Source organism: Pseudomonas sp. BS3782 TE3695, from assembly GCF_050435305.1.
Classification (GTDB): domain Bacteria; phylum Pseudomonadota; class Gammaproteobacteria; order Pseudomonadales; family Pseudomonadaceae; genus Aquipseudomonas.
In genome coordinates, this window is the sequence record NZ_JBNDKB010000001.1 from 5586599 (window position 1) to 5698853 (window position 112255).

General features: G+C 57.1%; 115 protein-coding genes, 1 tRNA gene and 3 pseudogenes (2 of these 119 cut by a window edge). 58 read left to right on the forward strand and 61 right to left on the reverse strand.

Features of this window, described 5'->3' with window-relative positions; translation table 11 throughout:
• Positions 1-851 carry the 5' end (the start) of an acetate--CoA ligase gene (gene acs, locus ABH909_RS25165; RefSeq protein WP_429438266.1) on the reverse strand. Its footprint begins 1105 nt before the window's first position, so 851 of the gene's 1956 nt are visible here — the first part of the coding sequence; it begins with the start codon at positions 849-851; its stop codon lies off the left edge, out of view.
• A gap of 590 nt (positions 852-1441) precedes the next feature.
• Here acs and ABH909_RS25170 point away from each other — a divergent pair.
• The 10 genes and pseudogenes from ABH909_RS25170 (at position 1442) to ABH909_RS25215 (ending at position 10161) form a co-directional block, all read left to right on the forward strand.
• Positions 1442-1705 (forward strand): DUF2790 domain-containing protein, encoded by a 264-nt coding sequence (locus ABH909_RS25170; RefSeq protein WP_429438269.1) that lies wholly within the window; start codon positions 1442-1444, stop codon positions 1703-1705.
• Between the two features lie 190 nt (positions 1706-1895).
• A complete protein-coding gene (locus ABH909_RS25175) occupies positions 1896-2168 on the forward strand; it encodes a hypothetical protein (protein ID WP_429438274.1) in 273 nt (90 codons plus the stop codon).
• Between the two features lie 646 nt (positions 2169-2814).
• Complete coding sequence (locus tag ABH909_RS25180) at positions 2815-4065, forward strand: ribonucleotide-diphosphate reductase subunit beta (RefSeq protein ID WP_258616658.1); 1251 nt, start codon at positions 2815-2817, stop codon at positions 4063-4065.
• 357 nt (positions 4066-4422) lie between these two features.
• A complete protein-coding gene (locus ABH909_RS25185) occupies positions 4423-4629 on the forward strand; it encodes a hypothetical protein (RefSeq protein WP_095634587.1) in 207 nt (68 codons plus the stop codon).
• A 77-nt stretch (positions 4630-4706) separates the two neighbouring features.
• A complete protein-coding gene (locus ABH909_RS25190) occupies positions 4707-6194 on the forward strand; it encodes a hypothetical protein (RefSeq protein ID WP_429438278.1) in 1488 nt (495 codons plus the stop codon).
• Positions 6195-6207: 13 nt separating this feature from the next.
• Positions 6208-7260, forward strand: a complete 1053-nt coding sequence (locus ABH909_RS25195) for a hypothetical protein (RefSeq protein ID WP_429438280.1) — start codon at positions 6208-6210, stop codon at positions 7258-7260.
• Between the two features lie 11 nt (positions 7261-7271).
• Positions 7272-7748 (forward strand): peroxiredoxin, encoded by a 477-nt coding sequence (locus ABH909_RS25200; protein WP_429438283.1) that lies wholly within the window; start codon positions 7272-7274, stop codon positions 7746-7748.
• Positions 7749-7871: 123 nt separating this feature from the next.
• Positions 7872-8027, forward strand: a pseudogene (locus ABH909_RS25205) (BRO-N domain-containing protein); the annotation flags it as partial.
• Between the two features lie 298 nt (positions 8028-8325).
• Positions 8326-8859 (forward strand): HNH endonuclease, encoded by a 534-nt coding sequence (locus ABH909_RS25210; protein WP_429438286.1) that lies wholly within the window; start codon positions 8326-8328, stop codon positions 8857-8859.
• A 312-nt stretch (positions 8860-9171) separates the two neighbouring features.
• Positions 9172-10161, forward strand: coding sequence for a hypothetical protein (locus tag ABH909_RS25215; RefSeq protein WP_429438289.1), 990 nt, complete (start codon positions 9172-9174; stop codon positions 10159-10161).
• 7 nt (positions 10162-10168) lie between these two features.
• Here ABH909_RS25215 and ABH909_RS25220 read toward each other — a convergent pair whose 3' ends face one another.
• The 4 genes from ABH909_RS25220 to ABH909_RS25235 all read right to left on the reverse strand — a co-directional run bounded on the left by ABH909_RS25220 (position 10169) and on the right by ABH909_RS25235 (position 13407).
• Entirely contained in the window at positions 10169-11329 is a 1161-nt protein-coding gene (locus tag ABH909_RS25220) for a hypothetical protein (protein ID WP_429438292.1), read from the reverse strand.
• A 95-nt stretch (positions 11330-11424) separates the two neighbouring features.
• Positions 11425-12114, reverse strand: coding sequence for a DUF6933 domain-containing protein (locus ABH909_RS25225; RefSeq protein WP_429438294.1), 690 nt, complete (start codon positions 12112-12114; stop codon positions 11425-11427).
• A gap of 34 nt (positions 12115-12148) precedes the next feature.
• On the reverse strand, positions 12149-12517 hold the full coding sequence (locus ABH909_RS25230) for a hypothetical protein (RefSeq protein WP_429438297.1): 369 nt from the start codon (positions 12515-12517) through the stop codon (positions 12149-12151).
• Between the two features lie 71 nt (positions 12518-12588).
• Positions 12589-13407, reverse strand: coding sequence for a sulfite exporter TauE/SafE family protein (locus ABH909_RS25235; RefSeq protein ID WP_429438299.1), 819 nt, complete (start codon positions 13405-13407; stop codon positions 12589-12591).
• A 261-nt stretch (positions 13408-13668) separates the two neighbouring features.
• On the opposite strand from ABH909_RS25235, the gene ABH909_RS25240 reads away from it, so the two are divergent.
• A complete protein-coding gene (locus ABH909_RS25240) occupies positions 13669-14436 on the forward strand; it encodes an AraC family transcriptional regulator (RefSeq protein ID WP_429438301.1) in 768 nt (255 codons plus the stop codon).
• A 199-nt stretch (positions 14437-14635) separates the two neighbouring features.
• On the opposite strand, the gene bglX is transcribed toward ABH909_RS25240, so the two are convergent.
• Complete coding sequence (gene bglX, locus ABH909_RS25245) at positions 14636-16927, reverse strand: beta-glucosidase BglX (RefSeq protein ID WP_429438303.1); 2292 nt, start codon at positions 16925-16927, stop codon at positions 14636-14638.
• Positions 16928-17202: 275 nt separating this feature from the next.
• Here bglX and ABH909_RS25250 point away from each other — a divergent pair, with 275 nt between their 5' ends.
• Both ABH909_RS25250 and ABH909_RS25255 read left to right on the forward strand, forming a co-directional pair.
• Positions 17203-17520: a helix-turn-helix domain-containing protein gene (locus tag ABH909_RS25250; RefSeq protein ID WP_429438306.1), complete on the forward strand. Its 318-nt coding sequence runs from the start codon at positions 17203-17205 to the stop codon at positions 17518-17520.
• A gap of 11 nt (positions 17521-17531) precedes the next feature.
• Positions 17532-17786, forward strand: a complete 255-nt coding sequence (locus tag ABH909_RS25255) for an XRE family transcriptional regulator (RefSeq protein ID WP_429438309.1) — start codon at positions 17532-17534, stop codon at positions 17784-17786.
• Positions 17787-17837: 51 nt separating this feature from the next.
• Here ABH909_RS25255 and ABH909_RS25260 read toward each other — a convergent pair whose 3' ends face one another.
• Entirely contained in the window at positions 17838-18896 is a 1059-nt protein-coding gene (locus ABH909_RS25260) for an MBL fold metallo-hydrolase (protein ID WP_429438312.1), read from the reverse strand.
• Positions 18897-19110: 214 nt separating this feature from the next.
• On the opposite strand from ABH909_RS25260, the gene ABH909_RS25265 reads away from it, so the two are divergent.
• A complete protein-coding gene (locus ABH909_RS25265; protein ID WP_429438315.1) occupies positions 19111-19719 on the forward strand; it encodes a TetR/AcrR family transcriptional regulator in 609 nt (202 codons plus the stop codon).
• Between the two features lie 119 nt (positions 19720-19838).
• On the opposite strand, the gene ABH909_RS25270 is transcribed toward ABH909_RS25265, so the two are convergent.
• Positions 19839-20780 (reverse strand): LysR family transcriptional regulator, encoded by a 942-nt coding sequence (locus ABH909_RS25270; protein ID WP_429438318.1) that lies wholly within the window; start codon positions 20778-20780, stop codon positions 19839-19841.
• Positions 20781-20795: 15 nt separating this feature from the next.
• On the opposite strand from ABH909_RS25270, the gene ABH909_RS25275 reads away from it, so the two are divergent.
• The gene (locus ABH909_RS25275; protein ID WP_429438321.1) at positions 20796-21503 is read left to right on the forward strand and encodes a CTP synthase C-terminal region-related (seleno)protein; all 708 of its coding nucleotides are present in this window, start codon (positions 20796-20798) and stop codon (positions 21501-21503) included.
• Positions 21500-21823 carry an antibiotic biosynthesis monooxygenase family protein gene (locus ABH909_RS25280; RefSeq protein WP_429438323.1) on the forward strand — a complete coding sequence of 108 codons (324 nt, stop codon included), beginning with the start codon at positions 21500-21502 and terminating at the stop codon, positions 21821-21823. Before ABH909_RS25275 ends, ABH909_RS25280 begins: the two co-directional genes overlap by 4 nt.
• A gap of 146 nt (positions 21824-21969) precedes the next feature.
• Here ABH909_RS25280 and ABH909_RS25285 read toward each other — a convergent pair whose 3' ends face one another.
• Positions 21970-22296, reverse strand: a complete 327-nt coding sequence (locus ABH909_RS25285) for a DUF2025 family protein (RefSeq protein WP_429438326.1) — start codon at positions 22294-22296, stop codon at positions 21970-21972.
• A gap of 235 nt (positions 22297-22531) precedes the next feature.
• Between ABH909_RS25285 and ABH909_RS25290 the strand changes: the two genes are divergently transcribed.
• The 3 genes from ABH909_RS25290 to ABH909_RS25300 all read left to right on the forward strand — a co-directional run bounded on the left by ABH909_RS25290 (position 22532) and on the right by ABH909_RS25300 (position 25512).
• Entirely contained in the window at positions 22532-23656 is a 1125-nt protein-coding gene (locus tag ABH909_RS25290; RefSeq protein ID WP_429438329.1) for a glycerophosphodiester phosphodiesterase, read from the forward strand.
• A gap of 203 nt (positions 23657-23859) precedes the next feature.
• The gene (locus ABH909_RS25295; RefSeq protein WP_008071898.1) at positions 23860-24165 is read left to right on the forward strand and encodes a PepSY domain-containing protein; all 306 of its coding nucleotides are present in this window, start codon (positions 23860-23862) and stop codon (positions 24163-24165) included.
• A gap of 168 nt (positions 24166-24333) precedes the next feature.
• Positions 24334-25512 (forward strand): GAF domain-containing sensor histidine kinase, encoded by a 1179-nt coding sequence (locus ABH909_RS25300; RefSeq protein WP_429438332.1) that lies wholly within the window; start codon positions 24334-24336, stop codon positions 25510-25512.
• Between the two features lie 51 nt (positions 25513-25563).
• Here ABH909_RS25300 and ABH909_RS25305 read toward each other — a convergent pair whose 3' ends face one another.
• A complete protein-coding gene (locus tag ABH909_RS25305; protein WP_429440104.1) occupies positions 25564-26331 on the reverse strand; it encodes a methyl-accepting chemotaxis protein in 768 nt (255 codons plus the stop codon).
• A 165-nt stretch (positions 26332-26496) separates the two neighbouring features.
• Positions 26497-27189 (reverse strand): annotated as a pseudogene (locus ABH909_RS25310) (methyl-accepting chemotaxis protein); the annotation flags it as partial.
• 277 nt (positions 27190-27466) lie between these two features.
• Between ABH909_RS25310 and ABH909_RS25315 the strand changes: the two are divergent.
• Positions 27467-27571 (forward strand): annotated as a pseudogene (locus tag ABH909_RS25315) (magnesium transporter CorA); the annotation flags it as partial.
• A gap of 117 nt (positions 27572-27688) precedes the next feature.
• On the opposite strand, the gene ABH909_RS25320 reads toward ABH909_RS25315, so the two are convergent.
• Positions 27689-28126: a multidrug/biocide efflux PACE transporter gene (locus ABH909_RS25320; RefSeq protein ID WP_429438335.1), complete on the reverse strand. Its 438-nt coding sequence runs from the start codon at positions 28124-28126 to the stop codon at positions 27689-27691.
• A 90-nt stretch (positions 28127-28216) separates the two neighbouring features.
• Between ABH909_RS25320 and ABH909_RS25325 the strand changes: the two genes are divergently transcribed.
• The gene (locus tag ABH909_RS25325) at positions 28217-29071 is read left to right on the forward strand and encodes a LysR family transcriptional regulator (protein WP_429438338.1); all 855 of its coding nucleotides are present in this window, start codon (positions 28217-28219) and stop codon (positions 29069-29071) included.
• Positions 29072-29205: 134 nt separating this feature from the next.
• Here ABH909_RS25325 and ABH909_RS25330 read toward each other — a convergent pair whose 3' ends face one another.
• From ABH909_RS25330 to ABH909_RS25340, 3 genes are all read right to left on the reverse strand, one after another.
• The gene (locus ABH909_RS25330; RefSeq protein WP_429438341.1) at positions 29206-30441 is read right to left on the reverse strand and encodes an RNA polymerase sigma factor; all 1236 of its coding nucleotides are present in this window, start codon (positions 30439-30441) and stop codon (positions 29206-29208) included.
• A gap of 76 nt (positions 30442-30517) precedes the next feature.
• Positions 30518-30862, reverse strand: coding sequence for a YciI family protein (locus tag ABH909_RS25335; RefSeq protein ID WP_429438343.1), 345 nt, complete (start codon positions 30860-30862; stop codon positions 30518-30520).
• 115 nt (positions 30863-30977) lie between these two features.
• Positions 30978-31403: a YybH family protein gene (locus ABH909_RS25340; RefSeq protein ID WP_429438346.1), complete on the reverse strand. Its 426-nt coding sequence runs from the start codon at positions 31401-31403 to the stop codon at positions 30978-30980.
• 140 nt (positions 31404-31543) lie between these two features.
• Here ABH909_RS25340 and ABH909_RS25345 point away from each other — a divergent pair, with 140 nt between their 5' ends.
• From ABH909_RS25345 to aqpZ, 3 genes are all read left to right on the forward strand, one after another.
• On the forward strand, positions 31544-32029 hold the full coding sequence (locus ABH909_RS25345; protein ID WP_429438349.1) for a GNAT family N-acetyltransferase: 486 nt from the start codon (positions 31544-31546) through the stop codon (positions 32027-32029).
• A gap of 18 nt (positions 32030-32047) precedes the next feature.
• Entirely contained in the window at positions 32048-32653 is a 606-nt protein-coding gene (locus tag ABH909_RS25350) for a pyridoxamine 5'-phosphate oxidase family protein (protein WP_429438352.1), read from the forward strand.
• 243 nt (positions 32654-32896) lie between these two features.
• A complete protein-coding gene (gene aqpZ, locus ABH909_RS25355) occupies positions 32897-33595 on the forward strand; it encodes an aquaporin Z (protein ID WP_429438354.1) in 699 nt (232 codons plus the stop codon).
• Between the two features lie 20 nt (positions 33596-33615).
• Here the strand turns inward: aqpZ and ABH909_RS25360 are convergent, their stop codons facing one another.
• The 7 genes from ABH909_RS25360 to aceK all read right to left on the reverse strand — a co-directional run bounded on the left by ABH909_RS25360 (position 33616) and on the right by aceK (position 44785).
• Positions 33616-34740 (reverse strand): GNAT family N-acetyltransferase, encoded by a 1125-nt coding sequence (locus ABH909_RS25360; protein WP_429438357.1) that lies wholly within the window; start codon positions 34738-34740, stop codon positions 33616-33618.
• A gap of 145 nt (positions 34741-34885) precedes the next feature.
• Positions 34886-36229, reverse strand: a complete 1344-nt coding sequence (locus tag ABH909_RS25365) for an OprO/OprP family phosphate-selective porin (protein WP_429438360.1) — start codon at positions 36227-36229, stop codon at positions 34886-34888.
• Between the two features lie 230 nt (positions 36230-36459).
• A complete protein-coding gene (locus tag ABH909_RS25370) occupies positions 36460-36696 on the reverse strand; it encodes an anti-sigma factor family protein (protein ID WP_429438363.1) in 237 nt (78 codons plus the stop codon).
• Positions 36690-37304, reverse strand: a complete 615-nt coding sequence (locus ABH909_RS25375; RefSeq protein WP_429438365.1) for an RNA polymerase sigma factor — start codon at positions 37302-37304, stop codon at positions 36690-36692. Before ABH909_RS25375 ends, ABH909_RS25370 begins: the two co-directional genes overlap by 7 nt.
• A 159-nt stretch (positions 37305-37463) precedes the next feature.
• Positions 37464-38585, reverse strand: coding sequence for a beta-ketoacyl-ACP synthase III (locus ABH909_RS25380; protein ID WP_429438367.1), 1122 nt, complete (start codon positions 38583-38585; stop codon positions 37464-37466).
• Between the two features lie 342 nt (positions 38586-38927).
• Positions 38928-42839, reverse strand: a complete 3912-nt coding sequence (gene hrpA, locus ABH909_RS25385; RefSeq protein WP_429438370.1) for an ATP-dependent RNA helicase HrpA — start codon at positions 42837-42839, stop codon at positions 38928-38930.
• Positions 42840-43063: 224 nt separating this feature from the next.
• Positions 43064-44785, reverse strand: a complete 1722-nt coding sequence (aceK, locus tag ABH909_RS25390) for a bifunctional isocitrate dehydrogenase kinase/phosphatase (protein ID WP_429438373.1) — start codon at positions 44783-44785, stop codon at positions 43064-43066.
• Positions 44786-44914: 129 nt separating this feature from the next.
• On the opposite strand from aceK, the gene ABH909_RS25395 reads away from it, so the two are divergent.
• Positions 44915-45823 carry a DMT family transporter gene (locus ABH909_RS25395; protein ID WP_429438375.1) on the forward strand — a complete coding sequence of 303 codons (909 nt, stop codon included), beginning with the start codon at positions 44915-44917 and terminating at the stop codon, positions 45821-45823.
• 197 nt (positions 45824-46020) lie between these two features.
• On the opposite strand, the gene ABH909_RS25400 is transcribed toward ABH909_RS25395, so the two are convergent.
• From ABH909_RS25400 to cysK, 4 genes are all read right to left on the reverse strand, one after another.
• Positions 46021-46884, reverse strand: a complete 864-nt coding sequence (locus ABH909_RS25400) for a DMT family transporter (RefSeq protein WP_429438377.1) — start codon at positions 46882-46884, stop codon at positions 46021-46023.
• 107 nt (positions 46885-46991) lie between these two features.
• On the reverse strand, positions 46992-47156 hold the full coding sequence (locus ABH909_RS25405) for a hypothetical protein (protein ID WP_429438380.1): 165 nt from the start codon (positions 47154-47156) through the stop codon (positions 46992-46994).
• Positions 47157-47297: 141 nt separating this feature from the next.
• A complete protein-coding gene (locus tag ABH909_RS25410) occupies positions 47298-47435 on the reverse strand; it encodes a hypothetical protein (RefSeq protein WP_429440146.1) in 138 nt (45 codons plus the stop codon).
• Between the two features lie 8 nt (positions 47436-47443).
• Entirely contained in the window at positions 47444-48418 is a 975-nt protein-coding gene (gene cysK / locus ABH909_RS25415; protein WP_429438383.1) for a cysteine synthase A, read from the reverse strand.
• A 126-nt stretch (positions 48419-48544) separates the two neighbouring features.
• Here cysK and ABH909_RS25420 point away from each other — a divergent pair, with 126 nt between their 5' ends.
• Positions 48545-49621: a DUF748 domain-containing protein gene (locus ABH909_RS25420; RefSeq protein WP_429438385.1), complete on the forward strand. Its 1077-nt coding sequence runs from the start codon at positions 48545-48547 to the stop codon at positions 49619-49621.
• Here ABH909_RS25420 and ABH909_RS25425 read toward each other — a convergent pair.
• Entirely contained in the window at positions 49618-50121 is a 504-nt protein-coding gene (locus tag ABH909_RS25425) for a DUF2442 domain-containing protein (RefSeq protein WP_429438387.1), read from the reverse strand. The genes ABH909_RS25420 and ABH909_RS25425 overlap by 4 nt on opposite strands.
• Entirely contained in the window at positions 50109-50339 is a 231-nt protein-coding gene (locus ABH909_RS25430; protein WP_429438390.1) for a DUF4160 domain-containing protein, read from the reverse strand. Before ABH909_RS25430 ends, ABH909_RS25425 begins: the two co-directional genes overlap by 13 nt.
• 203 nt (positions 50340-50542) lie before the next feature.
• Between ABH909_RS25430 and ABH909_RS25435 the strand changes: the two genes are divergently transcribed.
• Positions 50543-51388, forward strand: a complete 846-nt coding sequence (locus ABH909_RS25435) for an AAA family ATPase (protein ID WP_038979370.1) — start codon at positions 50543-50545, stop codon at positions 51386-51388.
• A 25-nt stretch (positions 51389-51413) separates the two neighbouring features.
• Positions 51414-52592, forward strand: coding sequence for a vWA domain-containing protein (locus ABH909_RS25440; RefSeq protein ID WP_429438391.1), 1179 nt, complete (start codon positions 51414-51416; stop codon positions 52590-52592).
• Between the two features lie 105 nt (positions 52593-52697).
• Here ABH909_RS25440 and ABH909_RS25445 read toward each other — a convergent pair whose 3' ends face one another.
• From ABH909_RS25445 to ABH909_RS25460, 4 genes are all read right to left on the reverse strand, one after another.
• Entirely contained in the window at positions 52698-53624 is a 927-nt protein-coding gene (locus tag ABH909_RS25445) for a biotin-dependent carboxyltransferase family protein (protein ID WP_429438393.1), read from the reverse strand.
• Positions 53621-54325: a 5-oxoprolinase subunit PxpB gene (pxpB, locus tag ABH909_RS25450; RefSeq protein ID WP_429438396.1), complete on the reverse strand. Its 705-nt coding sequence runs from the start codon at positions 54323-54325 to the stop codon at positions 53621-53623. Before pxpB ends, ABH909_RS25445 begins: the two co-directional genes overlap by 4 nt.
• On the reverse strand, positions 54322-55074 hold the full coding sequence (locus tag ABH909_RS25455; RefSeq protein WP_429438399.1) for a 5-oxoprolinase subunit PxpA: 753 nt from the start codon (positions 55072-55074) through the stop codon (positions 54322-54324). The genes pxpB and ABH909_RS25455 overlap by 4 nt, the downstream gene beginning before the upstream one ends.
• Before the next feature lie 79 nt (positions 55075-55153).
• Positions 55154-56440: an MFS transporter gene (locus ABH909_RS25460; protein WP_429438402.1), complete on the reverse strand. Its 1287-nt coding sequence runs from the start codon at positions 56438-56440 to the stop codon at positions 55154-55156.
• Between the two features lie 147 nt (positions 56441-56587).
• Here ABH909_RS25460 and ABH909_RS25465 point away from each other — a divergent pair, with 147 nt between their 5' ends.
• Positions 56588-57502: a LysR family transcriptional regulator gene (locus ABH909_RS25465; RefSeq protein WP_429438405.1), complete on the forward strand. Its 915-nt coding sequence runs from the start codon at positions 56588-56590 to the stop codon at positions 57500-57502.
• A 98-nt stretch (positions 57503-57600) separates the two neighbouring features.
• Here ABH909_RS25465 and ABH909_RS25470 read toward each other — a convergent pair whose 3' ends face one another.
• Genes ABH909_RS25470 through ABH909_RS25480 form a run of 3 tightly spaced genes read right to left on the reverse strand, consistent with a single transcriptional unit; the run spans position 57601 to position 59462 of the window.
• Positions 57601-58143 (reverse strand): DUF2937 family protein, encoded by a 543-nt coding sequence (locus ABH909_RS25470; RefSeq protein ID WP_429438408.1) that lies wholly within the window; start codon positions 58141-58143, stop codon positions 57601-57603.
• Positions 58144-58156: 13 nt separating this feature from the next.
• On the reverse strand, positions 58157-58933 hold the full coding sequence (locus ABH909_RS25475) for a class II glutamine amidotransferase (protein WP_123501094.1): 777 nt from the start codon (positions 58931-58933) through the stop codon (positions 58157-58159).
• 31 nt (positions 58934-58964) lie between these two features.
• The gene (locus ABH909_RS25480) at positions 58965-59462 is read right to left on the reverse strand and encodes an MFS transporter (protein WP_123501092.1); all 498 of its coding nucleotides are present in this window, start codon (positions 59460-59462) and stop codon (positions 58965-58967) included.
• A 216-nt stretch (positions 59463-59678) separates the two neighbouring features.
• Here ABH909_RS25480 and ABH909_RS25485 point away from each other — a divergent pair, with 216 nt between their 5' ends.
• Positions 59679-61733, forward strand: coding sequence for a S9 family peptidase (locus ABH909_RS25485; RefSeq protein WP_429438411.1), 2055 nt, complete (start codon positions 59679-59681; stop codon positions 61731-61733).
• Between the two features lie 211 nt (positions 61734-61944).
• Positions 61945-62418 carry a cyclic nucleotide-binding domain-containing protein gene (locus ABH909_RS25490; protein WP_429438414.1) on the forward strand — a complete coding sequence of 158 codons (474 nt, stop codon included), beginning with the start codon at positions 61945-61947 and terminating at the stop codon, positions 62416-62418.
• On the opposite strand, the gene ABH909_RS25495 is transcribed toward ABH909_RS25490, so the two are convergent.
• Positions 62415-62705: a hypothetical protein gene (locus ABH909_RS25495; RefSeq protein WP_429438417.1), complete on the reverse strand. Its 291-nt coding sequence runs from the start codon at positions 62703-62705 to the stop codon at positions 62415-62417. The genes ABH909_RS25490 and ABH909_RS25495 overlap by 4 nt on opposite strands.
• A gap of 96 nt (positions 62706-62801) precedes the next feature.
• Here ABH909_RS25495 and ABH909_RS25500 point away from each other — a divergent pair, with 96 nt between their 5' ends.
• The 4 genes from ABH909_RS25500 to ABH909_RS25515 all read left to right on the forward strand — a co-directional run bounded on the left by ABH909_RS25500 (position 62802) and on the right by ABH909_RS25515 (position 65318).
• Positions 62802-63488 carry a spermidine synthase gene (locus ABH909_RS25500; protein ID WP_429438420.1) on the forward strand — a complete coding sequence of 229 codons (687 nt, stop codon included), beginning with the start codon at positions 62802-62804 and terminating at the stop codon, positions 63486-63488.
• 315 nt (positions 63489-63803) lie between these two features.
• Positions 63804-64175: a YajD family HNH nuclease gene (locus tag ABH909_RS25505; protein WP_007898702.1), complete on the forward strand. Its 372-nt coding sequence runs from the start codon at positions 63804-63806 to the stop codon at positions 64173-64175.
• A 210-nt stretch (positions 64176-64385) separates the two neighbouring features.
• A complete protein-coding gene (locus ABH909_RS25510; RefSeq protein ID WP_007942196.1) occupies positions 64386-64856 on the forward strand; it encodes an RNA methyltransferase in 471 nt (156 codons plus the stop codon).
• A gap of 84 nt (positions 64857-64940) precedes the next feature.
• Entirely contained in the window at positions 64941-65318 is a 378-nt protein-coding gene (locus tag ABH909_RS25515; protein WP_429438422.1) for a YgaP family membrane protein, read from the forward strand.
• 134 nt (positions 65319-65452) lie between these two features.
• Here the strand turns inward: ABH909_RS25515 and ABH909_RS25520 are convergent, their stop codons facing one another.
• Positions 65453-65902 (reverse strand): YcgN family cysteine cluster protein, encoded by a 450-nt coding sequence (locus ABH909_RS25520; protein ID WP_429438425.1) that lies wholly within the window; start codon positions 65900-65902, stop codon positions 65453-65455.
• 277 nt (positions 65903-66179) lie between these two features.
• Here ABH909_RS25520 and ABH909_RS25525 point away from each other — a divergent pair, with 277 nt between their 5' ends.
• The gene (locus ABH909_RS25525; protein ID WP_429438428.1) at positions 66180-66773 is read left to right on the forward strand and encodes a nitroreductase family protein; all 594 of its coding nucleotides are present in this window, start codon (positions 66180-66182) and stop codon (positions 66771-66773) included.
• A 125-nt stretch (positions 66774-66898) separates the two neighbouring features.
• Here the strand turns inward: ABH909_RS25525 and ABH909_RS25530 are convergent, their stop codons facing one another.
• From ABH909_RS25530 to ABH909_RS25555, 6 genes are all read right to left on the reverse strand, one after another.
• Entirely contained in the window at positions 66899-67831 is a 933-nt protein-coding gene (locus tag ABH909_RS25530; protein WP_429438431.1) for a D-2-hydroxyacid dehydrogenase, read from the reverse strand.
• A 120-nt stretch (positions 67832-67951) separates the two neighbouring features.
• Positions 67952-68245, reverse strand: a complete 294-nt coding sequence (locus tag ABH909_RS25535; RefSeq protein WP_007898694.1) for a YcgL domain-containing protein — start codon at positions 68243-68245, stop codon at positions 67952-67954.
• Positions 68242-69375 carry a ribonuclease D gene (gene rnd / locus ABH909_RS25540; protein ID WP_008074416.1) on the reverse strand — a complete coding sequence of 378 codons (1134 nt, stop codon included), beginning with the start codon at positions 69373-69375 and terminating at the stop codon, positions 68242-68244. The genes ABH909_RS25535 and rnd overlap by 4 nt, the downstream gene beginning before the upstream one ends.
• A gap of 123 nt (positions 69376-69498) precedes the next feature.
• A complete protein-coding gene (locus ABH909_RS25545; RefSeq protein WP_429438433.1) occupies positions 69499-70158 on the reverse strand; it encodes a class I SAM-dependent methyltransferase in 660 nt (219 codons plus the stop codon).
• 73 nt (positions 70159-70231) lie between these two features.
• Positions 70232-71881 (reverse strand): phosphoethanolamine transferase, encoded by a 1650-nt coding sequence (locus tag ABH909_RS25550; protein WP_429438435.1) that lies wholly within the window; start codon positions 71879-71881, stop codon positions 70232-70234.
• Between the two features lie 165 nt (positions 71882-72046).
• Complete coding sequence (locus ABH909_RS25555) at positions 72047-73429, reverse strand: glutamine synthetase family protein (RefSeq protein ID WP_429438438.1); 1383 nt, start codon at positions 73427-73429, stop codon at positions 72047-72049.
• 536 nt (positions 73430-73965) lie between these two features.
• Here ABH909_RS25555 and ABH909_RS25560 point away from each other — a divergent pair.
• The 3 genes from ABH909_RS25560 (at position 73966) to ABH909_RS25570 (ending at position 77196) form a co-directional block, all read left to right on the forward strand.
• The gene (locus ABH909_RS25560) at positions 73966-75150 is read left to right on the forward strand and encodes a cyanate transporter (RefSeq protein WP_429438441.1); all 1185 of its coding nucleotides are present in this window, start codon (positions 73966-73968) and stop codon (positions 75148-75150) included.
• A 15-nt stretch (positions 75151-75165) separates the two neighbouring features.
• The gene (locus tag ABH909_RS25565; RefSeq protein WP_429438444.1) at positions 75166-76113 is read left to right on the forward strand and encodes a DMT family transporter; all 948 of its coding nucleotides are present in this window, start codon (positions 75166-75168) and stop codon (positions 76111-76113) included.
• Between the two features lie 147 nt (positions 76114-76260).
• On the forward strand, positions 76261-77196 hold the full coding sequence (locus tag ABH909_RS25570; protein ID WP_192344367.1) for a LysR family transcriptional regulator: 936 nt from the start codon (positions 76261-76263) through the stop codon (positions 77194-77196).
• A gap of 3 nt (positions 77197-77199) precedes the next feature.
• On the opposite strand, the gene ABH909_RS25575 is transcribed toward ABH909_RS25570, so the two are convergent.
• Positions 77200-77562 (reverse strand): 5-carboxymethyl-2-hydroxymuconate Delta-isomerase, encoded by a 363-nt coding sequence (locus ABH909_RS25575; protein ID WP_429438446.1) that lies wholly within the window; start codon positions 77560-77562, stop codon positions 77200-77202.
• A 319-nt stretch (positions 77563-77881) separates the two neighbouring features.
• On the opposite strand from ABH909_RS25575, the gene ABH909_RS25580 reads away from it, so the two are divergent.
• Entirely contained in the window at positions 77882-78088 is a 207-nt protein-coding gene (locus tag ABH909_RS25580) for a hypothetical protein (RefSeq protein ID WP_007898673.1), read from the forward strand.
• A gap of 54 nt (positions 78089-78142) precedes the next feature.
• On the opposite strand, the gene ABH909_RS25585 is transcribed toward ABH909_RS25580, so the two are convergent.
• Positions 78143-78334: a YegP family protein gene (locus tag ABH909_RS25585; RefSeq protein ID WP_429438449.1), complete on the reverse strand. Its 192-nt coding sequence runs from the start codon at positions 78332-78334 to the stop codon at positions 78143-78145.
• Between the two features lie 456 nt (positions 78335-78790).
• Here ABH909_RS25585 and ABH909_RS25590 point away from each other — a divergent pair, with 456 nt between their 5' ends.
• The 6 genes from ABH909_RS25590 to ABH909_RS25615 all read left to right on the forward strand — a co-directional run bounded on the left by ABH909_RS25590 (position 78791) and on the right by ABH909_RS25615 (position 85585).
• Positions 78791-80332, forward strand: coding sequence for a tyrosine-type recombinase/integrase (locus ABH909_RS25590; protein ID WP_429438452.1), 1542 nt, complete (start codon positions 78791-78793; stop codon positions 80330-80332).
• A gap of 1920 nt (positions 80333-82252) precedes the next feature.
• Entirely contained in the window at positions 82253-83506 is a 1254-nt protein-coding gene (locus ABH909_RS25595) for a primase-helicase family protein (RefSeq protein ID WP_350600764.1), read from the forward strand.
• Positions 83507-83833: 327 nt separating this feature from the next.
• Complete coding sequence (locus ABH909_RS25600; protein ID WP_101159643.1) at positions 83834-84058, forward strand: hypothetical protein; 225 nt, start codon at positions 83834-83836, stop codon at positions 84056-84058.
• Between the two features lie 10 nt (positions 84059-84068).
• Positions 84069-84533: a hypothetical protein gene (locus tag ABH909_RS25605; RefSeq protein ID WP_429438456.1), complete on the forward strand. Its 465-nt coding sequence runs from the start codon at positions 84069-84071 to the stop codon at positions 84531-84533.
• Between the two features lie 23 nt (positions 84534-84556).
• On the forward strand, positions 84557-84805 hold the full coding sequence (locus ABH909_RS25610; RefSeq protein ID WP_429438458.1) for a hypothetical protein: 249 nt from the start codon (positions 84557-84559) through the stop codon (positions 84803-84805).
• 444 nt (positions 84806-85249) lie between these two features.
• Complete coding sequence (locus ABH909_RS25615; protein WP_429438461.1) at positions 85250-85585, forward strand: hypothetical protein; 336 nt, start codon at positions 85250-85252, stop codon at positions 85583-85585.
• On the opposite strand, the gene ABH909_RS25620 is transcribed toward ABH909_RS25615, so the two are convergent.
• Positions 85569-87215 (reverse strand): restriction endonuclease, encoded by a 1647-nt coding sequence (locus ABH909_RS25620; protein WP_429438464.1) that lies wholly within the window; start codon positions 87213-87215, stop codon positions 85569-85571. The genes ABH909_RS25615 and ABH909_RS25620 overlap by 17 nt on opposite strands.
• A gap of 182 nt (positions 87216-87397) precedes the next feature.
• Here ABH909_RS25620 and ABH909_RS25625 point away from each other — a divergent pair, with 182 nt between their 5' ends.
• Positions 87398-88105 carry a recombinase family protein gene (locus ABH909_RS25625; RefSeq protein ID WP_429438466.1) on the forward strand — a complete coding sequence of 236 codons (708 nt, stop codon included), beginning with the start codon at positions 87398-87400 and terminating at the stop codon, positions 88103-88105.
• A gap of 217 nt (positions 88106-88322) precedes the next feature.
• A complete protein-coding gene (locus ABH909_RS25630) occupies positions 88323-88778 on the forward strand; it encodes a hypothetical protein (RefSeq protein ID WP_276196975.1) in 456 nt (151 codons plus the stop codon).
• A 533-nt stretch (positions 88779-89311) separates the two neighbouring features.
• On the opposite strand, the gene ABH909_RS25635 is transcribed toward ABH909_RS25630, so the two are convergent.
• The 5 genes from ABH909_RS25635 to dapA all read right to left on the reverse strand — a co-directional run bounded on the left by ABH909_RS25635 (position 89312) and on the right by dapA (position 93001).
• Positions 89312-89401, reverse strand: a tRNA-Ser gene (locus ABH909_RS25635).
• Between the two features lie 83 nt (positions 89402-89484).
• Entirely contained in the window at positions 89485-90198 is a 714-nt protein-coding gene (purC, locus tag ABH909_RS25640; RefSeq protein WP_007898671.1) for a phosphoribosylaminoimidazolesuccinocarboxamide synthase, read from the reverse strand.
• A 28-nt stretch (positions 90199-90226) separates the two neighbouring features.
• On the reverse strand, positions 90227-90985 hold the full coding sequence (locus ABH909_RS25645) for an MBL fold metallo-hydrolase (protein WP_429438469.1): 759 nt from the start codon (positions 90983-90985) through the stop codon (positions 90227-90229).
• A gap of 4 nt (positions 90986-90989) precedes the next feature.
• The gene (gene bamC, locus ABH909_RS25650; protein ID WP_429438472.1) at positions 90990-92105 is read right to left on the reverse strand and encodes an outer membrane protein assembly factor BamC; all 1116 of its coding nucleotides are present in this window, start codon (positions 92103-92105) and stop codon (positions 90990-90992) included.
• Between the two features lie 17 nt (positions 92106-92122).
• Positions 92123-93001 (reverse strand): 4-hydroxy-tetrahydrodipicolinate synthase, encoded by an 879-nt coding sequence (gene dapA / locus ABH909_RS25655; protein WP_429438474.1) that lies wholly within the window; start codon positions 92999-93001, stop codon positions 92123-92125.
• A 326-nt stretch (positions 93002-93327) separates the two neighbouring features.
• On the opposite strand from dapA, the gene ABH909_RS25660 reads away from it, so the two are divergent.
• Together ABH909_RS25660 and ABH909_RS25665 are read left to right on the forward strand one after the other, a co-directional pair.
• Complete coding sequence (locus ABH909_RS25660; protein ID WP_007898662.1) at positions 93328-93888, forward strand: glycine cleavage system protein R; 561 nt, start codon at positions 93328-93330, stop codon at positions 93886-93888.
• Between the two features lie 10 nt (positions 93889-93898).
• Positions 93899-94372 carry a peroxiredoxin gene (locus ABH909_RS25665; RefSeq protein ID WP_429438476.1) on the forward strand — a complete coding sequence of 158 codons (474 nt, stop codon included), beginning with the start codon at positions 93899-93901 and terminating at the stop codon, positions 94370-94372.
• A gap of 126 nt (positions 94373-94498) precedes the next feature.
• Here ABH909_RS25665 and ABH909_RS25670 read toward each other — a convergent pair whose 3' ends face one another.
• Positions 94499-95569 (reverse strand): AI-2E family transporter, encoded by a 1071-nt coding sequence (locus ABH909_RS25670; protein WP_429438478.1) that lies wholly within the window; start codon positions 95567-95569, stop codon positions 94499-94501.
• 31 nt (positions 95570-95600) lie between these two features.
• On the reverse strand, positions 95601-95840 hold the full coding sequence (locus ABH909_RS25675; protein ID WP_007898654.1) for a sulfurtransferase TusA family protein: 240 nt from the start codon (positions 95838-95840) through the stop codon (positions 95601-95603).
• A 97-nt stretch (positions 95841-95937) separates the two neighbouring features.
• On the opposite strand from ABH909_RS25675, the gene ABH909_RS25680 reads away from it, so the two are divergent.
• Positions 95938-97371, forward strand: coding sequence for a M48 family metalloprotease (locus ABH909_RS25680; protein WP_429438481.1), 1434 nt, complete (start codon positions 95938-95940; stop codon positions 97369-97371).
• A 77-nt stretch (positions 97372-97448) separates the two neighbouring features.
• Here ABH909_RS25680 and ABH909_RS25685 read toward each other — a convergent pair whose 3' ends face one another.
• The 4 genes from ABH909_RS25685 to rpoE form a co-directional block, all read right to left on the reverse strand.
• Positions 97449-98882 carry a DegQ family serine endoprotease gene (locus ABH909_RS25685; protein ID WP_429438484.1) on the reverse strand — a complete coding sequence of 478 codons (1434 nt, stop codon included), beginning with the start codon at positions 98880-98882 and terminating at the stop codon, positions 97449-97451.
• A 247-nt stretch (positions 98883-99129) separates the two neighbouring features.
• Positions 99130-100092: a MucB/RseB C-terminal domain-containing protein gene (locus ABH909_RS25690; protein ID WP_429438487.1), complete on the reverse strand. Its 963-nt coding sequence runs from the start codon at positions 100090-100092 to the stop codon at positions 99130-99132.
• An 8-nt stretch (positions 100093-100100) separates the two neighbouring features.
• A complete protein-coding gene (locus ABH909_RS25695) occupies positions 100101-100688 on the reverse strand; it encodes a sigma-E factor negative regulatory protein (RefSeq protein ID WP_007898648.1) in 588 nt (195 codons plus the stop codon).
• Between the two features lie 30 nt (positions 100689-100718).
• Positions 100719-101300 carry an RNA polymerase sigma factor RpoE gene (rpoE, locus tag ABH909_RS25700; RefSeq protein WP_003172477.1) on the reverse strand — a complete coding sequence of 194 codons (582 nt, stop codon included), beginning with the start codon at positions 101298-101300 and terminating at the stop codon, positions 100719-100721.
• Positions 101301-101857: 557 nt separating this feature from the next.
• Between rpoE and nadB the strand changes: the two genes are divergently transcribed.
• Entirely contained in the window at positions 101858-103474 is a 1617-nt protein-coding gene (gene nadB / locus ABH909_RS25705) for an L-aspartate oxidase (RefSeq protein WP_429438489.1), read from the forward strand.
• Here nadB and ABH909_RS25710 read toward each other — a convergent pair.
• Positions 103443-103895 carry a protein YgfX gene (locus ABH909_RS25710; protein ID WP_429438492.1) on the reverse strand — a complete coding sequence of 151 codons (453 nt, stop codon included), beginning with the start codon at positions 103893-103895 and terminating at the stop codon, positions 103443-103445. The genes nadB and ABH909_RS25710 overlap by 32 nt on opposite strands.
• Positions 103879-104133, reverse strand: a complete 255-nt coding sequence (locus tag ABH909_RS25715) for a succinate dehydrogenase assembly factor 2 (protein WP_007898624.1) — start codon at positions 104131-104133, stop codon at positions 103879-103881. The genes ABH909_RS25710 and ABH909_RS25715 overlap by 17 nt, the downstream gene beginning before the upstream one ends.
• A 148-nt stretch (positions 104134-104281) precedes the next feature.
• On the opposite strand from ABH909_RS25715, the gene ABH909_RS25720 reads away from it, so the two are divergent.
• Both ABH909_RS25720 and ABH909_RS25725 read left to right on the forward strand, forming a co-directional pair.
• Positions 104282-105223 carry a YgfZ/GcvT domain-containing protein gene (locus ABH909_RS25720; RefSeq protein WP_429438495.1) on the forward strand — a complete coding sequence of 314 codons (942 nt, stop codon included), beginning with the start codon at positions 104282-104284 and terminating at the stop codon, positions 105221-105223.
• A gap of 34 nt (positions 105224-105257) precedes the next feature.
• Complete coding sequence (locus ABH909_RS25725; RefSeq protein WP_429438498.1) at positions 105258-106079, forward strand: HDOD domain-containing protein; 822 nt, start codon at positions 105258-105260, stop codon at positions 106077-106079.
• Positions 106080-106237: 158 nt separating this feature from the next.
• Here ABH909_RS25725 and ABH909_RS25730 read toward each other — a convergent pair whose 3' ends face one another.
• Both ABH909_RS25730 and ABH909_RS25735 read right to left on the reverse strand, forming a co-directional pair.
• On the reverse strand, positions 106238-107626 hold the full coding sequence (locus tag ABH909_RS25730) for a sensor histidine kinase (protein WP_429438500.1): 1389 nt from the start codon (positions 107624-107626) through the stop codon (positions 106238-106240).
• Positions 107619-108290 (reverse strand): response regulator, encoded by a 672-nt coding sequence (locus ABH909_RS25735; protein WP_007898613.1) that lies wholly within the window; start codon positions 108288-108290, stop codon positions 107619-107621. The genes ABH909_RS25730 and ABH909_RS25735 overlap by 8 nt, the downstream gene beginning before the upstream one ends.
• Before the next feature lie 234 nt (positions 108291-108524).
• On the opposite strand from ABH909_RS25735, the gene ABH909_RS25740 reads away from it, so the two are divergent.
• From ABH909_RS25740 to ABH909_RS25755, 4 genes are all read left to right on the forward strand, one after another.
• Positions 108525-109817: an OprD family porin gene (locus ABH909_RS25740; protein WP_429438503.1), complete on the forward strand. Its 1293-nt coding sequence runs from the start codon at positions 108525-108527 to the stop codon at positions 109815-109817.
• 87 nt (positions 109818-109904) lie between these two features.
• Positions 109905-110882, forward strand: a complete 978-nt coding sequence (locus ABH909_RS25745; RefSeq protein WP_429438506.1) for a Bug family tripartite tricarboxylate transporter substrate binding protein — start codon at positions 109905-109907, stop codon at positions 110880-110882.
• Positions 110883-110940: 58 nt separating this feature from the next.
• Entirely contained in the window at positions 110941-111399 is a 459-nt protein-coding gene (locus ABH909_RS25750; RefSeq protein WP_429438509.1) for a tripartite tricarboxylate transporter TctB family protein, read from the forward strand.
• 1 nt (position 111400) lies between these two features.
• Positions 111401-112255, forward strand: partial view of a tripartite tricarboxylate transporter permease gene (locus tag ABH909_RS25755; RefSeq protein ID WP_429438512.1) — the 5' portion only. 660 nt of this gene lie beyond the right edge of the window; 855 of the gene's 1515 nt are visible here — the first part of the coding sequence; it begins with the start codon at positions 111401-111403; the stop codon falls past the right edge of the window.

Consider the following 112255-nt stretch of genomic DNA (forward strand, 5'->3'; position numbering starts at 1 on the left):
TACAGCAGGTAACCGCCGGTGGTGTGCTGCACGCCCTTCGGCTTGCCGGTGGAGCCGGAGGTATAAAGGATGAACAGCGCTTCTTCAGCGCCCATCTCTTTCGGTGCACACACGGTGCCCGCCACTTTCATCAGGTCCTCGAACCAGATGTCGCGGTGCTGGTTCCACTTGATGTCGCCACCGGTGCGCTTGCACACGATGACTTTCTGAATGCTGCTGGTTTCCGGGTTGGTCAGCGCGTCGTCGACGTTGGCCTTCAGCGGAATCTTCTTGCCGGCCCGTACGCCTTCGTCAGCGGTGATCACCACTTTGGATTTGCAGTCGATGATGCGGCCGGCCAGGGCTTCCGGCGAGAAACCGCCGAACACCACCGAATGAATCGCGCCGATCCGGGTGCAGGCCAGCATGGCGACCACGGCTTCGGGGATCATCGGCATATAGATCGTCACCACGTCGCCGCGGTGCACATCCTGGCCACGCAAGGCGTTGGCGAACTTGCAGACTTGTTCGTGCAGTTCGCGGTAGGTGATGTTGCGGCTTTCGGCCGGGTCATCCCCTTCCCAAATAATCGCGATTTGATCGCCGCGCTCGGCCAGATGACGGTCGAGGCAGTTGTAGGAAACGTTCAGCGTGCCGTCGGCGAACCATTTGATGTCGACGTGGTGATCGTCGAAGGACGTCTGCTTCACCGTGGTGAAAGGCTTGATCCAGTCGAGGCGCTTGGCTTGTTCACGCCAGAAGCCGTCCGGGTTGACGACCGACTGCTGGTACATGGCCTTATAGGTGGCCTCGTCAGTCAGCGTGTTGGCTAGAACCTCGGGACGAACGGGATACAAAGAAGCCGCACTCATCTTTCTTACCTCGGTGGAATAGTTGTTTTTGTATGGCTCCAGTTGTAGCCGGGCCGGGCCTATAGAACCATTCGACGATGGTAGTAACAAGCCCCTACAAAATGTGGCTATACCGCGACGAGGCGCTCAATCCCGGTTACTTACGGTCAACGTAGGAGCTGGCGAAGCCTGCGATCTTTTGATCTGCGCTCTTTTAAAGTCCAAAGATCGCAGCCTTCCGGCAGCTCCTACAAAGACCGAGCCCCCTGTGATCGCGCAGAACTACACAATCCCGTAGGAGCTGGCGAAGCCTGCGATCTTTTGATCTGCGCTCTTTTTAAAGTCAAAAGATCGCAGCCTTCGGCAGCTCCTACAGGGGGGGCGTACGGCGTTTTCGGGGATTGTTACCAAATCTGCCAAAAGTGTTTATCAAAAGCACGGCTATATGCACGCCACTCCCAGGCCTAAAATCAGCCTCGCCAACACGGCAATGTGATTAACCCAGTTGCAGCCCCCACGAAGGCAGTTAATCCAAGACTCTTTATTAAAGCTCCACACGCAATCCAGAAAAGATTGCGCGACCCCATTCGACCTCAGAAAGGTAATTTGAAATGAAAGCTTTATGGGTTCTGGTCCTCAGCAGTCTGTGCGTAACCGCCATGGCGGATGAGGTCCCGACTGATGTCGCACAGCAACAACCCGCTATTGAGGAATACACCTACTCCACCCACCTGGACATCGCCAAAGTCATATCGATGAGCGAAATCCCGAATGTCTGCGAAGTGGTTCCGGCCAAAATGGAATACGACGATTCCAAAGGTCAGCGGCACATTCTGCGCTACAGCGTCATGGGCAACGGCTGCACTAACGGCTGATCCGCCCCCCCTCTTATTTATCAAGGCTCGCCCCATCCACCCCGCCTTCAAGGCAGATGAAGCGTCGAGCATTACATCGATAAATACGATTGTTTTAAGCGTTTATTCACGATTTTTAATCAAATTAGTTGGCGTAGGATGAATTCATACCCAAAGGGCACACAACGCCAACGAACCTGGAGATACCACCATGAAAACCAAACTGATCCTCGCCTTGACCCTTTCCGTCCTGGCCGCCAACACCTTCGCCGCCGATGGTTACGACCACACTGGTTCGGCTGCTTTCACTCAAGCGGCTGTCGCTTCTGACGGTTATGACCACACTGGTTCGGCTTCTTTTGCTTCCGATGGTTCTGATCACACCGGCGCTGCCAGAGTTGCTGCAGACGGCTTTGATCACACGGGTGCTGCCAAGGTCGCCGCCGATGGTTCTGATCACGTAGGTGCTGGTCGTCTCAGCTGAAAATCGAAAATGCCCTCATAGCCCGACTTCGGTCGGGCCTAGTTGTGTCTGGATCGGTCAAAAATCGACCAAAACCACTACATGTAGTAAAAAAGGCTGTTTTTGATTGTTTTTTGAGCAAGCCATTTCAAGAACATTTTCAGCCAAAAACTGCACCCCAAAAAACGACCCCCCTCCCCTGAAAGCCCCGCCCCACCGTGCTTGCAACACAACAACAGACCATAACCACGCGAACACCCAGCCCTCACCGTCAAAAACCAGCCAAAACAGGCGAAAAAAAAACTTCCTCCGCCAAAGCCCTGTAAACCCTCGCTCCAACCTGAAAACGCCCCTCACCGACCGCTGCGAGTGCCATTTCGCCGCACCACGGGGCCGAAAATTTCCTTATAATGCGCACTTAAACGGGCCTGCAATATTCCCTTACAGGGGTGAAAAGCCAGTCTGAAGCCCACGCAGAGCGGTTCACATTTTCTGCGCCCATCAGCGGCTTCGGAACACCCGTACAAAATTCGATTTATTGCCTGCGTTGTACCGCTGCAACAAACGATTTCCTTTAGATCCAACGCGGCCAGAAACGGCTGTGTGAAAAACCAACCTATCAGTTTTCACACGGGCAATCTGGCCCTCACGCAGGAGACGACACGTCATGCTGAGCTGGGACGAATTCGACAAAGAAGATGACGGCGAAGTCGCTGTAAAAGGCGCCAACGCCGGCCACGCTTCTGAAGCCAACATGGACCGCCTCGACAGCGCCGGTGGTGCCGCCGCTCAAGAGGCCCGCGCCGTGACCGCGACGGACTCTGCCGCGATCGCCCGCGCCAAGGCTGCCCTGGATTCCCTCGACGTCGCCGAAGGCCTCGCCGAACTGGAAGGCGCCTCTGCCCGTGTAGCTGTCGATGAAAAGCGCATGATCAACTGCCGCGCCGACCTCAACCAGCTCGTCCCATTCAAATACGACTGGGCATGGCAGAAGTACCTGGACGGTTGCGCAAACCACTGGATGCCGCAAGAAGTCAACATGACCGCCGACATCGCCCTCTGGAAAGACCCGGAAGGCCTGACCGACGACGAGCGCCGCATCGTGATGCGCAACCTCGGCTTCTTCTCCACCGCCGACTCCCTGGTTGCCAATAACCTGGTCCTGGCCGTGTACCGCCTGATCACCAACCCGGAATGCCGCCAGTACATCCTGCGCCAGGCCTTCGAAGAGGCGATCCACACCCACGCCTACCAGTACTGCATCGAATCGCTGGCCATGGATGAAGGCGAAATCTTCAACATGTACCACGAGATCCCATCGGTCGCGAAAAAAGCCACCTGGGGCCTGAAATACACCCGTTCGATCTCCGATCCGAAGTTCGAAACCGGCACCGTCGAAACCGACAAAGAGCTGCTGCGCAACCTGATCGCCTACTACTGCGTTCTGGAAGGCATCTTCTTCTACTGCGGCTTCACCCAAATCCTCTCCATGGGCCGCCGCAACAAAATGACCGGCGTCGCCGAGCAGTTCCAGTACATCCTGCGCGACGAATCCATGCACCTGAACTTCGGCATCGACGTGATCAACCAGATCAAAATCGAAAACCCGCATTTGTGGGATGCTGAGATGAAGGAAGAAGCTTCGCAGATGATTCTGCAGGGGACTCAGTTGGAGATTGAATACGCACGGGACACCATGCCTCGTGGGGTATTGGGCATGAATGCGGCGATGATGGAGGATTACCTCAAGTTCATCGCTAACCGTCGGTTGTCGCAGATTGGGTTGAAGGAAGAGTATCCGGGGACTACGAACCCGTTCCCTTGGATGAGCGAGATTATGGACTTGAAGAAAGAGAAGAATTTCTTTGAGACGCGGGTTATTGAGTATCAGACTGGTGGGGCGTTGAGCTGGGATTGATTCCTGGACCTAGCCACGGCCGGTTGTGATCTGAATCGGCAGATTGGAAAAATCAAAAAGCCCTGACTTGTTCAGGGCTTTTTAGTTTGGGAAGAAGAGTACCCGCCCCTCGTAGCCGTTACCGAAGGCTACGTCCGAGCCGGGGTCGCGCCCGACCAAAGCCCTCGCAAAACTAAACACCCCGCCGTTGGTCCGAGAGGGGTTCATGATCCATGAAACGGAACTATCGTTTTTTATTACATCGTATGGATACGTTCCTTTCAGGCACGCGTTCATGATTGATGCCAAGGCGCTCAAGGAACAGAGCCATCCCTGTGCGCATATTATTTCCAATGACCTGCTAGAAGGAGCAAAGCCATGTCTGGAAAATACAATGCGGAAAGTACGGAGACAGAACTCCAGATCTTCTCGAAACAATCGGATAATCCCGTAGTCCTGAAAGGCAATCTGACATCCCTGCACGACAAACCGGAAAAAATCCATCAGCTACTCGATATCCTCGAACTACCGAAAGGAACCGAAGTTCGAGTCATCACCAAGGCAGCATCAGTCATCGTGCGCTAACCCAAATGCCCTTGCACAAGTGCTTGTCACTTGTGCAAGGAAGTGCAGCGAACAAGAAGCCAAAGGGTTAAAAGATCATGCAAAGCAAGGAAGCCACCAGTCTTGTCAGCGAACGCTTAAAAGATAACGTCTCTGTGGTGTTCTCGAACGACAAGACAACAATTGCATACGCGCTGTGGGAAGTGAAACTTCCTGTCAGTTGGGTGAACGCTCAACCCGTCATAAAAGACCTGCTTGATCGACGTATATCCCGCGCCCAGGCACTGGAGAATCCGATAGCCAATCCACTGGTAAATCTGCTCAGCGCACAGGGCTGTTTCACATCGATTGAAAAAACGCACTATTCTCTTAAAGAAATAAAAGCGCTGTTTGATCCGCTCCGTTCCGAATGGTACGCAACCTATTATGCCCATCTCGCCTGGGAACAAATAAGAACTGGAAAGTCCAACCGCAATGTATTGTTGGCCTGGTTAATACACAACTATCACATCTCTCGCGCCGCTGGCATTGTAGCGGCCCGAATGGCGTCCTTGGGAAAAGAAACAATCTCGACTCAATTCTTTCAACAGGATGCACTGGAAGAATATTGGCACTGTGATGCGTTCTACTCTCTGGATACGCCCTTGCTGCAAGGCGTAAGTCTGGCTGATGTGAAATCCTATGTGCCTCTGCCTGGTTCGCTGGCATTTGAAGAGCACTGCCTGCAAGTCGCAGAAACCGATCCATTAGGACATTTATTGATCGCTTATTTTCAAGAGTCGAGCATCGCTTTCGCCAGCGCCAGCAATGATTTCTATCAAGTCGTAGAGGATCAATACGACATCAAAGGTTTATTCAATACCTGGAAACAACATATCCAGATAGACGTCAACCATGGCCATGCCGAGGGGCTCGGTCAATTATTGGACTCCGCTAGCGAAGTGGAAGCAGCTGTATTGGAGCGCGCGTTGCGCAATGCCTGGCTCGGCTTCTATTTTCTATGTTGTAGCCTGGACGACATTCAACACGAGCAGCACGGCGATGAAATATACCTGCGGCTACCGGTTGAGCAGAATGTAGCCCGCGATCTCCCTAACTTGTGGGAAGCGCTGACCAGCCATCTCGGCATGGAAAAGTTTCCCCAGACGGCCCGCTTGCGCGATGTCGATCAGGCTTTTCTAGTCGACGGATTATGCAAGAGTGCTTTTCGGGCGCTCGGCTTTGCTCGCGACCACGATCAGATCATCGCCTGCGGGGGAGTTGCTAAAGCTTTCTCCCGGCATGCCAAGCCAAGCGAATCCGACAATCCGCTCAATCCATGGTCGCTGGCCATCACCAACCACTTGTTGGAAGCCGCCAACTGCCCCGCCACTTGGTTGATGCTGACTAGCCTGCTAGGCGAACGACTCACCCAGTTCAAGTTGACTGGTGCAGTGAGAACCTGCATCGAACAGGCACTGCGCGGCTGCGTATTGATCAGCTCAAGCTGCCGTTTACCTTTAACGGCGTTGCGCCAACTGGACGAACTGATAGTCCGCTGGCTTGGCAGTCGCGATCTGATGCCGCACAGGTTGTTACAGATATAGGACGGGGTCAGCAATGTCGCACTTCTCTCTCCATGGAAAGTACCGCGTACAAAGCCGGCGAGACTATGCCACATCAGCACTGGAGGGTGAGTGGTATGGCGGCCCGGGTGTGCTGGGCAATGCGGGTATCAATGAGGCATTACGGGCCCATCCGTTCTGGACTGGACAGGTACAGGTGGCGTTGCGGCCTGCGCTAATCAGTCAACGTTTCGGCAAATTCGCCTCCGAGCCGGACATTCTCTACAAGCATGACCTGTTCATCCCCGCCCCCAACAGCGATCCCATGCTGGAAAATATTGTCGATGTGCTCAAGTCGTGGCAGAACTGGATCCAGCGGAAAAAATTTGTCCAGACGCTATTCTGTGCTGAAGACTATCAGCACGCCATGGGGCACTTAAGCGACTTGCAAACGACCATCGCCAATGAGTATATGGTGCATGAGGCCGGGCACTTCATCGCCTATGATGTTTTTACCAAACAGAATGATGGTTATTTCGCACCCGGCGGAAAAACCCTGTGGCCGCTTATCTACCTTGAAGAATTCCGCGCGGATTTGAATGCTTTCGGATTTGCAGTAAAACTGCTACCGCCTGAACAGGCTGTACAAATCTTCCTGTATAACCTGCTACTTCGCTTTGGCGTTCATCGCCAGGGCATATTGACCCTGCACAGTGCACCTTACGGCCTGATACCTTATCTCTTGTTCTGTTTACTGAACGAGCTTGGCTTTATTGCAGTTATTAACGTGCATGGGCGTTATTGTTTCAGGTTAAGCAATCTTCATACAACAACCCTCATCGGCTTAATGCAAGACTGTGCCCATCATGCGAAAGTACAATTGAACACGGTGGAAATGACCACCATCCGTTCATGGGAGCGGGCTCTCGCTGCGGCGAGTTACGTTCGGAATCGGTTGGAACAATATGAACAGACCGGGCAATTCGCATTGGTAATGAACCAGCCTGCAACAGGCAAGGAACAAGCAGGACTGACCAACAACCTAATCCCTATACGCTTCCTCCTGACTTGCCTGTCCCGCAGGATGACGGTGCGTGTGATCATCTAGCGAAAATGCGGTTGCCGGAAATCGAATTGACGTCTACAGAGGGCAAACTCTGGAATCTGGCTAAACACGCCGGGAAAACAATAGTCTATATCTACCCGGCCACCGGCGTACCTGGCAAAGACCCCATACCAGACTGGGATGCTATTCCAGGAGCACCGGGTTGCACCTTGCAATCACTGGGCTTTGGCGAGCGTTACGAGCAGTTTAAGAAGATGGGGTATCAGGTATTCGGTGTCAGCGGACAGAGTGCGGCCGAACAGATCGAGTTCAAGCAACGAACAAAGCTACCCGTCATACTCTTGAACGATTCAAACTTCATTCTGCGAGACAAACTAGGCCTGCCCACATTTCAAGCGTACGGCCATTTGTTTTACAAGCGTTTAGCTCTGATATTAGAAGACGGAAAAATCAGACAGGTGTTTTACCCAGTATTCCCACCGGATCAATGCGCAACCAAAGTATTAGCATGGCTGGAGAGCAACGAGTAGACCTATCCGTAAGCTGTTTAAACAGTAGCGGGCAGTAGGCCAACTTCGTACAACTGAGCCGTTAGCAACCTTGGCGCCGGTGCGGATGCGAGTAGTCAGCCAAGCTGGACGAATCGGCCCATATTGAGTCTGTTGCATTGGCAGGATGAAGGCTGGATTCGGCTACGAGATATGCCTTATTTGTTGCTCAATCGCACGCGTCGGCGGGTACCGGTGGTTAAACCTTGGTGGCGGAAGGTTCTGGAAGTGTTTCAGTCGTCGAAGCATTCGGTGGGTTAGTGCGGCGGTGTCTTTGTAGGATCGCTTGAGCGATACGTCGGTCTTTTCTGTAGGAATTTTCGTAGACAGGTGTAATGGCCACTCAGTATCGTCCGAGGGTTTTCAACCCTCGGCGATTGTATGAGCGTAAAGAAGAAAGACAGCGACTGGAGCGTTTCTGAGATTAGGGCTGCGGTGGATGCCTACCTGAAGATGCTCGCGCTAGAACTAAGTGGCCAGACATTCGTTAAGACGGCGGAAAATCTTGCGCTGCGCGAAACAGCCTTACCCACCCGCACCAAGATCTGTCGAATTCCGGATGCAGAACATCTCTACGGTTCTGATGGAGATGGATCGGGAATTCATCAAGGGATACAAGCCTGCCAGAAACGTTGGCTCAAATGTTGAGCAGTTAATTCGAGCTGCGCTTACTGAAAGAGGCATTCAACCTGGTGACCCCACCGCTCCGACAGCTGATGAAGAAACCCTAGAACGCCGCGCTGCTGCGCTCCAAAAGCAAAAGATAAAGGAACCGCCAAAAGGCATTAAGAAACCGAAGCGAGCGGCAAGCTCTCGCACGGCATATATACGTGATCCCGAAGTCAGAGCCTGGGTTCGAAATGAAGCCGAAGGTCATTGCGACGGCTGTGGCGAGCCCGCTCCGTTTCAAAAGCTTGGTTTGCCTTACCTGGAAGTCCACCACGTTAAGCCGCTCGCCGAAAATGGCTCGGATCAAGTCACCAACGCTGTAGCGTTGTGCCCGAACTGTCATCGGAGCTGCCACCATTCCGACAAAAAAACTGAGCTCACAGCATTACTTTATAAGCAGGTCGCACGGCTAATTCCTGAGTGATTAAACGTGGACCGTGGCGAGGGAGCTTGCTCCCGTTCGGCTGCGAAGCAGTCGCCAAGCAAACAACTTGATCTGTCTGATATACCGCGTTTGCCGGGTTTGGGGCTGCTGAGCAGCCCAGCGGGAGCAAGCTCCCTCGCCACAGGTTGGTGGTCGGCTTGATGGCTGTGGTGGTTTTGGAAATCGCGGGCAAGCCCGCTCCCACAGGTTTGGTGTGTTGCCATCGATTTGCGGTGTGTTGAAAACAGTCAGTGCAACCCGCCCCGCCTCCCGCTATTAATACCCTTCCCCACTCAAGGACCCGAGCCCACCATGAAATTCGACCTCGCCTACTGCCTCAGCCTCGACGACAAGCTGTCGATCTATGACGTGCGCGATTTGAATTTCGACGAGACGATGGAGTTCGATTCCGCCAAGGAGCACTTCCAGTGCCCTAACGATGCCTGCCGTTCGGAGTTTGATGCGGCCAACGTATTGGGGACGTTCAACGCCAAGAATGTGAATTACGTGCGCACGCCGCACTTCAAGAACATACCCAGCACGCGGCATGTCGAGGGTTGTCCTTATGTCAGTCTGAAGACGCCGGCGTCGGGCCTGGAGGCGGACGGTGCGGAATCGGATGACAGTCGCGAGGAGCATTTTCCGTCGGAGTTGTTGCTGACTCGGCGTGAGTATGTGCGTAAGCCTGCGAGCCCGGCGGTGGCGGCGGATGTCATGCGGGATGACCCAAAACCAGCTTCAGCGGCCAGTAACGTCGAGCACCCGAGCCGGGAATCAGCGCCGGACAAGACCAGTGTCTTCGCCCATCCGGTGGAGTGTTTTGTGTCGAACTTCGAGGACAAGGAGCTGCTCAAGCGCATGCCGCTGAAGATTGGCGAGCACTCGGCGCCTTATGGGTCGTTCTTCAAGAAGATCGAGTATCTGCAGGACAACAAGGGGCTGATTTACTGGGGCAAGATCAAGGAGATCAAGGATTACACCCAGAGCTTTCGCATCGATTTCGAGCAGAAGGTCTGGTTCAAGCAACCGGACGAGGCGAAGAAGAAGCCTTATTCGGTGAACGTTTATTTGAGCAAGAAGCTGATCGACAACTACCGCAAGCGCAAGGCGTTTCTGGAGGAGATCAAGCACGCGGTCGACAGTGACGCCGAGTTGTATTGCTTCTTTTATGGGGTGACGCCGGAGTTGAAGCAAGTGCCGAGCAAGAAAAACCCCGAACAGACGTTCGGGGTGTTCAGTGCCAACATCGAGAACCTGGATCACTTCATAATTCGTGAAGCACCGGGGTTAGCGGAGAAGTAAATTCGCCTCAGGGCAGTTGCAGCGCTACCCCGCCTGGGTGTTGTTTTATGAGGTTGTAGGGCAGGACGCTCCATTCAACATACCCACACGAAGCGGCTACATGAGGAAATGATGGCTCTAGCTTGATGCCGTTTTCGGCGAAATGCCAAGACAGGAAACGCCACGGTTCTACATCACTGTAGGCACAGTCTTCATCACTGGTCATCTGATCCGGATAGAGCTTACTGAGCTGGTCCACCAACCATGGCGCGAACTCGTTGGAACGGTACGCGGAAAACGCGGTGAACGAGTCAGGTGACTGATCGCTTTCACCGTCGAGTTCATCGTAATGCAGCGGTTTCCCCTCCCCCACCCAAAGCACATCCTCAAGTACCAAGGGCTTGCCGGTCTTGGCATCGAGGTTGAGCGGCACATCGTTCTGATCCGGGTAAGCGCCGCCACAGCTGTACTCAGTACCGATGTTCACGCTAATGACCGAAGGCGTCATCAACAACGGTTTGATCGTTTGGTGATAGAAATTCACGCCACCGCCGGCGAGACATCCGTAATAACCCACTACTTCCAGCCACAAGCGCCCCATCAACTGTTGATTGATCCGCTGACGCTCTTCGGCGGTGTAGCCCGAAACGACTTCAAATAGCGTCGTCTTGGTTTGCGGCTCGCTCCACCATTGCAGCGAGTAGCCATTAAACGTTTCGGTCTTGCCTTGTTTGAGCGTCATGCCTTGAAGGCGCAAGTATTCGTAAGGCGAGTTTTCATGGAGTGCTGCGAGATAGGGCAAGGTATCGGCGGAAACTGGCGGGAGATTCGCTTGCTGCAACTCGACCTTGAGGACTTTGCCCTGAGGGCTGGTCCATTCGCCGGACCAACCGTTGGGTTTGTCCTGCAAGCGAATTTGCGGAAGAGCAGTATCCTCACCATACCGCTGGTTTCCCTCGACAAGGACCAGGGTTTCCCCTTCCTTTGTGCCACTGAGCACCAAGTCCTTACGGTACTTCTGATAGAAATAGCGGCCCTCACCGCTGTTGACGTTCAGCTCCAGCACAATCGGCATTTTGCCCAACGTGCCGGTGTAAACCCGCTCGCCATTGCCGGCCCACAGCACGGTCGAAAAAGTTGAACAGGCCAGCGCGACAATGCCGGTCAGGCCAAACAGTCCTTTGAACATCACATCATCCTTGAAGGAAGCGAGCATCTGCTCGCGAAAAAGTGGCGCGGAGTATGGCGAATCAGCGTCTGAGAATCGATATGGGCAATGTCCGATCAATCCTGCTCAAGCTGCTGCATCAGTTCTTGAGTTTCCCGTCTTACTTCTTTGCGCCGATCACGTGCAGCCTGGATGCCGGACTCGTCGAGGCCGCAATACTGACGTAACCAGTGCACCATCATCTCTTCGCTCGGGAAGTAATAGTCTTTATGGCCTTTACTGCCTCTGAGGAAGTCGTTCATCTGCGCGTCGAAGCGGCCAGCCGCATACTCGTCCGGCGGTAAGGTGCCCCACTCTGCAGCGCAATCCTGGAAGAACCAGGCGATATCGTCGATGTGCTTTTGCGCACCGCGATGTCGGCGTTTGTACAGTCGGTACTCGCGATTGCTTTCCTCAAAGCGCTCCATGATTGGCTCATCTTCGACCCAGCGAAGGATGTCGTGCTGCCCCGCATGATGGATCAGGCCGTTTATCCATCGTTCGGAAAAACGTTGAACAAAACCTTCCACGTCAGCCTTTTTAGCATCCGCGAAGATCATGCAATAACGGGTTTGCACATGGATGACAAACAACACGTGCTTGCGTTGCACGGTGATGGCATGGACCAGCCACTGTTCGGTGGATTCAACTGACTCATCGTCTTCGATAACAGGCGATGGCGGTTTCTCCACCGAAGTGATTTTCTTGCCCTTGCTCACGCGACTGAAGAAGTCACTGGCCGCTTCGGTGCAGTTGAAGATCAACATCCTTGGTCCTTTTGGTTCATGTATTGAAGGACACTCAGTCCTGTCTCACGATCTCGTCAACCCATTCAAGCTCATAGGGTTGGCGAACAACAGCGGCAATATAATTCAACGCATCTTCACTAAGAATTGATAACTCTGCTTCGGTCAGCAAGTCATGCATGACCATCAAGCTCAAACCTGTAAGCGCGCTGGAGCGAGATTGACTGTTGTAGTCAAAGGCTCGGGCCATGTCCTTGTTCCGATCCTGGATCAATCCATAGAGCATTCCGTATCGAGCGTGAGCTGACAGCGCCCCGTGTTGGGCGATCGTCTTGGCATCGGCAAGAACACCTTGGCAAAATCGATCGAGCGCAATCTTGCGCAGTTCCTTGAACTTCTTCCAGTCACTTTCGAGGATCGGCATGACATTCTCCTGCGTGAAATCTTGAACAGTGTGAAGGCCTATTCTTGCGAATAAGCCGACTGATTCCAACCTCACTTGGCGCACATACTCAGCATCACCAAAACCAGCAAACCAATATATACCCGCGCATGCACCCGATCCGGTATCCGCCCGATCCACGGCGTCGCCAGGCGAATCCCCACCAGCGATCCAGCCGTCAACACCGCAAACGCCAGCACATCCACATAACCGACGAACCACAAACCCAGATCAAACCCGGTAAACCCCGCCATCGCCATGTAAGTCAGCGTCCCGGCCAGTGCAACCGGCAGACTCAACGGATTGGCCATGGACGTCGCCCGGGACATGCTCAGCCCACAACGCCGCAGCAACGGCACGGTCATGACGCTGCCGCCCACGCCGAGAAACGTGGCGATGGTGCCGATGCCTACACCGCCGCCCGACATTTCTGCCCTGTCCAATCGCCGTGGGATTACAGCGTCGGGCTGTGTGAGAAAACCGCGTCGGAACAGGCAGTCCAGGATCGTCACGCCGAGGTAGGCGATGAAGGCAAAACGGATCAGTTCGCCACTTGCCCACATCGCTGCAACGGCGCCGACGATCGCGCCCAAACCGATGAACCCGCCCAACGGCCACAGGTAGTGGCGAATGAGGTTACCGGCGCGGTGATGTTTACCGGTGGCGATCAGGGCGTTGACGATCATCACGCAGGTCGAGGTGGCTACGGCGATGTGCATCGCCGATTGGCTGATGGGATCGTCGGTGCCGTGGCTGGCCGTGAGCATGCGGTACAGCAGGGGCACGACGACGAAGCCGCCGCCGAAGCCGAACAGCACGGCGGTGACGCCGGTCATGCAGCCGAAGAGTGCCAGCAAGAGGTAGAAGAACATCACGCATCGTCCGTTGGTTGAGAGGGGTCGACGATAGAGCGATGGGGCTTGGCCTATCACCGGTAAGAACACTCTATGTGGGAGCGGGCTTGCTCGCGAAAGCGGTGTGTCAGGCGACATTAATGTTGGCTGTGCCGCCGTCTTCGCGAGCAAGCCCGCTCCCACATGGATTGCTCTTAACTTACTGGTATTAGGGCTTGGCCTGCTTCAGTAAGTCGGCCAATAATGTTTGCGTTTACGCCAACCGCTGGATGCCGCTCGATGCGCAATGTTTCGATTGATCTGCTGGACGACACGCCACGGCGGGTGGTGGCCCTCGGCACGGATTACCGTGATGGGCAGCTGTTGCCGCGCCATACCCATCGGCGGGCGCAGTTGTTGTACGGCGCCACCGGGGTAATGCAGGTGAGCACGCACGACGGCAATTGGGTGGTGCCGCCGCAGCGGGCGGTGTGGATTCCGCCGGGGGTGGCGCATGAGGTATTGATGTTGGGGGTGAGCACGCGCAGCTTGTACATCGAACCGGGGGCGGTTGATTTGGGCGATCGCTGCCAGGTGATCAGTGTTTCCCCGTTGATGCGGCATTTGCTGATGGAGGCGGTGGAGGTTGCGCTGGAGTACGACGAGGCCGGGCGCGACGGTGCGCTGATCGACTTGCTGCTGCACGAGTTGGCCCGTAGCGCTCACTTGCCGTTGCACATTCCACTGCCTGTGGATACGCGGCTGCTTGGGTTGTGTCAGACGTTTCTCCAGCAACCAAATGCTCATCAAACGCCGCAACACTGGGCGAATCAGTTGCATATCAGTTTGCGTACGTTTAATCGGTTGTTCCGCCAGCAGACCGGGCTGAGTTTCAGCCAATGGCGGCAACGGGCGTGTGTGGTGCTGGCTTTGGCGCGGCTGGCGGTGGGCACGCCGGTGACGCGGATTGCCCTGGATTTTGGCTATGACAGCCCGGCGGCGTTTTCGACAATGTTTCGTCGCGTGCTGGGGCAGGCCCCCTCCGTTTGGTTGGAGGGGGCGAAATAGCGAGGCCAAAAAAGCACCTGCCAAATGCAAAACCTGTGGCGAGGGAGCTTGCTCCCGCTCGGCTGCGAAGCAGTCGCAAATCCGATGCATGCGGTGTACCTGACAGAACAAGGTTGCAGGTTTTAGGACTGCTTCGCAGCCCAACGGGAGCAAGCTCCCTCGCCACAGGTGCAATGTTTGTCTCACAACGCCATAAGCATCAGCCACTGCCTTGTTCTGACAGCAACTCAAAACTCTGCTCCTTCACGTCCTGGGAATCCAGACCGATTTGCACCCGGAATTCGCCCGGCTCGGCGGCGTATTCCAATTGGCTGTTGAAGAACTTCAAGTCGTTCTCATTAATGCTGAAATGGACTGCTTTCTCCTCTCCGGCCTTGAGCATGATTTTTTGAAAGTTCTTCAGTTCTTTCACCGGACGGCTGACGGATCCCACAACATCGCGGATATACAGCTGAACCACCGTTTCGCCGTCGCGCTGACCAGTGTTCTTCACCATGACGCTGGCGACGAGGTTGTCGGTCTTGCTCAACGTGGTCGACGACAGGGCCATGTCGGTCAGGCTGAAATCGGTATAACTCAGCCCATAGCCGAAGGGATAAAGCGGACCGTGGGATTGATCGAAATATTGCGACGTGTAGTTGCGAAGCGCACCCGCTATGTAGGGGCGACCGGTGTTCAAGTGGCTGTAGTAATTGGGTATCTGCCCCACGGAGCGTGGAAAGGTGATGGGTAATTTGCCGGACGGGTTGTAGTCGCCGAACAGCACATCAGCCACGGCGTTGCCTCCTTCCGAGCCGCTGTACCAGGTTTCCAGAATCGCATCGGCCTGTTTGTGCTCCTTGCCGATGGACAGTGGCCGGCCGTTCATCAGCACCAGTACCAACGGCTTGCCGGTGGCTTTCAGAGCGGTGATCAATTCACTCTGGCGCCCAGGCAGGTCGAGGCTGGTTCGACTGGCCGCTTCATGAGACATGCTGCGGGGCTCGCCCACCACCGCAATCACAACATCGGCTTGCTGTGCAGCCTTCACCGCTTCATCAATCATTTCTGCTGCCGGACGCGTGTCATTCTCGATTTTGGACACGCCCTGGTATTCCAGGTATTTAACGACCTCCTGATCCTCTTCGAGATTGGCGCCTCGGGCATAGATCAGCGAGCCTTGGGTCATTGCGTTTTTCAGCCCGTCATAAATCGTCACCGATTGCTCGGCCACGCCGCTTGCAGACCAACTGCCCATGATATCGACGGTACTTTTTGCCAACGGGCCTATGAGTGCGATCACGCCCTCTTTTTTCAGCGGCAAGAGGTCGTTTTCATTCTTCAGCAGCACCAATGTCTTGCGTGCCACCTCACGGGCCTGGGCTCTGTGCAGACGGTATTCGGCGTTGTTATCAGCGGGGTCTTCACTGGCGATGCCGATGCGCCGATAAGGGTCTTCGAACAGCCCCATGTCGTACTTGGCCCCAAGGACCTCCCGCACTGCGTTATCAATATTGCTCTGGGAAATAGCGCCCGACTCAAGCAGCCCCTGTAGCTCCGGACCGTAGGAAAAGTCGTTCATGCTCATATCGACGCCGGCCTTGATCGCGAGCCTGGCCGCTTCTCGGTGATTCTTCGCCACACCATGCTGAACCAGATCGTTTATCCCGTTATGGTCGCTGATGACCAGCCCCTTGAAGCCCCATGCCTTGCGCAGCAGGTCTTGCATCAACCAGGCATTGGAAGTGGCTGGCACGCCATTTATCGAGTTAAGCGCGACCATCATTGCCCCCGCGCCCCCCTCGATTGCCGAACGATAAGGCGGCAGGTAATCCTGGTGCATTCTGGCCAGGCCCATGTCGACGCTGTTGTAGTCGCGCCCACCCTCGACAGCCCCGTACAACGCAAAGTGTTTGGCGCTGGCCATGATGCTGTCGGGTGCATTCGGACTTGTGCCCTGGTAGGCCTGAACCATCGCTTTGGCAATGCGCGAAACCAGATAGGTGTCTTCGCCAAAGCCTTCAGAGGTGCGTCCCCAACGAGGATCCCGGGCGATATCGATCATCGGGGCGAAGGTCAGGTCGATACCGTCCGCACTGGCTTCTTTTGCCGCTATCCGGCCGCTTAGCTCAATAGCGCCAATGTCCCAGCTGGAGGCCAATGCCAGGCCAATGGGGAAAATGGTTCGATGGCCGTGTATTACGTCCCAGCCGAAAAACATCGGGATTTTCAGGCGACTTTGTTGAGACGCGTCCTGCATGGGGCGGTTTACGAAACGGCTTACAGAGCCGTAGGTACCACCGATTCGCCCGGCGGCGATTTCTTCGCGTATTTTTTCGGGGGTCATCTTTTCATCAATAGCGATCAGCCTCAGTTGGCCGATTTTTTCCTCCAGGGTCATTTGACTTATCAGGTTGCTGACAAAGGCCTCTTTGCTCAACGATGCCATATCAGCCGCGGCGGGCAAGCTTGTAAAACCGATCAGGGCACATAACAGACGTAGTCTTTTCATGATTCCCTTCCCTGCATAACGCTGTGGCGCACTGCGTCATAAACGCCACCTTCCGTGTATTGAAGATCAGAAAGCTGACGTTCAATCGTTGCTGCTCACGGGCGTTGAAAGCCTTGAGCGTTCAGGTGCCCGCATAGAAACAGCGTAGTCGCTCCCAAGCGCCTGCCAGAGCGAAAAACAGAATCGATCAAAAAAATGAGTTTGATCCGGGATCAAAACAACTGTACAAAAACACAGTACATTTTGAATCAGCACTCTCGAGCCCGGAGAACACCATGGCCACTCTTGCGATGAAAATCACCCTGGAACGTATCGCCCTCTTCCAGTTCACCCCCGCCCACTGTGCCCAGGCCCGAGCGATGCTGGGCTGGAGTGTTGAAGAATTGTCCGAGGAATCCGGGGTTTCCGTTGAGGCCATTCAGCGCTTCGAGGCGGAGCGCGATGTGCTCGATGTCACTCGGCTGGCGTTGGCGTATCGGTTCGAGTCGCAAGGCCTGGTGTTCTTCCCGGGATTCGCACCGGGCAGAGGGATGAATGTGAGAGGGTCGACACCGGATCCGGTGGGGCGGGCGGATTATGCAATGGTTGAGTGAGGTGTCTGCAAATGAATGAAATCAATGGAAGCAATCGCTGCGTTCATGAGACGTCGGGCTATCCTGAGGCGGGTGAGATGCGGGCCAAAGCCGAACACGTCATGAAGATTGGCTTGCTCCTCGACAACGGTCAGCTGAGCAAGACTGAGGCCGCGCAAAGGCTCGGACTGTCTCAGGAAGAACTGGACGAATTACTGAGTGGAAAACTTCGCGATTTGACTGTGGCAAAGATCTCGGAATATCCAAATTTGGGCGAACGCAGATAGAGGGGCAAGGAGTCGGGCCGCTCCCACGGCAAGCGGCCCGATAGCACAACGTCAAGCGTTCTGAGGCGCCGCCTGATCGCCTTCACCTTCCACCTCAAACCACCACGCACTGCCCTGTTGCGGGAACATCACGTTGAATGCTTCGCCCATCTGCGGCGTGGTGATCGACACGCTCCGCTCCCAGGCCAATGCCAGAATACGGTCGAAGGGTTCGTACCAGGCGTGCATCGACAGGTCGAAGGTGCCGTTGTGAATCGGCAGCAACCAGCGCCCTTTAAGGTCGATGTGCGCTTGCAGGGTTTGCTCGGGCTGCATGTGAACATGCGGCCACTCGACGTTGTAGGCACCGGTTTCCATGAGCGTGAGGTCGAACGGGCCGTACTGTTCGCCAATGCGTTTGAAGCCCTCGAAGTAGCCGCTGTCGCCACTGAAGAAGAGCCGCGTGTCGCCGTCGATCATCACCCACGACGCCCAAAGGGTGCTGTTACCGTCGAACAGGCCACGACCGGAAAAGTGCTGCGAAGGGGTGGCGACGAATTGAAGGCCATCGACCTCGGTGCTCTGCCACCAATCCAGTTGGCGCACTTTGCTGGCATCGATACCCCATTTGATCAGGGTGTCGCCCACACCCAGCGGGGTAAGGAAGTATTGGGTCTTGTCCGCCAGTTTGAGCACGGCCTGATAGTCGAGGTGGTCATAGTGGTCGTGAGACAGGATCACCGCTTCAATCGACGGCAGGTCTTCGAGGCTGATCGGTGGCTGATGGAAACGCTTCGGGCCGGCCCATTGCACTGGCGAGGCGCGCTCGGCAAAGACCGGGTCGGTGATCCAGAATTTATCTCGCAGTTTCAGCAGTACAGTGGAATGACCAAGGCGATAGACGCTGTGGTTGGGCGCAGCGATCAACGCTGCCTGGGTCAGGGTTTGCACCGGGACGGGAGCGGACGGACGGGTGTCGCGCGGTTTGTGGAAGATGAAGTTCCACAAGATGCGCAAGGTTTTGCGAAAGCCTTCGCGCTTCACCGGTACATGATTTCGATATTGGCCTTGCGCCTGTCGTGAAGCTTCAGGCGTTGAGGCGTTATCCGCTGGAGAAGTTAAAGTGGCCATGACTGAATGACTCCAGGAAAACCGCAGTTCGCGATTTTCCCCTTGGGGACGATAGATGGCCAAAGCACGCACGCATCAGCCGCAGATTCTATTTTTTACTGAGCAGGATTAACAAAACATTACACTGCACAGTGTAGTTTCAAGGTTGCATCAAAGCCGTTCACAAGTAAACTGCCAAGTGTAGTTCTCCACTTCTTCCTGACTAAGCGTATTTATGACAGCTCCACAACGCCTCACCGATCGTAAACGCGAAGCTATTATTCAGGCGGCGATTGCCGAATTCCGTGCCAACGGTTTCGACATCACCAGCATGGACAAGATCGCCGCCACCGCTGGCGTGTCGAAGCGCACCGTGTACAACCACTTCCCGAGCAAGGAAGAGTTGTTCGCCGAAATCCTCAATCAACTGTGGGCGCGGGTAACGGCCGAACAGGAAACCGCCTACCGCCCTGATCTGCCCCTGCGCGACCAGTTGCGTCGGATGTTGCAGGCGAAACTGCAGATGCTGGCCGATGACAATTTTCTCGACCTGGCGCGAGTAGCGATTGCCGCCACCATCCATTCTCCCGAGCGCGCACAGAACATGGTTGCCCGAATGGGCGAGCGCGAAGAAGGCGTGACTGTATGGATTCGCGCCGCTCAGGCAGATGGCCGATTGAAACCGGTCGCACCCGAATTCGCCGCACAACAGGTGCAGGGATTACTCAAGTCCTTTGCGTTCTGGCCGCAGATTTCCATGGGCCAGCCAGGCTTGGCGCCCGAGATGCAGCACACCGTTGTGGAGTCGGCGCTAGACATGTTCCTGGCTTGTTATGAGCGGTGAATCGGGTTGCAAAAAATGACAATGTGTACTGTTTTGCCGAAGGCTGGATAGCGCTGAAGAGAACACCGTAATTTGTTTCAGAATGAAACTGAAGCGTTCGTAAAGTAAGGAACCGCTATTCAAGGAAGTTTCAGCGTGCGCCCCAACTCATCGAACAACGTCACCACCGAGCGCAACGCGCGGCAATCCGGGCGAGTCAGCAGCCACAGGGCTGTGTCGTAACCGTGCAAGGGCTCGGTCAACGGTTGCAGTCCGTCACCGATCAAAAAGTCCGGCAACGCCGCAACACCCAGCCCGGCCCGCACTAACTCTGTCACTGACAACATGCTGTTACAGCGATAACCAGGCGTCACGCCGGGCAATTGTTGACGGCGCCATGCGACGGTGGGGTGATCGGGCAGGAAGTCGTCCGGGGCGATCCAGGTCAATGCAGCCAGGTCGCGGGAATCGACTGATTGCAAATAGGCCGCGCTGGCACATACCCGGTAGGAAATATCCGCCAACCGCCGACCCACCAAATGTTCGGGCGGTGTGCGGGTCAAGCGCAAGGCGATGTCAGCATCGCGACGGCTGAGGTTGGCGAAATCGTTGGAGGTGCAGAGTTCGATGGTCAGCGCCGGGTAAGACGGCATGAACCGCGCCAGCGCCGGCAACAACAAACTTTGCAGGACTGAATCGGTGCACGTCAGGCGCACAGTGCCGCTGATGATTTCACCGCCCTGCTCCACGCCAATGCGCGCCGCCTCCAGCGCTTGTTCGGCGCGCTCAGCTTGCTCGGCCAGGGTCTGCGCCAGCGTGGTCGGCAGGTAACCGGCGCGGCTCTTTTCGAACAGTTGCTGACCCAACGCGGCTTCCAGTCGGCGGACGGCGCGAAACACCGTCGAGACGTCGAGCTTCAACAACGCCGACGCCCGGGCCAGAGAGCCGCCGCGCACCAGGGCGAGGATCAGGGACAGGTCCGGGTAGTCCAGCCGATAGTGCGTCGGTGCATTGATCACTTGGGATAACGCCAATATTGATTGCGTGAACGCCAATCTATAGTGGGTGCCAGGAATCAACAAGCGTCGAGATCACTCATGGAAACCAGCGCCATCCGCATCGCACTGATCGGCGATTACGACCCACAGGTCACCGCCCACCAAGCCATTCCCGTCGCCCTCGGCATGGCTGCCGAACACTCAGGCCAAGACATTCAGTTTCAATGGTTGGCCACCGACCGCATCAACGCCGCTACGCCACTGAATGACTTCGATGGTTTCTGGTGCGTGCCCGCCAGCCCTTATCGCGACATGGACGGCGCGTTACGGGCGATCCGTTTTGCCCGGGAGCAGCAGCGACCTTTCCTCGGCACTTGCGGTGGTTTTCAGTACGCGGTGCTCGAATTCGCCCGCAACGTTCTGGGCTGGAGCGATGCCGAACACGGCGAGACCTCGCCCGAGGCCACGCGAGCGTTACTCACGCCGCTGACCTGTTCGCTGGTGGAAGCCGTCGACAGCATTCATTTGGTTGAAGGCTCGTTGATCGCCAAGGCGTACGAAAACGCTGAAATTCGCGAGGGATATCGCTGCCGTTATGGTGTGAATCCCGAGTTTGAACGGGAGCTACTGAAACAACAGTTGCACGCGGTTGGCCATGATTCGGCGGGAGATTTGCGGGCGGTGGAGCTAAAAGATCATCCGTTCTTCGTCGCCACGCTGTTCCAACCGGAACGCGCCGCGCTTAAGGGAGTTCTGCCGCCTTTGGTTCGGGCGTTGATCGAGGCCTGTGCGAGGCAACAATCATGATCGCCCAAACGCCTGCAGCGCCTTACTACGCGGTGATTTTCACTTCGCTGCGCACCGACGGCGATCACGGTTACGAACAGGCCGCCGAACGCATGGTGCAATTGGCCCGGGAGCAACCCGGCTTCCTTGGCGTGGAATCGGCCCGAGGTGCGGATGGGCTTGGGATTACGGTGTCCTACTGGAATAGCGAAGCGGCGATCCTGGCCTGGAAACATAATCCCGAGCACAGTGCGATTCGCGAGCGTGGGCGGTCGACCTGGTATTCGGCGTGTCATACGCGGGTGTGCAGGGTTGAGCGGGCGTATCTGTTTGAGCAGTGATTGCTGTGGTGTTTTTAGCATCGCCTTCGCGAGCAAGCCCGCTCCCACAGGGGGATCTCCTGCGCACACAAGATTTGTGCCCAACAGGGATCAAATGTGGGAGCGGGCTTGCCCGCGAAGAGGCCCGACCTGACACCACAAAACCCTCAACCCCGCACTAAACTCCTCACCGCCGAAATTTCCGGTACTTCCCGCCGGTTCATATACACCCGCAACGGTTCGGTGATGTTGATCCGATCGTCGATGTTCTGGTCCAGCAGCAACTGGATCAGTTCGCGCTTGAGCGTCATGGTCTGCTCGGGGCCAGGAGCCCAGACGAATTCACTGGTGGGGATGATGCCATCATCGGCCACGTCCATGCCGAACGAGTCTTCGCTGAAACGCACGATGTACTGACCGGTCTTGCGATTGAGGCCGACGAAGCCTTTGAGTTGGTCGGCGGCCTGGCAAATGAGCTGGGATGTGATGCGCATGATAAACCTCACAAAAAGGTCGAAGGACCGGTGATCGATGGTTTACACGCAGGGCAAGCGAACGGTTTTCCCTCTGCCGGGGAAATTGCCGGGGCCAAGAGTACTGCAAAGAACCGCACAAATGCGCAGAAAAAAACTCCTTTAAACACGTTTATGTCGGTCTGGCGATAGCGCGAGCGGCGCTCAGTTGTTAAAAGAGACGTCTTTGAAAATCCATCGCAAAAGGACTTCGAGCATGCCTGTCAACTTCATCAAGAGCGCCTTGCTGCTGAGCCTGATGCTCGGCCTCGGCCTGGCACAGGCCAACGAGCCAAGCCCCACCGCACTGGCGACCCGTTTGGGCATTCCGCACCCGGCGGTGATCGCCCACCGTGGTGCGTCTTTCGATGCACCGGAATCCACCGCGGCGGCCTACAAACTGGCCCGTGATCTGGGTGCCGATTACCTGGAATTGGATCTGCAACGCAGCAAGGACGGCGTGCTGTTCGCCCTGCACGATAACAACCTGCAACGCACCACCGACGTCGCCACCAAGTTCCCTGAGCGCAAGGACAGCCTGGCCAACGAATTCACTATTGCCGAACTCAAAACTCTGGACGCCGGCAGCTGGTTCAACACCGCTTACCCGGATCGCGCACGCCCGAGCTACGCGGGCCTGAAAATCCTGACCCTGGACGAAATCATCGACATTGCCCAGGGCAACCCGCTGCACAAGCCGGGCCTGTACATCGAAACCAAAGAACCAAAGCAGTTTCCCGGCATCGAGCGCGACCTCAAGGATAAATTGCAGGATCGCGGCTGGCTGAGCCCGGCCGGTTCAAAACTGGCGAAGAGCAATCTGGCGGTCGGTCAGGGCAAAGGTAAAGTGGTGTTGCAAACCTTCGAGAAGAGCAGCCTCGAACTGCTTGAGAAGGAAATGCCGAAAGTGCCGAAAATCCTGCTGTTGTGGGTGGGCGAAGGCAGCATAGAGCCAAAATCCAAAGTGACGTTCGCTGAATCCGGTGACAAGGATAAAGCCACCTACTACGCCAGACAGGAACCGAAAGACAAAGCCGAATTCCAGCAATGGGTTGACTACGCCAAGGCCCAAGGCGCTATCGGTACCGGCCCTTCGGCCGCACTGACCAAGGGTGGCGATCAGAGCTATTCCGACCTGGTGCAACCGTGGATGAACCAGTACACCCATGATCAGGGCTTGTTGGTGCATGTCTACACTATCGACGATGCCGTGGATTATCAGAAAGTAATGGATGCGGGTGTCGATGGCATCTTCACCAACCGCGCCAGCGAACTGCTGAAGTTCTATAAGCGGCCAGCGGCGGCGAGTGTTGCGCAGTTGTTGCAGAACAACGGGTACTGATTTGGACCGTGGCGCCTGCATCGCGGGCAAGCCACGCTCCCACAAGTTACGTGGCGATCACAATATCGTGGCGTACCAAAAACTTGTAGGAGCGAGGCTTGCCCGCGAGGCTTTCAAGCTGACGCCACAGGTAATTAAGGGTGAATTAAGTTGCGCTGGTTAATCTGATCCCACTTAAACAGTTCACCCAAGGAAAGAACTTCATGAAAACCTTAACTGCCTTGTTCACCGCCGCTGCCCTGACTCTCACCGCTGGCCTGGCCCAGGCTGACGTTCGCGTCGACCAGATCCCCGAGTTGGTCAAGAGTGGCAAGATCAAACCGCTGGAAGAACTGAACCAGGCGGCCTTGAAGTTGCACCCGGGTGCCACGATTACCGATACCGACCTGGACAACCACTTCAACGGTTACGAATATGAAGTTGAACTGCGTTTGGCGGATGGCACCGAGTGGGATGTGGATTTCGACGCCACTACCGGCAAGGTTCTGAGCAACAAACAAGACAAGTGATTCATCTGCAAGAAGCCGCACGATCTTCGGGTCGTGCGGCTTTTTTGCGTTTGGCGTAAGGCCGTTCACTGACGCGACGAACGAAGTCGCGACAATTCACACAAGCCCGCTAGAATCCTTCAAAAACCACAAAAACCATTTGGCACGTAGAAGCAGAGAACCAAGGATATGGGGCAAACAGCGGCAGCAGACATCGCCACAATCGGCCGGATCAGCGCGGTGCCGGCGATTCTTCAGGTGATCAGTGAGTTGACCGGATTGCGGTTCGCGGCAGTGGCCCGGGTCACTGATGATTCCTGGACGGCCTGCGCGGTGCTTGATCGACTGGATTTCGGTTTGAAGGTGGGCGACAAACTGGACCTGGTGTCCACCCTGTGCAATGAAGTGCGCCAGTGCCACCGCTCGGTGATCATCGACAACGCCAGTGAAGATCCGCTCTACAGCGATCGCCACACGCCCCACACCTATCAATTCAAAAGCTACATTGCCGTGCCGATTTTGCGCACCGATGGACGTTTTTTTGGCACCATCTGCGCCCTTGATCCCCATCCTGCGCCACTCAAGTCCAGCACGATCCTGAGCACCATGGAATCGTTCGCCCGCATGCTCGCGCTGCAAATCGAAGCAGAAGAAATCCTGCAACAGACCGAAGCGGCGCTGGTCAAGGAACGCCGAACCGCCGAACTGCGCGAACAGTTCATCGCCGTGCTTGGCCATGACCTGCGCAACCCCTTGTTCGCGATCAGTGCCGGTGCCGAAATGCTCCTGCGTAAACTTTCCGACCCGGCGAATGAGCAGCGCGCCCGACACATCCTCACCAGCGCCCGACGGGCAACCAAACTGGTGGACGATGTGCTGGACTTTGCCCGGGGGTCACTGGGCCGAGGCATCCCGGTGAACATCGAGCCATGCCCAGACCTGAGAGAGGCGTTGCGGCACGTGATTTCCGAGATCCAGAGCATTCACCCCAAACGCATCATTCAGTCGTCGATTGGGGATTTGAACAACATTAGTTGCGATCGCGAACGGGTCGCGCAATTGCTATCCAATCTGGTGGCAAACGCCGTTGTCCATGGAGATCCCAATGGCCCGATCGAGGTCAGTGCACAGGTCAAGGAAAAACACTTTGTGTTGAGCGTGAAAAACCACGGGCTGATTGCCGAGGATGCGCTGCCGCACCTGTTCCAGCCCTACTCGAAGCCAGCCGGCGGATCACCGCAGACCGGTCTCGGGTTGGGGTTGTACATTGCCAGTCAGATTGCGCAGTCTCATGGGGGGCGGCTTGATGTGAAATCAACTCCGTCCGAGGGGACGGAGTTCATGTTTACGCTGGCTTTGACACAGTAGCCTCAACGCTCTTCATTAGCGTGACTGACGGACGATTGACTGCCCATTTCACTAAGCGCTCAACCGCGCCGTCACTTCATTCAACTGCCCCGACAAGCCATGCAGATTATGGCTGGCCGCTTCGGTGCGTTGCACGTTGTCCAGGTTGGTACTGGCGATGCTGGTGATTTCGGTGAGGTTGCGCGAAATGTCTTCGGCCACTGACGTCTGTTCTTCGGCGGCGGTGGCAATCTGGCGGTTCATGTCGCGAATGGCTTCCACGGCATGGGTGATGCGCTCGAGCATGGCGCCAGCCTGGGTCACTTGCTCGACGCTTTCTTCGCTGCGCGACTGGCCGCTTTCTATTGCCTGGGCAGCGTCCACTGCGCCGGTTTGCACGGTTTGAATGATCTGGTTGATCTCGATGATCGACGCCGCCGTGCGCTGGGCCAGGCTGCGTACTTCATCGGCGACCACTGCAAAACCACGCCCGGCTTCACCGGCACGGGCCGCTTCGATTGCGGCGTTGAGCGCCAGCAGGTTGGTCTGTTCGGCGATGCCGCGAATCACTTCCAGCACTTTACCGATGCGCCCACTGTCGGCTTCCAGACGACGGATGACCGTGGCGGTGTTGGCGATTTCGCCGCGCATTTGGGTGATGGTGTGAATGGTGCCCTGCATGACTTTTTCGCCCTGCTGGGCGGACTGGTCGGCGTCATCGGCGGCACGTGCCGCGTCGGCTGCGTGACGCGCGACTTCCTGCGCGGTGGCGGACATTTCGTTCATCGCCGTGGCCACCTGATCGGTGCGGTTGAATTGCTCGTTGGTGCCGCTGGCCATGAGGCCGGCAATCGAGTTCAACTCGCCGCTGGCGCTGTCCAGGTCCGTCGCACTGCGCTGCAATCGGCTGAACGTTTCGGCGAGGAAATCGCGCAACGTATTGGCGGCTCTCGCGAGGTTGCCCAACTCATCCTGACGATTGCTGGCCACGCGCTCGGCGAAGCGCCCTTGGCTAAGCTGTGCCACATAGTCGATCAGTTTACGGATCGGCTCCACCAGGTTGCGGTTGACCAGCCACAGACTCAACAAACCAATCAGCAGACCCGACACCAGCATCACCACAAGCCCCAACAACACCGTCCGATCGGCGCTGGCGCTGATCAGCTTCGATTGCTCGGCCCCCTGCTTGCGCAACTCGCTGACCAACTCGCTCATCTGCTCGCTGGCTACACGGTCCACGCCTTTGACCGCGTTGTCGCCGGCTGTTGGGTCGGCACCGGCCGCCACGTAGGCATCACGGCCCTTCTGATAGGCCACACCTAACACACGATGCTCTTCACGCAGGCGTTCGATGCGGGTCTTGAGTTGCGGCTCGATACCTCTCTGCCCGGCCAGTTCACCGAGGATGCCCTGCACGTCGCGCTGGCGGTCCTCGAACTGCTTCCAGTATTTGTCCAGGTTCGCAGGTTCCTTGCCGCGCAGCAGAACGTTCTTCCACTCCTGGACCTGCACCTTGAATTGCAGGTTGGCTTCATCGATCAATTGCGAGGTGTGCAATGGGCCTTCAATCAGGCTCGCGTAGTTCTGAACGCCATTGGACAGGAAGTGAAAGCAGGCCAACGCGATCAGCAATATCGCCAACAGGCTGCCGCTCAACAGGGCGAGGATTTGCGCTCTCAGGGATTTTTGCAAAAACATTCGAGTGGTATCTCATGACAGGGATAAGGCACGCCCAAGATTGGCGTGCAAGATGTCCGGACATCCCTGTCAGCGACGCTGGTTCACCACCAGCCTCGCAAGATCGACATCAGCGTCATCGGCGGGCCAGAGCCTTTCTTGAGCCCTTCCGACCATCGGTAGGAGCCCGGATTTGCGGCGCCCTTCAACTGTCACAAAATCTTCAAGGCAGGTTGCGATGATGAGGCTCAAGTGAGCCTGTGAACCCCCGACAGGCACTTCCTCGCAGCGCGACCTCATGAACCACCGCATCGACCAGCGCCATCGCGATTCCGACCTGTTCGGCCTGCTTTACGGCTTCAGTTTTCGCCCCGGCGAGCGTGGTCGGAAAATCGATTCGGCAGGATTTTTAAGATCAAAAGATCGCAGCCTTCGGCAGCTCCTACGCCGATTGGGTACATCCGTGATCATGGTTGTAGTCAGTTAATGTAGGAGCTGCCGAAGGCTGCGATCTTTGCTTTTAAATCTCGCACGCTCTGCGCACCAAAAGCCGCTCACGCACCACGTCGTAACCCCAGTGGTACACGTAGGTGTAGGGCAGGAAAAACAGCAGCACGCCGATGTCCAGCAGGAATGCCTGCCACAGGCTGACCTGTAACCACCAGGCAATCAGCGGCACACCGAACGCGACCAGGCCGCCTTCGAACAACAGCGCATGCACACTACGCACCCAAGCGTTACGCACAATCGCAAAACTCTTGAGCAACCGGTCGAACAGGCCGTTAAAGACCACGTTCCAGGCCAGCGCAAGGGCTGCAATGGCCATGGTGACCGCGCCCATTTCCAGCATGGGTTTGTCCATGATCCAGGCCAGCAGCGGGGTACAGATCAATATCGCCAGCAGTTCGAAACCGATGGCCTGGAAAATTCGTTCAGTGATGGATTTGTTGACGTTCATGACCAGACTCCCAGAGTGGACTATGGTTGCCATGATCCATCTTCAAACCGATACTTCATAACCAATAACCATCGACCAAGGCGATAGTTCATGGCTTCTCAGGAAGTGCTGCTGGCGTTTGTCCAGGCAGCGACTCAAGGTTCGTTTTCCGCCGCGGCGCGCAAGCTCGGTCGCAGTCAGTCGACCATCAGCGCCGCGGTGGCCAGCCTGGAAGTCGACCTTGATCTCGTCCTCTTCGACCGCAGCAGCCGCAAGCCGAGCCTGACCCCGGCCGGGCATGTCATGTTGCAGCGGGCCGAGGAGATTCTGGCCGCCACCAGCCGTTTGGAAATGGCCGCCAGCCAACTGTCCCAAGGCGTCGAGCCGAAGCTGACGGTGGCAATTTCCGACACCTATCAGTCCGACCGTTTTGAAGCGGCGCTCAGTGCTTTTGAGCAGCGCTATCCAGACCTGGAATTGGAATGCCTGATCGCCGAATGCGATGACCTGGTGGCCTTGGTGCAACGGGGTCGAGCGCATGTTGCCTTCGCCGAGAGGCAGGACAGTTACCCACCAGACCTGGTCAGTTCGACGGTGGACGAGCGCACGGAGATCGCCCTGTTCGTGTCCCACGCGCACCCGTTGGCGGAACTGAATGACATCGATCAGGACGTGCTGCAACGGCACCGCGAGCTGCGTCTGGCGACGATCGTCAATCCGTATGAAAGCCGGGCGAAGGGGCGCGTCTGGTCGGCACCGAGTTACCTGATGCTGCTGGAAATGGCCCAGGGCGGATTCGGCTGGGCGCCGTTGCCTCGGTGGTTGGTGGGGCGGTTCGGGGCTGGCTCATTGGTGGAACTGAATGTGCGCGGTTGGCCGAAAGCGGTGTACGTCGATGCGCTGTGGTCGCGGCTGCATCCGCCGGGGCCGGCGGGGAGTTGGTTGCTTGGCAAGATGCTGGAATAGCGGTGCTGCCATTCGCGAGCAAGCCCGCTCCCACATTTGATCGTTGGTGTATGCAGAATATGTGTCCGACACAAAAACATTGTGGGAGCGGGCTTGCTCGCGAAGAGGCCAGCCGCCGCACTGCACATCCATGATCACTCTAACGCCCGCAGCCGCCCCTCGATAAACCGCCGCTCCGGCATTTGCTGTGTCAATTGCAGCGCCCGCTCATACGCCGCTCGCGCCTCTTCCACCCTCCCCAACTGCCGGTAAAATTCTGCCCGCGCCGAATGCGCCAGGTGGTAATCCAGCAATTCGCCCCGCGCCAGAATCCCTTCGATCAACATCAACCCGGCCAACGGACCATCGCGTTTGGCCAGCGCCGCCGCGCGGTTGAGTTCGATCACCGGTGACGGCACGGCCCGCAGCAGCACGTCGTACAGACCGACAATCTGCGGCCAATCCGTCTCCGCCGCCGTGGGCGCTTCGGCATGCACCGCTGCAATCGCCGCTTGCAGGCAATAAGGCCCGAAGCGCCGCATTGTCAGCGCCCGTTCCACCAGTGCGCAGCCTTCGGCAATCAGCTCGGCGTCCCACAACGAGCGATCCTGTTCATCCAGCACTATCAGTTCACCGCTCGATGAGGTCCTGGCCGGACGCCGGGATTCGTGCAACAGCATCAGCGCCAGCAACCCCATCACCTCCGGCTCGGGAAGCAATTCCATCAACAACCGACCGAGACGAATCGCTTCACGCGTCAGGTCTTCGCGGGTCAATTGGTTGCCGATAGACGCCGAATAGCCTTCGTTGAACACCAGGTAAATCACCCGCAGCACACTGTCGAGACGTTCGGGCAATTCCGTCAGGGTGGGCACCTGATAAGGGATTTTCGCATCACGAATCTTCGCCTTGGCCCGCACGATGCGCTGGGCGATAGTGGCCGGTGCCGAGAGAAAGGCCCGGGCGATTTCCTCAGTGGTCAGGTCGCAGACTTCGCGCAGGGTCAACGGCACTTGAGCATCCGCCGCCAGTGCCGGGTGACAACAGGTGAAGATCAGCCGCAGGCGATCGTCTTCCACGTCTTCATCACTCCAGTCAGCCTGCTCCAGCGCTTCCAGTTGAGCGATCAACATCGGCCGGGACGCATTAAAGCGCGCGCGCCGACGCAACACATCGATGGCCTTGAAGCGCCCGGTGGACACCAGCCAGGTACGCGGGTTGTCCGGCACACCGTCACGCTGCCAGCGTTCGACCGCGACGAAGAATGCCTCATGCAGCGCTTCTTCGGCGAGGTCGAAATCGCCGAGCAGACGGATCAGGGTCGCCAGAATCCGCCGCGACTCTTCGCGGTAAACCTGCTCGACTCGCGCCCGTACCGACTCGCCAGGCATCAGTGCGGCGTGCCTTCGGCGGGCTTTCTTTGCAACGGTGGCAGACTCATCAAAGCACTCCTGTTGTGCCGGTTATTCAGGGATTCAACTGTCGAACGGGCCGCACCTCGACACAGCCGACCCGGGCCGCCGGAATATTGCCGGCGACCTGGAGGGCTTCATTGAGGTCCTTGGCATCGATCAAATAGAAGCCAGCCAATTGCTCCTTGGTTTCAGCGAACGGGCCATCGGTGATCGACACCTTGCCGTTGCGCATGCGCACGGTGGTCGCGGTCTGCACCGACTCCAGCGCTTCGGCGGCGAGCATCCGCCCACTGCCCTGAATCGACTCGGCATAGGCCATGCACTCAGCGTCCTTGGGGCTGTCGGGCAGCGAGTGCAACTCGTGCTCGTTGCTGTAGACCAGGCATAAATACTTCATAGGGGGCTCTCCATTTCTTGGGGACACTGTGCCCTGATCGAACGGATCAACTATGGCTGCAGACGGGCGCTTTGGCGCTGCTTTCCGATAAACAGCCGACGAATCAGACCGACTATCAAGGTTCCAGATTGAACAGCGTCGCGCCGCTCGTCATGTCGAACGGTGCCGACCAATGCTCGTGAACGATCTGCCATAAGCCCGCTTCCTGGCGGTAGCACGCAGTGACGCGCATCCAGCAGGCCTGGGTTTCACCCTTCTCATTGGTGCCGCCGCAATGCGCCAGCCAATGAGCGAAAGCGATCTCCTGCGACGGCACGATGTTGATCTGGTGGAACTCGAAAATGTGCGGGCCAGGGCACATCTCCATGCATTCCTGCCAATGCGCACGATAAGCCGCCTTGCCCTTGAATTGCAGGGCTTTGACCGCATCGAAGGAGACGATGTCATCGGCATACAGGGCCATGACCTTTTCCACGTCCTTGGCCATGACTGCCTGGCGATAGGTATCGATCAGGTTACGGATTTGGGTCTGAGCATTCATGATGGTTCTCCGTGTTTTTTTGTTGAAGACACCCTTAGTCGTCTGACGAACAGCCAAATCGACAACCGAAATAAAAATAATCCATGGGAGCAAATTCGCTAGAATCCGAAGCTCATTTCCGTTGGAAAAAGGACACTCCAGTGACAGCCCGACTCGTGCCTTACGAAAGCCTGAACGCCCTGCAGCGTCAACAGGTCGAGGCGATCGAAATCCACGCCGAACAAATCCGGTTCTCCGGCGACATCCATGGTGCATTGCACACCTTGCTCTCCAAGCCAGCCCCTGGGGTCAAAGGCTTTGCGCTGCTGGTGGAGGATGTTCCGGTGGCCTTCCTGCTGCTCAAGCGCCCGCCGGTGCTGCCGGCCTGGGCCGACGAACACAGCGCCACCTTGCACGCCCTGCAAGTCGATCGCCGTGCCCAGGGCAAAGGCTATGGCAAAGCCTGCCTGCAAGCCCTGCCCGAGGCGGCGCGCCAGGCATGGCCGGAAATCAAAGGGCTGGAGTTGTCGGTGGATGCAGACAACGAGTCGGCCATCGCGCTGTATGCCAAATATGGCTTTGTCGACAGCGGCGAAGCGTACAAGGGCCGGATCGGTTATGAACGGCGGATGGGGCTGGTTTTCTGATTCGTAAAGGGATGAACGATGTTGAATTCAATCGAAGCGCTGGAAGCGATCTACGGCGTGCCCCATGACCGCGCGGTGCGCAAGCAGATCCCATTTCTGAACGAGGACTATCAGGCGATGGTCCGCGCCTCGCCACTGGTGATAATCAGCTCGGTCGGCCCCGACGGCATGGACGGCTCGCCGCGTGGCGATACGCCGGGTTTCGTGCGGATTATCGATGAGCGCACGCTGGCGATTCCGGATCGCCCGGGCAACAACCGCATCGACACGCTGCGCAATGTCGTGCTCGACTCGCGGGTATCGCTGCTGTTCATCATCCCGGGAATCGGCGAGACACTGCGGGTCAACGGCACAGCGCAGATCAGCGCCGAGCCCGAGTTGCTGGAGAGTTTTGCAGTCAATGGCAAACCGGCACGCACGGTGATGCTGGTGACGGTGCAAGCAGCGTATTTCCACTGCTCGAAAGCGATTGTGCGTTCGGATTTGTGGAACCCGCACAAACACCTCGAACGCTCTGCCTTGACGACCGCCGGGGCGTTTCACCAGCGCCTGAACGATGGGCAGTTCGATGCCGAGGCGTATGACCGGGAAGCACCGGTGAGAGTGCGGGATAGTCTTTACTGACACGACAACTAGCCACTGTGGGAGCAGACTCATGTGGTGAGGGGGCGAGCCCCCTCACCACATAAGCCCGCACACATTAGATCAGCGAACCGCCACACCCCTTTTGACACAGTCTCCGGCGGTTTTTATGGTCACTGGAATTTCATTAAAACCCTGCTGTACTCAGCCAAGGTACTGGAGATGGTTCTGTAGTCCATCTGCTGGATGCACAACGACAGTGTTATCTCGACAGGGAAACTCACTATGTCTTTGTTCAAACGTTCGGCTACAGAATTAGTAGGTACGTTCTGGCTGGTGTTGGGGGGTTGCGGCAGTGCGGTCCTGGCGGCGGCGTTTCCAGACGTAGGGATCGGTTTGCTGGGGGTGTCCCTGGCATTCGGTTTGACGGTGCTGACGATGGCCTTCGCTATCGGCCACATTTCGGGCTGCCATCTCAACCCTGCGGTTTCGGTCGGGCTGGTGGTCGGCGGACGATTTCCTGCCAAAGAACTGCCCGCCTACATCATCGCCCAAGTGATTGGCGGGATCATCGCAGCGGCTCTGCTGTACTTCATCGCCAGCGGCAAACCCGGCTTCGAACTGGCCAGTGGCCTTGCATCCAATGGCTACGGCGAACACTCGCCCGGCGGCTACTCGATGGCGGCGGGGTTTGTCAGTGAAATGGTGATGACCGCCATGTTCATCCTGATCATTCTCGGCGCCACCGACAAACGCGCCCCGGCCGGGCTGGCGCCCATCGCCATCGGCCTGGCGCTGACCCTGATCCACCTGATCTCGATTCCGGTCACCAACACCTCGGTCAACCCGGCCCGCAGTACGGGCCCGGCGCTGATTGTCGGCGGTTGGGCGATTCAACAACTGTGGCTGTTCTGGCTGGCGCCGATTCTGGGTGCGGTCATCGGCGGTGTGATGTATCGCTGGCTGGGCAAAGAAGACAGCTGATAAGGGACATAACGCGAAAATCAGCCTTGCCGGTAAGGCAAGGCTGTCTTCGCTTCTTCCGCATACCCCATCACCCCGACCCGCTCGCGCTCAAGGAAGTCTTTCACCGCCGCCTTCAAGCCCGGATGGCGCAGGTAATGCCAGGAATGGGTGATCACCGGCTCAAAGCCTCGAATCAACTTGTGCTCGCCCTGAGCGCCGGCATCGAAACGCTGGAAGCCGTTGGCAATTGCGTAATCCATGCCTTGATAGAAACAGGTCTCGAAGTGCAAACGATCGAACTCTGCCAGGCAGCCCCAGTAACGACCGTAAAAGCTGGCGCCCCCGACCAGGCTGAAGGCCATGGCCACCGGTCGTGAACCTTGCTTGGCCAGCACCACACGGATCGACTCCGGCATGCGCTCGGCCAACAGACTGAAAAACTCCCGCGTCAGGTACGGCGCCTGCCGACGCACCGCGTAGGTATTGGCGTAGCAGGCATACACAAAGTCCCACTGCGCCTGATCCAGTTGCCGTCCTTCCAGCCATTCGAAGTCGATGCCCTGCCCCGCCACTTGCTCACGCTCCTTGCGCATTTGCTTGCGCTTGCGCGAACTGAGGGCGTCGAGGAAGTCCTGGAAATCCCGATAACCGCGGTTCTGCCAATGGTACTGACAGCCAATGCGCTGCAACCAGCCAGGCTGTTCAGCCAATGCCGCGTCGGTGAATGGATCGGTGAAGTTGATATGGGCGCTGGAGAGGCCTTCGATTTCCAGATAACCCGGCAGGCTCTGCAGGAGTTCGAAACCGTCCTCGAACGTCGCCGCCAGTAATCGCGGCCCGCTGACCGGGCTGAATGGCACCGCCGTCAACAGCTTGGGGTAGTAGTCGATGCCGGCACGCTCACAGGCTTCGGCCCAGGCATGGTCGAACACGTACTCGCCGTAGGAATGCCATTTGCGGTAACTGGGCAGCGCGGCGATCAGGCGATCGCCGTCAACATGCAACAGATGCTCGGGCTGCCAGCCGGAATGCGGGCCGAGGCTGCCGCTGTCTTCCAGCGCGCTCAGAAAGGCATGGCGCAGAAACGGCTGAGTTTCCGGTACCAGCGCGTCCCAGGTGTGCGGCTTGATTTCGGACAGACTTTTCAGACGTTGCAGCGGCATTTGTATCCCCGACCATCATTTTCTACAGATGGGTGGAGTATCGCTTATCTGATGCCTGACCCGAAAAAAAACCCCGCCGAAGCGGGGTTAAAACGAAAGGAGCTTTAACGGATGAAGAAAGAGCTCTTACAGCAGCTATTGCGATTTAGAACACGTATTGAGCGCGGACCACGAAGCCGTCACCGCTGTCATCACCGGTGCGACGGGCAGGCGTCGTGCCGCTGGCCGCTGTCGCATTGGTCACGTTGTCCGTCTTGGCCTTGAGGTAGGCGCCAGTGATTTTCACCGCTTCGTTGGCGTACCAGTTGACGCCCAGAGTATGCACTTGGGCTTCCGCATCGCCGACATCGCGGGTCAGGCTGGCGGTGGTGATGTTGTCGTCTTCGACGGTCAAGCTGTCGTAACGATAGAACAGCTCCCAAGCGCCGATGGATTTGTTGGCTGGCTTGATTGAATCGAACTTGCCGACTTTATAGCCACGGGCTTCGCCGGTGAGGGTGTAGGCACCCTGAACGTAGAAACCGCGACCTTCGATGTCTTCAAGGTTGCTGGCATCGGCTTTGGTCTTGCGGGCGATGTATTCACCCTGGATCGAGGCCGGGCCCATGGCGAATGCGGCTTCCAGGCCGACAGCGTCGTCACGGTCGTAGGAGCCGGCAGCCGAAGTGGAACTGCCGCCCAGCACCGGACGGTTGCCGTTGGTGCCAGCATCGTTGCCGCCGAGGGTTTCGACGCCACGCATGCCCATGCGGGTGCGATAACGCGAGTCGAACGCCGTGTCGGAGACATCCCGGGAAGCCACGTTCACACCAAAGTGCAGCACGTTGCCGGCGTCATGCATCGGCGCGAAGACAAAGCGGCCGTTGGCCTGTTTAATGCTGTTGCCATCGGTATCGTCAGTGTCTTTGCTGAACACGCCGGCGGAAGCGTAGAACGAATCAGCGAAGGTGCTGGAGGCTTGCAGGCCCAGGCCATTCTGGTGGCTGTTGGCCCAATCGACCATGTCGTACGCCATGTTGCGCTCTGGCGCGGTGACCCACTTGGAGCTGGTGGCTTTTTCCAGGCCGAAGTCCGGGTCAAAACGACCGACTTTGATTGAGACCGGTTTGAAGCCGTTGTAGGCCAGCGACGCTTCGTCGAAGTAACCGTTATCGGAATCACCGCTGTTGTGGGAGAAGTCGTAGTTGATGGCGTAGGCCCAATCCGTGTACAGCACACCTGACAGCTCCAGGAACCCACGACGGATGTAGGCCGCATCGGCGGTATCGCCGTTTTTGGTGTAGACGCCATCGAACTGGCTGTAATCAGCCTGCAAGCGACCGCCGAGTTTGAAGCTGAATTCTTTATCGGTGGTGGCGACTTCGAGGCCGCCCTTGGTTTTGACTACGATATCGGCGCCGTCAGTGGTGACGGTGCCAGCGAAAGCCTGGGCGGTTACTGCCATGGCCAATGCGCTGGCGGCAAAACCGGCGAAGTGCTTACGGATCATCGAAGAGTTCCCCTAATTGGTGGTCTGTAGCTTGGAAACACGCGGGTCTGGCCCGCTTGTGTTGGGAGGGAATCTTGGAGACGGGGTATTTCAGCCGGGTTGCTGATAGATAAAGATTTTATGACAGGGGAACTTTTTACTTCGAATCGAAATAACAGAAAAACAGCGTCAAGGGATGAGCTGCAAGCCGCAAGTTTGAGCGGCTGAAGGGGGTATTACGCGCGGGGAAACTACGGTTTGTTTTTCAGATGTTCCTTGGCAAGCCGTTCAGCCAGCGCATCCAGATCAGGTACAGAGGGTTCGGGCATCAGTTTCAGGGTGGCTTGCATCAACCGCATCTGCCGAATGAACCGTCGGCAATTGCGACAAAACATCAAATGATGGCGCATCATCAGTCGCTCTCGAAAACTCAACTGACCATCGAGATAATCACTGGAGCGCGCCACTTGTTCCTTGCAGGTCAACATTCGCCGGTTTCCTCAAAATGCTCCACGGTCGCAAAGACCTTCAACCGTGCCCGATGCAGCAGCACACGAGCATTGGAGAGCGAGATATCCAGAAGATTACAGATCTCCTCCAACTCCACCCCCTGACGTTCACGCAACAGCAAGACACTGCTCTGCAGTTCCGACAGGCTGAGCAGCGTGTGCTCCAGACACTCGCGCAACTCGTTTTCGGTCAACAGCGCCTCCGGCGTGTCCTGATGCCAGGCGTACGGCGCCACCAGCCAATGCCCATCCGTCGATGAAAAACGATCGTCACCAAGGGTTCCATGGGGCGAAGGAAGGTCATCGAGCAGCACTTCCCGGCGGTTTTGCTTGTAGCGGCTCTTGGCCGAATTGGCGGTGATGGTCAGCAGCCAGGTCTTGAGGCTCGAACGCCCCTCGAACCCGCCCAGATTACGCACCACCGACAGCCAGGCATCCTGGACCACTTCATCGGCGTGTCGGTTGCCGACGATGGCATAGGCCACCGCGCGCATCGCGCTCTGGTAAGTGCTGACCAATTCCTTGAAAGCCCTCTGCTCTCCCGCCAGCAGGCGTTCGAGTAGTAGAGCGTCGTCAGCGGCAGCCATTGATGCCTCTTATCCGAATGAGTGGGGACACAAGAAAAAGATCGCAGTCTTCGGCAGCTCCTGCATGTCGATCGTATCCAACCACGATAGCGGGTTGAAATCCAATCCTGTAGGAGCTGCCGCAGGCTGCGATCTTTTCAGGCGTCTTTTCAGGCGAATTCAGCGCTTGCGCAGAATCACGCTACCGATCGAGTAGCCAGCGCCGAACGAGCTGAGGACCGCCAGCGAACCGCTGACCAGATCGTCCTGATTCTTGTGAAACGCAATCACCGAACCGGCGGAACTGGTGTTGGCATAAGTGTCGAGAATCACCGGGGCTTCTTCTTCGGTGGCTTCGCGGCCCAGCAGCTTCTTGACGATCAGGTGGTTCATGCTGAGGTTGGCCTGGTGCAGCCAGAAGCGCTTCACGTCGCTGACGTTGAGCTGGTTTTCTTCCAGGTGCGTGGCGATCAGCTCGGCGACCATCGGGCAGACATCGCGGAACACCTTGCGGCCTTCCTGGACGAACAGTTTGTCGGAGGCTCCGATGCCCTCTTCCGCAGCGCGGTTGAGGAAGCCGAAGTTGTTGCGGATGTTGTTGGAGAACTTGGTCAGCAGTTTGGTGCTGACCACGTCGAACTGGTAGTTGGATGTCGCCAGATCCGCACGTTCGATGATCACTGCGGTGGCGGCGTCGCCGAAGATGAAATGACTGTCACGGTCGCGGAAATTCAGGTGACCGGTGCAGACTTCCGGGTTGACCATCAGGATCGCCCGGGCCTGGCCCAGTTGCACGCTGTTAGCCGCCGCCTGGATGCCGAAGGTCGCCGAGGAACAGGCGACGTTCATGTCGAAACCGAAACCCTGGATGCCCAGCGCTTCCTGGACTTCGATGGCGATCGCCGGGTAGGCGCGTTGCAGGTTGGAGCAGGCGACGATTACACCGTCGATGTCAGCGGCGGTCTTGCCAGCACGCTGCAAGGCTTGCTCGGCCGCGCCGATGGCCATCTGGCAAAGCACCGACCACTCGTCGTTGGAACGTTCTGGCAGACGTGGCGCCATGCGCTGCGGATCGAGTATGCCGTCCTTGTCCATGACAAAGCGGCTTTTGATGCCGGAGGCTTTTTCGATGAACGCCGCGTTGGATTCGGTCAAGGCCTCGACTTCGCCGCGCGCGATGGCGTCGGCGTTGTCGGCGTTGAACTGCGCGACGTAAGCGTTGAAAGACTGCACCAGCTCTTCGTTGGAAATGCTGTTGGCCGGTGTGTACAGGCCGGTGCCGCTGATGACGACGTTATGCATGGTCGTTTCTCTAATCCGTTCAGGCAGAAAGCGCTGGCACCGACGTACCAACACACAAAGGGTCTATTCCAGGCTCCAGACGCAAACCTGGCATCGCTTTATTCCGATCCGCCCGGGCCCGTGAAGGCTCAAAACCGCGGGACTGGCGTTTATAGGCGCGAAGTTTGCCATAAACGCTGGCTTTTGGCGCCTTTTGCAAAAGCGCGATGTAATGCGATACCGGATAGGAGCTGCCGAAGGCTGCGATCTTTTGATCTTCTAGTGTCGCGACAAAGAAAGATCAAAAGATCGCAGCCTTCGGCAGCTCCTACAATAGACCGCAGGCGATCAAGGGGATCGTGTCTACGACTCGACCTGGCTCCATTGCTTGTTCAGGCGCTTGTCGGAGATCGGCACCTTGGTCCCCAATTGCTGCGCGAACAGCGAGACCCGGTATTCCTCCAGCCACCAGCGATAGAGCTCCAGCTGCGGATCGCGCTTGCCTTCCTGGGCGTGTTTGTTGGCGCGGGTCTGGTATTGGGCCCAGAGGCCGGACAATTCGCCGCTCCAGACCCGGTCTTTCTGCACCTGAGCGCCGAGTTTTTCGAAACGTTGCTCGACGGCCTTGAGGTAACGCGGCAGTTCCTTGAGCCACGGCATCGGCGTTTCGCGCACGAACCCCGGATACACCAGATGGCTGAGCTGCTGCTTGATGTCGTTCAAGGCTACGGCTTGCGCCAGGTCAATCTTGCCCTTGAAGCGTTTTTGCAGGCCATGCCACAGCTTGAGAATCTCCAGCGTCAGCATGGCCAACCGTTCGGCATGCTCGGTCCAGGCGCCGCGTTTGCGCTCGGCCAGCGACGCCAGCCCGGCGCCATCCCGTGGCAACGGGTCTTCGCCGTCGAGAATGCAGCTGTCGAGGCTGGCCAGCAGAATGTCTTCCACCAGGCTGTCAACTCGCCCCATGTCGCGGTACATCAGGCCCAACTCGGTCAGCCCCGGCAACTTGCTGCGCAGGAACTTGGCCGGTTCCGCCAGTTGCTGCATCAGCAAACGCTGCAAGGCCCGGCGATGCTGGAACTCGGCTTCGGCCGGGGTCGAGAATCGACCTTCCTTGACTGTACCGCCTTCTTCCACCAGCGCCGGATACACCGTCATCGATAGCCCGGCGATTTTCTGCTGGGTTTTCTCAGCCACGGCGGCAAAGACTTTCGGCTCCACTGGTTGTTGGCTCTTCGCACTTTGCGGTACAGCCAATGCAGCCTGGCTGGCCTCGGCAAAGCGTGCGGTCAGCTCGGCCAGATCACGGCCTTCACCGAGGAACTTACCCTGACCGTCGACGATTTCAAGGTTCATCCGCAAATGGCTTTCGACCTGCTGCGAGGCTTCGGCCCAAGCTTCATCGCTGACCCGCGCGCCAGTCATGCGCAGCAATTCGCGGCCCAGCGCCTGAGGCAACGAGCCCTCGGCAAATGTGATGCGCTGCAACGCGGCTTTGACGAAGTCCGGCACTGGCACGAAGTTCTTGCGCAGGGCCTTGGGCAGGTTGCGCACCAATGCAATGCATTTGGCTTCGATCACGCCCGGCACCAGCCATTCCAGACGTTCCGGCGGCAGCATCGGCAACAGCGGCGCCGGCACGCGCAAGGTCACGCCGTCGCGAGGATGGTTGGGTTCAAAGTGATAACTCAGGGCCAGTTCCAGATCGCCGATGTGCAGGGTGTCCGGGTAATGCGCGGCGGTGACTTCGCTGGCTTCGCGGGCCAGCACATCTTCTTCGCGCATGATCAGCAGCTGCGGGTCCTTCTGGCTATTGACCCGGTACCAACTGTCGAACGTCGCGGTCTGGTGAATCTCTGCTGGCAGTCGCGCATCGTAGAAGGCAAACAGGGTTTCTTCGTCGGCGAGGATGTCGCGGCGACGCGCCTTGGCTTCCAGTTCGTCGAGCTGTTCCAGCAATCGCTGGTTGGCCGTCAGACATTTGGCCCTGGATTGAATTTCGCCGCGCACCAGACCTTCGCGAATAAAAAATTCACGAGACACCACCGGGTCGATCGGCCCGTAATGCACCGGTCGGCGACCCACCACGATCAGCCCGAACAGGGTGATTTGCTCGAAGGCCACAACCTGCCCGCGCTTCTTCTCCCAGTGGGGTTCGAAGTGGTTTTTCTTGATCAGGTGCCCGGCCAGCGGCTCGATCCAGTCAGCGTCGATCTTGGCGACCATCCGCGCGTAAAGCTTGGTGGTTTCCACCAGTTCGGCGGTCATCAGCCATTGCGGACGCTTCTTGCCCAGGCCCGACGAGGGGTGAATCCAGAAGCGCCGCTGACGGGCACCGAGGTAATCGCCTTCATCGGTTTTCTGACCGATCTGGCTGAGCAGCCCCGAGAGCACGGCTTTGTGCAGCTTCGGGTAATCCGCCGGCTCCTTGTTGAGGCTCAACTGCATGTCGCGGCAGATCAGGCTCAACTGACGATGGGAGTCGCGCCACTCGCGCAGGCGCAGGTAATTCAGAAAATTCTTGCGGCACCAGTTGCGCAGCGGGCTGGCCGTCAGGGCCTGGCGTTGTTCTTCAAAACCACGCCACAGATTGACCAGCCCGGCGAAGTCCGAATCCACGTCTTTCCACTGCGCGTGGGCTTGATCGGCGGCTTGCTGGCGCTCTGGCGGACGTTCGCGCGGGTCCTGAATCGACATGGCGCTGGCGACGATCAGCACTTCCTGCAAGCTGCCAAGTTTCGCCGCTTCCAGCAGCATGCGGCCCATGCGCGGGTCCACCGGCAGCCGCGCCAGTTGGCGACCGAGCGGCGTCAGCTGACTGTTGCGGTCCACCGCCGAGAGTTCTTGCAGCAGGTTGAAACCGTCGCTGATCGCCTTGCCATCCGGCGGCTCGATAAACGGGAAATCGGTGATCTCGCCGAGGCGCAGATGAAGCATCTGCAGGATGACTGCGGCGAGGTTGGTCCGCAGGATTTCCGGGTCGGTAAATTCCGGGCGACCGATGAAATCTTCTTCGCTGTAGAGGCGGATGCAAATGCCCGGCTCGACCCGCCCGCAACGGCCTTTACGCTGGTTGGCGCTGGCCTGGGAAATCGCTTCGATGGGCAGGCGCTGCACCTTGGCGCGGTAGCTGTAGCGGCTGATGCGCGCGGTGCCGCTGTCGATCACATAACGAATGCCCGGCACCGTCAGCGAGGTTTCGGCGACGTTGGTCGCCAGTACCACGCGACGTCCGGGGTGGGACTGGAAAATCCGCTGCTGCTCGGCCGGCGACAACCGCGCGTACAACGGCAGAATCTCGGTGTGTTTGAGTTGGGCCTTGCGCAGCATGTCCGCTGCATCGCGAATCTCGCGCTCGCCGGGCAGGAACACCAGCACGTCGCCGGGGCTCTTGCGCTCACTGCGTTCGAACGCGGCAATTTCGTCGAGGCTGGCGAGGATCGCCTGATCCACGGTCAGGTCATCCTCGACGCGGTTGCCCTCCTCGTCCTGCTCCAGGGTCAGCGGGCGATACCAGGTGTCCACCGGGAAGGTACGACCGGAAACTTCGACGATCGGCGCGTCATCGAAATGCTTGGAGAAACGCTCCAGGTCGATGGTGGCCGAGGTGATGATGAGTTTCAGGTCCGGACGACGCGGCAGCAGGGTTTTCAGGTAACCGAGCAGGAAGTCGATGTTCAGGCTGCGTTCGTGGGCTTCGTCGACGATGATCGTGTCGTAGCGTTCGAGGTAACGGTCGTTCTGGGTTTCCGCCAGCAGGATGCCGTCGGTCATCAGTTTGATCAGGGTGTTGGCATCGCTCTGATCCTCGAACCGCACCTGATAGCCGACCAGTGCGCCCAACGGCGTCGCCAATTCTTCAGCGACCCGGCTCGCTACGCTGCGAGCGGCGATTCGACGGGGTTGCGTGTGGCCGATCAGGCCGTGCTGGCCGCGACCGATTTCCAGGCAGATCTTCGGCAACTGGGTGGTTTTACCCGACCCGGTTTCGCCGGCAATGATCAGCACCTGATGCTTGAGCAGCGCTTCCTTGATTTCGTCGCGCTTGGCGGCGATTGGCAGGCTGTCATCGTAACGAATCACCGGCAGGCTCGCGCGCCGCGCCAACACCTGATCGCAGGACGCCTGCGTGCGCGTCACCCACTCGGCCAGTTTGGCCTCGTCAGGTTTCTTGCGCAGCTCCAGCAACTGCCGCCGCAGCCGGTGGCGGTCGGCGAGCATGGCGTGATCGAGGTTTTTCAGCAGTTTGTCGATTGAAGGCGATTCGTCAGTCATCGGGTACGCAAAAGTCGTCTAGTGGCGCAGGGGGCGGATTGTCGCAGATTTGGGGGACGGAGTGACGCGCTTTTGTGGCGAGGGAGCTTGCTCCCGCTCGGCTGCGAAGCAGTCGTAATCCTGTCATCGCGGTTTGCCTGAAGCTCCGGGATGAATGGTTTCGGGGCCGCTTCGCGACCCAGCGGGAGCAAGCTCCCTCGCCACAGTGTGTTCGCTCAGGTGGGCTACTCGTTATCCAGGCCTTTGCGGCGATACGGGAACACGTCGATCACTTTCCCCGCCCGAATCGCCTCCTGCAAACTCTTCCAGTAATCGGCGTTGTACAACTCGCCATGCAACTGATCGAACAACTTTCGTTGCCCCGAATCGGCAAACAAAAACGGCGGAAACTCTTCAGGAAACACATCCAGTGGCCCGATCGAGTACCAGGGCTCCGATGCCATTTCGTCTTCCGGTGTGCGCGGTTGCGGGATGTGGCGGAAGTTGGCTTCGGTCAGGAAACAGATCTCGTCGTAGTCATAAAACACCACACGACCATGACGGGTGACGCCAAAATTCTTCAGCAACATGTCGCCGGGGAAAATGTTCGCCGCCGCTAGTTGCTTGATCGCCAGACCGTAATCCTCCAGCGCCTCGCGAACCTGCGCCTCGTTGGCGTGTTCCAGATAAAGGTTCAACGGTGTCATCCGACGTTCGGTCCAGCAGTGACGAATCAGCACCGTATCGTCCTCCACCGAGACCGTGGACGCGGCCACTTCGAGCAACTCTTCCAGGCATGCCGGTTCGAACTTGCTCAAGGGGAAACGGAAGTCGGCGAATTCCTGGGTGTCGGCCATCCGCCCGACCCGGTCGACGCTTTTCACCAGGCGATATTTTTCGATCACCGTGGCGCGGTCGACGTTTTTCGACGGCGAGAAACGGTCCTTGATGATCTTGAAAACGGTGTTGAAGCCCGGCAGGGTAAACACGCTCATGACCATGCCGCGCACGCCGGGGGCCATGATGAACTGGTCGTCAGTGTTGGCCAGGTGATTGATCAGCGCGCGATAAAACTCGGACTTGCCATGCTTGTAGAAGCCGATCGAGGTATACAGCTCGGCAATGTGTTTGCCCGGCAGGATGCGTTTGAGAAAGCCGATGAATTCCGCCGGCACTGGCACATCGACCATGAAGTAGGAACGGGTGAAGGAGAAGATGATCGACACCTCCGCCTCGTCGGTGATCAGCGCATCGATCTGGATGCCCCGGCCTTCGCGGTGCAGCAGCGGAATTACCAGTGGCCATTGCTCGTCGGGGGTGTAAATGCGCCCCACCAGATAGGCGCCCTTGTTGCGGTAAAGCACCGAGGAAAACAGTTCGACGCTCAGCTCCGGGTCCTTGCAGACCCAGTCCGGCAGATTCTCGCGCAATTGCGCTTCGAGGCGACGCAGGTCGCCGGCCAGATCGGCGTAATCTTCGCTGAAGCGGTAGTCGGCAAAGATGCTCGTGAGCATGCCGGACAACTGCCCATGCGGCTTGTAGGTGCGGGTTTGTGCCGCCCGGGCGCGGCGCAGGCTCGGCCGCGTGGTGTGAATGAACATGCAGCCGTCGCTGATCAGGTCATGGCTGAACAGGCCGCAGAAAATCGAGTTGTACCAGGTCTCGGACAATTCATCGTCGAAGCGCAGGTCGATCAGGCTGATGTAAGCGCTTTTGACCAGCGGCCAATTGCTGACGTCCATCAGCACCTCGGTCGCGAACGACGCATGCAAGCGCCCTACGGTTTCGCCGACCTTTTCTTCGTAGAGGTTGATCCGCGCCGCCGACGCAACTTGCGTCTCTTGCCATTGGGCCTGCTCGAACCGGGCTCGGGCGCCGTCGGTGATCTGACGGAAATGCTCGCGGTAATCGTCAAAGCCATCGAGGATCATTCGGGCGATGTCGGCGGCTGGCCATTGCTGCGGCATAGGTAAAACCTCGGCGGCTGTTCTTGTCGTTGGAGCCTGAGCTTAGTGGCCCTGTGTAACGCAACGCAACCATTGCCTTGCGCCCTGACTGGCGCGACACTTGCGCGCCAATCAAGGAAGGAAAGCGCTGTGAACCCCGTCGATATCCTGCGTATGTTGTCGCTTGCCGCCATTTGGGGTGCGAGTTTTCTGTTCATGCGCGTTATTGCCCCCGTGATTGGCACAATCCCCACTGCTTTTTTTCGCGTGTCGATTGCCGCTGTGGGGCTGCTGGTGATCCTTGGGCTGATGCGCATCAGCTGGGATTTCAAAGGCAAATTCAAGACGGTGATGCTGCTGGGGATGATCAACTCCGGGATTCCGGCAACCCTCTATTCCGTGGCCGCCCAGGTGCTGCCGGCCGGTTACTCGGCGATTTTCAACGCCACCACGCCTTTGATGGGGGTGTTGATCGGTGGCCTGTTCTTCCATGAAAAACTCACCGCCGCCAAGTTGGGTGGCGTCTTTCTCGGCCTGTTGGGCGTGGGCATCCTCACCCGCGCCGGGCCGGTGGCGTTCAACATGGAACTGCTGATGGGCGCACTCGCGTGCCTGATGGCCACCACTTGCTACGGCTTTGCCGGGTTCCTCGCCCGACGCTGGCTCGACCATGCCGGCGGTCTCGACAGTCGTCTTTCGGCACTGGGCAGCATGCTCGGCGCGACGTTGTTGTTGCTGCCGCTGTTTGGCTACAGCGTGCTCAGCCAGCCACCGGCGAGCTGGGGCGGCTGGAATGTCTGGCTGTCATTGCTGGGGTTGGGTTTGGTTTGCACAGCCTTTGCCTACATTATTTACTTCCGTTTACTGACATCGGTTGGCCCGGTGAAATCGATGACCGTGACCTTCATGATCCCGCCGTTCGGCGTGTTGTGGGGGGCGCTGTTGCTGGATGAGCCGCTGTCGATGGCGCACCTTTATGGCGGGGTGTTGATTGCGCTGGCGTTGTGGCTGGTGTTGAAGCCGGCGGTGGTGAAGGCACCTGAGGTGGTTGCCAGGTAGTGTGATGTGGTGTTGCTGATGACGCCTTCGCGGGCACGCCTCTACACTGGAAATGCATTCCCCCTGTAGGAGCTGCCGAAGGCTGCGATCTTTTGATCCTGCTCTGCGGCGGCCCCGAAAAGATCGCAGGGTCTACGCCAGCTCCTACGCTGGATCGGTGTTGCGACGAAGATCCAGCCTGGAGCGGCCTTTCGGTTTCAAGCGTTCTTACGGAACACAAACACCAGGCCGACGATGATCAGCCCCATTCCCAGCAGGCTCAACGCCGCCAGTCGGTTGCCGAAAAACAGGTAGTCCATGACCGCCGTCACCGCCGGCACCAGGTAAAACAGACTGGTGACATTCACCAGATTGCCCCGGGCGATCAGCCGATACAGCAGCAGCGTCGCCAGCACTGATACCACCAACCCCATCCACAACACCGGCACGATGAACCCTGTGCTGTGTTCGAATTGAAACGGCTGGAACGGCACAAACACCCCGCACAACAACAAACCGGCAAGGTACTGCACTGGCAGCGTGCCGAGGGGATTGTCGGTAATGCGTTTCTGCATGATCGAGCCGAACGTCATGCTCGCCAGCGCCAACAGACCGAAGAGCATGCCAGCCAATGACATGCCGGCCAGACCGATGCCTTGGTAAACCACCATGATCAACCCGGCCAGGCCTAGCGCCAGACCGAAGATCCGGCTTATTGACCGGTGCCGCTCCATGATCACTACGGTGAGAATTGGTTGCACGCCCATGATGGTTGCCATCATGCCGGGGGTGACCTTCAGGTCCAGGGCCAGCAGATAGAAAATCTGATAAGCCCCCAGCAATACCACGCCCGTGGCCATCGCATACAACATCGGCTTGCCGCCCTTGGGTAGTTTCAGCTTGAGCAACGGCATCAACAGCACCAGCCCGCACAAGGCAATGGCGAAACGAATCAGCAAAAAGGCGAAGGGTGATGCGTGCGCCAACCCCCATTTGGAGAAGATCGCGCCGCTGCTCCACAGCAAAACGAACAGGCTCGTGGACGCCGCCGCGAGCGCGGATTTTTTCGAAAGGACAAACATGAATACCACCTGTAGTCAGGCAAAAAGCCAACTCAGCCGAAGCTGAAGTTCAGTAGTTTTTTCAGGCGCTTTTTCAGATGGGCACAGGAACAGCAGAAAAAAGCTGATCAGCCCGAGAAGCCAACGCCTGGCGGTGATACGACTGCGCACACCGGCGTACTACTGACAGGTGGGGGGTAATGACTGATCTGCGCAGGCTGCTGATTCCCGCACGGCAAGACGCCAGCGTTGACCGCTGAATCGACTACCGCGTTGATGGGGGAAGCTGGCATGGGCTGATCTTTTTTGATGGGTGAAAGGGTGGTTAGGGAAACCACCGAGGGCCGACTATAACCAGCGTGTGACATGGATTGCAATGACTAAGAGTCTGGCACGATCCCTGTGGGAGCGGGCTTGCTCGCGAAGGCGGTGTGTCAGGCGACATCAATGTTTACTGTGCCGCCGTCTTCGAGCAAGCCCGCTCCCACATGGATTGCGCTGAACTGGCTGGCATAAACCTGGCCGTCGACGAAGATCCGGCAATCGTCGGAGTTCGGCGTCGACAGCCCCAAGGCAGCTCCTACTGCTGATTCTCCTGGTCGGTAAACAAGTCACTGAACAGCATGCTCGACAGGTAGCGCTCGCCAGAGTCGGGCAGAATCACCACGATGGTCTTGCCCTGCATTTCCGGGGTTTCGGCCAGCCGCACAGCCGCCGCCATGGCGGCGCCGCACGAGATACCGCTCAAAATCCCTTCTTCCTGCATCAGGCGCAGGGCCATCGCCTTGGACTCTTCGTCGCTGACCAGTTCGACCCGGTCGACCATCGACAGGTCCAGGTTCTTCGGCACAAAACCGGCGCCGATGCCCTGGATTTTGTGGGGGCTCGGTTTGATCTCCTCTCCAGCCATCGCCTGAGTAATCACCGGAGACACCACCGGCTCCACCGCCACCGAGATTATCGGTTTGCGCTGGGTATTCTTGATATACCGCGAAACCCCGGTAATGGTTCCACCCGTCCCGACACCCGCCACCAGTACGTCGACCGCGCCGTCGGTGTCATTCCAGATTTCCGGCCCGGTGGTTTTTTCGTGGATGGCCGGGTTGGCCGGGTTTTCGAATTGCGCCGGCATGAAGTAGGTCGATGGATCACTGGCGAGGATTTCGGCAGCTTTCTCGATCGCGCCTTTCATGCCTTTGGCCGGCTCCGTCAACACCAGTTCGGCGCCAAGGGCTTTGAGCACCTTGCGCCGTTCGATGCTCATGGACGCAGGCATGGTCAATACCAGGCGGTAACCGCGGGCAGCGGCAACGAACGCCAGGCCGATGCCGGTATTGCCGGAAGTCGGTTCGATGATGGTCATGCCGGGCTTGAGTTTACCGCTGCTTTCGCCCTCCCAGATCATGTTCGCGCCGATCCGGCACTTGACCGAATAACCAGGGTTGCGCCCTTCGATCTTGGCCAGGATGGTGACACCGCGCGGGGCGATACGGTTGATCTGAACCAGCGGCGTATTGCCAATGGAATGGGCGTTGTCAGCATAAATACGGCTCATGGCTGGGTCCTTATACAGCGTTGAATTAGCTGTCCAAGGTATGCCTGTTACCCGTGGTCGTCCAGTCGGTCGAACGTCCGTTAACCCTCGCAGTCAATCGCTTTATACCGCCAGAGAATTGCCGTCATGAAGCGTCGATACAGTTGGCCCCTGTGGACCCTCGCCGGCCTTGTTGTGCTGCTGGTTGCCCTGCACATCGCGCTTCCTTACCTGGTGCGCGATTACCTCAACGAGCAACTGGCGGACATGGGTGACTATAGCGGGCAGATTACTGATGTAGACCTGGCCTTGTGGCGCGGCGCCTACAAGATCAACGGGCTGAAAATCGTCAAGGTCAATGGCAAGGTCCCCGTGCCTTTCGTTAATGCCCCCTTGATTGACCTCTCCATCAGCTGGCGTTCGCTCTGGTACGACCATGCCGTGGTGGCAGAGGCGCAGTTCGACAAACCCGAGGTGAACTTCGTCGACGGCGGTGCCAACAAGAAAAACTCCCAGACCGGCCAGGGCACCGACTGGCGGGCACAACTGGAAAAATTGCTGCCGATCACCTTGAACGAAGTGCGGATCAACGACGGACGGATCACCTTTCGCAACTTCAATTCAAAACCGCCCGTGAACATGAATGCCACCCAGGTCAATGCCAGCATCTACAACCTGACCAACGTGGTCGACACCGAGGGCAAACGCGACGCCCGCTTCGAGGGCAAGGCGCTGTTGCTGGGGCATGCACCGCTGGAAACCCTGGCCACCTTCGACCCGCTGAGCGACTTCCAGGACTTCGAATTTCGCCTGCGCGCCAGGAACCTGGAACTCAAACGCATGAACGACTTCGCCTCGGCCTACGGCAAGTTCGACTTCAATGCCGGCCATGGCGACGTGGTCATCGAAGCCGAAGCCAACAAGGGCCAACTCACTGGCTATATCAAGCCGTTATTGCGCGACGTCGATGTGTTCAATTGGCAACAGGATGTGGAGAACAAGAACAAAGGGATATTCCGTTCCATCTGGGAAGCCCTCGTCGGTGGCACCGAGAACGTGCTGAAGAACCAGCCGAAAAACCAGTTCGCCACGCGCGTCCAGCTCAGAGGTAGCGTGCATCAGAAAGATATCAGCGCATTCGAGGCTTTTTTACAGATTTTGCGCAATGGTTTCATCGAGGCGTTCAATGCCCAGTACGAACGGCCCAAGCCGGATACGGACTAGGATTTGCGTGTGACGGTGTAGCGACCGGTGTCCTCCGCCGCCCGCGCCGGGTTTGATTGCTGTTGCAGAAAGTCCCAGCCCAGACAGGCCAGCGCCAACGACCGCGGCACAGCTTCACGACCACTGCTGTAGCGACTGATACTGCGGGCACTAACCCCCAGCGCCTCGGCCGCCTGATTCAGCGGCAACCCGGTGCGAGCACGCCAATCAATGAAAATACGGGTATTTTCATCTGCCGCATTTTGCGCCAGAGCATCCAGATACAGCGTGTCTGCGCCTATCTGGATATCCAGTTCGGGCCATTCCACGCTCCAGCCATCGTCACCCAAAGCGGCGCCTTCAAAAGCATGCCCCTCCAGCAATGGTTGCAACCCCGGGTACGAATGCAGATCGCGACTTAAATCCAGGCTCAGTTGCTGACCATCGATAAAGGTCAGCGCCAGACGGTAATCCGGCAGTACCTGCACAGCCGACAGCCGTGGTCGTTTCATGGGTAACATCGTTTCCAATCCTCCAGCAATTGCACCTGATGGGCCCTGACCCACTCCAGCGCTTCCTTGATAATCAGCGGCGGCGCCTTGCCCATCATCACTTCGACGGTTTGCAGGCTGAGCATCACGTCCAGGCCGCCACCTGTCAGATGGACATGGGGCGGCGGATGATCCTTCTCGCGCAACTGAATGCGGTACGTATCGCGAAATCGGTATTTAGTAGACATGCCCCGCAAGCTATCGCCAAAATGGCGATAGCTCAATACTGGCTAGCGGCCGAGACTGAGTCAAGATGTGACGCTCCATTCAGAGACTGAATAAGCCGTCTGCGTTCACAGTCGACCGGGCAGCGCGTTATAGTCGAACCTGACCATTTATTGCGCCCCGCCCTGCCTCGTTCAGGTCGGCGTTACCGTTCGAGGATTAGCAGATGAAGTTCGAAGGCACCCAGGCCTACGTCGCCACCGATGACCTGAAGCTGGCGGTCAACGCCGCTATCACCCTGGAGCGGCCACTGCTGGTCAAGGGCGAGCCGGGCACCGGCAAGACCATGCTTGCCGAACAACTGGCCGAGTCTTTCGGCGCCAAGTTGATTACCTGGCACATCAAGTCCACCACCAAGGCGCATCAAGGCCTGTACGAGTACGACGCGGTCAGCCGCCTGCGAGACTCGCAACTGGGCACGGAAAAGGTCCACGACGTTCGCAACTACCTGAAAAAGGGCAAGCTCTGGGAAGCGTTCGAGTCCGAAGAGCGGGTGATCCTGCTGATCGACGAAATCGACAAGGCCGACATCGAGTTCCCCAACGACTTGCTGCAAGAACTCGACAAGATGGAGTTCTACGTTTACGAGATCGACGAGACCATCAAGGCCAAGAAGCGCCCGATCATCATCATTACCTCCAACAACGAGAAAGAGCTACCGGACGCCTTCCTGCGCCGCTGCTTCTTCCACTACATCGCCTTCCCGGATCGCGTCACGATGCAGCGGATCGTCGACGTGCATTACCCGAACATCAAGAAAGACCTGGTCAGCGAAGCGCTGGACGTGTTCTTCGACGTGCGCAAGGTGCCGGGCCTGAAGAAGAAGCCATCGACCTCCGAACTGGTGGACTGGCTGAAGCTGCTGATGGCCGACAATATCGGTGAAGCGGTGCTGCGCGAGCGCGATCCGACCAAGGCCATTCCGCCACTGGCCGGCGCCTTGGTGAAGAACGAACAAGACGTGCAATTGCTTGAGCGTCTGGCGTTCATGAGCCGTCGCGGCTCTCGCTAAGCCCCGATAGAGAGAGGCGATCGCCATGCTGCTCAACCTGTTCAATGAAATGCGTGCAGCCAAGGTGCCGGTCTCGGTACGTGAGCTGCTGGACCTGATCAACGCGCTGAAACAGCGCGTGACTTTCGCCGACATGGACGAGTTCTATTACTTGTCGCGGGCGATCCTGGTGAAGGACGAAAAGCATTTCGACAAGTTCGACCGGGCCTTCGGTGCCTATTTCAATGGCCTGGAAAAGCTCGACGATCATCTCCAGGCGTTGATTCCCGAAGACTGGCTGCGCAAGGAATTCGAGCGTTCCCTGACCGATGAAGAGCGGGCAGCGATCCAGTCCCTGGGTGGCCTGGAGAAGCTGATCGAAGAGTTCAAGAAGCGTCTGGAAGAACAGAAAGAACGCCATGCCGGCGGCAACAAATGGATCGGTACCGGCGGTACCAGCCCGTTTGGCTCCGGTGGCTTCAACCCGGAAGGCATACGGGTCGGAGATGCCGGCAAGCGCCAAGGCAAAGCGGTCAAAGTCTGGGATCAGCGCGAGTACAAGAACCTCGACGATTCGGTCGAGCTGGGCACGCGCAACATCAAGGTCGCCCTGCGGCGCCTGCGTAAATTCGCCCGTCAGGGTGCGGCCGAAGAACTGGACATCGACGGCACCATCGACCACACCGCTCGCGATGCCGGGCTGCTGAATATCCAGATGCGTCCGGAGCGCCGCAACACTGTCAAGCTGCTGTTGCTGTTCGACATCGGCGGCTCGATGGACGCCCATGTGAAGATCTGCGAAGAGCTGTTCTCGGCCTGCAAGACCGAGTTCAAGCATCTGGAGTACTTCTACTTTCACAACTTCATTTATGAATCGGTGTGGAAGAACAACATGCGTCGCACCTCCGAGCGCACCGCCACCCAGGACCTGCTGCACAAGTACGGCGCCGACTACAAAGTGATCTTCATCGGCGATGCCGCCATGGCGCCCTATGAAATCACCCAGGCCGGCGGCAGCGTCGAGCACTGGAATGAAGAAGCCGGGTACGTGTGGATGCAACGCTTCAAGGAAAAGTACAAGAAGCTCATCTGGATCAACCCATACCCGAAAGACACTTGGGGCTATACCTCATCGACCAACATCGTGCGGGATTTGATTGATGACCAGATGTTCCCGCTGACGTTGCGGGGGTTGGAGGAAGGGATGCGGTTTCTTTCCAAATAAAGTTTTTTGTTGCCTGTGATGCCGTCTTCGCGAGCAAGCCCGCTCCCACATTTGATCTGTGTACGACAGGGATTCAATGTGGGAGCGGGCTTGCTCGCGAAGCTTTTAGCAATTTGAAAACCGGCGCAAATATTCTATCTGCTCCCGATGCGCCACATCTTGCACCACCGGCCTCAACCGCACCTTCGCCCCCGGCAAACACTGCGCCAATCGCGCCAAGGCCAATGGCGTCAACGCCCCCAAGCGTGGATAACCACCAATGGTCTGCCGATCATTGAGCAGCACGATTGGCTGCCCGTCCGGCGGCACCTGGACCGCGCCCAGCGGGATGCCTTCGGAGATCATCGGCTTGCCCTGGTACTGCAACGCCATTCCCAACAGGCGAATACCCATGCGGTCGGCGCGGCTGTCGAGGGTCCAGAGGCTGTTGAATGCGTCGAACAAACTCTGCCCGCTGAACTCGCCGATCTGTGCACCGAGCACCAGGTCCAGCGGCGCATTGAGTTGGAAATCCGGCACGTGTTCGGGCGCCAACTGCCGCAGCAGTAGCAGCGAGTTTCCCGAGTAGCTCAACTGCGCCTCTTTGGCCAATGCCCGACCCATGCCATCCAGTCCACCGAGCTCTTCACGGACCACCGTTGCGCTACTGCCCAACACCTTTGGCGCATCAAATCCGCCCGGGGCCGCCAGATAAGCCCGAGCGCCAAGCAGCGACTGGGTGAATTGCAATCGCTGACCTTTATTCAGCCTGAAACTGCGCCACGGCGCCAACGCCTCGCCATCCACTTGCGCCCCCAGATCCGCCCCGGCCAGTGCCAGCACGCAATCGTCCTGGGCAACCACCGTAAACCCGCCGAGGGTGATTTCGATCACCGACGCGTCCAGCTCATTGCCCAACAGCCAATTGGCCCACGACATCGACCGCCAATCCGCCGCCCCGCCCTGGGTCACGCCCAGATGCCGCACGCCAAACCGCCCGGCGTCCTGCAACAGGCACAGCGGTGTACTTGCTTCAATCGTCAGTCGGCTCATGCCAGGGCCTCCAACGGCGTGTCATCACCGCCCAGGTTGATGAACTCGGCATGGCTGACCGCTTCGAAGCACACGGTGTCGCCCGGTTGCAACAGGCTGTAGCCGTCACGTTCGCGGTCGAACAAGTTGGCCGAGGTGCGGCCGATCAGGTTCCAGCCGCCAGGGGATACCAGCGGATAAGCCGCCGTCTGGCGTTCGGCGATGCCGACACTGCCGGCCGCCACTTTTTTACGTGGAGTATTCAGACGCGGTGCAGCCAATATTTCCTCTACCAATCCCATGAACGCGAACCCCGGTGCGAAGCCCAATGCGAACACCTGATACTCGTGTTCGCTGTGGCGGCGGATCACCTCTTGCACCGTCAATCCGCTGCGTCGGGACAACAAGGTCAGTTCCGGCCCGACGCTCAGGTCATACCAGACCGGCAACACATGGCGTTTACCTTTGGCCCGAGCGTTGGGCGACAGATCGATCAAGGCCTCAGCAATCAATTTCCGCACCTGGGCCGGGTTCAGCGCCATCAAATCGTAATGCACCATCAGTGTCGTGTAGGACGGCACCAGATCGATCAAATGGTTGCCGAATGCCTCTCGCAAACTCTCGCTGGCGGCGAGCATCCAGGGCATGTTGGCCTCGCTGATTTCATCGAACAGACGCACCATCAGGCAATCCAGCGCCACCACTTCCACCCGTGGTTTCATGACGCGCTCTGCTCATTCAAGGCTTGGCGAATGCGCTGCACGGCGGCCACCGAACTGGCGTTGTCGCCGTGTACGCACAAGGTATTGGCTTGCAAGTGCAAGGCGCTGCCATCGCTGGCCGTGAGGTTGTCACCGCGAGCAATGATCAGCGCCTGTTCGATGATTTTCTCGGGATCGTGATGCACGGCGCCCGGCAGTTGCCGCGAGACTAGCCTGCCGGCGCTGTCGTAAGCACGATCGGCGAAGGCTTCGAACCACAACGTCACGCCATATTCATCGCCGAGTTGCTGCGCGGCACTGTTGTCGCGGGTGGCCATCAACATCAATGGCAGCGTCCGGTCGTAGGCCGCCACGGCCTGAATCACCGCGCGCAATTGCGCCGGGTTGGCCATCATGTCGTTGTACATCGCGCCGTGGGGTTTGACGTAACTCACCCGCCCGCCCTGTGCCCGGCAGATGCCGTCGAGGGCGCCGATCTGGTAATGCAACAGGTCCTGCAGTTCCTGGGCGGTGTAAACCATGGACCGGCGACCGAACCCCACCAGATCCTGATAGGCCGGATGGGCACCAATCTGCACCCCGTGGCTCAGGGCCAGGCTGACGGTTTTGCGCATGATGCTCGGATCGCCGGCGTGGAAGCCACAAGCGATGTTGGCGCAGTCGATGAAGGGCATGACCTCGGCGTCCAGACCCATGGTCCAGTTACCGAAACTCTCGCCGATGTCGCAGTTCAATAGCAGGCGGTTCACGGTGAACACTCCTGTAGGCTTTGATCTTCTTTAACTGAAGGACATATGCCCCTCAGATTATCAGTTACCGGCTATTCGGTTATTGAGCGTCGAGTTGCTTGCCACGGGTTTCCGGCAGGCTCAGCGCCGCCAGGATCACTACCCCGTAGGACACCGCCGCAAACGCGCCGATTCCCACGCTCAGCGGCACCTTCTGGCTGAGCAAGCCGATCAACAGCGGGAACAACGCCGCCAATGCCCGACCGATGTTGTAGCAAAAACCCTGGCCAGAACCACGAATCCGTGTCGGAAACAGCTCAGTCAAAAACGCGCCCATGCCGCTGAAGATCCCCGAAGCGAAGAAGCCCAAGGGGAAACCCAGCCAGAGCATCACACCGTTGCTGACCGGTAATTGGGTGTAGAGCAGAACAATGGTGAACGAGCCGACCGCGAACAGGATGAAGTTCTTTTTACGACCCAGGATGTCAGTCAAATAGGCGCTGATCACGTACCCGACGTAGGACCCGACGATCACCATGGCCAGATAACCACCGGTGCCGAGTACGCTCAAGCCCCGTTCGTTTTTCAGAAAGGTCGGCAGCCAGGAAGTAATCGCGTAGTAACCGCCGAGGGCGCCGGTGGTGAGGATCGACGCACGGATCGTGGTGAACAGGATACCCGGGGCGAAAATCTCGTAGAACTTGGCCGGATTGCTTGGCTCTTGTTTAGCTTTGGCTTCGCGGTAGATTTCCGGATCCTTGACCAGGCGACGGACAAAAATCACGAATATCGCCGGCACAATACCGAGGAGGAACAGAGCGCGCCAGGCGTCTTCCGGCGGCAGCACCGAGAACAGCAGCGCATACAGAATCGCCGTCAGTCCCCAACCCAGCGCCCAGCCCGATTGCACCATGCCGACGGCTTTGCCGCGGTCCTTGGCGCGAATCACTTCACCCATCAACACCGCGCCGGCGGTCCATTCACCGCCGAAACCGAAGCCCATCAACGTGCGGCTGATCAACAGCTGCTCGTAGTTTTGGGCGAAGCCGCAAAGGAAGGTAAAGAACGCAAACCACAGAACGGTCAGCTGCAAAGTCCGCACCCGGCCGATGCGGTCAGAGAGAATCCCCGCCACCCAACCACCGATGGCCGAGGCGATCAGGGTGCTGGTGTGAATCAGCCCGGCCTCGCCGGTGGTGATGCCCCACATGGCAATCAGGGTCGGTACCACGAAGCTGAGCATCTGGGTGTCCATGCCGTCCAGGCCATAGCCGATCTTGCAGCTCCAGAACGTGCGACGTTCCTGCTGATTGATGTTGCGGTACCAGTCGAAAGGTCCCGGGCGAGCCGTGAGTTTGGGGATATCGAGGGTGTCGGGCGCACTCATGGCAAGTCTCCGTGCAAATATTATTGGTATTGTTCTGAGCCCCGACGACGCCTATCGTGGGAACCGGATGCGTCGATTTTTGGACGCTTGGCCCTGCTGCGTCCAACTAATAAAAACCCGGCCAAGGCATAAGAAAAAGTTGATCCCATGAACCTGAAGTTTCTCGAGACCTTTGTCTGGGTCGCCCGACTCAAGAGTTTTCGCCTGACGGCAGACAAACTCTTCACCACCCAGGCATCGATTTCCAGCCGCATTGCCGTGCTCGAAGGCGAGCTGGGAGTGAAGCTGTTCCTGCGCGATTCTCGCGGCGTGAGCCTGACGCCCGAAGGCTTGAAAGTGCTCGAATACGCCGAGCAGATGATGGACACGATGCAGGCGCTCAAGCACTCGATCGAGACGCGCTCGAGCAAGGTCGGACGGGTCCGGATCGGTGTCATGGACACCGTGATCCACACTTGGCTCAGCCCCTTGGTGGCGCAAATGATGGATCACTACCCGCTGGTGGAAATCGAGCTGGTGGCCGATACCGCGCTCAACCTCTGCGATCAGCTGCAAAAAGGCTTTCTCGACCTGATCCTGCAAACCGACCTGCTGCGCCAGGAGAGCGTGCGCAGCCTGGAACTGGCCAGTCATCCGATGGGCTGGATCGTCGCCAGCAACTCCATCTACAACCGCGAATATTCGGGTGTCGCCGATCTGGCACGGGAACGGATCATTACCTATTCGAAAAACTCCCAACCGCACCAGGAGGTGCTTGCCCTGATGCAGGCCAATGGCGTCATGGCACCGCGGCTCAACTGCGTGAACTCGGTGTCAGCGATTACCCGGTTGTTAAGGGATGGATTTGGCATTGGCGCGTTACCACCGGTGTTGGTCGCCGAGGAACTGGCGCGGGGGGAATTGACCTTGCTGGCCATCGATCAGCGACCGCCAAATTTGCAGGTGGTGGTGTCGTGGCGGGTGGGCGTGGAATGGGTCGAAGAAATCGTGGCGTTGTGTCAGCAAGTCGTGGAGCGGTATGCGCGCAAGGTAGGTGAGGGTTACATCGTTTTGAGTCGTTGAAGATCAAAATCAAAAGATCGCAGCCTTCGGCAGCTCCTACAGGGTGTACGCCATCCCAATGTAGGAGCTGCCGAAGGCTGCGATCTTTAGATCTTTTTTTACAACCCCCGTACATCCCGGTCTTCAATCGGCCGGCTCTGGCGCAAACGCTTGCCGCCCAGCACCACCCAGTCGATCAGTCGGAACAGGCATTCAATGCCGAACGACAGCAGCAATGCGCCGCTCATGCCCCAGATCATCGCTTCCGGTGTCAGCAGGATCTGGTAGTTGTAGCCGTTCCAGGTTTCCTTGCGAATAGCCGGGTCGGCGGCCAGTGCAACTTGCAGGACGCGGATATACCACGGGCCCTGCATGGCCTGGAATTGCTTGTCCAGGGCCAGTTGGCGGGTAAGCAAGGTGCTCAGGCTGTCGGCATCGCTGCGAAAGATCGGGTCTTCACTGGCACGGTAATGGGCCACGAGCGCTTGCATATCGCCCTTGAAAAACTGATTGGCGGTGCCCTGAAAACCGCTCAGACCGCTCTGCGCCTCGATCAGATGCGCCTCGACCCGCTTGGCATAATCACTGATGAACCCCGGCACCTGGACACCGATCAACAGGCCTGCCGCGAACAACACCAGCCGAAGATAACTGAGCAACATGGGGGACAGATCCTTATTCGGTCTTGCCCTGGCTGACGCATTCACCGCGTCGCCAGAGGCTCCATTGGCCCGGTTCGTAGCGGGTCCAGGTTTCGTTTTCGGTCAAGGGTTCGGTGGCGATCACCGTAACCACGTCATTGGGCGTGGTTTCGGCCTGGAAGTCGACGATCACATCGACGTCCTTCAACCGCGCCGGGCCGAAGGGTGCACGGCGGGTGATTTGCGCCAATTTGCTCGAGCAGTAGCAGAACAGCCAGTCGCCGTCGCTGAGCAAGCAGTTGAACACGCCTTTGCTACGGTATTCGGCGCAAGCGGCGACCAAGTCTGGCAGCAACGCTTCGATGTCTACCGGCTCGGGGAACGCAGCGCGTACCCGATTGAGCAAATCGCAAAACGCCGCTTCACTGTCGGTATCGCCAACGGGGCGGTAAAAACTGGCGGTCGGGTTGAAATCGGCCAATTGGCCGTTGTGGGCGAAACACCAGTTGCGCCCCCACAACTCGCGCACGAACGGATGAGTGTTGGACAGGCAGACCTTGCCGACATTGGCCTGGCGGATGTGCCCGATCACCACTTCGCTTTTGATCGGATAGCGCTGCACCAGGTTCGCCACTTCCGACTCGCTGCTCGCCGCCGGGTCCTGGAACAGCCGCAGGCCACGGCCTTCATAAAAAGCGATACCCCAGCCGTCACGGTGTGGCCCGGTGCGGCCGCCGCGCTGCATCAGCCCGGTGAAGCTGAACACGATATCGGTCGGGACATTGGCGCTCATGCCCAATAACTCACACATGCTCGGACTCTCGATTCAGTACTGGGGCACGTTACAGGCGCGGTTCGACCCGCGAACGCTGAGGGTTGCTCGGCACCGGCGGCCGGCCATAACGATCATCGCCGGCACCGCCGAAAGGCTGATCGTCATCAGGCTCGTCGGCCCGCGCGGCGGCTTTGGCGGCAGCCGCCTGTTCCTTGCGAGCGTTGGAGGCGCGCTCGATGGGAAAACGGATGGCCACGAACACCAGGTAAATACCGAAGACAATCATGCCGTACATGAACAGATCGGAAACCGCACGCCAGGCGTTGTTTCCGACCTTGAACAGCAAGTCGAGGGCAGTAATGGCGATGGCCGGGGCAACCTTTTCCTTCACCGGATCGATGATGGTCGGACTGAACAGCAACACCGCCACCAGCAGCCGCAGCGGCTCGCGCAGCCAACGCCACATCCAGCGGGTGATGCGCATCCACACCAACAGGCAGCCTAAAGCGGCAAAGGCGTAGAGGCCCCAAGCGATCAGATAGTCGTTCTCGGTCATGGTGTCCATGGCAAGGCAGGCAAAGAGACGCTTATAGTAACGACTTTTCGCACGTCAGGCTTGTCCCAATACCAGTGAGTTAAGCGCATTCCATGTGGGAGCGGGCTTGCTCGCGAAGAGGGAGTACCACTCGACATTGATGCTGCCTGACACACCGCCTTCGCGAGCAAGCCCGCTCCCACAGGTTGCGAAGCCCTTATTCCGTACATTGTTCGAGAGCCATTCATGCCCCTATCCGCCAACGTCACCAGCGCTCCGATTGCCCACAAGGCCGACGGTTGCGACCCGTATGCCTGGCTGCAGGAGCGCGACACCGACGCGGTGCTCGATTACCTGAAAGCTGAAAACCGCTATCAAGAGGCGCAAACCGCCGACCAGGCCGGGCTGCGCGAAACCCTGTTCGAAGAAATCAAGGGGCGGATTCTCGAAACCGATCTGTCGTTGCCCTCCCCTTGGGGCCCATACCTGTATTACACCCGCACCACCGCCGGTGATGAATACGCCCGACACTACCGCTGCCCGCGTCCGGCCGATGGCAGCCTGCAGATCGACGAAAGCCAGGAACTGCTGCTGCTTGATCCGAACGTGCTGGCCAAGGGTGGCTTCTTTTCCCTGGGCGCGTTCAGCATCAGCCCGGACCACCAGCGTCTGGCCTACAGCATCGACTCCAGCGGCGAAGAGATTTACACGCTGTTCGTGAAGGAATTGTCCAGCGGACGCGTCAGCGAGCTGGAGTTCCAGAACTGCGACGGCAGCATGACCTGGGCCAACGACAGCCTCACGCTGTTCTTCGGCGAACTCGACGACACCCATCGCCCGCACAAACTGTTGCGCTATCGGCTTGACGGCACCGCGGCCGAAGAAGTGTTCCATGAGCCGGACGGTCGATTCTTCCTGCATTGCTATCGCTCAAGCTCCGAACGGCAACTGCTGTTGTCGCTGGGCAGCAAGACCACCAGCGAAGTCTGGGTGCTCGACGCCTCGCTGCCGCATCAGGCCTTTACCTGCCTGGCGCCGAGGGTCGAAGATCATGAGTACGATGTCGACCACGGCAAACTCGATGGCGAGTGGACGTGGCTGATCCGCACCAACCGCGACGGCATCAACTTCGCCCTGTACAAGGCCGCCGATACTGGCGTCGCGCCGACCGAAGCCGACTGGCAGAACCTGATTCCCCATAGCGACACCGTGATGCTCGAAGGCATGAGCCTGAACGCCGAGGCCATGACCCTGAGCCTGCGCGAAGGTGGCCTGCCGATCATCGAAGTGCGCCCCCGGGACTTGGTGCCCTATCGCGTGCAATTGCCGGATGCGGCCTACAGCCTGCATGTGCAGAACAGCCTGGAATTTGTCAGCGACCGGATACGTCTGCGCTACGAAGCCTTGAACCGTCCGGCGCAGATTCGCCAACTGATACTGACCACTGGCGAGCAGACAGTCCTCAAGGAAACCCCGGTGCTCGGCCCGTTCGACGCCGATGCGTATGTCAGCCAGCGGCTTTGGGCGACGGCACTGGACGGTACGCAAGTGCCGATCAGCCTTGTGGTCAAACGCGAGTTCCTCGGCAAGCCGACGCCGCTTTATCTGTACGGCTACGGCGCCTACGGCGAAAGCCTGGACCCGTGGTTCTCCCACGCCCGCCTGAGCTTGCTGGATCGCGGTATGGCGTTTGCCATTGCCCATGTACGCGGTGGCGGTGAGCTGGGCGAAGCCTGGTACCGCGCTGGCAAGCAGGAACACAAATACAACACCTTCAGCGATTTCATCGCATGCGCCGAACACCTGATCACCAACGGCTTCACCACCCCATCGCAGCTGGCGATCAGCGGTGGCAGCGCCGGTGGTTTGCTGATCGGCGCAGTACTCAATCAACGGCCGGAGCTGTTCGCTGCGGCGATTGCCGAAGTGCCGTTCGTCGACGTGCTCAACACCATGCTCGACCCGGATCTGCCGCTGACCGTCACGGAATACGACGAGTGGGGCAACCCGCAAGAGCCGGATGTCTATGATCGGATCAAGGCCTACGCCCCGTACGAAAACATCACCGCGCAAGCCTATCCAGCCATGCTGGTGATCGCCGGCTACAACGACAGTCGCGTGCAGTACTGGGAAGCGGCCAAGTGGGTGGCGAAATTGCGCGCGACCAAAACCGACACCAATCCCCTGCTGCTCAAGACCGAACTGGGCGCCGGGCATGGCGGCATGAGCGGTCGTTATCAGGGATTACGTGACGTAGCCCTCGAATACGCATTTGTTTTCAAGGTTTTGGGCATCGCCTGAGGAACTTGGCCCGGTGTGCCGGTCTTAACACCAGCACGCCGGACAGGATGCAGCGCAAAACCAATGTGGGAGCGGGCTTGCTCGCGAAGGGGCCATCACATTCAACATCAATGTTGACTGATACTCCGCGTTCGCGAGCAAGCCCGCTCCCACAAGGGATTTAGACCATCTAAAGAACCGGAACCAGCCACAAGAAAAAGACCGTGACGACATGTCAGAACCGACCTTACTGAACAACGAAATTCGCGACTGGCTGATGGACTGCGGCCTGTTCGATCAACTGTTGCCGGCAGACTTCGTGGCGGCTTCGGGTTACTTCAGCATCAGCACCATCACCGAAGGCGAAGAGATTTTCCATGAGGGCGATGCCGGCAGTTTCATGTGCATCATCCACACCGGCCAGGTTGCGGTGCAGAAGACCAACAGCGATGGACAACGGGTGACCATGGCCACCTTGCGCAGCGGTCGGGCGTTCGGCGAAATGGCCGTGCTCGACGGCGAACGGCGCTCAGCCAGTTGCGTGGCCGCGAGCAATTGCCAGTTGCTCAACCTGGGCAAGGACTCCCTGGAAAAGATGCTCAACGACGCGCCAAAAATCGCCGCCAAAATCATCCGCGCCCTCGCCGTCTCCCTTTCCAAACGCTTGCGCATGGCCGATGGGCAGTTGCTCTCGCAACAGGTCTAGCCTCCCGGTGTTTTGATTTTCGTCGTGTTCGGTTCAAGGCCCGGCAAGGTCTGGTCCTTGGGTGGTTTGGGCATTTCGATTGGCGGCAACAGCGGTGGCCCGCCACTGCCGGAACCGGCCTTGGGCACGCTGGTCGGGGTGATCTGCGGATACGGTGTCGGAGTGGCGGTGCCGGGTGAACCGGGTATTGGCGCGGGACTGGTGGGGATGGTCTGAAGCTCCTGGGCCTGCACTTCAGTAATCGAGAGCGCGGCCAGGGCAATGACCGTTAGAATGGTGCGCTTCATCAATGGCTCCGTTGGCCTTGTGGTCTTTTTGCAGGCTACTCCCAACTGCGCGTGTTTGCCTTCCTCCATCTGTCAATTTCTCCTCAAGAGCGCCCCATGAAACGTTTCGTTCTGCTCGACACCACCCCCATCCCTGAAAACGGCGGTGCCCTGTGCCTGTTCGAATACGGCGAGGACTTCGTTATCAAGATTCAGGGCGGTGACGGCGGGCAGTTGATGAATACTCGCATGCACGGCTCCGAAGATGCCCTGGCCGAAATCCCCTGCCGCAAGGTCGCCGGCCGGCCGAATTCGCGAGTACTGATCGGTGGCCTGGGCATGGGATTTACCCTCGCCTCGGCGCTCAAGCATTTGGGCAAAACGGCTGAAGTGATGGTCGCCGAACTGGTGCCCGGCGTGGTGGAGTGGAATCGCGGGCCGCTGGGCGAAAAATCCGGCAACCCGCTGCTCGACCCGCGCACGGTAATCCGTATGGAAGACGTGGCCAAGGTGCTGCAAGCCGAGCCTCAAGGTTTCGATGCGATCATGCTCGACGTCGACAACGGCCCCGAAGGCCTGACCCAGAAAGCCAACAGCTGGCTCTACTCCGCCGGCGGCCTGAGCGCGTGTGCCAAAGCCTTGCGGCCCAAAGGCGTGCTGGCGGTGTGGTCGGCCAGCGCCGACCGGCAGTTTTCCGACAAACTGAAAAAGGCCGGCTTCAAGGCCGAGGAAGTACAAGTCTTCGCCCACGGCAACAAGGGCACCCGCCACACCATCTGGATTGCCGAGAAGCTCAAGGGCTGAGCGTGGGCCTGTCATCACTTATTTACTAGGCCGCGTTGCGCCTGAAAACGAGCCAGGCAAGGCGCAGTCCGCTGGTAATGGTCGCTCCCTTGCCAAGGACTGCAACGCAGCCTGGCTCGTTTTCAGGCACAACCCGAAGGGCCGGTCTGCTGTGGCGCAGGGCTGCGTTGCTCGGAGCTCGTTTGGAATGACCAAACCACGCTCCTCGCGCCTTGCCCTGCGTCACAGCAGACCCGGCGCGGCCTAGTAAATAAGTGATGACAGGCCCTACACTCATGTCATAACCGTCATTAGTCTTTTTACAAAGGTGAACCCATGAGTTCGTCCACCCCAACCAATACATCGAAGCTGGACCGCATCCTCGCCGACAACCAGCGCGACAAGGAAATGGGTTACCGCGACAAGGCCCTGAAGATGTACCCGCACGTGTGCGGCCGCTGCGCCCGCGAGTTCTCCGGCAAGCGCCTGAGCGAACTGACCGTGCATCACCGCGACCACAACCACGACAACAACCCTCAGGATGGTTCGAACTGGGAACTGTTGTGCCTGTATTGCCACGACAACGAACACTCGCGGTATACCGATCAGCAGTATTTCGACGAAGGCTCGCTGAGCACGCCGAAGATTGCCAAGGCGACGCATAACCCGTTTGCGGCGTTGGCGGGGTTGATGAAGAAAGAAGATTAAAGATCTTCGGTGCCTGCGCTGGCCCCTTCGCGAGCAAGCCCGCTCCCACATTAGATCTCGGGTGAACACACTATTTGTGTACGCCGCAGATTGAATGTGGGAGCGGGCTTGCTCGCGAAGGCAATCGAACAATCACCACCAATCTCCAAACTGACCCCCCCTCCCCCAATCCCCGTATAATCGCCGTTTTTTCTCGAAGGCACCCCGCTCGTGGCAGACAAACGGTACAGCTGCATTGGTTTGTACAACCCCAAATCACCGGAGAACGTCGGTTCGGTCATGCGCGCCGCCGGTTGCTATGGCGTGGCGTCGGTGTTTTACACTGGCAAGCGTTATGAACGCGCTGCCGATTTCGTCACCGACACCAAGAAAGTCCACTACGACATTCCGCTGATCGGCATCGACGACCTGAAGAAAATCCTGCCACTTGGCTGTGTGCCGGTCGCCGTCGAACTGGTCGATGGTGCCCGCTCGCTGCCGGAATACACGCACCCGGACCGCGCGCTCTACATCTTCGGCCCCGAAGACGGTTCGCTGGATAAGGAAATCCGCGACTGGTGCGAAGACGTGGTCTACATCCCGACCACCGGTTGCATGAACCTGGCAGCCACCGTCAACGTTGTGCTGTACGACCGCATGGCCAAGGGCAACAACACCCGCTCCGGGCCAAAATTCCGCTGAAGTGCCGCATATTCGATGGAACAAGCCGCTCGCCCAGGCAGTCAGCTAAATATCTGGCAACCCTTCCCTGTCTGGAGATCGATCATGCGTGAGTTCAATCCTGTAGAACGTATCGAAACCACCCCCTTCCAGAGCCATTCCGAACAGAACGTTCATGGGTGGGAGCGTGCCGGCTCCCTGGCCGGTGGCGTGGTCATGCTAAGCAAAGGTCTGCGACGCGGCGGCGTGTTCGGATTGATTGAAATAGCCGTTGGCGGCATGGCCCTGGCCCGGGGAATCACTGGGCATTGCGCGGCGAAAAGACTGTTGGAAAAGAACCGCCAGGACATGGAAAACGCCCGCACGCGAATCGAACGCGCCGGGGATGAGCTGAGCCGCATGAAAGCCAATGCCGAAGCGGCGACCAGCACCGCGACCGTAACGGGTAATGATTCGTTGAACTCGCCGAAGGCTGGGGTCTGATCCGAACGTTGCGATGGGGCTCATGGCCTCTTCGCGGGCAAGCCCGCTCCCACAGTGATCGCAGGTGAGCACAAATGTTGTGTACACCGCAGCCCCCAGTGGGAGCGGGCTGCTTGGCGTTTAAACGGCGACGCTTAACCCGCGCGAAAAATCAGATGATCTTCCCAATCCTCTTCAGCCACGCTGCCTTCGGCAAGCATGCGTCCGGACTGGGAAATACGTTCGTGATGCACCGCCTCGCGATCACCGCACACCAGGTGATGCCAGAGCGGCAAATCCTTGCCTTCGCTGACCAGTCGATAACCGCAGGTCGGCGGCAGCCATTTGAACTCATCGGCCTTGCCCGGCGTGAGCTGAATGCAATCGGGCACAAAGTCGCGGCGGTTAGGATAATCGGTGCACTGACAGGTTTTGAGGTCGAGCAATTTGCAGGCGATACGCGTGTAGTAGACGGAGTTGTCGTCTTCGTCCTCGAGTTTTTGCAAGCAGCACAGGCCACAGCCGTCGCACAGCGATTCCCATTCCTCTTGATCGAGTTGATCGAGGGTTTTGCGTATCCAGAACGGTTCGACTTTGGCGGCCATGGCTCAAGTATCAACATCAGGTGGTGAAAAGGCCGCCAGTCTAGTGCCAAGGCACCGGCGGGCCAAGCATGGGCGACTATCGGTACAACGGAATTTGTCAGTTATAGCGTCGCCAAGCAGCTTGGCCGTCGCAAGGGGCCATGTTCAAATGCCATTCACGCTCAACCCCGTTGCATTCAGATGAACTACCCAGGGTCTTGAAAAAATCTATCGCGCAGTTCAACTGCGTTCGCAGCTTTCAGACGACCCTCATTTTCAAACGTAAAGGAATCTCTTGATGAGTGCTAACCCACGCGTTGCCGACTATGCCATTCACCCTCAGTTCACTGATCGCTGGTCGCCCCGTGCCTTCACCGGCGAAACCATTGCTGAAGAGACCTTGCTGAGCTTTTTCGAAGCCGCTCGCTGGGCACCATCGGCGTACAACTCGCAGCCTTGGCGGTTTCTCTATGCGCGCCGCGATACGCCGAATTGGGAGCGCTATCTGGGCCTGCTGAATGAGTTCAACCGCAGCTGGGCACAGCACGCCTCGGCGCTGGTGATCGTGATCTCGAAAACCACTTTTGCGATACCCGGCGCCACCGAGGAAACACCGGCGCTATGGCATACCTTCGACACGGGCTCGGCCTGGGGCCATCTAGCGCTGCAAGCGAGCATCAGCGGCTGGCACACCCATGGCATGGCCGGTTTCGATCAGGAGCTGACCCGCAAAGAGCTGAAAATTCCAGAAGGCTATGCACTGCACGCGGCGGTGGCGATCGGCAAGTTGGGCGACAAGGCAACACTGGCCGAGTACCTGCAAGCGCGCGAAGAGCCAAGCCCGCGTCGCCCGCTGAGCGAGTTGGCGGTCGAGGGGGATTTCACCCTCTAACCAACGATGAAGTTCAAATGTGGGAGCGGGCTTGCTCGCGAAGGCGGTGTGTCAGTCGATACTCAAGGTGACTGACACAACGCTTTCGCGAGCAAGCCCGCTCCCACATTTAATTGGTGGTGAATTCAATACCCGCGTGAAAAATCCACTTCCCCACGCAACGCTTCACCCGCCTGATACGCCCGCAGGTTTTCGACGAACAACTTCACCATCATGGGTGGCGAAGTCGGTGCCGAACTGTGCCCCGTCAGCAGCAGGCCCCACGCGGTCCAGAATGGATGGCGTTGTGGAAGCGGTTCCTGACGGCAGACATCGATCACGGCCCCGGCCAGATGCCCTTCCTTCAGGGCTTCCACCAAATCCGCATCGACCACCGCCACGCCGCGCCCGACGTTGATGAACAACCCGGTCGGCTTGAACTGCTTGAACAGTGCGGCGTCGTACAGGTCGTGAGTGTTCGGGGTGTTCGGCAGCAGATTGATCACGTAATCCACTTCGCCGACCAGACGCGGCAAGTCACTCAGGGCGCCGACTTCGACAAAGGGCGCCTGCTCGCGGGCTTCGCTGGCGATGCCGTACAACTCGACGCCAAATGGCACAAGGAACTGCGCCACGGTCTGGCCGATGTCACCGGTGCCGACGATCAATACCTTGCGTCCAGCCAGGCTTTGTCCCTGGCGACTGTCCCACTTTCGCTCGACCTGGCTCACCAACCGCGGCAGTACTTCGCGCTCATGGCCGAGCATGTAAGTCAGTACGTATTCGGCCATGACCTGACCGAAAATCCCTACTGCGCGAGTCAGGCGATAGTGCCGTGGCAAGCCGTCGGCCAGCAACGGCGTGATGCCGGCCCAGGTCGACTGTAACCATGCCGGCATGTGGCCCTGACGCAACAGCGTCGCCAGCAGGTCCGGCTGGCCGAGCCAGACCTGGCATTCGGCGGCCTGACGGGCCAGTTCGGCGGAGTCGCCGCTGGTCAGTACTTCCAGATCAGGTGCTGCCTGACGCAACAGTTGGGCATACACAGGGTGGTCGTGTTCAGCAATCAGAACGCGCATGGTTCAAACCTTTCAAAAGCAGTGCAGACGGCCGCCGACGGAGTATCACTCCATCGCCCTGGCCTTCGCCAAAATCATTCCAGTGTTTCATAAAGGCTCTGAACAGAGCCTGTCTGCCGATTACATCGGGTCGTTGCGTCGCAGCAATTCTTCCGGAAGGTGTTCGATGTATTCGTCTTCGGCCGGCGGCATTTGCAGGTGATAGCCCTGCTTTTCGAGGTTTTCCAGCACTACGGTGATGTCCTCGCGCGACAGCTTGCGCTCTGGCGTCAACACCAGATCGAAAGCGTGATGCGGTTTGCCGAAGGCCGCCATCAGACTTTCCGGAACGCGCTCCAGTGCATCGCTTTTGAGCACATAGAGGTACATCTCGTTTTTCTTCAGGCTTCGATAGATGGAGCAAATACGTTTCAAGGCTGTTCTCCGGCGGTGGCCAGGCTGTCGAGCAGCGCCTGGCCCATCAATTCGCGGCGCCAGCCACGCAGCGAATCAGGCAATTGGTAAGGACCATTGGGGAAACCGCTCTTGAGCAGCGCTTCCAGGGTTTTCTTGCGCAGCATCAGTTCTGGGGCGATGTTCAGTCGCTCGGCTTCGGCCTGGCCGATGGCGCGCAGCTGTTTGACCAGCGCGGCGGCGTCCACCGGCAACGGCTCCGGCACTGCTGGCGGCCATTGATCAGGCGACACACTGCCAGAGCGCTTGATCAGATCAAGCAGAAATTCGCCGTCCTGACGCACGGTACGCGGGTGCATGTCTTCGATTTTCGCCAACGCGCCGAGGTTGTCCGGCTGCGTGCGCGCCAACGGCCACAGGGAATGTTCACGGATGATGCGGTTGCGCGGCAGATCACGGGCGCGGGCTTCGCGCTCGCGCCAGGCACAGAGCTCACGCAATACGGCGAGTTGGGCGCGGGATAGCTTCCAGGCCAGTTTGGCATCGCGATAGACCTCATACGGGTCGACCTCGCGACGCAGGTTGGCCACCAGCTCGGCACCGTCTTCCAGGACCCAGGCGTATTTGTCATCAGAAAGCTTCGGTCGCAGTTGTACGAAAACTTCCGCCAGATGCAAGGCATCTTCGGCGGCGTAGCTGATCTGGGTGTCGGACAGCGGACGTTGCAGCCAGTCGGAACGGGTTTCGCCCTTGGGCAGGTCGATGCCGAGCACTTCCTGCACCAGCCGCGAATAGCCCATGGAAAAACCCAGGTTCAGGTAAGCGGCGGCCAATTGGGTGTCGAACAACGGCGCCGGCAGGCTGCCGGTCAGACGCAGCAGCACTTCGAGATCTTCGCTGCACGCATGCAGGACTTTGACCACGGCCGGGTTTTCCAGCAACGCCGCCAGCGGCTGCCAGTTGTCGATGGTCAGCGGGTCAATCAGGTAAGCGCGTACGCCATCGCCGATCTGCAGCAGGCCTGCGATCGGGTAAAAGGTGTCGACCCGCATGAATTCGGTGTCGAGGGCAACGAATGGCAGCTGCTGCCACTCGGCGCAAAACTGACCGAGGCTATCGTTGTCGCGAATCCAGTGAATATCGATGGCCACACGGCTCTCCCTTGAAGAATGGCGCGCAGTATATATCGCCCCCGGCAATTTCCGCGCATCCACTGAACAAGAGCTTTAGCGAAAATACCTGCTGGATCGCAAGAATTGTCTGACAGGAGGGAGCTAGCTGGCCTTACGCAGCACGTAGACCCGCATCCGCGCGCAACCCGGCAGGAAGTCCTGATGGCTGAGCAAGCGGAACCCCGCCTGCCTGAACTCGGCCTCAAGCTCGGCCTTGCTCGCCTGAGGCTGGACGGATGCATCTTCCGCAGCCTGGCGGAGGGTGAAATACGCATTGACTCGCACCGCCACAATCACCGTATCGCGACTGACCCGATGGAACTCACCCAGCATGGCCAACCGATGCTCAGGACTGGCTATATGTTGAAACAATTGCATGCAAAAAATGCAGTCCACCGCGTTCGCTGACAAACCGATGGTGAAGGCCGAACTCTGAAAGGTCTTGACCCGTTCCAGCAGGTGCTGCGGATGGTGGGTACGGGCATGATCGAGCATGTCCTGAGACGGATCGGTCGCAAGAATCACCCGGTTCGTATGCTCGGCCAGAATCGACCAAAAGCGCCCGACACCGCAGGCTACATCAAGAATCAGTCCCGGTTCGCCAGCCACCTGAAGCGCATTACGCACCAGTTGCTCGTCGCGCCAGAACGTCATACGCCCCGCCAGCCCACGCGGTAGCGACTGAAGGCAGACGCGGGCATGTTCCTGATCGTAGCGCCGGGCGAACTCCAGTTCGATGGCAGATGGGGGCAGCGCGGGCATGTGCAAGGGCTCTGGTTGGAATATTGACTGACGGCAGGTTAACCACTGGCGCGTGAAAAAAAGGTCGACGGAGTCATTTTTTGGCCAGCACACCGTCAATCACTGCACCACGGCAGCCGGCAAACATGTCCAGCCCCGGGTCGTAGACCTTGCTGTTGACCTCCAGCAGGCCAAGCATGGAATGGAACAGGTTGTCCTGGCTCAAGGGCTTTTCGCGACTCAATTGCAGGCAATGAGTGTCCAGCGAGAACGATTTTTGATAGCTGTCGGAGAACCACGCCAGCATCGCTACATGCTTCTGTTGTTCCGGCGCCAGCATGTAAGGCGTGCCATGAAGGAACAGGTTGTATTCGCCCAGGGATTCGCCGTGGTCCGACAGATAGAGCATGGCGGTATCGACTTTGTCCTGATTACTGCGCAACAGGTCGATCAGGGTCGACAGCACGTGGTCGGTGTACACCAACGTGTTGTCGTAGCCATTGACGATACTTTCGCGGCTGCAATTGTTCAGTGCATTGCTTTCACACACCGGGGTGAAGTGTTCGTACTCTTTCGGGTAGCGCTTGAAGTATTCCGGCCCGTGACTGCCCATTTGGTGCAGTACCAGCACGGTGTCTTTATCCAGGGTGTCGATGAAGTGCTGCAAACCTTGCAGGAGAATTTCATCGCGGCACTCGCTATTGGCACACAACGTCGGGTCTTTCAGGTTACTCACGTCGTCGACAGTGACCCGATCACAAGTGCCTTTGCAGCCTGACTGATTATCCCGCCAGATCACCTCGAGACCGGCGTGCTTGAGCACATCCAGCAGACCTTCTTCGTTCTTTGCCTTGCTGGCGTTGTAATCCTTGCGGCCCATGTTGGAGAACATGCAGGGCACCGACACGGCCGTTTCCGTGCCGCAAGAATGCACATCGGTGAAGGCGATCAGGCCAGCCTCTTTATCCAGTCGGGGGGTGGTATCGCGGTCATAACCCAGGATACCGAAGTTCTCGGCCCGAGCACTTTCACCCACCACCAGTACCGTCAGGGATTTACGGCCATGGGTTTGCCAGATCAGGTTTTTCTCGGCATCTTCACCGAGTTTGACAAAGGGTTGCCGGGCAGAAACGACTTGCTCGCGCAGATAACCGAGCGAGGCACCGATGTAGTTGCTTGGCACCACCATCAGGCGCAATTCATGGTGATTGCGAAACAACGACGACAAGCCTTGATAGTTGACCATGGCGACACCGCCGATCACCGCAACCGATGCGACACTCACCAGCACTTTACTTAATAACTCACGGTGCCAGCGACGGTAGTTGACGGGGATTTTCCACAATAGCCACGACGGTAAGATCCCGAGAGCGACAATATAAACAAACAACTTCACGGACAGTAAGTCCCGCACTTCTGTGGCATTGGTTTCTGCGAAGTTACGAAACATACCGGCGTCGATCAACACACCGTATTGGCTCATGAAATAGGCCACGCCGGCACTGACCAAAAAGATCAGGGTCAACACGGGTTTCATCACAGGTCGAAATGCCAGCAAGGTCAGCACTGTGTTGAAGGCCGCCAGGATCATTACCCCGAATGCAACACGCATGGCGATGCCTGGACCGTCTGCAACGGTGATAAAGAACATGTGTTGCCAGAGTTCTGAATTGAACCCAGCCAATAAAAAGACACTGACAATCAACGTCACCCACTCGGGGCGTACGGCTTTTAACTTCAACATGATGGTCGGCTGTTCCTAAAAGAAGTGTCCGCGGTAAATGTGAAAAAATCATTGACCGCGACAACACAAATCTTAAGCAGCCCACCCTCAATTTTTCGTGAAAAAGAAGCCAACGATTAGTTGGCTATGGGATAAGGCTCGAACTTTCAATCATGCAGATTCGTTTCAAGCCTGATGCAGATACCAGCGCCAGTCCTGCTCACCGACTTCGCCCATGAACTGCCGGTATTCGGCCCGTTTCACCGCCAGGTACACACCAAGGAACTCACGGCCAAATGCTTCCCGCGCCCAGTTCGATGCCTCCAGCGCGCGCAACGTGGTCAACCAGTCGGTGGGCAACAATTCCGTGGCCTGGGCATACCCGTTGCCCTCCACGGGTGCTCCAGGGTCAAGCTGCTCGCGGATGCCGCGATGAATCCCGGCCAGGATCGCCGCAGCCGCCAGGTACGGGTTGGCGTCGGCACCACAAATGCGGTGCTCGATATGCCGGGAGAATGCCGGCCCGCCGGGCACCCGCAAACTCACGGTGCGGTTGTCCACCCCCCAGGTGGCCGCCAGTGGTGCGTAGCTGTTGGTCTGGAAACGACGGTAGGAATTGGCGTTCGGACAGAACAGCAGCAACGAATCCAGCAACGTGCCGAGCATTCCGCCGACCGCTTGTTTGAGCAGCGGCGTGCCGTCCGGGGCTTCGCTGGCGAACAGGTTATTGCCATCCTTGTCCGCCAGGCTGACGTGCATGTGCATGCCGGTGCCGGCCAGATCATCGAAAGGCTTGGCCATGAAACAGGCGGTCATTCCATGCTTGTGGGCCACGCCCTTGACCAGTCGTTTGTAGCGCACCGCTTCGTCCATCGCCTGCAAAGCATCGGTGCGGTGTTCGAGGGTGATTTCCACCTGCCCCGGCGCGTATTCGGAAATCGCCGTGCGCGCCGGAATGCCCTGCAGCTTGCAGGCGCTATAGAGATCGGCCAGAAACGGCTCGATCTGCTCCAGTTCACGCAAGCCATAGACCTGAGTCCCACGTGGCCGCCCGCCATCGACATCCCGCGCCGGTTGCGGCCGACCGTTGCTGTCGCGCTGCTGATCCAGCAAATAGAACTCCAGCTCCGCCGCCATCACCGGGTAATAACCGTCGGCCTGCAAGCCTTCGATGACCTTGGCCAGCAGGTGCCGTGGGTCGGCGATGGTCGCAGGCATGCCCTCTTTTGGATGCATGCTGACTTGCACCGCCGCCGTGGGAATCAATCGCCACGGCATGCGCTGCAAACTGCCGCTGATCGGGTAGGCGCGGCAATCGATATCACCGACGTCCCAGACCAGCCCGGAATTTTCCACGTCATCGCCATTGATGGTCAGGCCCAGAATGGTACTCGGCAGCGGCCGCCCGCTTTCGTACACCGCCAGTAGTTCATCGCGATGCAACAACTTGCCCCGTGGCACACCGTTGTTGTCGAGGATGAACAGCTCGAACATCTCGATGTCCGGATTGTGTTCCAGGAAGGTCAGCGCTTCTTCTTTCGTGGCGAAGGATGTCGTGGCACAGCTCATGGGAATTCTCGTCTATCCGCGTCAGGCAAACGCACAGGCGCCGCCGGTTTGATCCCGGCGCACGGCGCGGGACCTGTCAGAACAATCAACGGGACAGGCAGGAATCCGGCGGGCGCGCATGGCGGCAGTGCCACAGTGCCCAGAAGGCCAGTTCGGAAGGGAGTGCGACCGGACAACCGTCCATAGAGAAGACCGCAGTAAACAGATGACCAGCAGCGTCACACGGGTGGTTAAGTCGTTAAATCGGGATTTAAAGAACCTTGGGTACGGATTGGCTAAACATTCACTAAATACCTTAAGCGAACAAAATCTACCGAACACTACATACCCCTGTGGGAGCGGGCTTGCCCGCGAAGGGGCTGTCACATCCGACATTTCTATTGACTGACACTCCGCTTTCGCGAGCAAGCCCGCTCCCACATTGGACCTGCGTTGCATCACAACTATTTAATTTTTAAATACTGCTCCAGACTTTCTGATTTGCCGCCTGCGGGGCTCGCGCGCCTAATCGGCTCCTTGTTTTTGAAGGTCCGATTATGGAAAACGTACGCGCAACCTCCCGCCCTGCCTTCTGGCTGATGTTCGGCATCATTCTTGTCGCCCTGAACCTGCGTCCGTCCATGGCCGCTGTCGGTCCTTTGCTATCAGCCATTCGCGGTGATATCCCGCTGAGTTTCAGCCTGGCCTCACTCCTGACAATGTTGCCAGTCATGGCCATGGGACTGGCGATGTTCTTCGGTATCGGCGTCAGTCAGCGGCTGGGCGAGCAACGCACCGTGGTGCTGTCGCTGCTGATCATCGGCCTGGCCACGGTGTCGCGGCTGTTTCTTGATTCGGCGGCGGAACTGATCTTGAGTGCCGTGCTGGCTGGCATCGGCATTGCGTTGATCCAGGCGATAATGCCCACCCTGATCAAGTCCCGTTTCAGCGATAACGTTTCCGTGTGCATGGGCCTCTACGTGACGTCGATCATGGGCGGCGCGGCAATTGCCGCGTCGTTTGCGCCGCTGGTGATGACCCGCACCGACAGTTGGCGAGTGGGTTTGGCGATCTGGGCGGCGCTGGCGCTGGTGGCATTGCTGTTCTGGTGCGCTCAACGCTCGGGAATGCCGACGCGGGATGCCAGATCATCAGGCAAAGAATCCTTTTTCACCCATTCCCGCGCCTGGTTACTCGCGATTTTCTTCGGCCTCGGCACCGCGTCCTACACCTGTGTGCTGGCCTGGCTGGCGCCGTACTACGTGGAAAAAGGCTGGAGCGAACAACAGGCCGGTTTGTTGCTGGGCTTTTTGACGGCCATGGAAGTGTTGTCGGGTCTATTGGTTCCCGCCATCGCCAACCGCAGCCGAGACCGGCGCTTGGTTCTGGTGGTGTTACTGGCGCTGATCATGGCCGGTTTCTGCGGGCTGATTCTGAGCCCGCAACACCTGAGCCTGTTGTGGCCCTGCCTGCTTGGACTGGGCATCGGCGGGCTGTTCCCGATGAGCCTGATTGTGTCATTGGATCATCTGGACAATCCCCAACGCGCGGGCGGGCTGACTGCCTTCGTGCAGGGCATCGGTTACTTGATTGCCGGCCTCTCGCCGCTGATGGCCGGGATAATTCGCGATCAGTTGGGCAGTTTCGAATGGGCCTGGTGGTCACTGACCGGCGTCATGGCGTTGATGATCCTGATGGCTCTGCGCTTCGATCCGCGGCATTACGCCAAACACATTCACTGACCAGGAAGCCCCAATATGAAACGCACAGGTTTTGCTGCGGCTCACATCGGCATGCTGCTCTGGGCTCTGCTGATTGCCGCCTCGTTTTCCGCGGCAGCCCAGGTCAGCCAGGCCATAGACCCGATTCTGCTGACCGGTTTGCGCTTGCTGTTTTGCGCCTTGGTGTTTTTTCCCCTGCTGATGTTCAAGGGCGACACCGCCATGAACATCCAGGGACTGCTCGGCCATGCTGTGCTCGGTATGCTGCTGGCGCTGTATTTCGGCTCGTTGTTCGAAGCGCTGCGCTACACCTCGGCTGTGAGCACCGGAACGATGTTCACTCTGGTGCCGTTGCTGACGCTGCTGTTCGAAGCCTTCCTGATGCCCGACAGCAGCCTGAAACAACGCGTATTACCTATGCTGACTGCCGCAGCGGGTGCCGTGCTGCTGGTGTTGAAAGGTGCTGGCCCCGGCGAACTGCCGTCGCTGTATGCGGTGTCGGTGTACGGGGTCGGTTGTTTGGCAATGGCGCTCTACTCGCCCCTGAGCCAACGACTCAAGGCCAATAGCCTCAAGGGGCGCGGCCCGGTGGGCATGACCTTCTGGAACATGCTGTTCGGCGCGCTGTTTCTATTGGCGTTCTGTGGGGTCAGCGGCGGCTGGCGATCGGCGTCATTGCTGACCGCGAGCGATTTTTGGTGGTTAATGTACCTGGCACTGTTCGCCACCTTGGCGACGTTCTGGCTGCTGCATCGCGCCATTGGCGTCATCGCTCCCTCCTCGGTCATTTCCTACATCTACCTGAGCACTCTGTTCATCACGCTGTTCCACTGGTTCTGGCTACACCAGTCGCCCCTCCCCCTGGAAATCATCGGTGCATTACTGGTGGGCATCGGCATGTTGGCGCTGCTAACATCCAGCCGCCACGCGATCCCCGCGCATCAATCAGCGGTAAAGGCCTCTGGCCAGCTTTCTGGGGATTGAATTCAGAGGTCGTGTTCATAACATTTTCTGTCCCACAACTGACCATGAAAAATCCTACAAGGCATTCTCTTGGCACCATCGTTCCGCTAGGATCGTTCGCACACGTTTGCGCACAATCAGCGCAAGGAGCACAGCGAGACAGAACGGATGCTGAACAGTAACTTGCTTAGAAAGCTCGACATGCAGGACCTCATGGTGTTTGTCGCCGTGTATGAGCAAAGCAGCGTCACCGGTGTGTCGGAGGCGCTCTGCGTCAGCCAGTCCACCGTGAGTTACTGCCTGAAAAAACTGCGCACCAGTTTCGAAGACGAGCTATTCATAAATACCCGCATGGGTATGCGCCCCACCTACAAAGCCAGCACCATGCACACCCATGTGCTGAAAATTCTCGAAAGCATCAACCTGTGTCACGCCGGAGCTCCGACGTTCGACCCGACCTTACAACCGGTTACCTTCAATATCTGCGCGCCAGAGTACTTCGAGCAGTTGATCCTGCCGCGCCTGTTGAAGAGCTTCGATTTCGCCGACCTGCCAGTGATGGTCAACATGCACAAGTTCGAAACCGACATCCCGGCCGAAGAACTGCGCGACGGCAGCCTCGACCTGGTGATCTGTTTCGGCCCGAATTTTCATCGCAGCCACACCGATTTCAACTCCAGGAGGCTGCTGGAAGATGACTTGGTCTGCGTCTTCGACAAACGCGCCACGCCGCTGGAACCGCGCTTGAGCCTGCAAGCATTCACTCAACGCCGGCATGTGTTCCCGACGCCCTGGACATCTACCACCAATATGGTCGACGGCTGGCTTGCTCAACAGGCCCACAAACGACAGATAGTCGCGCGCTCCAACAGCTACAGCGCGGCGCTGAAGATGATCACCGGCACCGATTTCATCCTGACCTTGCCCCGACGCATCCAGCAATTGCTGGCCAACGAGGCAATCTTCAATCACTGCGAAGCGCCCAACGGCTTGCCGGGCTTCACCCTGGACATGCAGTGGAGTCAAAGTGTCGATCAGGACAGCGCCAACACCTGGCTACGCGAGCAAGTGATCAAAGCCTGCGCCGAGCAGGAAATGGCCTGAAACTCAGCCGATGGCGGTCTTGGTGTAGGACTCTCGATCGATGTCGAGGATTTCAACACACAACTGGACCTGAACTTCTGCCGGCCACTCACACACATCCTGCACCACGGCCAGCAGGCTTTCAGACAACTGCTTTTTGATCTCCGGCGAACGACCGCTCAACAGCGCCAGCTTCACATGCACGAACGCCCGCTCGCCCAGTGCAGTGCCCACCCTGAAACTCTCGACCTTCACTGCACGAGACTTGATATCGAACTCAGCACCGAACTGGCCGGACGCGACTAACGCGTTGTTGAGTCGCATCAACGCCAGATCGGCATTCAACTCGGGCAAGTTGGCGGTGTATTCCATGTGCAAGTGGGGCATAACGGGGCTCCTGAAGATTGGCAGAAAGGTCGTACATATAACACAGAGCCGCCCTGTTCACTGGGACGGCGCAAGAGTCGCACGCTCACTCACCCCGGTCCTCAAGACGGATGACAGTTTAGGGAGGTGTCGTAATTGGCGTCTATGCGACTCAAGCAATTTGCGTTTAATCCGAATGCAGACAGCGGCTTCGTCCTACAGCCCCTTCCTGATTTCGTCGTTCATCTGGCAGGAAGCGATTGCGCCCCTAAGCTCAGCAACGTTTGGGGCAAAACGACCCTGACCACCGAAAACCATTTGAACTCAAAGGAGCCTCGCAATGGCTAGAGATAAAGCGAAAGACGACAAACACTTCAACTGCACCCAGGTTCATGAAGCCGACTACGTCGCAGGCCTTTACCCTCACGCAAAGGAAGAGGTTAAAACGTTCCTGGCCTTGGCCTGCAAGAACAACGCCCTGAACAACTCCACCCACAAGGAAGTTTACGACCTGATCAAAAGAAAACTGGGCCACTCGCAACCCTAAGACCGCCCGGTTAAAACGAAGCTGCTCCCATGAGCAGCTTCATCGTCCTCTAGCTTATATTTCCCTGACCGGGGTCTGATCATGGGTCCCTTTGATCAAACTGATGGCATGCACGCAAACAGACTTGTTGACGTAAGCCTCCCCACTGGCAATCGTTTCATGGTTCCCCGCCCGCAAACGCCAGCGCCATTGCCCCTTGCCGGTTTGTGCGATACCACGGGTTTGCCTGTAAATCTCAAAATACATTGATCGCTCCTTGCGACTGCTGATTACGACAGGTCAGTGACCTGCAGAACCAGAGTAGATGAGGAATTTTTGCGGCAGCGTCTTTCAATATGAGGGGATATTTCGAAGATAACCTCTTGATTCACGAAGCAATCAACAAATACAGGGGGTGGTAATTAAAGCGACTCAGTGGAGGTATTTTTCTTGGGAATAGTCATATTTTTCTTACGCCGTTGGGCTGATTTATCTGACGCTGAAAACCTGAGACACATGCAGTGAAAGTGGCCGGTCGAAAAAACCCGCGCAAACGAAAAAGCCCCGTAGATTTTCATCTACGGGGCTTTTCTATGTATGGCGGAGAGATAGGGACTCTCGAAAACCGTCTACTAACCCCAGCAACCACGGCATTACAGGGCCTTAAACTCGTATAGTAGTAGAAAATAGTAGTAGAATCAGACCCTCATCCGAGGGCGACTCATGGCAGACCATATTTTCCAAAAGAAAGGTGAATCCACTTGGTATGTACGTCTCGACATTCCTAAAGACGTGCAGTTGGCCTTTGACAATCGCAGGGTGCTAATCCAATCGCTGAAGACAGGCCTACGCTCTGAAGCTATGGAACGCCGCCTAGCTTGGCTCGCCAGATGGAAAGCAGACATCAACGCTGCCAGAGACAGGAAGCTATCAGAGCGGGATGAGTGGAAAGAGGAAATCCAAGAGCTGACCCGACGAAATCAAGCAAGCAAGGAAAAATGGATTCCTACGCTGTTTGCTCCCCGCCTAAAGGATAATGCTCCGCCAGCAGATGTATTGGCGTACACGGAGTCCATTGCTCCGATTCTCAAGGAGCTTTACGACGGCGGTATGGAGGGTCCGGTTGCCGCATTCATTGAGACCTACAACGAATACCTCGAAGGCTTGAAACACAAGATGTCGCCGGGTGAAGGGGCCGAGCTTGGGGTGAAAATCTCAGACGCCTTTGCAAAGCTGCACATGGAGATCACAGCCGAGTATTACGACCTTTCGCCGGATGAGCGTCAGGACATGCAGGAGCTTGCCACCGATCCTCAAAGCTATAAGCCCAAATCACCCATCACTCCAGCCCGTGTGCTGAAGCTGAGGGCGTTTCTTGAGAAGGTTGGCAAAGATCCCAAGACCATCGACACCTTAGTGAAGCGCGTGGAACTGTTCAGTGCATATGTACGCCAGCAAGGGCTACCCATCAGCTTTGACCTCGTATCTGCCTATCTGGATCAGCTCACAGACACTAAAGGCGTACCGCTCACTTCCAAGACCAAGAAGCAGCACATATGGGCAGGTAACACATTCTGGAAATGGGCCATCAAGTACGATGAAGACTGGCGCCAGCAGTACAAAGGCCAGCCCTCCCCGTTTGAGAAACACGACCTCCCTGTAGTCAAAGGAGAGTCTGTCAGTTGGGCTGTATTCAGTCGCAAGGACGTGGAGCGATTGCACGCTGCTGCCTTGGAGAAGGAAGACAAGCCGCTGGCTGACCTGATCGTTCTAGCCGCCTACACAGGGGCAAGGCTTGAGGAAATAGGTCGAGTCCACCGCGACACCATCACCCTCAAAGATAATGTTCCGATTGCGTTCTCAATTTTAGAGAGCAAAACAGAGGCCGGTGTCCGTGAAGTTCCGATCCATACCGCCATTGCCCCGCTTGTCCAGTCTCTACTAGATGCATCAGAAGACGGATACCTGCTAAAAGGTCGAGCGCTTGGGGAAACCAACAAATACGGCAATCGACTTGATGCTGTAGGTAAGCGTTTTGGACGTTTAAAGACTGCCGCAAAATTTGATAAGTCATTTGTGCTGCACTCAATTCGCAAAACCGCAATCACTGAGGTGCATCGGGCTGGAGCAGATATGTCTGTAATGCCTGCATTGTTTGGTCATGAAACCGGAATGATCACCTTCGACCTATATTCGGCAGGGCCAAGCCTTGAGCAAAAGACCAAAGTGATTCAGCTACTCTCGTACAATTTTGATTTGGCGTGATACCTCCCCTCATAGCACCTTGCAATTGATTCTGGGCAGATCGTCACGAAATAGAGCAAGGGCCGTGCATTTAAACGTCTGCAATCACGGTATTTCGGGGGAGTTTTTAAAGGTTGGAGACGTTTCCGGCTTAAACCCGTGTCCGTGGTTGGATTTGAAGGTAACGCCGTTTTGAAGGCTAGTTCTTCCGCAGAAACTTTATTTAAACTTATTCATTTCCACAACTTGTTTTATACTGTAGAATAGATGCCCCTGCTAATTTTGTTCATTCGTAGCAGGGCTTTCTTGTCGTTTGGCTAGAATCTTGTCTTCAAGAAAGGGCTGTACAGTCGCCACTACAAAGCAAGGTGGTGCATGCATGAAGTTGCCGAGGCAAGTCGGTTCCGGTGAGGCTGCGGGTGATTGAGCTTGTTATGTCAGTCAGGGAGCCGGACTACCGCCTAACCTTCTGTTAGGTACAGCCTATAAGCTGTGATCATTCTCGTCTCAAGTGCAGAGCAGGCCTAGCCTGTAGCATTGAGTCAGAAGATTGTGTAGACCTTGGAGATTAAGGCTCTGCTCTTTTTGAGTATTTCCTGATCCCTCGGGGAAGTTCTACCAATTTTCTGAACTCAGTGCAGAGTATCTATAGTAATAAGTTAATAATATAAAGAATCTAGAGCGCCTTACATACGAATGACATGCCGCTATATTCATTGATATTTACGACTAGCAATAAGTTGTTACACATGCATAACTAAATAGTCTTAATTATTTCCCTCAGGGATTGTAATTTCACTATGAAGTGTGAGATTATGGTTCCTATAAATAAGAGAAGTAAGAGCGGCTAGTCCTGAGTCCAGGTCGCCCCACCATCTAGCTTTAAGAAAGACTTCTCTGCATCACACACCGTTCGCTTATCCCAACACTTATTTTTTAGATATTACGCCGCTTGAATGCAACTGTATGGTTAAAATAAAACAAACTATTTCCAACTGTATCTGTTATTAGTGAAGTATAGTTTGATATAATTTCTCCATAATAAAGAACACCAACTAAGTTTCTCCCCAGCTTTATCCTCTCGCATACCCCTCCTTAAGAGAACATTCGATCCGATGATGCTTAAATAAGAGTTTGCTCTCATCGGGTCAGTGTAGGCGGTTATTGTTTTCCTTCTTTACAGTAGCTGCCAATAAAAAACTTTGAAGTTTCAAGCCACAATTCGCGCTAGAGATTTAGTTTGAATTGTGGTTTGTTTTTGTTTTAAATTCCTTAATCTTGAATATTCCAAACAATATCGGAGGGCTTTTCAACGCCTATGAAACTAGTAAAGCAATGTAGATGGTGCGGGAGTGAAATGCTAACCACACGAAGCTCCAAAGTTCTTTGTTCGCAAAAATGTCATAACTCCTTTCATTATTGGCGACATAAGACATTCCCCGGCCAAGGCCCAAAGGTAGCTTTTGAAGTAATTACTAATCTGCTAATGGAAGGAACACATCCGAACGCTAATCACCCAATCAATCAATTGAGCAATGCCGTCGAGCAATCACAACCAGAGGAAATTTTATGAAGCAGTGCCAAGTATGCCAGCGTGATTTTGAAGCAAGCCACAACGGCAATTTTTTGTGCAGCAATACGTGCGCAGTACGACTATTCGCGGCAAGACAGAAAGTCCGTATAAGTATCAAGGCGGCATTGAAAACCCTTAAAACCCCAGAGGAAGTAAAACAATTTAACTATTCCCTCGACCAACTGCTACAAGGAGCGGCCTGAGTATGCGACCTCATCTCAACGACAGATCTGCAAGCGAACTTTTAGAAATTATGCGGTATTACGAACACGGATCGCCCAATCACACACTTAACATTTTGATTTCGTCTCTTCACGACTCTTTATTCAAAACCAAACGTCCTAGCCCATCAGATGAGGTAAACAACAATGATTACAGCAGCACCGAAAAACAATAAAACATCCGCAGCGATTGAAGCTGTTAAAGCTCGATTTGTCCGAGTTCCGTCAAACACCTCATCAGCTAGATTTCGAGATGTCGTAACTGGTACAGCCCAATCAGATGCGTGTATTCTCCAAGACTTCTACCGCCGCAATGGCGGAAAAGATAAATACGATGCAGCATATCTATTGGGATGCTTAGATTGGGCTTACGGCGAAAAATTCGTCCCTAATGGTCTAGCTATCCTTGATAACGGCTTTATCAATCTATGGCGTGCTCCAGAGCTTCAGCCTACAGGTGCGCGAGTAACCAAGGAACAAGTAGAGCCGTTCGTTGATTTTCTTCGCCGATGGTTCCCAGATGACAGTGAAAGAGATTATTTCGGTTGGTGGATTGCGATGTCTGTACGTCACCAAGAGCAGAAAATCATCGCTACGCCACTGTTGCGCTCTGAGCATGGTGTGGGGAAAGGATTCTTTGCAGAGACACTGCTACCGGGCCTCCTAGGCCCTACAGCAGCAGCCCTATGCCACTTGAAAGATGTTGTCGGGGATTTCAACGAGACTGTTGAAGGCAAGACCCTTCTTGTCGTGGATGAGGTGTATCGCTCAAAGAAGAGCACGACTGATAGTCTGAAATCCATCCAGGCTAACGCTACGCTAACTTTACGCCGAAAGCATCTGCCTGTAGTTGTCATTGATAACTACATTAATTTTTGTATTACCAGTAACGACCATATCCCGCTTGTTATTGAGAGTGGAGATCGTCGATTTTGGATACCGGCATTTATCCGTCACAGAGAGAGCAAATCGGAAACGGATCGCTTTCTTAATGATAATTTTAAACCTTGGCTAATGAATGGTGGCTTTCAACTGGTGCGAGACTACCTTGAACAAATTGACCTGAGTAAGTATCGAGCTACCGGTGAGGCACCAATGACAGATAGCAAACAAGATCTACTTGGATTCACCACAACGGATAAGTTAGAAGATGTGCTGGGTAATGTCATCGCTTCTAACAGCGTGCTGACGGTACAAATGCTGAAGGATAGCTTTTCTGATAGCTTTGAATACGGTCTGACAGATGTAGCTGTCGCAAACGCCCTCCTCGGTATAGGGTGCATTTCAAAGCGATCTAATTCCCAGCGTTACTATATTACTCCCAAAGGCATTCAAGAAGGACTAACTACCAAAACACCGCCAAAGGAATTAGATAAATTGCTCCCTAAAGTTAATTTCTGATATGAAACGTGACACCGTGACACTGATGTTTTAAGCCGTCACTATAGCTGTCACGCAGCTAAGACCCATATTACAAGGGCTTCAGCGATTCGTGACGGGGGTGACAGTTGATTAGCATCTTTTTTTAATATGTTTAGGTTAAGTCAAAGAACGAAGCGTAGCGTAGTGAATTGACGTAAGGCAAGCGACAGCGTAGCCGTAAGATGTTCTTCCCGCCTTTGCAAAGGCATTCCCATCATTAATAGATTCTGCTCCCTAACAAGAGCAAATAACGGGCTTCTATTGCCCAAAAACTGCCAATCATGGCAACCACAAAAGGAAATAAAAATGAAAGAAATGTTTGTATCAAACGCAGGCTTCACAAGCCTTGCTCTTCTCGATGACCAGTCAGTAGAAATGCTTCAACTCAATAACATCAATGTCGTAAAAGCTGATGGTGTAGATATCGTCGCCTACAAGCTATTGAAGAAATTCAGTACAACAGGTGATGTAAAAACCAAAGATCTAATCAAGTCCAGCCCTATCCTCAAATCACAAATCAACGCTCAATAAGGAACTCAAAATGCAAAACAAAAACCAACACGTAGATATTAACTCGTTCACTTTCCAGCAAGTGGAGCTTGATCGCCGTATTGAGCAAGCAAAGTCACTGTACCGCCGCTCATACAGCAGCGTTGATATTCTATCTAAACCAACCTCTCTGCTCATTCCAGAATTGCAGGAACTGATTCTGAGTGGCCGTCGCATCAGCACGAACTTTTCCGCAAATCATACTATGTCTCTGACTGTGTATCTGGAAAAAGAAAACCTTGAGGACCTATTGGCTGAGGTAGCCGCCGAGACGGAGGCTAAATATCGTAGTGAGCTTGAGCAGAACAAGGAACAGAACAAGCTCCTGTTGGCTGATCAGTTGTTCAATCAGAAAAAAGAAAAAGAACAGAAAGCTCTGCAAGCGAAAGAAGACAAGGATAAAGCCGCTGCGTTGGCAGAAGCTGAAGAATACTTTCAAAACCTCAACACTAATTAATCTAATAAATACGGAGCTACAATATGATGAAGAACGTTCTATTTCCAAAGACCCGCGAAGAGAAACTTCTAAGCACCAAGTATTTCAGCAAGACTGCAAAGCCCACAAAACCTGTTGAACCTGAAGTATCGACAAAGCTATCAGAGGACGAGATTCAGTCTTACATTGACATCCTCCTTGAAGCTTCACCTCCGACTCATAAGGGACAAGGCGGCACAGACTTCACTCGTAAGATCCTTGAAGAAAGATACGGTATTAAAACGAACGCGTAGCAGGATAACTAATTAGGGGGTGTTTGAGGACTAAATATCCTCCCATCCCTTGCGAGGCCGATGTTTACTGATCGGATTACTGGTTCCGTTAAACACGATGCGTTCCTCCGCCAATAATGTAATATTATAACACTTGGCGAGATTATAAGTTAAAACGATAAAAAATAAGAAGGTTTAAAGATTGAATAATGTTGCAATTGCCGTCCTAGGTCTGTTCGGACTCATAAGTGTTATCTGTATTTCATTGCTGACATTTGCTTTGATCACAACGAAGGCTGACCATAGTAGTGATGATGCGATCCGGCAGAGACTGGATTCACTGGTTAACTACACAGAACAGAAAATAAATAATACTGCTGAAAGGCAAGATAGGATAAATACCGACATGGAATCACAGCTTAGAATTTTAGATGCTCGGCTCAAATTACTACAGGGACGTAACCAATGACGTATTTCTATTGGTTTATCTTGAAGGCTTCGGCAGACAACCTAGACAGCAACACAAAGCCTTCTATTGGCTCGTTCTCGCCCATTAAGGAGCAGTGGCAGTATCTAGATAGGTCCGGACGCTGGTCGGTGCAGATAGAATCTGAAGTCACTCCCAGCGAAGCCGTAGGTTTATATTACGACCTTGCTGCTATGTCTCGTTGCTGGATCAATGGGGCCGTATTCGTTAATGGTGAGGCAGTCGGCGGTCCATGGGACTCTGGGGCGTTCCCTGCATTTGTTAACACCTATGAGCTGACCTATGCAGGTGCTGAGCTTATTCCATTGGCATAACAATTCGTGCATTCACGCCAACCTCCTGAAGATAGTGCAGAAGTCCGCCACCATCTATTAGCTCTATAGGCTTATCCTTTGCAAAATTGAATGCATCGGGGCCGTAACCGCTGGTAGTTACCAAAATACCCTTGTTCGCCCCTTCGTGCCTCATGGTCCCATACAAATCTCGTACCGCTGAAACTCCAACGGTATGTCTATACCTCTTAGCTTGAATAACTACTTTACCGCCAATAATTGGACGAAGATCATAGGCAACACAGTCAACTCCTCCATCTCTTGATGACTGCGTTAATTTAGCATCCAGCCCCATGTCTTGGAATAGCTTAACTATCAGCTTCTCAAACTCGTACGGATTTAGATCCATGAGATTCTGAGCTGACGTTAAGAAGGACAAATCTCCCTGCTCCACGAAACGACGATCTTTCATGTTGAATTCTATAATAGGTTTTACAGCTTGCAAATCGGAAGCACTTCCAGATACATGGGAGCCAAGGTTTCGGACACATAATCTAGCATCAACATGCGCCAGATCAATTTGCTGAAATTTCTCTTTCGTCACCCTGGTCGATATCAAGCATGGCCTGACTTTGATGCCCGTTGACCGGTCTATCGTGTCCAGATAGCCGTTGAAACAGCAAACCTCTATCAGGCTTCCCCTGTCTGACTCAAACACCTCATAGAGCGCTTTCAAGGCGATAGCGGAAATCAGCCGAGTGTAGTCATCGTCAATGTCTTTTTGTTTTCTGTTCCTACTGGCTATCTTATCGCTGGATTTTACAAACCTAAAATCACCAGAATGGGGCACCACTTCAACCCTAGGTAAATCAAAGTCAACTATCAACTGCTTAGAAGCGTTGGCGTAGACAGTTTTGATTTTTCGAGATAGCCACTTGGGGTAGGGAGAAGCCTCAAGTATTTTTTTGGCATAAGCCGCAACAACGAACTCATCACCTGCCAAATAGTTATGGGAGAGTCTATCGCGTTTTTGGTGTACCGATTCATTGTGGGCAACGGCTTCAGAAAGCTGTCTGTCAAATTCAGCCTTGTGCAACTGTAAGGAGGCGATACGACTCTGTTCGGCTGCCTCCCATGAGACTACAGCATGATGATAAAGATAAGATTGCTCTTCATCGGCATCGATTTGCCGTTGGTCATGGCCTGGATAAAATCTACTTAGCAACTCCCTGATCTTGCTTTGCCTGAAGCTTTCTACTATTGGTGGCAAAGCGGCTTGTACAAGGTCAGCGGGGACAGAAGAGATAGGGAGGGGCACATAGTCATATAGCGTATTGAAATCAAGAGAATGCGTCGCTGCAAGACTTTCCCTCAAGATGCTTTCGTAAGCTCGAAAGATCTCTTCGTTTCTTTGGTTCTTTGATGCAGCTTCCGCTTCCCGACGTTGGGTGTGCTGTTCCTTCCTCTCGCGGACGGACGATGGGTAGCTCACCTCTTCCTCATAAACGTCTTCCTCATAATCGACAGGGACCGTTTCAGCCCTATCAGCTAATTGCGCACCCATGGGATTCAGCTTTTTAACTGCCCAAGGTTGCTTGGAGCGATGCGCTCTCCAGAAGTCACCCACGTAGTAGATTACGAGCGTGATCAGGAGCACATAGAAAAATTCCATCTTATGGGCCTTCCATGGTTTGGCAGAAGACGTAACACACCTAAGTGTAGGGCAAATTGCCACTGCGAGAAGGTTCGATCAAGCACCCAACTGTATTCGTGACCGACCATATCACTCCATTGACGTTCGTCAGCGTTATGATATGATTGACCCATCAACAGGAATTGACGGGAATCACCACCATGAAAGTAGTCAGCTATCTTCGAGTCAGTACAGTCAAGCAAGGCGAGTCGGGCTTGGGTCTGGAAGCTCAGCGTGACTACATCGCCCTTGCAGCTAAGGCGAAAGGCTGGGAAATCATCGCTGAATTCGTCGATACCGCATCAGGCACGATAGCGCCAACAGATCGCCCTGAATGCATCAAGGCAATGAACGCTGCTAAAGAGACAGGTGCAATCCTCGTAGTGGCTAAACTTGACCGTATCTCACGTGATGTTGAACACATCGCGGGTCTGATGAAACGGGCTTCCTTCAAGGTCGCCACAATGCCAGATGCAGATGCTTTCCAGCTTCACATCTACGCCGCACTCGCACAGCAGGAACGAGAGTTCATCAGCCAACGTACCAAAGACGCTCTAGGCTCGCTGAAGCAACGTGCTGTAAATGGGGATGCCTTGGCTCAGGCCAAGATTGAAAGGCGTGATGCTGGTCGTAAGGAAGCTCATAAGGTTGGACCTAAGGCAGCAACAGCAGCCAAGGTAGAGAAGGCAGACGTTTACGCTCAGACTGTTAAGAACCACATCAAGGCGGCAAGCTTCGACGGAATCAAAACTCTCGCTGGGGTAGCAGCCTATCTCAACAATCAGTCGATCAAGACTAGCCGTGGTGCTGAGTTCACCCCCATGACAGTGAGCCGATTGGTTCAACGCCTCGGTATCACCTTTCCCTAAGTCGAAACGGGCTATTGCCGGGGCTTTTCCACCCTTCTGAGACGTTCTAGCGCCTCGACCCTCTCCCTGTCAGGGGTAGCCAGTGATCCACCCCCAGGCTCTCAATATTTCCCGATTATCCACGTTTGGAGATGACGGGCTTAGTAGCCTTGCTTGACAACTTTCCCCAAGCGAAGACAAAGTGCCAGTACCGTCAAACAAGTTATGTGAGTTCGCTATGGAAGGCCGACAGATCGTAGGTTACGCCCTTGCAGCAATCGTGGGATTCGTGGTCTACACAGGTATCAAAAACTCTCCTACCAGCCCTGTCTCCCTTGCCACGTCCGAAACGACATCTAAAGTCCGTCCGTTCAGCGATGCCACCTATGCACAGGTAGACGCAGCCGTCGGATGTCACAGCAAATATAGTGATCAAAAGAAAGAAGACATATTTGCCAGAGACTACAAGAACCACTGGATGGAATGGAAAGGCAGGGTTGTATTGGTGGATTCGGGTGACGTGTCCCTAGATCTTGACGGTGTGGGTACACAAGATTTGCACGTATATTTTGCCGAGAAGAGCGCCGGGTACAATCTCACCAAAGGAAGCCCGCTAAAGGTGACGTTTCTGATGACTTCCGCAGGTGGTTGCTTCCTCCCGTTCGGAGGTGAGGAAGCCATAATTCATCAGTGAAATCGAGCAATGTTTGCCGCTCAACGAGCCTTCTCAAAAGGGACGGTAGTCCGTCCCCTCGTAAACGTTTAACTAGCCGGTGTGGCACGCGTTAGCACAGGTCTTGCAACCATCAGCCGTGGGATAAATTTTCTTTGCTGATGCGACTGCCGTAGAACAGCCAACATGCTCCCCAAGAGACGTCTTATCGCTTGGCATCCAAGTGCACCCTGCTTTGTGAACCTCATGGTCGCCCCTCGGTTGCGGCTGGTTGTTGACATAGTAAATAGGCATGAAATTTCCTTCCGTTGATTGCCGAATGAACCCGCTTCTCCGTTTGGGGCCCGTGTCTCACAACCCAGAGAGCAGGCAGCACGACTCAGCTTAGCCTAGTAATGGCTCATAGCAATCAACGTGATCAGATATACAGCAGGCAGCATCAGCTAGAGACCTACAGGAAAGTAGATCACAGGCACGACAGTAGTAGAAAGGAGTAGTAGAACTGAAAAAGAAAAACCCCCATAACTCATTGAATTATAGGGGTTTTCTGGATATGGCGGAGAGATAGGGATTCGAACCCTAGGTACCGGTGAAGGTACAACGGATTTCGAATCCGTCCCATTCGGCCACTCTGGCATCTCTCCAACGGCGCGCATCATAACAACACTTTTGCCGGAAGCGAACCCCCTAAGCGAAATTTTTCCGTGCTATCAGATGCTTGCGTCGATTAAAGCGGTACGCCCAGACGGTTGGCGACTTCTTCGTAAGCTTCGATGACGTCACCGAGGCCCTGACGGAAGCGGTCCTTGTCCATTTTCTTACCGGTGGCCTTGTCCCACAGGCGGCAGCCATCCGGGCTGAACTCGTCGCCCAGAACGATGGAGCCGTCGGAGAACACGCCGAACTCGAGTTTGAAGTCGACCAGCAGCAGGCCGGCGTCGTCGAACAGTTTGCTCAGGACTTCGTTGACCTTGAGCGACAGTTCTTTCATGCGAACCAGTTGCTCGGCGGTGCCCCAACCGAATGCCACGACGTGGGATTCGTTGATGAACGGGTCGCCCTTGGCGTCGTCCTTCAGGAACAGTTCGAAGGTGTAAGGGTTGAGCTTCATGCCCTCTTCAACGCCCAGGCGCTTGACCAGGCTGCCGGCGGCGTAGTTACGCACGACGCACTCGACCGGGATCATGTCGAGTTTTTTCACCAGGCATTCGTTGTCGCCCAGCAGTTTGTCGAATTGGGTCGGCACGCCGGCTGCTTCGAGTTTCTGCATGATGAAGGCGTTGAACTTGTTGTTCACCATGCCTTTGCGGTCGAGCTGCTCGATGCGCTTGCCGTCGAACGCCGAAGTGTCGTTGCGAAACAGCAGGATCAAGCGGTCAGCGTCATCGGTCTTGTAAACCGATTTGGCTTTGCCGCGGTAGAGTTCTTCACGTTTTTCCATGATGGGCTCCGCTTGCTAAGTAGGTGGGCTAGGCGATATGTCGCCAGTCGAGCCCTGAATCTTGATCGGCCAGTTGCAGCCAGTCCGGGTCGCACCCGAGAGTGTCGACAAAACATTGCCGGGCCAGCTGCGGCAGGTTGTTCTTGCTGCTCAGATGGGCCAGGACCAGGTGTTGCAGGCCTTGCCAGCCCAACTCGGCCACCAGGAATGCCGCCTGATGGTTGTTCAAATGTCCCAATTCACCGCCCACCCGCTGCTTGAGAAAGTACGGGTAGTGACCGCGAGCCAGCATGTCACGGCAATGGTTGGACTCGATCATCAACGCATCGAGGTCCCGATAGCCGTCCAGCACCTTGCTGCAATATGAGCCCAGGTCGGTCAACAGGCCGAAACGCCGCTGACCATCACTGAAGACATACTGCGTCGGCTCCTGTGCATCATGGGCCACGGCAATGACGCCGATGCTCAGGTTACCGATTTGCAGTTGCTCGCCGCCAGCCAGAAAGCCTGCGGGTTCAATCGGTTTGCGCATCCCGCGCAGGGTCCCGCGACTGAGGTAGACAGGCAGATTGTAACGCCGAGACAGCAAACCCACGCCATGCACATGGTCGGCATGTTCGTGGGTCACGAGTATCGCGCTCAGCTGCGAAGGGTTCACACCCAGTCGCAACAGGCGTTTTTCGGTTTCTCGCAGGGAGAAACCGCAATCCACCAGTACATACGTGTCGTCGCTGGCTATCAGCGTGCCGTTCCCTTGGCTACCGCTGCCGAGAACGGCAAAACGCATGTGATCAGCCCAGGTTGTCCTGAATCACGCTCAACACTTTGCGCGCCACGTCTGCTGGCGCCACAGTGTTGATGTTTTTCTCGACGGTGACCTGGACGTTCTCGCCAACCTTGCTCAGGCGAACCTGATAACGCTCGGCGCGGGCTTCAACTTCTTCCTTGTCCGGCTTGTTGCCGAACAGACCGCTGAAGAAACCTGGCTTCTCGTCCTTTTTCTCGGCTTTTTCGGCGAGGTTGATGTAGTACAGGCCCAGGCTGCGGTTGATGTCCTCAACACGCCATTCACCCTGCTCCAGCGCACGACCGACACTCGACCAGGCACGATCCAGGTCGGAACCGACGTTGAGCACCGGGTTGCCGCTGCCGTCTTCGGTCAGGCTGACACGGCTTGGCGTATCGAAATCACGGGAGGCCAGCATGGAGACCGAACCGCCTTTCTCCGAGGTGCGGCTCATGCTCGCAAGCATGTCGTCGACCAGTGCTGCGTCCAGGCCGGTGTTGACCGAACGATTGGTGAAATCCACATTGGCGGTGCTGCCGGCAGGACGCTCGGCGCTGACCACGTAGACTTCACTGGTGTTGCGCTGCACGCCCGGCTCGATACGCACCCGCACGCGGGTTTCGCTGTCGGTGTCGACACCAGCCGCGCTCAGGCGCTTGGCCATGGCTGCGGACAGTTCGTCGGAACGCTGCCAGGTGGTGCTGAATTCGCCGGTCTGCGGGCGTTGCTCATCCAGACGGAAACCGTTGTCCTGGAAGAACTGCACGGCCACGGGCCAGACTTCAGCCGGTGGATGCTGGGCCATGACCCAACGCGAATCGCCGCTCTTCTGCAGGGTGTAATCGCTGGCATCAGCCGCTGCCGACAGCGGCTGTGGGCGAGGCACGATGTATTCACCCTTGGCGGTGTCGTCGGCCACGTTGCGCGGGATCGGCAACAGCGGATCCAGACGCTTGGCAGTGCTGACGTCCGGCGGCAGTTGCATCGGTGCAGTCTGTTGCGCTTCCAGGTAGTCGCTACCACGGTCACGGAAATAACCTTCCGGGCCCCAGATCCATCCGCAGCCACTGGTGCTGGAGATAATCAAGGCAAGTGCGGAAAGTCCGGCCAATCGCTTCATGCGTAGTACTTCCTCAATTAAACCAGGACGCCGGACTGGCGCATGGCCTGCCGCAGCGGTTCGTGACAGGCAGTGCTGAGCCAGGTGAGCGGCAGACGGATACCGTCCGGCATCAAGCCCATTTCATGCAGTGCCCATTTCACGGGGATAGGGTTGGATTCGATGAACAGGGTTTTATTGAGCGGCATCAGCTTTTCGTGGATCGCCCGGGCCTTGACGGCATCACCGGCCATCGCCGCGGCACACAACTCGCTCATGGCGCGCGGTGCGACGTTGGCGGTCACCGAAATATTGCCCTTGCCGCCGAGCAGCATCAGCTCGACTGCGGTCGCGTCGTCACCGGAATACACCAGGAAGTCGCTGCTCACGCCGGCCAGGATGTCCTTGGCACGCTGCAGGTCGCCCGTGGCTTCCTTGATGCCGATGATGTTCTTCACGGTCGACAGGCGGATCACCGTCTCGGCCAGCATGTCGCAGGCGGTACGGCCCGGCACGTTGTAGAGAATCTGCGGGATGTCGACGGCTTCGGCGATTGCCTTGAAGTGCTGGTACAGGCCTTCTTGCGTCGGCTTGTTGTAATAAGGGGTTACCAGCAGGCACGCGTCGGCGCCGGCGTTCTTCGCGTTGGTGGTCAGTTCGATCGCTTCGCGCGTCGAATTGGCGCCCGTACCAGCGATCACCGGAATACGCCCTGCAACCTGGGCAACCACGCGACGAATCACTTCGATGTGCTCGTTCACGTCAAGCGTGGCCGACTCACCTGTAGTGCCGACGGCCACGATGGCGTTGGTGCCCTCTTGCAGGTGGAAGTCTACCAGTTTGCTCAGGCTGTCCCAGTCGAGACGACCCTGTGCATCCATGGGTGTGACCAGTGCCACCATACTGCCCGCAATCATGCAACCGCTCCTGCCGGAAAAAGAGAGCGGTAATGGTACTGGCGCCAAGATGCTTGTACAAGCGAAGTACTGCACTGCTGCCATTCCCCTTGGCGCTGCTTTTCGCTACCCTTCAGACTTTGATCGGTACTGATAAGCTCGTACGCCGCGCTCCAGCCTCCATTTTCGGCATCACAAGCCCCGATCCAGCGTTGCCACCCCTCGCTCTCGCCACTCTGGAGCACGTCGCAACCTTCGGCCGGGTTTTCTGAATTCGCATCCGCAGGCTCGTCCCGGTAAAAAAAGCCCATAAAAGTATCGACCGCTCATCGCTTTAGGAATGCTGCATGTCCACCCCCACAGTTCGCGAACAATTCCTTGTCATCAGTGCCCTCGGCGCCAACCCCATGGAGCTGACTAACGTCCTGTGCCGCGCCAGCCATGAAAACCGCTGCGCCGTGGTCACTTCCCGTCTGACCCGCCATGGTGAATGCAGCGCGCTGATCCTTGAGATCTCCGGCAGTTGGGACGCCCTGGCGCGCCTCGAGGGCAGCCTGCCTGTGCTGGCCAAACGGCACGCCTTCACCGTTAACGTGGTTCGCAGCGCAGCCCTGGAGAACCGTCCCCAGGCCCTGCCCTATGTTGCCTACGTCAGCTCGGCCTACCGTCCGGACATCATCAACGAGCTGTGCCAGTTCTTCATGGACCACAACGTCGAACTGGAGAACCTGACCTGCGACACCTATCAGGCCCCGCAGACCGGCGGCACCATGCTCAACGCCACATTCACCGTGACCTTGCCGGCCGGCACCCAGATCAGCTGGCTGCGTGACCAGTTCCTGGATTTCGCCGACGCCATGAACCTGGACGCACTGATTGAGCCGTGGCGCCCACAAAACCCAATGTAAGGAAGCTTTCATGGCCGTAGCCATCGACCAACCGGTTGCCGATTTCGAAGCACCCGCTACCAGCGGGCAATCCGTCAGCCTCGCGGGCCTTAAAGGCAAGCAAGTGGTGATTTACTTCTATCCGAAGGACAGCACGCCGGGCTGCACCACCCAGGGTCAGGGTTTTCGTGATCAACTCGACGCCTTTAAAGCCGCCAATACTGAAGTATTCGGTGTGTCTCGCGACAGCCTGAAATCCCATGAAAACTTCAAAGCCAAACAGGCTTTCACCTTCGAGCTGATCAGTGACAAGGAAGAAGCGCTATGCCAGCAATTCGACGTGATCAAACTGAAAAAGCTCTATGGCAAGGAATACATGGGCGTTGATCGCAGCACATTCCTGATCGACAAAGAGGGTGTGCTGCGTAAGGAATGGCGCGGCGTGAAGGTACCGGGGCATGTGGATGCGGTTTTGGCTGCTGCTCAGGCGCTGAACAAGGCCTGATTCATTTAGTGCCCGTTCGGACGCCATCGCGAGCAGGCTCGCTCCCACAGGATTTGCGCAAACTTTGTGGGAACGAGCCTGCTCGGGATGGGGCCATCAGCCTCACCGCATAACCAGTACTGACCGTTAAAGCAGCGGCGCCACCATCGGTTCCTTGCGCGGCCAGGCATCCAGCACAGCCTTGAACAGCGTCGCCAAGGGAATCGCAAAGAATACCCCCCAAAAGCCCCACAACCCACCAAACAACAGCACCGCGCAAATGATCGCCACCGGGTGCAGGTTGACCGCTTCCGAGAACAGCAGCGGCACCAGCACGTTGCCGTCCAGTGTCTGGATGATCCCGTAGACCGCCATCAAATAGATGAACTGATCGCTCCAGCCCCACTGGAACAGTGCAATCAGCAGCACTGGCACGGTCACCACCACCGCCCCGACGTAAGGCACCACTACCGACACACCCACCAGCAACGCCAGCAGCGCCGAATAGTTGAGCCCCAGCGCCACGAACGCGATGTAGGTCACGCCACCGCAAATGAAGATTTCGATGACCTTGCCCCGAATGTAATTGGCGATCTGCCGATTCATTTCCTGGGCGACCCGGGTGATCAGCGCCCGCTCGCGCGGCAGATAACCGCGGACCCACTGGCCGATCATCTCCCGGTCCTTGAGAAAGAAGAACACCAGGATCGGCACCAGCACCAGGTAAATCATGATGTTCACCAGCAGCGGCAGGCTCGACAGCGAGAACGTCAGTGCCCATTGGCCGAATTTGCCGATTTCGCCCCGCGCCACTTCGATCGCCTGCAATACTTGTTCATCCGACACCAGATGCGGATAGCGCTCGGGCAGCAGCAACAGCAGCGACTGCCACTTGACGAGCATGCCAGGCAATTCGTTGAACAGCGTGATCAATTGGTGCCAAAGCAGAGGTACCACGATGATGATAAAAACCAGCAATAACCCCATGAATAACGCGAAAACCAGCCCCACCGCCGCGCCGCCCGGCATGCGCAGGCGCTCGAGGGTCACTACCAGCCCCTGCATCAGATACGCCAGCACCATACCGGCCAGTACGGGCGCGAGCATTCCACCCAAGGTGAGCACCGCGGTAAATGCCAGAAACAGCAGCACCGCCAGCACCACGGCTTCTTCATCCGAGAAGTAGCGCTTAATCCAGTCGCGTAACACCTTGAACATCAATAATCCTTAGAAACGAACGCAGCAGGTTTCAGGCTTTTTTCAACCAATAGCGGTAAACGCCCGCCTCATCTTCTTCACGAAGCAGCGTATGACCGGCCAATCGGGCAAAGGTGCGAAAGTCGCGCTGGGAACCTGCATCGGTAGCGATCACCTTGAGTACCGCACCGCTGGCCAGTCGGTTGAGTTCCAGTTTGGCTTTGAGCAACGGCAACGGGCAATTCAGACCGCTGGCGTCCAGTTCGGCGTCGTGGGTTACTGCATCAGTCATTGAATCACTCCGGGGCGGGGGTTAAGCCGCTTAGAATATCTGGTCCCAAGCGTAGTGTCCGGCTACAGTAAGGTCTTTGTCGACTAAGGCTTTGTGCATGACTTTTTTGCGCCCTACCCTGCTGACGCTCGCTTGCCTGCTCGCCTCACCGGGCTTCGCCGACGACTTGCCGTCACTTGGTGACGCCAGTTCTGCCATCGTCTCGCCGCAACAGGAACACCAATTGGGCCGCGCCTGGCTGGCGCTGTTGCGCAGTCAGGTGTCGCAGCTCAACGATCCGCAGCTCAAGGATTACGTCGAATCCAGCGTCTACCGTTTGGTAGAAACCAGCCAGGTCAATGACCGGCGTCTGGAGTTCATCCTGATCAACAGCCCACAGCTCAACGCTTTTGCCGCGCCGGGCGGAATCGTCGGCGTCAACGGTGGCTTGTTCCTCAATGCCCAGACCGAGGGTGAATATGCTTCGGTCATGGCCCACGAACTGGCTCACTTGTCACAGCGTCACTTCGCCCGCGGTGTCGAAGCGTCGCAACGCATGCAAGTGCCCATGATGGCTGCACTGCTGGCTGGCATCGTGATTGCCGCGGCCGGCGCAGGCGATGCAGGGATCGCGGCCATTGCCGGTACCCAGGCAGCGGCGATACAGGAACAACGACGCTTCTCGCGCCAGAACGAACAGGAAGCCGACCGTATCGGCATCATGAATCTGGAAAAAGCCGGTTACGATCCGCGCTCGATGCCGACCATGTTCGAACGGCTGATGCGCCAGTACCGCTTCGACGCCAAGCCACCAGAATTCCTGCTGACTCACCCGGTAACCGAATCGCGAATCGCTGACACCCGCAACCGCGCCGAACAGGCCAAACCGGGCGGTATCGAAGACAGCATGCGTTATCAGCTGATTCGCGCACGCGTGCAACTGATCTACGAAGAAACCCCAGGCCTGGGCGCCAAGCGTTTTCGGGCCCAACTCGATGAAAACCCGAAAAACGACGTTGCCCGTTATGGCCTGGCGATCGCTCAGATCAAGGGCGGCCAGCTAAATGAGGCTCGGGACAACCTCAAGCTGCTGCTGGCCAAATCGCCGAACGAGATCATCTACAACCTGGCGCAGGTCGATCTGGACATTACCAATAATCGTCTGCCCGATGCTCAATCTCGGGTCGACCGAATGCTCTCTCAATACCCCGGCAACTACCCGCTGAATCAGGTGCGCGTCGACCTGCTGCTCAAGCAGAATCGAGCGGGCGAAGCGGAAAAAGTACTGGAAACCCTGCTCAAGAGCCGACCCGATGATCCGGATGTCTGGTACATGATGGCCGAGACTCGGGGCCTGTCGGGCAACATCATTGGTCTGCACCAGGCTCGTGCGGAGTACTTTGCGCTGGTCGGCGACTATCGCCAGGCGATCCAGCAACTGGACTTCGCCAAGCGCAAGGCTGGCAGCAACTTCCCGCTGTCATCGCGGATCGACGCACGCCAACGTGAATTGATGGAGCAGGAACGCATGGTCAAGGACATGATGGGCTGACCTCTTCAGCAACAAAAAATGCAGGTACAAAAAAACCGCCTCATTCGAGGCGGTTTTTTATTCAGCCGACAACCGGTTTATTCAGCCAGTTTGAAGGTGATGAAGCTGGCACGACCTTGACGCAGAACTCGCATCGACACCGAGCGGTTCTTTGGCAGCGCCTTGGCAATGTCCGTGAACTCCTTGGAGGAACCGATCGCCTGATTATTCAGGTGAGTGATCACATCACCCGGCTGCAAGCCGATCAGGGCGGCAGGACCGTCCTGAACTTCCTTGATCACCACACCACCCTTGAGGTCGAGAGTTTTCTTCTGCTCTTCAGTCAACTCGGCCACGGAAACACCCAGACGATTGCTGCTGCGCTCGATGCTGGATTTAGGCAGGGCTTCCAACTCTTTGCCTTCTTCGGGAATAGCGCCGACGGTCAACTCGACATTCTTGCGCTTGCCTTCACGGATGACTTCAAGATTAGCTTTCGAGCCAGCCTTCAGCGCGCCCACCAAGTGCGGAAGATCGGCGGACATTACGATTGGTTGACCGTTCATGCTGAGGATCACATCGCCCACTTGCAGGCCACCCTTGGCAGCCGGACCATCCTCCTGGATCTGAGCCACTAGCGCACCGGCCGGCTTCTCGAGACCAAACGACTCGGCCAGATCCTTGTTCACCTCCTGAATCACTACACCCAACCAGCCACGACTGACTTTACCGCCGCTTTTCAGCTGATTGGAAACGTCCATCGCCACATCGATAGGGATCGCGAACGACACGCCCATGAAGCCGCCGGAACGGGTATAAATCTGAGAGTTGATGCCGATCACTTCACCGGCCAGGTTGAATAACGGACCACCGGAGTTGCCCGGGTTGATCGCCACGTCGGTCTGGATGAACGGCACATAGTTTTCGTTTGGCAAGGTACGACCGATGGCGCTGACAATACCTTGGGTCACTGTGTGATCAAAGCCGAACGGCGAACCGATGGCCACGACCCACTGACCGGCTTTCAGCTCCTGTGACTTGCCAAGCTTCAGAATCGGCAGGTCCTTGCCTTCAATTTTCAGCAAAGCGACATCGGAGCGCGGATCGGTACCGATCAGCTTGGCCTTCAACTCACTGCGATCGGCGAGACGCACGAGAATCTCGTCGGCATCGGCAATCACATGGTTGTTGGTCAGGATGTAGCCGTCGGGCGAAATGATAAAGCCCGAACCGAGGGATTGCGCTTCACGCTGACGGTCGCCGCGCGGGGACCGTGGCTGCTGTGGCATGCCCCGCTCGAAGAACTCGCGCAGCATCGGCGGCAAGCCTTCAAGGTCAGGCATTTGCTCGCTGGAGATCCGGCGATCCGGCAGCTTCTGGGTAGTACTGATATTCACCACCGCGGGCGAGGCCTGCTCGACCAACTGCGTGAAATCGGGCAACTCGATCGCCGCTTGCGCAGCGGCCGCCTGACTGAGCACTAGCACGGTAGCAAAAATGGAAAGATATGACTTCAAGCGTGGTATCGACATACGGCTCCCGTTACGACGAGCATGGTTAAGCGATATGGAGCAAGGAATACCGGAAACGATACGCCGGTATTTTTGTTCCGGGAACAACAAACAAGGCCAGAGCCGAGGGGCTCTGACCTATAAAAAATTTTCGGGATATTTGCAAATGAAAATGCTCGGCAAAACATTTCGAGACATTAATGGCACGATAGCCATTACCGATCCCCGCTCCAAACCAGCCCAGATAGGCGAGTACGGCTGACTCAGCTCACTGCTTGCTGGTAGCCGCGGCATCGTTGCGCATGGACAGCGCAATCCGTTCGGCGGTGCCAATCGGTATTTCACCGACAACGGTCACCATCATTTCGCCTTGGGGTGTAGTCAATCGTCGGGAGACAGCAACGGTTGGCCCCAGCTGGGTGCGCGTATCAGTGACTGTTGCGCCATTCAATGGCTCAAGGAACACCGAAAATCGGGCCAGACCGTCGTCGAACATCAGACTGTTGACCTGGGCTTTGGTCTGCGGGTCCTTGTGCGAGGTACTACTGATCAGTTCGAAACCGGGTGGTAACCAGTCCGAATGCCAGACCTGCGCAGTTTTGACGGCGGAAGCCTTGTCACTGTCGAGGGTAATGGTTTTGCAGTCAGAACCTGGCTGCAAATCGCTGTCGGAAGGCATCTGGGCAGTGTCCAGTCGGGTGAACTGGAACCGCTCCAACAGTTGCCCTTTGTCATTGAGTAGCAATGACTTCAACGGCAAACCGGTTTCCTTGTCCAGATGCAGCTCAAAACCGTAACGATGCTGATCGCGAGGCTTTAACGACACGATCACCGCCGCACGCCCGGCCACACGCGACTTGCCAATGACGGCAAGGTCATACCAATTCTTTAGCTTTTGTGGATCGAGTGCCCGAGCGGTGGAGTTGGGTGTGTCCCCCAGCCCTGCTATCAGGGTGCCGCTCACGCATTGAGTATGCCCATCAATGCGCACGACTTCCTGCGCAGAACCGTCGAGCTGGAGTAAACGCTCGCGGACCTTGCCATCCTGGACACGATGCCAGATGTTATGGGTAGAAAAACTACCGTTACGCTCGTAGACGAAAGTACCTTGGAAGCTCTGCGTTTGCTCCGCCTGCCCCAGACGCTTCAGCCAGTCCTGGGCTTCATCGGCGTGGGCTGGAACAACAAACCAGCCGCTGAGCAGAAGCGTAAGTAGAGGTATGGCGCGCATGATCCTCCTTAACGGTTTTCCAGGCTTGCTGCACGAGCGTAAGGCAGAGCGCTCTCAGTACCTTTCAATGCAGCCTGTTGAGCATGTTGGCGCAAGTAACCTGGCAGACGCTGATCGTGCCAGCCTGGCTGACCTTGCAATACGCCGTTGGCCATAGGGCCAGTGGCTTCCGAACTCTCATTGTAGCCGGCCAATACAGCGGGGCCCTTGACCTGAGGAGCGGTCAGACCCGGTTGACTGGATTGCTGGGCCAACTCGACACCGGCGATCTCGTCCTGGTTATACAGTCGAACACCTGCCAGTACGGCAACGGTCACCGAAGCAGCAACCGCCAGACGACCGAGGCTGCGCCATGGACCGCGAGAGGCTTTTGCCGGTACGGCTTCGTCAGCCAGCGCAGCAGAGACTGCCGCAGCGATGTCCAGACGAGGAAGCAACAAATCCTTGTGCATAACTGCCCGAGCGATCTGGTAACGAGCCCAGGTATCGCGGGTTTCAACATCGTCAAAGGCATTCAACACCCGACGCAATTCCAATTCGTCCGCTTCGTTATCCATCACTGCGGACAGCGATTCCTGCAGGGCTTCACGACTCATGGCGTTCCTCTCTTGGCTGTCGCCGCTGTCTCAGTTTTCCTGCAACAACGGCTGCAGGGCTTTATCGATGGCCTCCCGGGCGCGGAAAATCCGGGAGCGCACGGTACCCACCGGACACTGCATGACGCTGGCAATGTCCTCGTAACTCAGACCATCGAATTCACGTAAAGTTAATGCCGTACGCAAATCTTCTGGCAGTTGCTGAATGGTTCGATGGACGGTGCCTTCGATCTCATCCCGCAGCAATGCACGTTCTGGCGACTCGAGATCCTTGAGGCCATGATCGCCGTCGTAGAACTCTGCATCCTCGGAACTGACATCGCTATCCGGCGGCCGACGGCCGCGTGAAACCAGATAGTTTTTCGCCGTGTTGATGGCGATGCGGTAAAGCCACGTATAAAACGCGCTGTCTCCGCGAAAATTACCAAGTGCACGGTATGCCTTGATAAAGGCTTCCTGTGCGACATCCTGGGCTTCATGGGTGTCGTGCACGAAACGCACGATCAACCCGAGAATTTTGTGCTGGTATTTCAGCACTAGCAGATCGAAAGCTCGCTTGTCGCCGCGTTGAACGCGCTCGACCAGCTGCTGATCCTCTTCCTGGGTTAGCATGAACACTCCTCGATAAGCTCGAAGGAGGCTTGCATTACTGAACGACCAGACTTGCAAACATAGACTCGGGCTTTTCGCAAAAGTTCTCCCCCTCCAAGCAAGTTTCCTGCGGGCTCTGATTTGGCACGCACGAAAAGCGCAGCGCGGGATAACCCGGCTGCGCGAATAATCTTGTCATCGGATTCATCAGCAAGGACCCAATCGCAAGTCCTGCACCGAAGCCGACGCTGTCCCTTGTTTCAGGCAACCGTCTATTGATCTTGGGCCTTTGGCAAAAGTTCCATATTTATAGCTGCCTGAAACCGACATTGTGCAACCGTGAAGAGAAAAAGACTGTTAAATCCGCGATACAGTCCCCTTGTCGCCGAAGCCGTCAAAGAAACTTCCGACGAAGTGCCCAGTCTTTTCCGTCACAGTAGTTTCACAATGCCATGCTGGCCCGGCTATTGTGCCGATCCCCCCCTCTATATACTAGTGGGCTGTGTGGCTGTCTTGACTCGCCGATCCAGCTGTCTTGCGCCAACCCCGTCCCGGGTCGCTTTGAGCGGAATCCTGAAATGAGCCAACAGTTTCAACACGATGTTCTGGTAATTGGCAGCGGTGCTGCCGGCTTGAGCCTTGCGCTGACCTTGCCCGGTCATTTGCGCATCGCCGTATTGAGCAAAGGCGACCTCGCCAATGGCTCAACCTTCTGGGCCCAGGGTGGTGTCGCTGCCGTTCTGGATGACACCGACACTGTCGAGTCCCATGTCGATGACACCCTCAACGCCGGCGGCGGCCTGTGCCATGAAGATGCCGTGCGCTTTACGGTCGAGCACAGCAGAGAAGCAATTCAATGGCTGATCGACCAAGGGGTGCCCTTTACCCGCGATGAACAGTCCGGCACCGAAGACGGTGGTTTCGAGTTTCACCTGACCCGCGAAGGCGGTCACAGCCATCGGCGCATCATCCACGCAGCTGACGCAACGGGCGCAGCGATCTTCAGAACCCTACTCGATCAGGCCAAGCAGCGTCCCAACATCGAACTGCTGGAGCAGCGGGTCGCGGTCGACCTGATTACCGAAAAGCGCCTGGGCCTTGAAGGCGACCGTTGCCTCGGTGCCTATGTGCTCAACCGCGGTACCGGTGAAGTCGACACCTACGGCGCACGCTTCGTGATCCTTGCCTCGGGCGGCGCGGCAAAGGTCTACCTCTATACCAGCAACCCCGACGGTGCTTGCGGTGATGGCATCGCCATGGCATGGCGTTCGGGCTGTCGGGTGGCGAACCTGGAATTCAACCAGTTCCATCCCACCTGCCTTTATCACCCACAGGCCAAGAGTTTCCTGATCACCGAAGCCCTGCGCGGCGAAGGTGGCCATCTGAAGCTGCCCAATGGTGAACGCTTCATGCAGCGCTTCGACCCACGGGCCGAGCTGGCACCACGGGACATCGTCGCCCGGGCCATCGACCATGAGATGAAGCGCCTGGGTATCGACTGCGTCTATCTGGATATCAGCCACAAGCCCGAAGATTTCATCAAGACGCACTTCCCGACGGTCTATGAACGCTGCCTGGAATTCTCCATCGACATCACCAGACAACCGATCCCGGTAGTACCGGCGGCGCACTACACCTGCGGCGGCGTGATGGTCGATCAGCGGGGGCGCACCGATGTGCCGGGCCTGTATGCGATTGGTGAAACCAGCTTCACCGGCCTGCATGGTGCCAACCGCATGGCCAGCAATTCGCTGCTGGAGTGTTTCGTTTACGCTCGTTCGGCGGCGGCGGACATTCTTGAGCAGTTGCCAGAAGTATCGATTCCAGCCGCCCTGCCCGTTTGGGATGCGAGCCAAGTCACCGATTCGGACGAAGACGTGATCATTGCGCACAACTGGGATGAACTTCGGCGATTCATGTGGGACTACGTCGGCATCGTGCGCACCAACAAGCGCCTGCAACGGGCTCAGCACCGGGTACAACTGTTGCTGGACGAAATCGACGAGTTCTACAGCAACTATAAGGTCAGCCGGGATTTGATCGAACTGCGTAACCTGGCTCAGGTAGCCGACCTGATGATCCGGTCAGCCATGGAGCGCAAGGAGAGTCGCGGCCTGCATTACACCCTCGACTATCCGAACATGTTGCCGGTCGCCCTGGACACTATTCTGGTGCCGCCCACCTACGCCGACTGAACTTGAGCCGAACCCGCAGGCGTCGGTGCACATCCGCCGCCTGCGAATCGCGCGGCACACAGATCGCCCTGATCCGTCGCCCATCGCGCAGCCGAAAACGCAGTACCACAATCAATGGCAGCGCCAGACTGTCCGGCCGCAGCTGCACGGGCTGCCAACCTACCGCCTGATTCCACAACTGCCAACCATCGGCATCGCGACGCAAGCCGCGAAACGCCTGTGGGTGTGTCAGCAAAATATGTCGCGGCAATGCCCAGACGCCATGAGCCAGACAGCAAAAAACGCCGAGCAAACTGGCCCAGACCGGTATGGAAAGAAGAAACAACGAACACAGCGCGAAAAGCTGGGCCAGAAGATACGCCGCCAGCAACTGCCGTGAGGCATGCCAGCGGCATTCGAACCCGTTACTTGGGCTGGACACGATCCAGGATCATGCGAACCATGCGCTGAAGCTCCGGATCTTCCGATTCGGCACGTTCCATGAACCAGCCGAACATGTCCTGATCTTCGCATTCGAGCAGCCTGACGTAGCACGCGCGATCAACCTCGTTGAGGTGCGGGTAAACCTCTTTCACAAACGGCACCAGCAACACGTCAAGTTCAAGCATGCCACGGCGGCTGTGCCAGTAGAGGCGATTCAGTTCAACATCTTCGACCATGGAGCGCTCCTCAAATAGGCGGCAAGTATACAGCCCCCGGCCCGCTCGAACAGTCAGCGTTGGTCGCCCCCATCGATCCTTTGTGAACTACCCATTTCATGGGCGCCCCCTTATGATGTCCCTCGGACTCTTTACCCTGCGATGACCCATGGCCGATTCTGCTTTTTTCTGCACCCTGTCTCACGAAGGCGTTCTCGCGGTACGCGGCGCGGATGCCGGCAAATTCCTGCAAGGCCAATTGACTTGCAACCTTAATTACCTGAGTGACACCCAGGCCAGCCTTGGCGCGCGCTGCACGCAGAAAGGCCGGATGCAGTCGAGTTTTCGCATTCTGCTCGAAGGCGATGGTGTGCTCATGGCGATGGCCAGCGAACTGCTGGAACCACAACTGGCGGACCTGAAAAAGTACGCGGTGTTCTCCAAATCGAAACTGACTGATGAAAGCGCCCTTTGGGTTCGCTTTGGCCTTGAGCATGGCGATGCAGCATTGGCCAGCCTGGGCCTGGAACTACCGGCAGAAACCGACAGCGTTGTGCGCAATGACGGCCTGATCGCCCTTCGCGTCTCGCCGGATCGCGCTGAACTCTGGGTTCGCGCCGATCAGGCCGACGCCATCAAGGGCAAGCTGTCCGCTCTGTTGGCCGAAGGTGAATTGAACCAATGGCTGCTGGGCCAGATCCGCGCCGGGATCGGCCAGGTCATGCCGAGCACCCGCGAACTGTTCATTCCGCAGATGCTCAATCTGCAAGCCGTCGGTGGTGTGAGCTTCAAGAAAGGCTGCTACACCGGCCAGGAAATCGTCGCGCGCATGCAATACCTGGGCAAACTCAAGCGCCGTCTGTATCGCCTGCAGCTGGAAGCCAGCGAATTGCCGCAGCCCGGTACCCAACTGTTCTCCCCGACCCACGGCAGTTCGATCGGTGAAGTGGTACTGGCCGCCCGCGCCGGGCAAAACATTGAACTCCTTGCCGTGCTGCAAGCTGAAGCTGCAGAAGATGGCAACCTGCACCTTGGCGCACTCGAAGGCCCGGGCCTGCATTTGCTCGACCTGCCTTACCAACTGGATCGCGATCGCGAAATCCAGCGTTGATAGCAGCACTTGTCGCAATACCTAGAGAAAAGAAATGAGCGAGCTGGCGGATAAGGTCCAACAGGATTTGGTTGAGGCCATCGATAACGATGACCTGGTTCTGCCAACGTTACCGGAAGTGGCCCTGCAGATTCGCAAGGCCGCCGAAGACCCGGAAATCAGTGTCAGCACACTGAGCAAAGTGATTGGCCGCGATACTGCGCTGTCGGCGCGCCTGATCAAAGTGGTCAATAGCCCGTTGCTGCGCGCGACCCAGGAAGTGACTGACCTGCACACGGCCATCACCCGGCTGGGCGTCAATTACAGCAGCAACCTGGCCATCGGCCTGGTGATGGAGCAAATCTTCAATGCCCGTTCCGAAGTGGTGGAGCAGAAAATGCGCGAAGTCTGGCGCAAGAGCCTGGAAATCGCCGGCGTCAGCTATTCGTTGTGCCGCAATTACACACAGCTCAAGCCCGATCAGGCGGCGCTCGGCGGGCTCGTGCATCAGATTGGTGTACTGCCGATTCTGACCTACGCCGAAGATCACTATGAATTGTTGTCTGACCCGGTCAGCCTCAACCATGTGATCGACCGGATTCACCCGCTGCTCGGCGATAAATTGCTCAGGGTCTGGGAGTTTCCTGAAATGCTGGTGCAATTGCCGGGGCTGTATCTGGATTTCAAACGGCAATCGGAGCGGGTCGACTATGTCGATCTGGTACAAGTGGCCAGCCTGTATTGCCACAAGGACACCGATCATCCACTGGCTCGCATCGACCCCTTCAGCGTACCGGCCTTCAAGAAGCTGGGGATCGATCCGGAGAACGAGGCGGTGTGCAGGGATCTGGAAGAATCGCGGTCAATGTTTTACTGATTGTGAGCATGAGCAACTGTGGCGAGGGAGCTTGCTCCCGCTCGGCTGCGCAGCAGTCGTAATTCAGACAACACGGTTTAACTGAAATACTGCGGTGTATGGTTTTGGGGCTGCTTCGCAGCCCAGCGGGAGCAAGCTCCCTCGCCACAGGGCTGTGTTCACTCTCCTGCGATAAAACTCACCCGCACCTTTAACCCTGCCTGTTCGCCATCGTGCAGGCTGATCTGCGCCAGGTGGGCGCGGCAGATTTCGCCGACGATGGCCAATCCCAGGCCCGATCCGGCGACCTGCTCATTACGCCGATAAAAACGCTCGAACACCCGATCCCGTTCTTCAAGAGGAATTCCCGGGCCATCGTCCTCGACCTCCAGCACCGCCGGTGCCATGACCCGCAAGATCACATTGCCACCCGGTGGCGTGTGGGCCAGTGCGTTGTCCACCAGATTGCTCAACAGTTCGTTCAACAACGTTGGCTCGCCACGCAGCCACACCGGTTCGTCGGCTTCCAGCGCCAGCGCCACGCCACGGGCATGGGCCAGCGGCGCCATGGCCATGCCCAGTTCACGGGCCAACTGACTGAGGTCGAGTAACTGCGCACCACCCTCGGCGATTGCCCGGGCGCCATTCTCGACCCGGGCCAGCGAGAGCAATTGATTGGCCAGGTGTGTCAGGCGATCTGTGCCCTGGGCGGCGGTTTCCAGGGTGTTGCGCCAGGTGTCGGGTTCGTTCGAGCGCAAGCCCAGTTCGAGCCGTGCCTTGAGCGCCGCCAACGGAGTACGCAATTCATGGGCGGCATCGGCGATGAACTGCGCCTGGCGCTCGAACTGTCCGCGCAAACGCTCGGTAAAGTGATTGAGCGCACGCACCAGTGGCCCCAACTCATGCTGCACTTCCACCAACGGCAAGGGTCGCAAGTCATCGGGCTGACGCTCTTCCACCGCCGTGCGCAAGCGCTCCAGCGGACGCAACGCCGCACTGACCGCAAACCACACCATCAGCAATGCACCGATCGCCAGCATACCCAACCGCAACAGGGTGTCGGCCATCAGGCTGCGAGCCATGCGGACCCGCGCTTCATCGGTTTCCGCCACGCGAATTTCCGCCATGCCGTTCATGTTCGGCTCGCTGACCGCTTTGAGCAGGCTGACCACTCGCACGTTCTGCCCTTGATAAGTGGCGTTATAGAAACGCGCCAGCGCCGGATAATCATCGGTACGCGGCGTTCCCGGTGGCGGCGGCGGCAGGTTTTCGTAGCCCGAGATCAACTTCTGGTTGATGTCATTGACCAGGTAGAAAATCCGCCCGGCGCTGTCGTAGGCGAATGTATCGAGGGCCACATAAGGCACGTTGGCGCTGAGGCTGCCATCGCGTTGGGACAGGCCGGCGGCGATGGTCCGCGCCGAGGCCAGCAAGGTCCGGTCATACGCAGTGTCGGCGGCTTCGCGACCATTCCAGTACGCACTCAAACCACTGGCGAGCATCAACACCACCAACAGCAGCGCGAGGTTCCACAGCAACCGCCAACGCAGGCTGCTGAGCCTATGCATCGCGGCTTTCCAGCAGGTAGCCAAGGCCGCGGAAGGTCACGATGGCCACCGGTTGGCCGTCGAGTTTCTTGCGCAAGCGGTGAACATAGATTTCGATGGCGTCGGGACTGGCCTCCTCGTCCAGGCCGAAGACCTGGGCGGCCAGTTGCTCCTTGCTCATCACCCGACCGGGACGGGCGATCAGGGCCTCGAGCACCGCCTGTTCACGGGAGGTCAGGGTCAGCAATTCTTCGCCGAGGGTGAAGCGCCGGGTGTCCAGGTCATAAGCCAGCACACCACAACGCTGCTGACGTTCACCGCCGAGCACACTGCGGCGCAGCAAGGCTTTGACCCGGGCTTCGAGCTCCGTCAGCTCGAAGGGTTTGGCCAGATAATCGTCAGCCCCAAGGTTCAGGCCGTGAACCCGATCCTTGACGTCGCTGCGGGCGGTGAGCATCAGCACCGGCAGGTTCTTGCCCCGGGCCCGCAAGCGCGCCAGTACTTCGAAACCATCCATGCGCGGCAGGCCGACATCTAGAATCGCCACGGCGTATTCCTCACTGCTCAAGGCCAGGTCGGCTGCCACACCGTCGTGCAGCACATCCACGGTCAGCCCGGTGCTCTTGAGCGCCTGAGCGACACTTTCGGCAAGCTGCAGATGGTCTTCAACGAGCAGAACACGCATGGATCTTTACCTCATTCAGGGATGGTCGACGCCATTCTTTGGCGCGGAGTTTACAGCCGCATCCGTCGCTGTGAAGCCCGAAAACCGTGAAAGTCAGCTGAAAGGTTAGCGAAAGGTTGGCCGGTTAGAGTCCAGCCACGGACAGTTTCGACTGCCGTTGCTAGTGCCCATAGCAGTACGAAAAACGCCTCGAAGCGTTTTCGCCAATAAGAACAATAAACGGAGTACGTCACCATGCTGTCCATGCAGCTTCAGGCTCGCCCGCCTGCTCGTTTTTCCCACCTCAGCCACACCGCCCTTGCCAGTGCCGCCGCCCTCGCCGGCTTTTCGCCGTTGAGCCAGGCAGCCTTCTTCGAAAACAGTACGGCAACCTTCGAAACCCGCAACATGTATTTCAACCGCGACTTTCGCGATGGCACCAGCGCCCAGCAATCAAAGCGGGACGAATGGGCCCAGGGGTTCATGCTCAATCTGCAATCGGGTTACACCGACGGCACCGTGGGGTTCGGTGTCGATGCGCTGGGCATGCTGGGGGTAAAACTCGATTCAAGTCCGGATCGCACCGGCACCGGTCTGTTGCCGACCCATGATGACGGGCGTGCGGCGGATGAATATTCCAAGCTCGGTCTGACCGGCAAAATGAAAATCTCCGCCACGGAACTGAAAATCGGCAGCCTGATTCCGGAATTGCCGATTCTCAAAGCCAACGACGGGCGCATTCTGCCGCAGACCTTCGAAGGCGGCCTGCTGACCTCCAAAGAAATCAAGAACCTGACCTTCACCGGCGGGCGTCTGGAGAAAGCCAAGGACCGCGACAGCACCGACTTCGAGGACATCGCCCTCAACAACAAGAACAGCCGTTTCGCCGGCACAGTGGCCGGCAAGCACTTTGATTTTGGCGGCGTGGATTACAAGTTCACCGACAAGATCACCGGCAGCTACCACTTCGCCCAACTCGATGAAGTCTACAACCAGCACTTCCTTGGCGTGGTCGCCTCGCAACCGTTCGGCCCCGGCACGTTCGGCACTGATCTGCGATTGGCCATCAGTGACGACGAGGGCGCGGCACGGGGTGGCAAGATCGACAACCAATCCCTGAACGGCTTGGTGAGTTATGCCTTGAGCGGGCATAAATTCAGCGCCGGTTATCAGCACATGTCCGGTGACAGTGCCTTCCCCTACGTCGATGGCAGCGATCCGTACCTGGTCAACTTCGTGCAGATCAATGACTTTGCCGGCGCCGAAGAACGTTCCTGGCAGGCACGTTACGACTATGACTTCGCCAAACTCGGCATTCCCGGCCTGAGCTTCATGAGCCGTTACCTGAGCGGCGACAACATCAAGCTCAAGAACGGCGACGAAGGCAAAGAGTGGGAACGCAACACCGAGATCAAATACGTCGTACAAAGCGGCACCCTCAAAGACGTCGCTGTGCGCTTGCGCAATGCCACTTACCGTTCCAATTATTCCGCTCGCGATGCCGATGAAGTGCGTCTGCTGGTGAGCTATAGCGTTGCCCTTTGGTAATCGATTGAAACGCCGAAGCAAAAAAAAAGATCGCAGCCTTCGGCAGCTCCTACACATCCATACAACAAAAAATCTGTGGAGAATCCAATGAATTTGTCACTGCGTAAAGTTGCTCTGGCCGCTGGCGTCATGTTGTTCGCCGGCCAATTGATGGCCGAACCCAAACGCCCGGAATGCATCGCCCCGGCCTCGCCAGGCGGCGGTTTCGACCTGACCTGCAAACTGGCGCAAAGCGCGCTGGTGAATGAAAAACTGCTGACCAAACCGATGCGCGTGACCTACATGCCCGGCGGTGTCGGCGCGGTGGCGTACAACGCGGTGGTCGCTCAGCGTCCAGCTGATGCCGGCACGCTGGTGGCGTGGTCCAGCGGTTCGCTGCTGAACCTGGCACAAGGCAAATTCGGTCGTTTCGATGAAACCAACGTCCGTTGGCTGGCCGCTGTTGGCACCAGCTATGGCGCCATCGCGGTGAAAAGCGATTCGCCTTACAAGACCCTGGACGATCTGGTTCAGGCGCTGAAGAAAGATCCGAGCAAAGTGGTGATCGGTTCCGGCGGCACCGTCGGCAGCCAGGACTGGATGCAGACGGCATTGATCGCCAAGGCCGCCGGAATCAATCCGCGCGACCTGCGTTATGTCGCCCTCGAAGGCGGTGGGGAAATCGCCACCGCCCTGCTCGGTGGTCACATCCAGGTCGGCAGCACCGACATCTCTGACTCCATGCCACACATCCAGAGCGGCGACATGCGTCTGCTGGCGGTGTTCTCCGAGAAGCGTCTGGACGAGCCGGAAATGAAAGAGATTCCGACGGCTAAAGAGCAAGGCTACGACATCGTCTGGCCGGTGGTTCGCGGCTTCTACCTCGGGCCAAAAGTCAGCGACGAAGACTACGCCTGGTGGAAAGACGCCTTCGACAAACTGCTGGCATCCGAAGATTTCGCCAAGCTGCGCGATCAGCGTGAACTGTTCCCGTTCGCCATGACCGGCCCGGAGCTGGACACCTACGTGAAGAAGCAGGTCGCGGACTACAAAGTGCTGGCCAAAGAGTTCGGCCTGATCCAGTGATCGCCTCTGTCTAGCGGCCACGGCCCCGGTTCTCGGGGTCATGGCTCAGGAGTTCCTCATGCTCATACAACGCATTTTCGCTTCGGTGCTGTTGCTGGCCTGTATCGGCCTGGCCCTGATGGCGTGGCCGTATCAGGCGGCTTTTTCCTACGAACCGGTCGGACCTCGGGCCTTCCCTCTGCTGATGCTCGGCCTGATGGGCCTGGCGTTGCTGTACATGGTGTTTCGACCGGCGCCGATCGTGCACAGCGACGATGACCCGAAACTGGACCGCGAAACCCTGAGCAAAATTGGCATCTGCGTGTTGCTGTTGCTGGTCTTCGCCGGGACCTTCGAACCTCTTGGCTTCATCGTCGCCAGCATTCTGATCGGCGTCCCGATGGCACACCTGTACGGCGGCCGCTGGCTGCCCAGTACGGTGATCATCAGCCTGATGGCCATCGGTCTTTATCTGCTGTTCGACAAGTTGATGGACGTGCCACTGCCGCTGGGCGTGCTCGACGTTCTGGAGAACTGATATGGATACTCTTGGCTATTTGGGTCAGGGCTTCGGCGTCGCGCTGAGCCCGTACAACCTGGTGACCGCGCTGTGCGGCACCTTGATCGGCACCGTCGTCGGGCTGTTGCCCGGATTGGGCCCGATCAACGGCGTGGCGTTGCTGATTCCGATCGCATTCGCGCTCGGTCTGCCACCGGAGTCGGCGCTGATCCTGCTGGCGGCGGTGTACCTGGGTTGCGAATACGGCGGTCGGATCAGCTCGATCCTGCTGAACATTCCCGGCGAAGCCTCCACCGTAATGACCACCCTCGACGGTTACCCGATGGCCCGCAAAGGCCTGGCCGGTGTAGCGCTGTCGCTGTCGGCGTGGAGTTCGTTCATCGGTGCATTCATCGCGACCTGCGGCATGGTGCTGTTCGCCCCGTTGCTGGCGAAGTGGGCAATTGCCTTCGGACCGGCGGAGTATTTCGTGCTGATGGTGTTTGCGATTGTCTGTCTCGGCGGCATGGCCGGTGACCGACCGCTCAAGACCTTCATTGCGGCGCTGATCGGTCTGTTTCTGTCCAGCGTCGGGATCGACGCCAACAGCGGCGTGTACCGTTTCACCGGGGACAATATTCACCTGACGGACGGCATTCAGTTCGTCGTGCTGGTGTTGGGCCTGTTCTCCATCAGCGAAATTCTCCTGCTACTGGAAAAAACCCATCGCGGCCAGGAAGCGGTGAAAGCCACCGGGCGCATGATGTTCAACTTCAAGGAAGCCTCGGCAGTGTTCCTGGTAAACATCCGTTGCGGTTTGCTGGGCTTCATCATGGGCGTATTGCCGGGTGCCGGCGCGACATTGGCCAGCGCTGTGGCCTACATGACGGAGAAA

Bases quoted from the DNA above. Each gene is read 5' to 3' on its own strand.
- ABH909_RS25615 (WP_429438461.1), top strand. From the start codon at position 85,250: ATGACGTATTTCTATTGGTTTATCTTGAAGGCTTCGGCAGACAACCTA.
- aceK (WP_429438373.1), bottom strand. From the start codon at position 44,785: ATGCCGCAGCAATGGCCAGCCGCCGACATCGCCCGAATGATCCTCGAT.
- purC (WP_007898671.1), bottom strand. From the start codon at position 90,198: ATGGAAAAACGTGAAGAACTCTACCGCGGCAAAGCCAAATCGGTTTAC.
- ABH909_RS25300 (WP_429438332.1), top strand. From the start codon at position 24,334: ATGGGGCAAACAGCGGCAGCAGACATCGCCACAATCGGCCGGATCAGC.
- ABH909_RS25470 (WP_429438408.1), bottom strand. From the start codon at position 58,143: ATGTTGCTCAGTTATCTTCGGCTGGTGTTGTTCGCGGCAGGCCTGTTG.
- ABH909_RS25280 (WP_429438323.1), top strand. From the start codon at position 21,500: ATGATCGCCCAAACGCCTGCAGCGCCTTACTACGCGGTGATTTTCACT.
- ABH909_RS25525 (WP_429438428.1), top strand. From the start codon at position 66,180: ATGAGTGCTAACCCACGCGTTGCCGACTATGCCATTCACCCTCAGTTC.
- ABH909_RS25685 (WP_429438484.1), bottom strand. From the start codon at position 98,882: ATGTCGATACCACGCTTGAAGTCATATCTTTCCATTTTTGCTACCGTG.
- ABH909_RS25645 (WP_429438469.1), bottom strand. From the start codon at position 90,985: ATGCGTTTTGCCGTTCTCGGCAGCGGTAGCCAAGGGAACGGCACGCTG.
- ABH909_RS25240 (WP_429438301.1), top strand. From the start codon at position 13,669: ATGCGCAATGTTTCGATTGATCTGCTGGACGACACGCCACGGCGGGTG.
- ABH909_RS25440 (WP_429438391.1), top strand. From the start codon at position 51,414: ATGCTGCTCAACCTGTTCAATGAAATGCGTGCAGCCAAGGTGCCGGTC.
- ABH909_RS25460 (WP_429438402.1), bottom strand. From the start codon at position 56,440: ATGAGTGCGCCCGACACCCTCGATATCCCCAAACTCACGGCTCGCCCG.
- ABH909_RS25675 (WP_007898654.1), bottom strand. From the start codon at position 95,840: ATGACTGATGCAGTAACCCACGACGCCGAACTGGACGCCAGCGGTCTG.
- ABH909_RS25630 (WP_276196975.1), top strand. From the start codon at position 88,323: ATGGAAGGCCGACAGATCGTAGGTTACGCCCTTGCAGCAATCGTGGGA.
- ABH909_RS25465 (WP_429438405.1), top strand. From the start codon at position 56,588: ATGAACCTGAAGTTTCTCGAGACCTTTGTCTGGGTCGCCCGACTCAAG.
- ABH909_RS25500 (WP_429438420.1), top strand. From the start codon at position 62,802: ATGAAACGTTTCGTTCTGCTCGACACCACCCCCATCCCTGAAAACGGC.
- ABH909_RS25380 (WP_429438367.1), bottom strand. From the start codon at position 38,585: ATGCATAACGTCGTCATCAGCGGCACCGGCCTGTACACACCGGCCAAC.
- ABH909_RS25235 (WP_429438299.1), bottom strand. From the start codon at position 13,407: ATGTTCTTCTACCTCTTGCTGGCACTCTTCGGCTGCATGACCGGCGTC.
- ABH909_RS25330 (WP_429438341.1), bottom strand. From the start codon at position 30,441: ATGCCTGGCGAGTCGGTACGGGCGCGAGTCGAGCAGGTTTACCGCGAA.
- ABH909_RS25475 (WP_123501094.1), bottom strand. From the start codon at position 58,933: ATGTGTGAGTTATTGGGCATGAGCGCCAATGTCCCGACCGATATCGTG.
- ABH909_RS25340 (WP_429438346.1), bottom strand. From the start codon at position 31,403: ATGAATGCTCAGACCCAAATCCGTAACCTGATCGATACCTATCGCCAG.
- ABH909_RS25185 (WP_095634587.1), top strand. From the start codon at position 4,423: ATGTCTGGAAAATACAATGCGGAAAGTACGGAGACAGAACTCCAGATC.
- ABH909_RS25625 (WP_429438466.1), top strand. From the start codon at position 87,398: ATGAAAGTAGTCAGCTATCTTCGAGTCAGTACAGTCAAGCAAGGCGAG.
- hrpA (WP_429438370.1), bottom strand. From the start codon at position 42,839: ATGACTGACGAATCGCCTTCAATCGACAAACTGCTGAAAAACCTCGAT.
- ABH909_RS25660 (WP_007898662.1), top strand. From the start codon at position 93,328: ATGTCCACCCCCACAGTTCGCGAACAATTCCTTGTCATCAGTGCCCTC.
- ABH909_RS25430 (WP_429438390.1), bottom strand. From the start codon at position 50,339: ATGTCTACTAAATACCGATTTCGCGATACGTACCGCATTCAGTTGCGC.
- ABH909_RS25190 (WP_429438278.1), top strand. From the start codon at position 4,707: ATGCAAAGCAAGGAAGCCACCAGTCTTGTCAGCGAACGCTTAAAAGAT.
- ABH909_RS25375 (WP_429438365.1), bottom strand. From the start codon at position 37,304: ATGGCTGCCGCTGACGACGCTCTACTACTCGAACGCCTGCTGGCGGGA.
- cysK (WP_429438383.1), bottom strand. From the start codon at position 48,418: ATGAGCCGTATTTATGCTGACAACGCCCATTCCATTGGCAATACGCCG.
- ABH909_RS25715 (WP_007898624.1), bottom strand. From the start codon at position 104,133: ATGGTCGAAGATGTTGAACTGAATCGCCTCTACTGGCACAGCCGCCGT.
- ABH909_RS25195 (WP_429438280.1), top strand. From the start codon at position 6,208: ATGTCGCACTTCTCTCTCCATGGAAAGTACCGCGTACAAAGCCGGCGA.
- ABH909_RS25180 (WP_258616658.1), top strand. From the start codon at position 2,815: ATGCTGAGCTGGGACGAATTCGACAAAGAAGATGACGGCGAAGTCGCT.
- nadB (WP_429438489.1), top strand. From the start codon at position 101,858: ATGAGCCAACAGTTTCAACACGATGTTCTGGTAATTGGCAGCGGTGCT.
- ABH909_RS25555 (WP_429438438.1), bottom strand. From the start codon at position 73,429: ATGAGCTGTGCCACGACATCCTTCGCCACGAAAGAAGAAGCGCTGACC.
- ABH909_RS25565 (WP_429438444.1), top strand. From the start codon at position 75,166: ATGAAACGCACAGGTTTTGCTGCGGCTCACATCGGCATGCTGCTCTGG.
- ABH909_RS25445 (WP_429438393.1), bottom strand. From the start codon at position 53,624: ATGAGCCGACTGACGATTGAAGCAAGTACACCGCTGTGCCTGTTGCAG.
- aqpZ (WP_429438354.1), top strand. From the start codon at position 32,897: ATGTCTTTGTTCAAACGTTCGGCTACAGAATTAGTAGGTACGTTCTGG.
- ABH909_RS25365 (WP_429438360.1), bottom strand. From the start codon at position 36,229: ATGATCCGTAAGCACTTCGCCGGTTTTGCCGCCAGCGCATTGGCCATG.
- ABH909_RS25505 (WP_007898702.1), top strand. From the start codon at position 63,804: ATGAGTTCGTCCACCCCAACCAATACATCGAAGCTGGACCGCATCCTC.
- ABH909_RS25725 (WP_429438498.1), top strand. From the start codon at position 105,258: ATGAGCGAGCTGGCGGATAAGGTCCAACAGGATTTGGTTGAGGCCATC.
- ABH909_RS25515 (WP_429438422.1), top strand. From the start codon at position 64,941: ATGCGTGAGTTCAATCCTGTAGAACGTATCGAAACCACCCCCTTCCAG.
- ABH909_RS25335 (WP_429438343.1), bottom strand. From the start codon at position 30,862: ATGAAGTATTTATGCCTGGTCTACAGCAACGAGCACGAGTTGCACTCG.
- ABH909_RS25590 (WP_429438452.1), top strand. From the start codon at position 78,791: ATGGCAGACCATATTTTCCAAAAGAAAGGTGAATCCACTTGGTATGTA.
- ABH909_RS25405 (WP_429438380.1), bottom strand. From the start codon at position 47,156: ATGCCAGCTTCCCCCATCAACGCGGTAGTCGATTCAGCGGTCAACGCT.
- ABH909_RS25575 (WP_429438446.1), bottom strand. From the start codon at position 77,562: ATGCCCCACTTGCACATGGAATACACCGCCAACTTGCCCGAGTTGAAT.
- ABH909_RS25595 (WP_350600764.1), top strand. From the start codon at position 82,253: ATGATTACAGCAGCACCGAAAAACAATAAAACATCCGCAGCGATTGAA.
- ABH909_RS25530 (WP_429438431.1), bottom strand. From the start codon at position 67,831: ATGCGCGTTCTGATTGCTGAACACGACCACCCTGTGTATGCCCAACTG.
- ABH909_RS25230 (WP_429438297.1), bottom strand. From the start codon at position 12,517: ATGCCGATCCTCGAAAGTGACTGGAAGAAGTTCAAGGAACTGCGCAAG.
- ABH909_RS25745 (WP_429438506.1), top strand. From the start codon at position 109,905: ATGAATTTGTCACTGCGTAAAGTTGCTCTGGCCGCTGGCGTCATGTTG.
- ABH909_RS25175 (WP_429438274.1), top strand. From the start codon at position 1,896: ATGAAAACCAAACTGATCCTCGCCTTGACCCTTTCCGTCCTGGCCGCC.
- ABH909_RS25730 (WP_429438500.1), bottom strand. From the start codon at position 107,626: ATGCATAGGCTCAGCAGCCTGCGTTGGCGGTTGCTGTGGAACCTCGCG.
- ABH909_RS25670 (WP_429438478.1), bottom strand. From the start codon at position 95,569: ATGTTCAAGGTGTTACGCGACTGGATTAAGCGCTACTTCTCGGATGAA.
- ABH909_RS25220 (WP_429438292.1), bottom strand. From the start codon at position 11,329: ATGTTCAAAGGACTGTTTGGCCTGACCGGCATTGTCGCGCTGGCCTGT.
- ABH909_RS25425 (WP_429438387.1), bottom strand. From the start codon at position 50,121: ATGTTACCCATGAAACGACCACGGCTGTCGGCTGTGCAGGTACTGCCG.
- ABH909_RS25255 (WP_429438309.1), top strand. From the start codon at position 17,532: ATGAATGAAATCAATGGAAGCAATCGCTGCGTTCATGAGACGTCGGGC.
- ABH909_RS25690 (WP_429438487.1), bottom strand. From the start codon at position 100,092: ATGCGCGCCATACCTCTACTTACGCTTCTGCTCAGCGGCTGGTTTGTT.
- ABH909_RS25215 (WP_429438289.1), top strand. From the start codon at position 9,172: ATGAAATTCGACCTCGCCTACTGCCTCAGCCTCGACGACAAGCTGTCG.
- ABH909_RS25170 (WP_429438269.1), top strand. From the start codon at position 1,442: ATGAAAGCTTTATGGGTTCTGGTCCTCAGCAGTCTGTGCGTAACCGCC.
- ABH909_RS25680 (WP_429438481.1), top strand. From the start codon at position 95,938: ATGACTTTTTTGCGCCCTACCCTGCTGACGCTCGCTTGCCTGCTCGCC.
- ABH909_RS25325 (WP_429438338.1), top strand. From the start codon at position 28,217: ATGGCTTCTCAGGAAGTGCTGCTGGCGTTTGTCCAGGCAGCGACTCAA.
- ABH909_RS25490 (WP_429438414.1), top strand. From the start codon at position 61,945: ATGTCAGAACCGACCTTACTGAACAACGAAATTCGCGACTGGCTGATG.
- ABH909_RS25545 (WP_429438433.1), bottom strand. From the start codon at position 70,158: ATGCCCGCGCTGCCCCCATCTGCCATCGAACTGGAGTTCGCCCGGCGC.
- ABH909_RS25495 (WP_429438417.1), bottom strand. From the start codon at position 62,705: ATGAAGCGCACCATTCTAACGGTCATTGCCCTGGCCGCGCTCTCGATT.
- ABH909_RS25570 (WP_192344367.1), top strand. From the start codon at position 76,261: ATGCTGAACAGTAACTTGCTTAGAAAGCTCGACATGCAGGACCTCATG.
- ABH909_RS25520 (WP_429438425.1), bottom strand. From the start codon at position 65,902: ATGGCCGCCAAAGTCGAACCGTTCTGGATACGCAAAACCCTCGATCAA.
- ABH909_RS25740 (WP_429438503.1), top strand. From the start codon at position 108,525: ATGCTGTCCATGCAGCTTCAGGCTCGCCCGCCTGCTCGTTTTTCCCAC.
- pxpB (WP_429438396.1), bottom strand. From the start codon at position 54,325: ATGAAACCACGGGTGGAAGTGGTGGCGCTGGATTGCCTGATGGTGCGT.
- ABH909_RS25290 (WP_429438329.1), top strand. From the start codon at position 22,532: ATGCCTGTCAACTTCATCAAGAGCGCCTTGCTGCTGAGCCTGATGCTC.
- bglX (WP_429438303.1), bottom strand. From the start codon at position 16,927: ATGAAAAGACTACGTCTGTTATGTGCCCTGATCGGTTTTACAAGCTTG.
- ABH909_RS25480 (WP_123501092.1), bottom strand. From the start codon at position 59,462: ATGGACACCATGACCGAGAACGACTATCTGATCGCTTGGGGCCTCTAC.
- ABH909_RS25265 (WP_429438315.1), top strand. From the start codon at position 19,111: ATGACAGCTCCACAACGCCTCACCGATCGTAAACGCGAAGCTATTATT.
- ABH909_RS25320 (WP_429438335.1), bottom strand. From the start codon at position 28,126: ATGAACGTCAACAAATCCATCACTGAACGAATTTTCCAGGCCATCGGT.
- ABH909_RS25370 (WP_429438363.1), bottom strand. From the start codon at position 36,696: ATGTTGACCTGCAAGGAACAAGTGGCGCGCTCCAGTGATTATCTCGAT.
- ABH909_RS25560 (WP_429438441.1), top strand. From the start codon at position 73,966: ATGGAAAACGTACGCGCAACCTCCCGCCCTGCCTTCTGGCTGATGTTC.
- ABH909_RS25360 (WP_429438357.1), bottom strand. From the start codon at position 34,740: ATGCCGCTGCAACGTCTGAAAAGTCTGTCCGAAATCAAGCCGCACACC.
- ABH909_RS25585 (WP_429438449.1), bottom strand. From the start codon at position 78,334: ATGTATTTTGAGATTTACAGGCAAACCCGTGGTATCGCACAAACCGGC.
- bamC (WP_429438472.1), bottom strand. From the start codon at position 92,105: ATGAAGCGATTGGCCGGACTTTCCGCACTTGCCTTGATTATCTCCAGC.
- ABH909_RS25400 (WP_429438377.1), bottom strand. From the start codon at position 46,884: ATGTTTGTCCTTTCGAAAAAATCCGCGCTCGCGGCGGCGTCCACGAGC.
- ABH909_RS25420 (WP_429438385.1), top strand. From the start codon at position 48,545: ATGAAGCGTCGATACAGTTGGCCCCTGTGGACCCTCGCCGGCCTTGTT.
- ABH909_RS25605 (WP_429438456.1), top strand. From the start codon at position 84,069: ATGCAAAACAAAAACCAACACGTAGATATTAACTCGTTCACTTTCCAG.
- ABH909_RS25485 (WP_429438411.1), top strand. From the start codon at position 59,679: ATGCCCCTATCCGCCAACGTCACCAGCGCTCCGATTGCCCACAAGGCC.
- dapA (WP_429438474.1), bottom strand. From the start codon at position 93,001: ATGATTGCGGGCAGTATGGTGGCACTGGTCACACCCATGGATGCACAG.
- ABH909_RS25285 (WP_429438326.1), bottom strand. From the start codon at position 22,296: ATGCGCATCACATCCCAGCTCATTTGCCAGGCCGCCGACCAACTCAAA.
- ABH909_RS25210 (WP_429438286.1), top strand. From the start codon at position 8,326: ATGCAGAACATCTCTACGGTTCTGATGGAGATGGATCGGGAATTCATC.
- ABH909_RS25610 (WP_429438458.1), top strand. From the start codon at position 84,557: ATGATGAAGAACGTTCTATTTCCAAAGACCCGCGAAGAGAAACTTCTA.
- ABH909_RS25305 (WP_429440104.1), bottom strand. From the start codon at position 26,331: ATGGCCAGCGGCACCAACGAGCAATTCAACCGCACCGATCAGGTGGCC.
- ABH909_RS25620 (WP_429438464.1), bottom strand. From the start codon at position 87,215: ATGGAATTTTTCTATGTGCTCCTGATCACGCTCGTAATCTACTACGTG.
- ABH909_RS25275 (WP_429438321.1), top strand. From the start codon at position 20,796: ATGGAAACCAGCGCCATCCGCATCGCACTGATCGGCGATTACGACCCA.
- ABH909_RS25225 (WP_429438294.1), bottom strand. From the start codon at position 12,114: ATGTTGATCTTCAACTGCACCGAAGCGGCCAGTGACTTCTTCAGTCGC.
- ABH909_RS25295 (WP_008071898.1), top strand. From the start codon at position 23,860: ATGAAAACCTTAACTGCCTTGTTCACCGCCGCTGCCCTGACTCTCACC.
- ABH909_RS25250 (WP_429438306.1), top strand. From the start codon at position 17,203: ATGGCCACTCTTGCGATGAAAATCACCCTGGAACGTATCGCCCTCTTC.
- ABH909_RS25720 (WP_429438495.1), top strand. From the start codon at position 104,282: ATGGCCGATTCTGCTTTTTTCTGCACCCTGTCTCACGAAGGCGTTCTC.
- ABH909_RS25750 (WP_429438509.1), top strand. From the start codon at position 110,941: ATGCTCATACAACGCATTTTCGCTTCGGTGCTGTTGCTGGCCTGTATC.
- ABH909_RS25580 (WP_007898673.1), top strand. From the start codon at position 77,882: ATGGCTAGAGATAAAGCGAAAGACGACAAACACTTCAACTGCACCCAG.
- ABH909_RS25350 (WP_429438352.1), top strand. From the start codon at position 32,048: ATGTTGAATTCAATCGAAGCGCTGGAAGCGATCTACGGCGTGCCCCAT.
- rpoE (WP_003172477.1), bottom strand. From the start codon at position 101,300: ATGCTAACCCAGGAAGAGGATCAGCAGCTGGTCGAGCGCGTTCAACGC.
- ABH909_RS25735 (WP_007898613.1), bottom strand. From the start codon at position 108,290: ATGCGTGTTCTGCTCGTTGAAGACCATCTGCAGCTTGCCGAAAGTGTC.
- ABH909_RS25695 (WP_007898648.1), bottom strand. From the start codon at position 100,688: ATGAGTCGTGAAGCCCTGCAGGAATCGCTGTCCGCAGTGATGGATAAC.
- ABH909_RS25600 (WP_101159643.1), top strand. From the start codon at position 83,834: ATGAAAGAAATGTTTGTATCAAACGCAGGCTTCACAAGCCTTGCTCTT.
- ABH909_RS25550 (WP_429438435.1), bottom strand. From the start codon at position 71,881: ATGTTGAAGTTAAAAGCCGTACGCCCCGAGTGGGTGACGTTGATTGTC.
- ABH909_RS25260 (WP_429438312.1), bottom strand. From the start codon at position 18,896: ATGGCCACTTTAACTTCTCCAGCGGATAACGCCTCAACGCCTGAAGCT.
- ABH909_RS25665 (WP_429438476.1), top strand. From the start codon at position 93,899: ATGGCCGTAGCCATCGACCAACCGGTTGCCGATTTCGAAGCACCCGCT.
- ABH909_RS25435 (WP_038979370.1), top strand. From the start codon at position 50,543: ATGAAGTTCGAAGGCACCCAGGCCTACGTCGCCACCGATGACCTGAAG.